Here is a 115,343-nt window from a genome sequence, read left to right on the forward strand (position 1 = left end):
TCTTAGTCAGGTACCGTCATTTTCTTCCCTGCTGATAGAGCTTTACATACCGAAATACTTCTTCACTCACGCGGCGTCGCTGGATCAGGGTTCCCCCCATTGTCCAATATTCCCCACTGCTGCCTCCCGTAGGAGTTTGGGCCGTGTCTCAGTCCCAATGTGGCCGATCACCCTCTCAGGTCGGCTACTGATCGTCGCCTTGGTAGGCCTTTACCCCACCAACTAGCTAATCAGACGCGGGTCCATCTTGCACCACCTCAGTTTTTACCCCTGTACCATGCGGTACTGTGGTCTTATGCGGTATTAGCAGTCGTTTCCAACTGTTGTCCCCCTGTGCAAGGTAGGTTACCCACGCGTTACTCACCCGTCCGCCACTCAGTCTGTCATTCTTCCACCCGAAGGTCTCCAAACAACAGCTTCGTTCGACTTGCATGTGTTAAGCACGCCGCCAGCGTTCATCCTGAGCCAGGATCAAACTCTCATGTTTAAGTTTTGATCTAGGTCACGATTGCACTAGCAATTTGTATCCTATGATTACTGAAGCTTTGTTTTCACAAAGCCAAAGGTTTTATTACATTCTTGAAATTCTTATAAGAAATTTCAGGGTTATGTGTACTGTTTAATCTTTAATTTTCAAGGTTCTAAACGCAGAAAGAGGGATTTGAACCCTCGCAACGCTATTAACGTTCTACTCCCTTTCCAGGGGAGCCCCTTCAGCCACTTGGGTATTTCTGCTGAATGACGAAGTTCGTATCCAATTTTCTACTATCATCATTTTTATATGATGAGCGGAGAGGGTGGGATTCGAACCCACGCGCCCTTGCGGACAAACGGTTTTCAAGACCGCCTCGTTATGACCACTTCGATACCTCTCCGTAACGCTCGTTTATAATACCTAATTTTTACAATAAAGTCAACAGTTTTTTTTATTTTTTTTAAAAAAATTTTAAAATCGCTAAAAACTCGCCAAAACATCAAGTTTTTAGCGATTCAATCTATTGTAAAAACTCTTCTGCAATGCCGATATCTTCTGGTGTCGTCACCTTAATATTTTGATACATCCCCATCGTAAGCTTTGCTCTTTTTCCCAGTATCTTTTCCAACACCATGGCATCATCTGTAATGCCATCCAATTTTTTTTCCAACACACATTGATCATAGGCCCTCTTACAATCCGCATAAAAAAATGTCTGTGGTGTCTGTATACTCCAAAGCTTCCTTCGATCTGGTGTCTGTGCACCAAATCCATCCTCATCGGCGAAACGAATGGTATCCTTTACAGGCACTGCAAGTACACTCGCTCCATACTTTATCGTATCCTCAATACCTCTTTGAATATGTAAGTCATCAACCATAGGTCTTGCCCCATCATGAATCGATACAATATCGCACCGAGCCTCTTCTAAAGCCTTTAATCCCTCATATACAGAAAAATATCGCTCACTTCCCCCAGCAACAATATACTTTACTTTTTTTATTCCATGTTCTTTCAGAAGCTGAGCACAATACTCCTCATCTCCTCCAGTGACAACCAGTGCAACTACATCCACCTTACTTTTTTCAAATGCAAGAAGAGAATGAATTAGCAGTGGCTTTTTTGCCACTTCCAGATATTGCTTTGGAATCTCCATTCCCATTCGGCTTCCACGACCTGCTGCAAGTACCACTGCACCAATTTTCATTACTCCTTTGCCCTCCCAAGTAATAAACTCGGAACTGCGTTTAAATCCAGTCCCGCCCTTTTTCCCTGTAAATATTCATAATATCCCGCACTGGCAATCATTGCCGCATTATCTGTACAATAAATTCTTGGTGGATAATACAGCAAAAGTTCATTTTCCTTACAAGCTGTCTCCATTTTTTCTCTCAAACAAGAATTTGCGGCCACTCCTCCAGCAATGGCAACTTTATGAAAACCAAATTCCTTTGCTGCATCCACTGTGTGCTCCACCAAAACATCCACTATGGCCTTTTGAAATGAGGCCACAAGATCAGCAACACAAATCTCTTCCCCCATCATTTTTGCGTGATTTTGATAGTTCAATACTGCCGACTTCACGCCCGAAAAACTAAAATCATACTTTGCTCCAGTAACTTTGGCCTTTGGAAAAGAAATGGCCTTTGGATTTCCCTCCTTTGCCTTTTGATCAATTTTGGGTCCTCCTGGATAACCAAGCCCCACACTCCTTGCCACCTTATCAAACGCTTCTCCTGCGGCATCATCTCTTGTTCTTCCAATAATTTCAAAGTCACCATAATCTCGCACTATGGCAAGATTGGTATGTCCTCCCGAAACAATCAAACAGACAAAGGGTGGTTCTAAATCTGCATGAGAGATAAAATTTGCACTCACATGTCCCTCAATGTGATGTACAGCAACCAATGGCTTTTTTGCTGCATAGGCTATCGCCTTCGCCTGTGCTACTCCAACAAGAAGTGCACCGACAAGCCCCGGACCATAGGTCACAGCAATCACATCAATTTCTTCCAAAGTTTTTCCTGCATCAACAAGTGCCTGCTCAATCACAGGATTGATATTTTCAATATGCTTTCTCGAGGCAATTTCTGGAACAACCCCGCCATACAAGGTATGAAGATCAATCTGTGAGGATATCACATTCGAGAGAACCTCTCGACCATTTTTTACCACTGCTGCTGCCGTCTCATCACATGAACTTTCTATTCCCAGGACATAGATATCATTCTTCTTCATCAAATCTCAACTCCTTTGTCCACCCATCTCTTGCTGCCTTGGTATTTTCAAATATTTTTTTCACCTGATCCATGTACTCTTCTGGGTGGTTGAGCGATGGACTATAATGGGTTAACCACATTTCCTTTGGATTGGCTTTTTTCGCTAACTGTGCTGCCTCATACATGGTCATATGCTTATTTTCTCTCGCCTTTTCTTCTTTTCCTTCCTCACCATACATCCCCTCACAAATAAATAAATCTGCATCCTTTGCATATTCTGCAATCACTGGCACTGGTCGGCTGTCTGTACAATAACTTACTTTTAATCCCCTGCGTTCTGCTCCCATAACCATATCAGGTGTATAGATAGTTTCACCATCACATATAGTTTCGCCTTTTTGCAATTTATTCCAAAACTTGAGTGGAATATTTAATTCTTTTGCCCTTTGGGCATTAAACTTTCCCTTTCTAGGAATAGTGATGGAATATCCATAGCAGAGCACATTGTGGTTGACACGGTAAGCCTCAATTTGATAAGGACCGATCTGCATTTTTTCCTCATTTTCCTTAAATTCATAAAACTCCAACTCAAAGGGTAGTTCTGGTGCAATCGTTCGGAGTGCTCCGACCACTCGCTCAAGTCCCTTTGGTCCAATTAACTTTACAGGTTCTACTCTCTCCGCATTGCCAAGTGTCAACAATAGCCCCGGCAATCCACTAATATGGTCGGCATGATAGTGGGTAAAACAAATGACATCGATGGGTTTGGGACTCCATCCCTTTTCCTTCATCGCAATCTGCGTTCCCTCCCCACAGTCAATTAACAAATTGCTGCCATCGCATCGACACATCAGCGATGTCAGCCATCGGTAGGGCAGGGGCATCATCCCTCCTGTTCCCAACAAACAAATATCTAACATTTTTCTTCCTCTTTTTTCATTAAAATTGCATCCTCTACTGGATTTATGTAATATTCTTTGCGCCTTCCAATCTCAACAAATCCATACTTTTGATATAGAGCGATAGCTGGTTCATTGGAGACTCTAACCTCTAAAAACTGTTTTACAATATTTTTCTGCCTACATACCTCTTGCATCACTTCCATCAATTGCCACGCACAATGCATCTTCCTTTTTTCTGGCACCACAGCAATGCGAAATACTTCTGCTTCATCTTGTACTATCCGAAAATCAATATATCCAACGATGCTCTCTTTTTCTCTATACACATAGACTTCATCATAGACACCTTCAAGAGCCGAAGTGATCATCTTTTTTGTCCAAGCATCTTTAAAGCAAAGATTCTCTACTGCTTGAATTGCCAAAACATCTCCCATTTCTGCCTTTGTAATCACAGCTTTTTCATTGCCTCTTCTCTCTCTCTTTCTGCTTGACTCTTCCTCAAATAGTTTGGGGCAAAATCGCTTGCAGAAACCATCTTATTTTCTCTGGCATAACAAAGCCCAAGGCTAGCCACTGATGCAGCTCTTTGCCGATTTTGATGTGCCATAGCAAATGTATAGGGAATTGTGATTTCATTTTCAATCATTTTTTGATATACAGGAACGCCATCACCCAAAAAAATAACTCGTTCTCCCCTTGCATTTAATTCTAAAATCAATTCGTGCATATCCACAGCTCTCTGTGCACAAATCACTTTCAAATCTCTATCGCAGTAATAAAGCCCATTATAAACTTGATTTCTTCTTGCATCCATAATCGGACAAATGAGGGCATCACTGCCACAGAGATTGTAGGCCGTTGCATCCAATGTTGGCACATGAATCAATGGCTTTTGAAGAGCAAATCCCAACCCCTTGGCTGTCGCCGCACCTATGCGAAGCCCCGTAAATGACCCCGGACCACCAGAAACCGCAATGGCATCAATCTCTTGCAATTCCATCCCAAGCATACGCATCACCTCATCGAGCATGGGCAATAGTGTCTGCGAATGAGTCTTCTTAAAGTTTACGGTGTACTCCGCAAGCATATTTTCATCTTCAACAATGGCAATCGATGCTACTAAAGAAGAACTCTCAATTCCTAATATCTTCATTATTCCATCCCCTTACAACAATCTTTCGATAGTCAAATCCTTTTTCTGGATCCTTAATAATCTCCACATAAATGGCATTATCTGGTATCAATTCCACAATCAAATTTGACCACTCCACAAGAGATACCCCCGAACCAAAAAAATAATCTTCATATCCGATCTCATCCATCTCATCAATATCCGAAATCCGATAGACATCAAAGTGATACAACGGCATTTTGCCCTCCTCATAGATTTGCACAATCGTAAAGGTTGGACTGGTAATAGGCTCTGTAATCCCCAGTCCCAGGGCAAAGCCCTTGGCAAATACCGTTTTTCCCACACCAAGGTCACCATCTAAACAGACAATACTTCCTGCCTCCAGCTTTTCTGCCATCTTTTTTGCAAAATCCATGGTCTCTTCCTGTGAATATGTCTCTATCTCCATTAAAAATTCCTCACTCTTGTATTTGCTCGAATTATTGTCAAAAGCTTCTCCCTGTCTTTTTGCCAATAGCGTTTGGGAACCAAATAAGCTCTCACATGATCAAAATAAATAATCAGCAGGTCTCTCTTTATCATGCTCTTATAGACATTATCCCAAGTATAATGGATCTCTTGGTCGCCCTGCCTAGCATCAATCCCCTCATTTGAAAATTCAAGATGCATTCCCTGTTCAATGGCCTCTGACCTCGCCTGACTTGCAGCCTTTAGGTAGAGTATTGCTGGCTGAATCACTGAAAAGAGTAATCCTAACAACAATAAAATTGCCCTGTGATTGACCGCCAACATATTCCATCGAAAAATTAAATATCCCAGAGAAACGACCGTAATCAATACATTAAAAACTCCTTGAAAACCACGCGATGCATGATAGAGAGAAAACCTCCAAATATCTTTGGTGCTCAATCGCATATCAATGACCACTTTTTCTTCCATAATTTTCCTCCACTGCGAAACCAAAGGAGAGGAAAGTGGCCTCCCACCTTCCTCTCTCAAAGTATTCCCATCTTTTCTCATTACAATATTGCACGAATAAATTTGATGGTCTCTGGAATTTTCTCCACAATCTGCTTAAAGTCATCTTCCTTCATTGTGCCTGTCAGAATAGCAAATTCGTCTTCTCCCTCAAGTTGCAATACTTTTACCTCACCAAAAGCTTTTTTGCACTTTTCAATCAAAGCTGTATCATTGCCACTAAAACGAACAAAATACTGATGTGTGGACTCCTTGATGTCCTCAACCTTTGCCTTTTCACTGCCCCAACCCATTGGCACATTTTTATTCTTATGTCTTGCACTTGCAATAATATCAGCCACAACTGCACTTGCTGTTGGAAGTTTTCCTGCTCCACTTCCATAGAGCATACTCTTGCCGAGCATATTTCCCTCAATCATAATTCCATTGTACACACCTCGAACCATATAGAGCAAGTGACGGTCAGTAATCATCATTGGGCAGACATACGCATAGAGTCGACTTTTTTCTACCTTCATACTACCAAATAATTTCAATGAACCATGAAATAATTTCGCATAGGCAAAATCAATTTTCTCAATTTTGCTGATTCCCTCTGTGTAGATTTCTTCAAAATCCACTTCCTTGCCTGTGGCCAAAGAAGCCAAAATCGCAATCTTTCTGCAGGCATCAAATCCCTCTACATCTGCCTCAGGATTTCTCTCGGCATAACCTAGCTTTTGTGCCTGTGTAAGTGCCTGCTCAAATGTCTCGCCATCTTCATCCATCTTAGTCAAAATATAGTTGGTGGTTCCATTTAAGATACCTGTAATCTCTCGAATTTTTTCACCTGCATAGGCCTTAGTTAATGTGCGGATAACAGGAATTCCACCACCTACACTTGCCTCAAACATAAAGTTTACATTATTCTCCTTGGCCACTTGAATCAACTCTGTACCACGAGCTGCCACCAATGCCTTGTTCGAGGTTACCGCATGTTTTCCAGACTTTAATACTGCCTTGACAAATTCATAGGCTGGGCTCACTCCACCCATCGTCTCAACAACGATATCAATTTCTTTATCGTTTAAAATTTCATTGAAATCGTGGACAATTAAATTCTCTACTTCCTGACCTTTAAAATCCTTCAAATCAAGAATTTTCTTTACACGAATATCATCCCAAATCTCAGCTTTAATTGCCTCATTATTATGTTTAATAACTTCATAAACACCTGAACCAATGGTACCAAATCCCATTATTGCAACATTAATCATTTTTCCTACTCCCTAGCTAATATTTTTACATCGCAGATACCTTCTCTGTTTTCAATATCATCCACCATTTTGGATAGATTTCCCGTATCTTGTAATATTTCTACGGACAAAGATATACTTGCTACGCCATTGACCGGAATGGACTGATGGATGGTCAGAATATTGGCATGATAAATTGCCACAATATGCAATAAATCCGACAATAACCCAGGTTCATCCATAATCTGCATAGCCAGTGTAATCGTTCTTCCCTTGGCATTATCATTAAATGGAAAAATATCATCTTTATATTTATAAAACGAACTTCTACTGATATTAGTTCGATCAGCAGCTTCTTTGACCGATATGGACTTGTCCGAATTCAATAGACGCTTTGCTTCTACGACTCGAAGAAGCACATCTGGAATTGCCTTTTCCTTTACCACATAGTATTTACATTCCTTCTCCAAGTGTTCGCCCTCCGGAAACAATTGTTTTTTACTAAACGAGTCTACCACGAAGAGTAAAAAAAATCAAGGCAAGCACAATAATTTATTGCACCTGCCCATACTCTTATTCTATATCTCCCATATCCTGCTGTGAACCATCTGGTCTTCCCAGACTATCCCAAGTTAAATAGGCAATAATAAATTTATCAATATCTCCGTCTAGCACGGCCTGTGCGTTGCCACTCTCGCATCCTGTTCGATGATCTTTGACCATGGTATAGGGCTGCAAAATATAGGAACGAATTTGGCTTCCCCATGCAACATCCTTGACATCTCCTCGAATATCCGACAGCTTATCCACATGGGCTTGCTGTTTGAGCATAAAAAGTTTTGCCTTTAGCATCTGCATTGCCACATCTTTATTTTGGAATTGACTTCTCTGGGACTGACATTGCACAACTACTCCTGTAGGAATATGAGTGATGCGAACTGCAGAAGAAGTCTTGTTAATATGCTGTCCACCTGCACCAGATGAGCGATAGGTATCAACACGCAAATCATCAGGATTAATTTCTACCTCTAGATCTTCGTCCATCTCTGGCATAATATCACAGGAAACAAAAGATGTTTGACGCTTTCCCGCCGTATTAAATGGGGAAATACGTACCAAGCGATGAACCCCATGTTCACTGCGAAGATATCCGTAGGCATTTTCGCCCTCCACTTTCATTGTAATGGACTTAATGCCCGCCTCATCACCATCGAGATAATCAAGCACTTCCAGAGAATATCCCTTATTCTGTGCCCACCTTGTATACATTCGATAGAGCATCTCGCACCAGTCACAGGACTCTGTTCCTCCTGCACCTGCACCAAGCTTTAAAATGGCATTATTTCGGTCATATGGACCACTCAATAGAGTTTGTACCTTCATTTGCTCCACACCATCGACAAATTCATTGAGCATCTGCTCAATCTCTGGAATTAAACTCTCATCATTTTCCTCATATCCCATCTCAATCAGTGTTCCAATGTCCTCATACTCACTCTCTAAATGTCGATACGCTTCCACTGTATCTTTCAATGCCTTTGCTTCTTTGACAAGTTTTGTGGATTGTTCTGGATTATCCCAAAAATCTGGCTCTTCCATCGCTCGATCCAACTCCACAATTCTTCTTTCCTTACTATCTAAGTCAAAGTGAATCCCTCACTTCCAACAATGTACTTTCATAGGAAGACAGTTTATATTTAAACTGGTCTAACTCAACCACATCATCACCTTCTTTCTAAGTTGTAAATAGGGGACCGCAGATGCAGCCCCCAAAATGCACAAACTATCCTTCCATTCTTCCATGGCATTGCTTATACTTCTTTCCACTTCCACAAGGACAAGGATCATTTGGATAGATCTTTTGTTCTTCATTTCTCTTTGGCTCTCTTGCCAAAGAGTCGTCCTTATTTGTTCCTGTCACCTTGACCACTGGTTCTCTCTCCACTGGCTGCTCTATGCGGACATGATACATAATGCGGACAGTATCCTCTGTAATGCCTGTAATCATCTCGTCAAACATATCATATGCACTCATCTTGTACTCAACAAGAGGATCTCTTTGACCATAGGCCTGGAGACCAATACCTTGACGCAACTGTTCCATATCGTCGATGTGATTGGTCCAACGATTGTCAATTGCCTTTAATAAAACGACACGCTCAAGCTCACGAATCTTTTCAAGGTCTGGGAATTCTGCCTCCTTGGCCTCATAGAGCTTAATCGCCTCTTCTTTTAACTTTTGCATCAAATCAGCCTTCTTCATTCCCTTCATGTCCTCAGTGTAACGCACTGGCTGAAGTGGAATGATTGGCAACAATAACTCATTAAGCTCTGTGTATGCCCAATCCTTTGCATCCGCGTCCTCGGAAATAGCTATTCCCACTGCATGCTCTACAATATCATTGATCATTCGCATAATGGTATCGCGCATATTATCGCCCTCAAGAACTTTATTTCGCTCCTCGTAGATAACTTCACGCTGCTCATTATTGACCTCATCATACTTTAACAGGTTCTCTCTCATACCATAGTTGTTGCTCTCGATCTTCATCTGTGCCTTTTCAATGGCATTGGAAAGCATTTTATGTTCAATCTGCTCTCCCTCTGGAACACCCATAGATTCAAAGATTTTTATTAATCTTTCTGAACCAAAAAGTCTCATCAAATCATCTTCTAGTGAGATATAAAATCTTGACTCACCAGGATCTCCCTGACGACCTGCACGACCACGCAACTGATTGTCAATACGCCTTGACTCATGTCTTTCTGTACCAATAATTTTCAGACCGCCAAGAGCCTTTGCCCCTTCACCAAGCTTAATATCGGTACCACGACCTGCCATATTGGTGGCAATCGTCACTGCACCAACAACACCTGCATCGGCAACAATCTCCGCCTCTCGCTCATGGAACTTTGCATTCAACACGGTATGCTTAATTCCCTCTTTCTTTAACATCTTCGAAAGCAACTCTGAAGTTTCGATCGTAATGGTACCAACAAGCACTGGCTGACCTTTTGCGTGGGTCTTGACAATGTCCTGAACAACCGCATTGAACTTTTCTTTCTTGCTCTTATATACAGCATCATCATAGTCAATTCTTTGCACTGGTCGGTTTGTTGGAATAGCCACTGCATCCATGCCATAGGTATTTCTAAACTCCTTTTCCTCCGTGAGTGCTGTACCTGTCATACCTGACTTCTTCTTATAGCGATTGAAGAAGTTCTGGAAGGTAATGGTAGCCAAAGTCTTTGATTCCCTCTGCACATTGACATGCTCCTTCGCCTCAATTGCCTGATGAAGCCCATCGGAATACCGTCTTCCCTGCATAATACGACCTGTAAACTCGTCGACAATTAAAACTTCACCGTCCTTGACAACATAATCCTTATCTCTATGCATCAAGCTGTGTGCACGAAGAGCAAGAATAATATTGTGCTGAATTTCCAAGTTATCCGCATCGGCAAGATTTTCAATATTAAAGAATTTTTCTACTTTTTTAATACCATCCAGTGTCAAGTTGACTACCTTGTCCTTTTCATTGACAACATAATCTCCCGTCTCCTCGATGTCCTCGCCCATAATGGCATTCATCTTTGTAAACTCTCCACTAGCTTCACCTCTTTCGAGCTGACGAGCTAAAATATCACATGCCTCGTAGAGCTTGGTTGATTTCGAAGACTGTCCCGAAATAATCAATGGTGTTCTTGCCTCATCAATTAATACAGAATCGACCTCATCAATAATCGCATAGTCCAAATCTCTCAATACCTGTTGTTCCTTATAAAGAGCCATATTATCACGCAAATAATCAAATCCCAACTCATTATTTGTCACATAGGTAATATCGCAATTATATGCTGCTTTTCTTTGTTCACTGGTCATATCATTGAGTACAACACCGACAGTCAGTCCGAGATATCGATGAATGTCGCCCATCCATTCCGCATCACGCTTAGCCAAATAGTCATTGACAGTAACAATATGTACGCCTTTACCTGCAAGTGCATTTAAGTATGCTGGACAAGTTGATACCAAAGTCTTACCTTCACCAGTTCGCATCTCTGCGATTCTTCCCTGGTGTAAAACAATACCACCAATCAACTGTACTGGATAATGCTCCATTCCTACAGAGCGCTTTGCAGCCTCTCGAACTGTGGCAAATGCCTCTGGCAAAATATCATCTAAGGTCTCACCATTTGCTAAACGCTCCTTTAACTTTGGTGTCTGTGCCTTCAATTCTTCATCACTAAGTGCCGCCATCTGTGGCTGCATGGCAATGATCTTATCTACAATTGGTCTAATCTTCTTCAGCTCATGATCGCTGTGCGTTCCAAATATTTTTTCAATCAGGTTCATTCCACTATCTCCTGTAATTATTTCCCTTTATTTTTTGATCAAAGGTGATACGCATTATATCACACTCTACACTAACTTAATTATTCTATCACTTGCAACCCCTAACTTCAATGTAATTCTTATTTTTTTTAGATTTGAACAAATTGTCTTTTTCTGTATATACTTATAAAGTTCTATTTTTCAGCATTTTTAATATTTATTGTATCAACAATTTAAATTTTATTATTGAATTTATCATCTCTTTGTGCTATACTTTAACTAATCTAAACGAGAAGGAGTTGATCATTATGCGTTATACCATTACTGGAAGAAATATTGAGGTTACACAAGGTTTAAAGGATGCCGTTGAAGAAAAGCTTGCTAAGTTAGATCGCTATTTTGCAGATGACACTTTGGCAAAGGTTTCCCTCAGTGTACAAAGAGCTGACCAAAAGATTGAGATCACCATCCCAACAAAATTGGGACTCATTCGTGCTGAAGAGACAACTACCGATATGTATTCCAGCATTGACCTTGCAATCGACTTAATTGAAAAGCAGATTAAAAAGTATAAAAGTAAATTGATTGACAAAAAGCAATCTGCACAGAGCTTTTCACAGGCCTTCTTCTCTGAGACATCTGACGATGTACTCGATGATGATGCACTAAAGATTGTCAAAGTCAAGAAATTTGCAATAAAGCCTATGGACCCTGAAGAAGCCGTTTTACAGATGGAAATGCTCGGTCACGCCTTCTTCGTTTTCCTAAATTCCGAAACCGAGAATGTAAATGTAGTTTACAAGAGAAAGAACGGAACCTATGGAATTATTGAACCTGAGTCATAGTATCATAATAAATACATCCTCAAAAGGGGGCTGCAGTAAGCTGCAGTCCCCCTTTTGGTATTCATTACATTTTTGATTACACTTCAAAAATCAAGTCGCCATAACTTGGCATTGGCCATAGATCTTTATCTACAATCATCTCCAAGCGATCAACAGGAGTTCTCAACTCCTCCATAGCCACAGTGACAACCTCATAGCAATATCTTGCTCGTCTTTCCCCATCCTTAATGGTTCCCTCTTCATCTGTCACTTCAATCAATCTTTCAAGTGCTGCCTTTGCTTGTACAAGTAAGGCAGAGCATTCAATCAACAATCCCTTTTGCACCTGAATATTAGCTTCTGGACAGGCCATTCTAATCTTTCCAATGGAGTCAGCCAGTCTTGTATTATAGCGAATGACTGCTGGCAAAATTGATTTACTTGCCACATCAATCATTGTTCTTGCTTCAATGTTAATGGTCTTTGCATAGGCTTCATACTCAATCTCAGCACGAGATTCAAGTTCTGCCTTTGTGTACACACCAAAAGCTTCAAAAAGCTTTACAGACTTTTCTGTAGTGAGCGCTGGAATGGCATCCACCATACACTTAATATTCGGAAGTCCTCGCCTCTTGGCCTCTTCCACCCAAGCATCGGAATAGCCATTGCCATTAAAGATAATGCGACGGTGCTCTGCCAACATCTTCTTGATCATGTCGTGAACTGCCATCTCAAAATCTTCGGCCTTTTCGAGCTCATCCGCCACTTCCTTGAAACTCTCAGCCACAATGGTATTGAGTACAACATTTGGGGAAGAGATAGAATCTGAAGATCCAACCATTCGAAATTCAAACTTATTATTGGTAAATGCAAATGGTGAAGTTCTATTTCGATCAGTTGCATCCTTTTCAAAATCTGGCAATGTCGCCACGCCTGTCTTTAACATACCACCTCTTATGGAATGTGTTGCCTCACCTGTCGAACAAAGCTGATCAATCACATCTTCCAACTGCTCTCCAAGGAATACAGAAATAATTGCTGGTGGTGCCTCATTTGCCCCCAATCTGTGATCATTTCCTGGCACAGATGCCGATTGGCGAAGTAAATCGGCATGGCGATCTACGGCCTGTAAGATACAAGCAAGCACCAATAAAAATTGTACATTTTCATGTGGCGTGTCACCAGGATTTAATAAATTGATACCATCATTGGTTGTCAACGACCAATTGTCATGCTTTCCTGAACCATTGACACCTGCAAATGGTTTCTCATGCAATAGGCAGGTCAAGCCATGGTGACCAGCAATTTTTTTCATCGTCTCCATCGTAATTTGGTTGTGGTCTGTTGCAATATTGGCCTGCTCATAGACTGGAGCAAGCTCATGCTGTGCAGGTGCAACCTCATTGTGCTGAGTTTTTGCTGGCACACCCAATTTCCACAACTCATGGTTGATGTCATTCATATAGGCTGCAATGCGCTCTCGAATCGCACCAAAATAATGATCCTCTAATTCTTGCCCTTTTGGTGGCATCGCTCCAAATAATGTCCTTCCGGTATAGATCAAGTCCTTTCTTTGTAAATACTTTTGTTTGTCCACAATAAAGTACTCTTGTTCCGCACCAATGGATGGTGTCACACGCTTTGATGTTGTATTTCCAAAGAGTCGAAGAATTCGAAGTGATTGTGTGTTAATTGCTTCCATAGAGCGAAGAAGAGGAGTTTTTTTGTCTAAGGCCTCTCCCTTGTAGGAACAAAATGCAGTAGGAATATATAAGGTCACACCAAGAGCATCTTCCCTAATAAATGCAGGAGAAGTGCAATCCCAAGCTGTATATCCCCTCGCCTCAAATGTTGCGCGAAGCCCACCTGATGGAAAACTAGAAGCATCTGGCTCTCCCTTGGTCAGCTCTTTTCCCGAAAACTCCATAATCACCTTGCCATTCTTTGGTGCTGAAATAAAGGAATCATGCTTTTCTGCAGTCACGCCAGTCAGTGGTTGAAACCAATGTGTATAATGCGTTGCTCCTCTAGAAAGTGCCCACTCCTTCATTCCATGTGCAACAACCTCGGCCACACTTGGATCAAGCTCTGTACCTTCTTCAATTGTTACTCTCAATTTCTTATAAATATTTTTTGGCAAGTATTTTGCCATCACTGCGTCGTTAAATACATTGCAACCAAAAAATTCAGATACGCTCTGGATTTCTTCCATTTTTCCACCTCATTATCACCTTTATTATAAAGGCGTCCTCCCAAAAGGAGAACGCCCATCTTGTTACTCTTTTTTGTTCTTAGGCCTTATTTGCTGAACCAAAGAGCTCAATCTTCTCACGGACTGTCTCCATAATTGCGTCAGCACCTGGCTTTAAGAGCTTTCTAGGATCAAATCCCTTGCCCTCAAGATCCTTGCCAGCCTCGATGTACTCACGAGTTGCCTTGGCAAATGAAATCTGGCACTCGGTATTTACATTGATCTTTGCCACACCAAGAGTGATGGCCTTCTTAATCATATCTGCTGGAATACCTGTACCACCATGTAAAACAAGTGGCATCTTTCCAGTCTTTGCCTGAATCTTATCCAATGCTTCGAAGTTTAATCCCTTCCAGTTTGCAGGATATACTCCGTGGATATTTCCAATACCTGCTGCAAGGAAGTCAATACCCAAATCTGCAATTCTCTTGCACTCTTCTGGATCAGCTACCTCACCCATTCCGATAACGCCATCTTCTTCTCCACCGATGGATCCAACCTCAGCCTCGATAGATAAGCCAGCCTTATGAGCTGCTGCTACAAGCTCTGTCGTCTTTGTAACATTCTCGTCGATAGCAAAGTGTGAACCATCAAACATAATGGATGAAAAGCCAGCTTCAATGCACTTTAAGCAACCATCATATGTACCATGATCAAGATGAAGGGCTACTGGCACAGTAATCTTCATCTCCTCCATCATTGCCTTTACCATAGCAGCAACGGTCTTAAATCCTGTCATATACTTACCTGCACCCTCAGAAACACCAAGGATAACTGGTGACTGCATCTCCTGTGCTACAGTAAGAATTGACTTTGTCCACTCAAGATTGTTGATGTTGAACTGTCCAACTGCATAATGTCCTTCTTTTGCCTTATTCAGCATTTCTGTTGCTGATACTAACATAATAAGTCCTCCTTCATTTTGTGAATTTTAAAACCATTGTTATTGTACTACATTTTTAAAATATCTGCCACAGTATTTTCCATTTGATCGACATCACATTCAAGATTGTGGCGAACTGGAGCAGTCTTAATGTCCTCCACTGCTGCTGGAATTGCTACTCTACTGAGCTTTTGAAGCTCATCAACCACAGCCCACTCATCCATATTTTCGTCAATGTTTTCAATCGCACTGACCACACTTCGAGAAAACTTATATGGGCTTGCTGTTGAAGCAATAACAGTCTTTGTTTTGTCCCTAGTCTCTTTCCTATAATTTTCATAGACAGCAGAAGCCACTCCTGTATGCGTGTCAATCACATATCCTGTATCTTCATAGAGCTTCTTAATCTGAGCTGCATTGGTCTTTTCATCTGCATATCCACTGATAAAATCGGCCATAAATGCACGCATCTGTGAAGTTATCGTATACTCTCCCTTAGTTGCAAGATCTTGCATCATCTGCCTATTTACATCAGCATCTGCACCACAACTTAAGTAAATCAATCTCTCTAAATTGCTAGAGATCAAAATATCCATAGATGGGGAAGAAGTTAAAATAAAATCTCTCTTCTTGTCATAGGTGCCTGTGGTAAAGAAATCAAACAACACCTTGTTATCATTGGACGCACAAATGAGTTTATTGACTGGAAGTCCCATTCTCTTTCCAATATATGCTGCCAAAATATTTCCAAAGTTTCCTGTTGGTACACAAATATTGATCTTCTCGCCAAACAAAATCTCACCATTCTCTACTAACTTTGCATAGGCATAAACATAGTAGACAATCTGTGGAACCAGTCGACCAATATTGATGGAATTTGCACTTGAAAGCTGTATGCCATGATGAGCCAGTTTCTCTCCAAATGCACGGTCTCCAAAAATCTTTTTCACACCTGTCTGTGCATCATCAAAATTTCCATGAATGGCAACAACAGCTGTATTGTCTCCACGCTGAGTCACCATCTGCAATTTTTGTACCTTGCTCACGCCACCTTTTGGATAAAAGACAATAATTCCTGTCCCCTCAACATCAGCAAATCCTGCCATTGCCGCCTTACCTGTATCTCCACTGGTCGCTGTCAAAATCACGATCTTATTCTCCACACCATTTTTCTTTGCTGCAGTTGTCAAAAGATGTGGCAAAATCGAAAGAGCCATATCTTTAAAGGCAATCGTATTTCCATGGAATAGCTCTAGATAATATGCCCCATCGGCCTTCGTCAATGGTGCAATTTCCTTTGTATCAAACTTTTCATCATAAGCTTTTTGAATACAGGACTTTAATTCTTCCTCTGTGTAGTCAGTCAAAAATAATTTCATCACTTCATAGGCTGTCTCTTGATAGCTCTTTCCGACCAAGGTATATAAATCAAAATCAAAAGTAGGAATTTCCTCTGGCATAAACAAACCACCATCATCGGCTAATCCCTTTAAAATTGCCTGTGATGCAGTGAGGTTTTTTTCTCCTCCCCTTGTACTGCTATACATTATATTCTTCATCTTTCTTCTCCTGTATTAAAATTTTCTGCCCGTTCCACTATATCTTCCACCACCTGAACTTCTATGTGTCGTCGTTCGGCCACTGCTACTACCTGAACTACTACTTCTACTTCTTGGTGAATAGTGGCGACTCACTCTCGTATCAATGAGGCGAGGTGGTTGATTGAGAAACGAAAATCCTGCACCTGCTGCATAAGTCAACGCCTGTTGCTTTGATTTTTGTGCCTGTGCCACCATTGAATACCCCTTTTTTACTTTCCTTCGATAAAAGAATGCTGGAAATAAAGCTACCACAAGCGATATTAGCCCCTCTTGTTTGGTCAAAATACCACTTTCTAAGAAAGAATCTCCAAAAACAAAATATTGCTTTTTCACTGTTCCTTGACTGTAGTAATAGGATACATCGGCAATTGCAGATTGGGCACACCTTGCATATTGCTGTGCTTTTACATCACTGTACGCATTGTCAACAATTTTCTTTTGGCGTTCATCCGAAAAATACCGCATGGCGTCACCTTTAGTATAAAAGTATATCTCTCGATTGTCCATATCTATAAGAAATAATACTCCTGATTTTTTATCTCCCTTGCCTATTTTTTTCGTTGTATAAAAGTAGTCGGCATACCTTTGGGCACTTTTTCCCTGTGCATTATTTGTCGTCACTACGGCAACATCAAATCCCGTCTGTAGAATCACCTTTTGGATTTCCTCTCCAATATCAGCTTCTTGGGCAGCACTAAATAAATCTGCATCGTCATAGACGCCCATATTTACTGCATCATCCGCATAGACAGGGAGCAAAAACCTAAAAAAGACAGCCATCAAAAAGATAACTATAGAGCAAATCAGCTTCCTTTTTTCTTTCATCTTTTCACCTCCCTAGAGCAGAAAATAAAATATCAAACAAAAAATTGCAAAAACCAAAACACCTGTCATTATGGTAGTGAACCACAATTTTTTCTGATCAATGGGCAAATCTCCAATCACTCGACCATTCTGACCATTAATAGAAAAATAATAAATTTTATTCTTGTTCCTGTCATTGTAGGTGATGGTCCAAACAGGAAGTAGGGCATATTTCCATTCCTCTTGATTGATGCGAATATCCTTTTGATTGTAATCTATTCTACTATACTGGGCATAATTTCCATCAATTTTTCTCCTAGCATAGTTTTGTACTTCCTGATACACTGCATCCTGTAAGTTTTCTCGCTCCATATCCTTTTTCTCTGCAAAAAAGCCTGATAGATAGCTACTTGCAAAAGGCTCTTTCTTTGAAAAATCAAAGGGTTGTACTCCCTCCACCAAAATTTTATTTGTCTTTGACAGTGCAATCTTTGATAGATTTTCTATACTCATATCTCCTGAATCTGTAATTTGATAGAGTCGCTCGGTGACCTCTTGATAATCTCCACTTCTTCTTGTCGTTCTCTTTGTTCCGACGGCATCAATATCAGCATGAACTGTAGCATTGTAGAGAAGAAATGGAAAATACACTCCTGTCATCTTTTCAATCTGATCTTTTGAGTAAAAACTTCTCGGCACAAATCGCTTTTTCTTAATCCAATTTGAAAAAATATCCTGTGCCTTTTTTCTGCTGATCTGAAAGGGCAAAACATAGTCAGGGGCAAATCTTCCCTCCACTCTGTCCCTCATAATCACCGGGGCCTGACAATAGTAGCAAAAAGAAGCCACTGTATTTTCATCCGTCACAATTTCTGCGCCACAATTGGGACAATAGTAATCCCTAGCTATGGTTGATGAAAAAGTCTCTTGATGAACTTCTTGTTGATTTCCCAATCGCCTCATCAATTCTTCTTGAGTAAAATTGGAATCGCAATAAATACAATGATACCCCTGCAAATCAGGATCAAAAGAGAGTTCTCCCCCACAATTTGGACATTTATATGCTATGGTTGACATCTTTGACCTCCCCTATGACCTTGGTGCTCCACACTCCGAACAAAACTTTCCTGTATTTTGTGCTCCACACTTTGGACAAATCCAGCCCGTGCTCACGGGTGCCTTTGCCCCACATTCCGAACAAAACTTTCCTGTATTTTGTGTTCCACACTCTGGACAATACCAAGTTCCCTCTGGCTTTTTTCCCTGTTGAGCCTGCTGGGCCTGTATCTGCTGGAGATTATTTTGGGCATCCTGATTGGTATACATCGCCGCACCATTCATTACAGTAAACATTCCACTAAGTCCTGTCATTGCTCCAGCCGAATTATTTGCTGCTGCCTTAAAGGCATCGGCCACACTCTTTTGACGATACCCCTCTCTGATATTTGCATCCTTTAATGCGGCACCTTCATTTCTTGTCTGAATGAATGCCTTTGTCGCCTCATCATAGCCCATTCCCTCGATGCCAACTTTGACAATCTCAATGCCACACCTTTGCTTCCAACTTTCATCCAATGCCTCCTGCATATACTTACTTAACACATTGGCCTTGCTTTGCAAAAATCGAATATCTTCGCCATCAGCAGCATATTGATTGATGGCTGCACCAAAACATTGCATAAATTCACTAATAAATTGCTCCCTCATATCCTGAAAAGTAAATCGATGAACATTTTTAGGCACCACATTGGCAAAAAAGAGAATTGGATCTGTGATGCGCACAGAAAATCTTCCTCTTGCTGTAATGCTTAAGTCAGCATCATAAAAACGATCATAATATTGCACTGGCTGTGGAGTTCCAAAGGGAATTCCCATAATTTCTTGTAAATTAATAAAATAAGCAAATTGTCCACCTTTTAGGCTACTTATTCCACCATAGCGAAATCGATCCGCAATCTCTTCCAATGTCTTTGATAGACGATCTCCTGACAAATCTCCCGAAAAGAAAGATGGTGCCGAGGACTTATCGACTGTATAACTGCCTGGTTCACAGCAAAAATCTAGAATCTTTCCATTTTCACAAAAAAGCATGGCCTGATTAACTCCCACACGAATTAAAGATCCCTGTGTAATCACTCCTGGTGTTGCCTTCTTGTTTTGTCCTCCCTTGACATTTTCTCCTACAACAAAGAGAGTCTGACCGTCCATATCCCTTGCCTCAATAATCTCTAAATAGGCATCATTTAATGTTGATGTCACAGCGCCCACGGCCGCTCTAATCAATCCCATATCCAATCCTCACTTTCTTTTTGCCTATCATTATACCATCAATTTGTCATTTTAGACACTTTATAGACCGACATAAATATTAAAAATGACGAAAGAAGAAGTTGCACACCACAACCAATAAAAAACCAAATACCAGAATAAAGTGTGGGGGCTGCAAGATTTCCTGTGATCGTATTAACAAGCATATAAAATGTGGTCATAGGATTAAAAAGAGAAATTAAAAAAAATTTATAATTATAATATCCTAATAAAAAATCTCCCCCAAAAATAATGACAACACTCAAGTAAGATGCCAATATCGAAATCACCGCTCGAAAACAGGACGAAAAGAAGATGCCCATACTGCCCACCAAAAATGTAGTGCAAAAATAGCACAAAAATAGCATCCCTATACTTCCAAAACGCATCCCCCCATAGATAAAGACTAAAAACATCATTGGCAATGACGAAGCAATCATCAATCCCATTAAAGATACTACACTCGCTAATTTTCCTACCACAATATCCCTTACGCTCATCATCGAAATCAATATAAAATCAAGTGTCTTTTTTTCTCTCTCCCCACTAATACTCACTGCCACCATCGCTGGCAAAATCAGCATTAAAATTCCAAATTCAATATAGCAAAGATAGCGAAATAAAATCAAAAAACTAATGTATCGGATTTGTCCATTTTCGCGGATATAGACTTGGTCAACGGTCATATACAGTAGGGCAAAAACAGCCAAGATACTATTAAACACAGTCAAATACAGTGTTAATTTTGCCCTCCTTGCAACCACGGCCATTTCCTTTTTATATATTGGATTCATAATCATTGCTGAGCACCACCCTTCCCTTTTTGTGATCCGTCATTTGCATAAAAAAGGTTTCCAATGTCCCTGGTTCACGGACAAAACTCGTCACTGGCACTTCAAAAGCAATCAATTTTTGTAATAATTCTGCAGCATTAATTTTATCTCCGTCAAACTGCACTTCAAATTTATGCCCATCCTGTGTGACAGCTGTCACATGGGGATCTTCTTTAAAAATGGCCATTGCCGTGCTCATAGCATCCAAAATCTCAATACAGATGGGATTTGATTGCTCAACACGGTGCAAAATATCTGAAATTGTTCCACTGGCAACCATCCTTCCACTCTCCATAATTCCAATGTCCGTACAAATCTCGGACAACTCGGTAAGAATATGAGAGCTAATCAATATGGTCTTCCCCTCCTCGCCAAGCTCTCTGACCAATTCCTTAAATTCGTATCTTGTTCTTGGATCTAATCCACTGGCAGGCTCATCCATAAGAACAAATTTTGGATCATGAATCAATGCCCTTGCAAAGCTAAGCCTCTGTTGCATTCCTCTAGAGAGTGTGTCAACCATCACATCGGCCTTTTTTTCTAGCCCCACTCGCTCTAACAATTCCATATTTCTCCTTCGCATCATTAGCCCATCCATATGAAAGGCTTCTGCAAAAAAGACCATATATTCCCACACCGTCAAATCTTCATAAAATCCAAAATAGTCAGGAACATAGCCAAACTTTCTATACACCGAGCGATCCCTCTTTTTTACCAATTCCCCATCAATAAAAATCTCCCCGCTGTCCTTTTCAAGTAAGCCCATAATAATCCGAATCAATGTTGTCTTTCCAGCACCATTTGGGCCGACAATGCCATAGAGTGCTCCAGGATTTACATTGAAGTTCAATCCACTAATTGCTTCAAAACTTCCATAGCTTTTATATAAATTTTGAATTTTTAACATCAATCCTTTCCTCCCACAATGGAAATCATTGGGAGAATAATGTTCTCCTTTTCTTCTCCTGTGCCAACATAGCGAATGCGAATGCGATTGCCCTCAAGAAGATAATTTTCAAGTTCATCCCTTGTATAGTCAATCTTATTTAAATCAATTGGGACAAATTCTCTGGTCTTATAGTTATAAAAATCCATCTCTCCCTGAAACCATTTCTTTTGTGGAAAAGCAGAATTTTTTCCATAAAACTCCTTTGACATCGGCTCAATGAGCAATTCCGAAATGTCCATATCATTGCCAAGCAAATATTCAAGCACAAGGGGTTCTGTAAGTGTCGCTGTATTGGTTCTTGCATCATAGGAGCCACTGATAACTTTTGCACTGGTCATCAATGCCGAGCGATATTCCTTGCTCTGCGTATCATCCTCATGAGTAACGGAAATGGAGGAGGACAACAAACTAATTCCCGAATGGTCGTAGTGATCATTGACTAATATCGCATTCTCTAAAGGTTCCTGTGAAAATGCAAGTACTCTGGCATCTGCACTATATCCTGACATATAATTTTCCATATAAAACTTTAATAAATTTCTTCTCGAAAAAGTAAGCATATATTGTTGGTTTTCAATCTCTGCACTGCTGTACTGATCCATTCCTGTAAGCCTTGTTGCTGTCGCATAGTTCTCATCAATAGGAATGGTGTATAAATCTAGACCATCTAACTTCTTTGTCTCTCCCGCCTCAAAATCTCCTAAAATCGCAACTTTTCCATAGAAAATCAGCACTCCATTGGTCACTTTATAGGGATAATGATTGGTAATTTCCCCACTCACTTGATTTTTAAAGAGATTGACCTCTCCAAATAAACCGATGCCCGCTTGATTTTCCATACTCTTTTCTAATCGAAAAAGACTGGGCTGAAATGAGCCAATATAATTCATCTCTACATTCTTCGTATCTGCTGAATTTGAAAACTTAATACTGCTGTGCATAAAATCATTGTTCACATTTTTTTCTTGAGAAATCGGATAGATATCATAATCTCGGTCAAAAGAAACCTTATAGCGCTCATTATATGGATTTCTCAAATTTAAAAATATCCTCTGCGAAATACTATCTTGCGTCGTATCTAAAATTGTAGCATAACTATAAAATACATTTTCTAATCTTGTTGGCACACCCAAGATAAAAACTAAAATTGCAAACAGTACAGAAACGCCCACAACACTGATGCGATAGTAGCACATCCATCCACCCTGTCGAAACACAAAATACAAGACCGGACCAATCACCACAATATAGCCAAATAAGACCAACAAAAATAATGGAATGGAAGGCAAAATACTGACATTTCCATTGTTAATCATATTCTGGACCTCAGTGGCATTTTCTGCATTTGAGCCATACAATCCATTGGCAATTCCTTCGATTCTTGTCTTCCCCATAATCATAAGTAGCAATTGATTGGCAAAAAAGCGATTCTGATTCGCAAAGTTTTGTGCATCGACAAAGTCATAGGCACTGACAGCAATGACACCTTTTTCCTTATTGACCGTGGCAAGCAATGGAAAATTGGCATCCGAAACTAAAATATTTCCACCATGTAATTGCACAGCCACGCTACTCATCTCCACAGGATCTCTCTTTTGCCTATCCTCACTCTCCTCCATTCCTGTATCAAGATGAATCTTTCTCACCTTTGGTTCTTCAAACATTTCATCGAGCAATTCTGGTGCAAAACGCCCAAGCGTATCATTAGCCCTTGCCCCTGTTCCAAGGATCATCACCCCTCCAGCTTTGACCCAATTCATCAAGGCTATGGACTGCTCTGTTCCTAAATCTCTTATGCGATAATTGCTAATAATAATGACATCCAATTGATCTAAACCCTTGGCATTGATGGGAAAGCTATCTTTTTCAAGTTGAACTGTCCTTGTAGTCAAAATTCCATAATCAATCGTGGCGTGATTAAAGTAGCTGAGCTTTTCTGGTGTATCACTCAAAATACCAATGTTCAAGCGATTATTCTTTTCTCCCTGCCCAAGTTCAATATCCTTTCTAGCCAACTCTTTTTTGTCATCTGCAATGACACACACCTCAATGTTCTTTGTCTTATATCCCAGTGGAATCGTATCCTCCCTTGAGATTTGATCCTGTGCCTTTAAATCTATACTGTGCTCATACCGATAGATAATGCCATCGTCTTCTTGTACAATAAACTGCACTTTAGCGGAGATATCTTGCGGCTTCTTTGAATGAATCGTTGTATATACGGGAAGATAGCGCCCAAGTTTTGCAGTATCATCATATCCATAGTGAACATCAATCGTCACATCTTCATCCGCCCAGGTCACAAGGCAGCCAAAGAGCACAAATAAAATCGTCAATAGAGCAATTCTTTTTTTATGCATTTTGAAAATTTTCCTTTGTTATATCAAAATCAATTTGTAGTTTTACAATAAATGCCGTGCCATGCATATCACTGCGCACGCTAATTTCTCCACCATGCATTTGCACAATATTTTGTGCAATGGCCAGTCCAAGCCCTGTTCCCCCTGTATTTGTCGAATGAGATTGCTCCACGCGATAAAACTTATCAAATATCAGTGGAAGTTCATCTGCAGGAATTACCTTTCCATAATTAATCACTTGAACGATGACATAATCTCCATCTACATCAATGCGCACATCAATCCGCTTTCCATCCGCACCGTACTTAATTGCATTGTTGATTAAATTGTCAAATAGTCTTGCCAGAAGATTGGAGTCTGCCACAATCACCTGAGCATCCACACTACTCTTTAGAGAAAATGCCAATCCCTTTTCCATAAAATTAGGATAAAATTCATCCATGAGTTGAGCAAGCAATTTTACAATATCCATCTTCCCCACATTCATTGCCATTTTTCCGTAGTTGAGCTTTGTAAAACCAAAGAGATCCTCAATTAGCTGTTGCAGTCGCCTCGCCTTTTGATAGACGATTTGAAGATAATTTTGTCTCATCTGTGCTGGCAAGTTCTCCGAGCGATTCAATAATTCAAGATAACCAATAATTGAAGTCAATGGTGTTCTCAAATCATGAGCCACATTTGTAATCAACTCATTCTTTGTCTTTTCTGCATACCTTTCTTTCTCCATCAACGCATTGATTTCATCCACCATTGTGTTAATCTTTTCCGCCATCGCCGAGAACTCGTCATCCCCAACAATTTCTAACTTCGTCTGTAAATCTCCTGTAGAAATTCTTGTAATGGCTGACGAAATATGATCAATGTAGGTGAGCTCTCTCTTGGTCAACCAAAAAAACAGAGCACTAAACAGACCAATGCCCAAAAATACAAAAAGCAGAACCACAATCGTTTCTGTATAGACAAAGCCCAAAGCTTTACTATTTGGTGAAAGTGTTTCTGCATAAAATTTTGTAATGGCTGTCACATTATTGACCAAGAAAAACTCCACCAAACAGGTAATCACAAGGCTATATAAAACATTGATCAACACCTTTGTTTGAAATTTGTTTTCTCCACTATTTTTCAATTTTGTAACCTACTCCCCATACTGTTGTAATAATTTTTTCCTGTCTCTCATCTTCCTTCATCTTTCCACGAAGTCGACGAATGTGAACCATAACGGTGTTGTTCGCTTCATAGACCTTCTCATTCCACACCTTTTCAAAGATTTCATCTGTCGAAAATACTTTTCCTGCATTGCTGGCCAGCAAATATAAAATATCAAACTCAATTGGGGTGAGCTTAATATTCTCCCCATACACAACAACTTTATGATTGTCCTTATTGATGCTCAATCCCTTAATGTTAATCTCATTGGGTGCACTGTCGGTAATCATACTGTTGGGATTAAACTGCGTATAGCGACGAAGTTGTGATTTTACCCTCGCTGTCAATTCCAGTGGATTAAATGGTTTGGTCACATAGTCATCCGCCCCATTTCCTAGTCCAAAAATTTTATCCAAATCGGTGCTCTTTGCACTGAGCATAATAATTGGAATATTTTTTGTCTCGCGAATCTTTTTGCACATATCAAGTCCATTCATTCCTGGCATCATAATGTCAAGAAGTGCAAGATGAATATCCTCATGTTCCAAAATATCCAATCCGTCCTCGGCATTATTTGCCTTAAACACTCGATATCCATCGCTGACCATATAAATTTCTACAAGGTCAGCAATTTCCTTTTCATCATCAACAACCAAAATATTAATCTGTCCCATATAGACCTCCAAACTTAAACTTTAAATCGATAACCCACACCCCAAATCGTCTCAATATACTGTGGTTTTGCCGTATTGATTTCAATTTTTTCTCTGATCTTTTTGATATGAACTGTCACTGTAGCAATGTCGCCAATCGACTCCATATCCCAAATTTCCCGAAAGAGATCTTCTTTAGAGAATACTCGATTGGGATGTTTTGCCAAAAATACCAATAGGTCAAATTCCTTGGCAGTAAAATTTTTCTCCTTGCCATTGACCCAAACGGACCTTGCTGTGATATCAATTTTAATTCCACGAATTTCAATCACCTCATTTGGCACCGTAGCTGTTCCAAGAAGTCGCTCATATCTTGCCATATGTGCCTTGACTCTAGCCACCAATTCGCTCGGCGAAAATGGCTTTGTGATGTAGTCATCTGCTCCAAGACCAAGTCCTCGAATTTTATCTATATCTTCCTTTTTTGCACTCACCAAAATAATCGGAGTGTTTTTTTCTTTTCGAACCTGCTTACAAATCTCAAATCCATCTTTTCCAGGGAGCATAACATCAAGAATAATTAAATTGTAATCTCTGTGCAGTGCTGCCTTTAGCCCTGCATCTCCATCATTTTCAATATCGACCTCAAAACCTGAAAGTTCCAAATAATCTTTTTCTAGGTCAGCAATACTTTCTTCATCTTCTACAATTAATAACCTACTCATTTCCCTCCAGATCCTTTCTCAATATCATAATCAGTATGGTTCCCTCTCCCTCTGTGCTCATCGCCCAAATTTTTCCGCCATGATCTTCAATAATTTTTTTCACTATCGACAGGCCAATTCCACTACCTCCTTTGGAAGAATTTCTTGACAAATCCGTTCGATAAAATCGGTCAAAGATAAAGGGAAGATCCTTCTTTGCGATTCCTATTCCATTATCCTCAATCTCCAAGCGAATAAAATCTCCTTCATCCAACAGACGAATGTCCACACGCCCATCCTTCTTCCCCAAATACTTCACACTGTTGCTAATAATATTGTTGATCACTCGCTTTAATTGTTCAACATCAGCAATAACCAGCGTAGAAGGGGAAACATTGTTGACAAAAGAAAAAGAGATATTTCTTGACTCTAGATCTAATCCTACTTCCTCAGCACAATCTGTAAAAAAATCCACAATGTGAATTCTCGAAAAATGATAGGGCACTTTGTTTGTATCAATCTTTGAATAAAATGTCAACTCATCAATCAAGCGATCCATATCATTAGCCTTATTATAAATCGTCTTAATATACTTGTCTAATCTTTCTGGAGAAGAAGCCACACCATCCATAATTCCCTCGACATAGCCTTTGATGGCTGTAATCGGAGTCTTTAAATCGTGGGAGATATTGCTAATTAATTCCTTTGCATCTCGGTCAGCCTGCATCTTCTCCTCTTGATTTTCCTTGAGGCGAATACGCATTTCCTCAAAGTCCAAAAATAACTCCCCAATCTCATCTTCTGCTTCGGCTTCCAAAGAAAAATCAAGGTCTCCCTCTTTGATTTTTCTTGTTGCCTCCCTCAATTTTTCTAATGGAATAATAATCGAAGTCAGCACCCAAAAGAGCATAAAAAATGCAATGCAGGCAAGAGCAGCAAGGGCGGTCATTAAGACCTCCTTTGCCTGCGTCCTTCCTGCAAGATACATTTCTATCCCAAAGCTCAACAGGGGCACAAGTACAATTGCAATAAATCCCCAAAATAACCTTGTCTTTAATTTCATTGTATTACAAGTACTTCTTGAGTACCTCTACCTTATCTGTCTGCTCCCATGGAAGATTTAAATCATCTCTTCCAAAATGTCCATAAGCTGCGGTTTGTTTGTAAATTGGTCTTCTCAAATCGAGCATCTTAATAATTCCTGTTGGACGAAGATCGAAGTTTTCACGTACAATTTCAACCAATTTCTCATCACTCAACTTCCCTGTACCATTGGTATTAATGGAGATGGAAGTTGGATGTGCCACACCAATTGCATAGGAAAGCTGAATCTCACACTGATCAGCAAGTCCTGCTGCCACAATATTCTTTGCAACATATCTTGCTGCATAGGCAGCAGAGCGATCCACCTTCGTGCAATCCTTTCCAGAGAAAGCACCACCACCATGACGAGCATATCCGCCATAGGTATCCACAATGATCTTTCTTCCTGTCAAGCCAGAATCTCCATGTGGTCCACCAATCACAAATCTTCCCGTTGGATTGATAAAGAACTTTGTATTCTCATCCACCATTTCTTTTGGTAAAACCTCATCAAAGACATATTTCTTAATGTCCTTGTGAATTTGCTCCTGTGTCACTGTCTCTTCATGTTGAGTGGACAAAACAACCGCATCTAGACGCACTGGTTTTCCGTTCTCATCGTACTCCACTGTAACCTGTGTCTTTCCATCTGGACGAAGATAAGGCAGTGTCTTATCCTTTCTCACCTGTGTAAGTCGACGAGCCAACTTGTGTGCAAGTGCAATGGGATAAGGCATAAGCTCAGGTGTTTCATTTGTCGCATAACCAAACATTAAGCCCTGATCTCCAGCCCCATTGTCCAGATCACTTTCCTCTAATTGATCTCGATTTTCCAACGCCTTGTCTACGCCCATTGCAATATCTGATGACTGCTCATCAATGACAACCATAACTCCACAGGTATCGCAGTCAAATCCATATTTTGCACGGTCATAGCCGATTTCTCTGACTGTTTCGCGAACAATCTTTTGAATATCAATATAGGCATTGGTTGTGATCTCTCCCATAACGACAACCAACCCTGTTGTCGTTGCTGTCTCACAGGCCACTCTACTCATCGGATCTTTTTCTAATAGTGCATCCAAAATCGCATCTGATATCTGATCACACATTTTATCTGGATGTCCTTCAGTTACTGATTCAGATGTAAATAATCTTCTTTCCTTCATTTCATTCCTCCAATATTTACTATATCAAATGCAAAAGAGCCCGCTAAGCGGACTCAATATAAACAATGAATCCCACTTATTGTTCGATAACTCGCTCAGGTTGGCACCTTCCACTACATGGGGTTGCCGTGACTTCATAGATCCTTTGTATCTCCATCACTCTGAATAAGGGGTTAACGCTATGCAATTGACCTTTTCTAGAATAACGCAAGTCATTCATTCTGTCAAGATATGACTTAACTAACTCTCATTGTAAACTTGCGTGCTTCCCTCTCATCTTCAACAAGAGAAATCTCTGCACCAAGTTGTCTCAACTTCTCTTCAAAGTGCTCATAGCCTCTTTGAATATACTTAATTTCATTGACTGTTGTAAAGCCCTCTGCGGCAAGTCCTGCAAGTACAAGGGCTGCACCTGCTCGAAGATCTGGTGCATTGACATTGGCTCCTGTAAAGCCCGATACCCCCGTCACAACGGCCACATTCCCTTCCACTTTGATATTCGCTCCCATCCTAGCCAATTCATCACAATAGCGGAAGCGATTCTCAAAAATACTCTCCACAACCATACTTGTTCCTGTTGCCAGTGCAAGTGCTGTTGCCATCTGTGGCTGCATATCCGTCGGAAAGCCTGGATACGGCAAGGTTTTAATATTGGTTGATCTTTGCCTGTCCTTTCCTACTACACGAATGGCATCGTCAAACTCTGTCACCTCACAACCCATTTCAATGAGCTTTGCACTAATGGCTTCCATATGTTTTGGAATCAAATTTCTTACGGTGATGTCTCCTCTGGTAATAGCTGCCGCACACATAAATGTACCCGCTTCAATTTGATCTGGAATAATAGAATACTCTGTACCATGCAATCTTCTCACGCCATTGATGCGAATCACATCGGTTCCTGCACCTTTAATGTCTGCCCCCATACTATTTAGGAAATTGGCAACATCTACAATATGCGGTTCTTTTGCTGCATTTTCTAAAATCGTTCTGCCCTCAGCAAGAGCCGCCGTCATCATCACATTAATGGTTGCCCCGACAGAGACTACATCAAAGTAGATATGACTTCCTATCAAAGCCTCCGACTTTGCAACAACCTTCCCTCCTGCAATTTCCACATTGGCATTTAATGCACGAAATCCCTTTAAGTGCTGATCAATCGGTCTGGAACCGATATCACATCCACCTGGCAAAGGCACCTCTGCACTCTTATATTTTCCAAGCAATGCACCAATGAAGTAATAAGATGCCCTAATCTTTCGGATAAACTCATCATCTACGGTAACTTCTCTCAATGTACCTGCATTGATTCTGACACGGTTGCGACTAATCCTTTCCACAACCGCACCAATCTCATCAATCGCTCTCAACATTACATTGATATCCTTGACATCAGGAAGATTATCGATATAGACATCTTCATCTGTCATTACTGCTGCTGCTAAAATTCCCAATGCAGCATTTTTTGCCCCGCTTACGCTAACATCTCCTGCGAGTGGATTTCCACCCTTCATTATATATTGAGCCATCATTCACCTCTAAATTTTCCAAATTTTATATATGCTATCATATTCACAATATTATAACACACAGTTAAGAAAAGGTAAAGAAACACGAAAAGTCATTGTAAGACCTTTCAAACATTTTCTCTGCGTCCCCAATTCCCAATTTCATTGTACTTTGTGATGCAATATCATAGATGGATATATTGGTCTGGTCGTACCCGTAAATAATAATGGCCGCCCCACCATCCGAATAAGTTAGTACAGGAATTCCCTGACTAACAAAATATAGGCTCTCTTTCAATGTAATACCCTGTAAATCTAAAAGCTTTCCCTCTTTTCTTGCTGTCAAAAAGGATTGTGCCATCTCTGCTGGTACCTTTAAATTCCTTGTGTTAGCTGTTCCTGCACGCAAATACACAATCTTTCCTTTCTTTCGAACAGATCCCATGTTGGCATAAGCTCTGTTAATCGCATCAGAGGCTGTATCAAAACTTCCGACCACTCCGCCATGGACAATTGCCACAAATTTTTCATTTTGCTTATCAATGGTTAGATTAATTTTTCCTGATGTATCAAAGCTAACTTTTTCTGGCTTCTCTATCTTATAGTCCTCACTTGGATAGCGATGATCAAACTGCAGACCATAGACGGTTCCCCTATCATCACTATAGGCCACCACCTTGGTATTTTTTTGAGCCTCCAACTGTACTGTGCTGACAATGGTGTCTTCGCCAACTTTTTCAAAGGTATTTTCCCCCGTCTGATTGAGCAAATCCACATGAATTCGTCCCTCATTTGTTCGAATTCCGGTCAAATACTGTCCCTGTCGCTCATAGTGCTTTTGCACACTGAGATCATCATCTACAATATTAATCGCAAAACATGGAACTTCCTTTTGCATTCCATTGACATTCCAAGACATCGAATCCTTAGAAATACCAACAATCAAATCAAGGTCAATAAAACCTTCTGGTCGGATATTTTGATCACCTTCTGCTCGAACTTCCTTTTTATCTCCCGTGTCAAGATTCATAAAGTGAATGATTTTCTCTCCATCTTCTCGATTTCCTTCCTGCCAAGCCAAACGCTTTCCAAGCGGGCTCACACAATAGGAATAGTCAACAAGTCCTGAGGCCACCAGTGTATAATCATTGCTGTTGATGTCAATGCCATAAACTGCATCTGCAATCTGCACATAGAACATCTTGTTTTCTCCAAGATAAGAAAGCTTTTGCATTCCTTCCTTAATTTCCTCATAACTTAAATTCACAGGAATAAAGCTGTGTTCATTGACACTATTGTCCTGTGCCCGATATTGATTGAGTGAAATGCCAAGTGCCCCTTCATGTCCACCTCGATTCATATATCCATAAACTACAAATTCTACATTGCCATCATTGTCACAACTTAAAATTTTAATGGCATGTTTGTCGTAATTGTCCTGCAGACTATAGTCATCCTCTCCTCGGAAAGAATAAATTTTTTTAATCACCTTGTTCTTTCCATCGACGACAAAGAGATCCCGATCGGCCACAAATGCCGTAGTATTTCCATCCGCTGAGGCAAGCACAGCCGTCTTTTCTGGCATTGTAATTCCAACATTGACACGAGTACTATTGATATCGGATTGCACTCCCTTAATGACCTGTGTCATCTGTCGATTATAATCCATCATATAGAGTCGCTGAGTTCCCTTTTTTATAGTAAAATTTTCCTTAATCTCATAGAGCTCGTTATTTCCATCCCCAAGCTCTCTCTTTACCATTCGGCGAAGTTCAACCTCTCCCATATCTCCTGTAAAGTTTAATAGGCGAACATCCTCATCTCCCACTGGCTCAAGTGCCATCTTATGGTATGCCAAGGACTCATAATCGGCCTTTAAATTGATTTCCCCGAGCCTAGAATGGTCTGCTGCCTGATCAGTTTCCAAATACTTTGAATTGTCTCTTGCTTGATCGGAATTCAAATTCTTTGACGAAAAATCATCAGCCAAGGCAATCATTTCTCCTGCCATGCTCTGATCTCCAAAAGCAATTCTTGTATAATAATGAGCTTCTTTTCCTGAAGCAAAAGTCAACTTAACATTCAAGCGATACTCATTGCCCTTGGTAATCAAATTAGAAATCGGAATGACCATATCGACTTCTTTGTCCTTTGAAGTAAAATCTGTAATTTCATTATTTTCAATTAAATCTTCAAGGCTTGCACTGCGAACTTCATAGCTGATGGCCTTGACTACTTCACTTCCCCCTTTCACAATCAGCTCCAATTGTCTTTCATCAGAAAGAAGAGTCAAACTATCAAAAAATGCATTGATACCCACCTGTGATGTGTATGGATACATCACATTCATCTCTCTACCTGCTGTCTGTGCCCACACAAGTGGAAATGTTGCTTCTTCTATTCCTGTGTAGACGGTATCATTTGTCTTTGTCTTTCTCATTTCTAGTCCCATATACACCGCAACAGCTGCGACAAAGACCACAAATAATAACAATAATCGTCTCTTTATGGATTTCATTCTTTTCCCCGCAATTTCAAAAAGTCTGGCAGTTGCCTGCCAGACTCTATCATAATCAAATCTATAAAAAAAGTAAATCCTTTAATTTGCTCGCCATTACATATTTTTAAAGGCATGAAGAATGGATGAAAAAATTTCCGAAAATACACCGATAATCCTCTTTAATGGACTCTCATTTTCCTTTGCATCCTCTAGGGCCTTTTGTTGTGCCTTCTCCTCCTCATCATTGACCTTAATCTCCTCGGTTCTCAAAATCACCTGCACACTATTTGGCTCAGCATTTTCTGAAGAAGTAAAAGAAACCTTCCTTGCCTCTGGATCTATCTTTAAGACATTGTTATCATTTTCAAATTCAGCTACCTTCTTGTCCCACAGAGCCTTCAGTGCATCATTGGCTGATTTTAATTGATCGACTGCTGTCATGCTATTGAGGGCATGGTCAATCAAATCTGTTCCCGCCTTGAGGGATGCCTTTGTTCCATCATTGAGGTCTCCCCTTGTATTTTGAAACAAGCTTTCAATCGTTGTCAATGTGTCCCTTGCACTATCTAAGTTAACACTTACACTGCCAAGAAGATAATTTGTGCTATCAATGCCTGATTTTGCACTTTCTTTATAGGAACTCATTGTGTCCGATAATCTAGTGGCACTTTCAATCAATGGATTGATCTTTCCCGAAGCTTGTGAAAGCCCTTGCAGCAATGTCTGACTTTGATCTTGTAAATCATTGACTGTGCCAAGACCATCATGAATGTTTTTTAGTGCATCCTGCGTTGGATGAGAAAGTAAACTCTCCAAGCTAGAAATGGTATCTTCTGTACTTGATAAAAAATCGTCCATCGCTTCTTGTGTATCCTGTGCCTTCTTTGCTGCGGTTTTTAGCTCGCTGTAATATCTTTCTAGTCGAGCATCAGCTTCTGAAGTGTCAACAAGCTGTGCATGAGAAAGTGCCTCATGTAAACCTTCTACTCTATCCTTTAGATTTCCTCTAAAGGCATTGGAGGCGGTTGCTGGAATAACTCTCCTTTTTGCCTCCTTCCTAAATCCATATAAATCATCCTGTGTATCCCCCAGATGAGAAGACAAATCATCAAGTGCTGATTGCAAATCTTTTGTATTGCTCTGTCCATTTTTTAGCACATCTTCTGTCTTTTTTAGACTTTCTTTTAAAGCCATCAAATCATGATTTACTTCGTCTATCTCTGGCTCTACATTTTTTGCCTGTGTCGAAATATCTCTAAAATCTAGATCAAAATCATCAAGTGCTGATTTTGCTGTATTTAAATGTGGCACAAGTTCCACGGTCGCATTGGCCAAACGATTTAAATTTTGAACATCTGTGTCAACATTGCCATCGAGGCGATCCCCATAACTATGCACCTTTTCTCTTGCCTGATCTAAGACCTTTATAGCCTGTGTCGCCTCATTGAGACTTGGTCTTACGCCCGCAATTGCTTCAAGTGCTGCATTGGTACCATCATAGAGCTTATGAACAGAATCCTTAACATCATCCTTGGTCTGAGCCAAATCCTTGATCTTATCTAGCCCATCCATGGTCGCTGGAGCCATCGCAAAGACAATGCCTGCATCGAGAGAAAAATGATCTGACCCTATGCGAATGACAAAGTCCTTTTCCTCGCCCGGAAGTGCAGCAAACATCACGGCCTCGGTTCCGCCAAGAGACTGAATCTGTGCCCCTGGTGCCTCAACACTTAAATTCTTTGTCATATCAATGGTTGTTGCTACTGTAAGGAGCATATTATTCTTCAAATAATCCGCAGTATCCTGCACTGGAGTAATATGAATATCAATTTCTACCATTCCCGATGCCCCCGCAAGGTTTTCTGCCTGTGCAGGAACGCCATTTAACTTGTAACTGATATCCACAGTCCATGGAAGCTTTTCCTCCAAAGACTTTGGTGTCACTTGATAATAAAATCTTCCTTTTCCATCTAACCCATCAAAGGTCACACCTGTTGTGCTGATCTGTGGTGCAATATCCGAAGTCATATTCTTTACTTCGCTATAATCTCCATAGTCACTAATTTGTGTCTGTCCATTGAGACTAACTCCCTTGACAATATTCATACTTTTCATTGTCCCATAATAGTCTAAATTTCCATATAAAGCCTCATCTGTCACTACCTCTGGTGCTGCTGCACTTACACTAAAGATAGACGAAGCTGTCATCACGGCTGCCATTGCCAATGCCGTATTTCTCTTCCAATTTCTCATCTTTTCACCCTCTCTGAGACTATTTTTCTAAACATGTTGATTTTTTAACTGGTATGTATTATACTAATCAACGAAAACTGATGCAATACTCAATTAATGACTACTAGTATGATAATAAACATCATTGCATCGATTGGAGGAAATATGAGAACAAAAGTTGATCGACGTGTAAGAAAGACACGCAAACAGTTGCGCACCTGTCTCGCAACTCTATTGATGAAAAAAAAGATCCAGGATATCACCGTGACAGAGCTCACAGATTTAGCTGATTTAAATCGAGGCACTTTCTATCTCCACTACAAAGATGTCTATGATTTGCTAGAAAGCCTAGAGGAGCAAATGTTTATTCAATTTAATACTATTTTAGACGAATATCTAACTCCTTCAAGTCTTCCCGATACTGTTCTCTTTGAAAAGATCTTTGCTTTTATTGAGGAAAATCAGGATCTATCTCGCATTTTGCTCGGACCAAATGGAGACATCAATTACCTCAATCGCATCAAGCAGACATTGCGCCAGCGCCTGTTGCCACCTGAAGATATTCAAAGTCAAAGTTCAATCAATTACGATGCCCTATTTGCCTATTCCATTTCCGGCTTTCTTGGTCTACTTGACTATTGGTTTGACACAGGTATGAAAGCGACCATCCCTGAAATGGCTCATTTAGCCAATCAATTAATTTCAACTGGAACCAGAGGTACTCTCAATAAGTAATTGCCTCTGTCTATTCCAGACAACATGGACAAAACGACGATAGGTCGCACTAATCGGAAGCTCAATTCCTCCGCTTAGGACGACCTTCTCGTGCTCTATTGACTGAATATACCAAATATTAACAACAAAAGACTTGTGAATCACCAAAAAATCTTCTGGTGGAAGTTGCCTATAAATAGCGGAGAGTTTTGCATAACACACAATCTCTCCGTTTTTTGCGTGGTAAATGACTTTTCGTCGATCACTATGAATGTAAATGAGTTGCGAAGCCAGTAACCAGCGTATTCGTCGATTTTGTCTTAATTTTAGAATTTTATCTTGAACTACATTGATTCGTAAAGATTGAATAAAAGAAAACCGGATTTGCTCCGCATCACAGGGCCATTGAATATAACCCACAGGCAAAAGCTTTGCCACATCAATAGAAATTTTTCGATCCTTGGTAAAAACAATCACTTTAGGGCAAAGCCCCTCTCCTTGACCTATGCACTTTTGTATTGGGCCAAGACCTAGCCCACTGGTGGTATCCACAAAAATCATCTGATAATCAAACGCCTCTTCATCTAAATGAGAAACTTGAATTTCAATATCCACTCGCATACCAATTTCACTCATTACTTGCTCTACCAATTGATAAATCTTTGCATCGCTTGTATAGACAGCCATTTTATACATTATGCTTCCTCCTCTGCTTCACTATAACTTCACTCAAATACTATATTAAAGCAACTTCCCTGCTTTGTATCAATTCTACAAAAATTTATTGTTTAATTTACAATAAATTTTTGTTTGCTATGTTTATTTTCACTCTATATGGTAAATTGTTATTCTATAGCAAATATGATATAATAAGTAATATAAGAAATATATAAGAAACATCTATAATGAGAAGAAAGGGGGCGTCACTAATTTATGACCAATGACATAAAAGCGATTCCTGAGCGCTTGCGTGCCTACCGTGAATCGAGAAATCTTACCCAAAAAGAACTCGCCAAGATGCTCAACACGACACAGCAGGCCTACTCTCGCTACGAAACTGGCGAAGGTATTCCTGGCTTTGATATCATTATTTCTCTCGCTGATTTTTATGGCGTCAGCCTAGAGGCATTCTCAAGCAACCATACCCATCGAGAAAAAAATGTAGATTCTGCAATCGTTCAACAAATTGTAGAACAAATTGAGCATCTGGACGACACTGAGCTAAAGTTTATCAACTACACACTCAACTTTATGCAACTTCAGAAGAAAAAATTTCTTACACAAAAACTATAGTAACCTGCGCAAGGCCTCTTGATATTTTTTTCTCCTCTGATAATCCCTCTTTTCTGGGTGAGCTAGGCGTTCAATTTGAATATTGTGATTCAAATCAGCAATCTTAATTCGGCGAGCAAGTGGATGGGCTTTTACTCTTTCGATATAAGAAAAGTATTCTTCTCCTTTTCTTTTCGTCAGCACAACGACAGCCTCTAAAACTTGCTCGCCAAATTCCTTTTTAATGCACTCGGGCGATAAATCTGTATCTTCCAATGTGTCATGCAAAAGAGCAATAATTTTTTCCTTTGGTGTTTCAAAGAGCGAGGCAACATATTCTGGATGTCCAATATAGTCTTTTCCCGCCTTATCTAATTGTCCTTCATGTGCTTTTTTTGCCATTTCATGTGCCAGTTTTACTTTACTTTCATCGAGCTCCATCATTCTTTTTCCTCGTATTATATAGTAGTAGTTTTTAGAGACCCTCTCCAAGGTCTTTATAACTATTAAGTCATAGTCTTTTCTTTACCTCTTCCGTAGGTTCGACTATGATATATAAGATACTGTGGATTGGTTATTTACTCCTACCACTTGATGGTTTTAGAAAGGCCCCAACCACAGTCTCTTTGCTCATTTGTTAATCAGTTAGATACCGCATGACGGTTTATTTAGAACGAGGCTACAATCGCAAGGAGTCCCTGTGGTTCTAAAACAGTATCAAATACATTTTAAAGGAGATTATTATGATTTATGTAGGAATTGATGTCGCTAAGGATAAGCATGATTGCTTTATCACAAACTCTAATGGAGAAGTATTATTTAAAGCTTTTACCATTTCTAACAGTCAAGATGGTTTCAATGACCTTTACCAAAGAATAGAATCTGTTATGGAAGATATAACAAAAGTAAAAGTAGGACTGGAAGCTACCGGACACTATAATTACAATCTTTTAGGTTATCTCATTGATAAAGGTCTGACCACCTATGTCATCAATCCGTTACATACAAATCTGTACAGAAAAAGTCTAAGCCTTAGACTCACGAAAACGGATAAAGTAGATGCCCGCACGATTGCTTACATGCTCATGTCTGATGTGAACTTGAAGTCCTACTCAGATACATCTTACCACAACGAAGAATTAAAGTCATTAACTCGTTATCGTTTTGATAAGGTAAAAGAACGTGCCAAACTAAAAACTTCCGTTTCAAGACTGGTCTGTATCTTATTTCCTGAATTAGAAAAACTTGTACCAACACTTCATATGACATCCATTTATGCATTGCTTTCTGAATTTCCCGGGGCTAAATATGTAGCTGGTGCACATCTTACCAGACTTACAAATCTTCTTTCAGATGCATCTAAAGGTCGATATGGTAAAGATACCGCCATAACTTTCAGGGAAGCTGCAAGGGCTTCTATCGGCTCAAATATGCCAGCCAAATCTCTTGAACTAAAACACACCATCAAGTTGATACTGGAACTTGCTTCTGAGATTGATGAAATCGAAAATGAAATCAAAATTATCATGGATGAAATTAATTCTCCAATTCTCAGTATTCCAGGTATCAACTATCGTATGGGCGCTATGATCATTGCCGAGATTGGCGACTTCAGTCGGTTTGATTCTCCTGATAAAATCTTGGCTTATTCCGGATTTTCACCATCAACATATCAATCAGGGCAGCTTGACTCAGCATACTCCCACATGGAAAAACGAGGTTCCAAATACTTACGATATGCTCTGTACAATGCTGCCAAGTATGTTTGCCACTGGGATTCGACATTTGCCAGGTACCTTACCAAGAAACGAGCTGAAGGCAAGCATTATAATGTTGCAATATCTCATGCCGTCAAAAAACTGGTTCGAGTTATTTATCATCTTGTAAAATCGAATCAGCAATACATTAAAGTAGCTTAATTAACTCTAATTCAATACTCCTTTTTCATGCACCTATCATGATGCTCTTTTTGTCATGCAGTTTTCAAAGTGCAAGGAGCTCTAACTGTATTCCGAATATATCTAAAATACATTTCTGTACTTTATTTAAAAAATATCATTTTAGGGCTTGACTTTTAATAGTTAGTCTTTCTATAAATGCCTTTCCCGTTTCAAAAATTCGATCGATCTGATCATAGTGATAGACATTGTTGGAGAGTCGATCTTTTGGTTCAACTTCCGTTGTATTAATTTCTCTAACCATAGCTTCTAACTCCTCGACCTCCTCCAGTCCATCATCCATAATCACAATCACTTCATGTATACTCGAAGGCAAGATATAAAAATCTCCCTCCAGTAGTTGAGCAATTCTCTCAAGTATACCTGGATAAAATAGGGCAACTGCCCCATACATCTCTCTATTTACTCCAACAACATACATCAATTTTTCACTGTCATCAATATCTAGTCCAAGCACATCATAGATGCTCCTTATCTGTGCGGGTGCATTTTTTTGTGCATATCGCATTGCATCCTGATGGATTTGTTCTTCACTTACACCATATTGATTGAGCATCTCTTTGGTCAAAAACATCGTATAATTGACATCATCAACCTCCTCGAGGCGAAAGCAATAGACCATAGAAAGATCCTCAATTTCTCTGTGCACAATATCATCGAGTACCTCTTGATTTTCCCTTGTTGGCACAAGTCGAACCAATAATTTTTTCTTCATCTTTTGATAATCCCCAAAACGAACCTTGCCGATATACTTTTGGTTATGAAGTCCCTCTTTCACCCTACTGATTCCATCATCTAACACCTCTTGATAATTTTTTTGACCTTGATAGTCTAAAAAGAGCGGAAAAACATCGATGGAAATCCCAATCACACCATGTTCTTGACGAACAGTTATTCCATGATAAGACGAAAGTTGCAACTTTCGAATGTGATTTTCTTCAACGACCATCCTGCCAAATTCTTTTTCCAACTCTCTTTGTAAATCCCTGACAAATTGCTTTAGAAATTCTGTGAAATTCATAAGAAACCTCCTGACTTGTATAGAAAATAGATAAACTAGAAATGTACTTTTATTATATAATTTCTATACTATTTGTCAAGCGATTGCCCTACCAAAAAAAGAGATGCAGAAAATTTCTACATCTCTTGGAAATTATTTACAAATTAATCTGTCAATTCTTTCTCATGATCCATGACAAACTTAGCACCTACACACGCACCACAGTCACAATATTGACCACCTGCTGACTTGACTTCCTTTGCATGCTCTGCCATAGCAGCAGCCTGCTTCTCACCAAACATCTTCTTTCCTGTATCAGACACAAAAAGATCATAAACCTGATCAATCGTACAGATATCTGCTTTTGCCTCTGCAAGCAGTGCCACGGCCTTTTCCCCTTGCTCTTGTGTTCCAACAGCCTCTAACCATTCCTTTCCAGCTGTCTTTAATTCAGCACAACAACTTGGTGCCTGTACCATTTCCTTGACTGCATCGACCATCTTTTGACTCATCACACTTCCTCCTCATCTATTCATTCTATCCCTAAGTATACGCTCTATTCATCTCCCTGTCCAGCTAACATCTGCGACAATACATTTCCAGAATAGTCATAAATCATTGCATAATTTCCATGTCGCACAATGTAGTAATTCTTTGCTGTCAGCAACAAAGAATCTTTCTCTTTTTGAACATTACTTAATGTACCCAGTGCTTTGCCATCTGCATCAAATACGGTGTATAATCCATCAATGCCAACAACATTTGTTCCATCTAACTCGCTAATATCTCCAAATTCCTCAGAAGCTAAGTTGTCACAATATTTTCCCTTGGCAAAAACCTTGCCATCTTTAAAGGCATAAGCCTTTGGATTATCACCATTTTCTGTCTCTAATTGCATTGTGTAGACGGCATTGCCAAGATCAGAAAGGATAATACTCTTTCCATCGATATCAATTCCTGTCAGATCTAGATTGGCACTAGTATTGTCGCCAACATTGAGCACAGCAAGAACACTGTCCTTCTTTTTCCACACCAAACCATCGCCATCAGGAAGTTGATCAAAATCGCTTGATTTCCAAGGTGTTTGATTTCCCTCTGCATCAAAGCAATGTAAAGCTCCTTCCTTGTCTCTGCCAAGAATATAATGTTTTTCCCCTTTTTCAAATTCATTACTTGGAAGATGATCATCGACAAGACCAAGAATTTTTTTCTGTCCTACATGATAGATAATCTTCTTATCATCATTTCCAATCACCACGGTATCTGTGCCTGGATTCCATTCCTTAATCATAATATCCCCAGCATGGAGATCAAGTCCATATTCTTTTGCCATTTGTATCATCTGATCGTCAAATGACTTTGAATCTATAAGAACTTCTCCATCTTTATCAAAGAGAATGGCTCTGACTAAGTCATTTTTGTCATCCACAAAATCTGTCAAAAATCCATTCATCTTTTCACCATATCCAAAGATATCCCATTTTGCATGTCCATATTGGGTCAAGTCAATGGTCTTTTTTAACTTTCCACTTACATCATAAATTTCATATCCAACTAAATCCTCACCTTTTGCTTTGGAAAATACAAAATTGTCCTTGACCAGTTTTCCATTTTCCATTCCCTTTAAAAAATGCTCCTCACTCGCCTCAACAACCCATTTTTGTTCCTTTATGTCATAAATACCTGTATTTTCTCCTGTTGACTTTCTCAATGCAATGAGCCCTTCACTTGGCATATAGATTGGATTTGTTAATTCGAGGTCGGAAAGTACTTTTTCTTGCTGAAATTGCTCATTAAGCAGTACAATTCCTGAATGATCACCATAGGTTGAACCTGGCAGAGCAAGCAATGTGTGGTCTGGAAAATATTTTCCCGACACCGTATCATTTTTTTCTTCCAGGCCAATCTTTTTTAAATCTTCACTGGAAATCTTGACATCACTCTTTTCATTGGCGACATAGCCAAGTTCATTGACTAAAGCCTGCCCATTCATCGAGAGTACCCACTGATAAATCTGATAAGCTGGAGAATCCTTCGGTTCATCCGCACGAATGGCAATGTAAAATGGGTTAGTATAAGGATAGTCTCCACTTCGAATGGTATCCGAATTTGGCTCGACACCATTGACTTGCAAAAATTGAAGTCCGTCGCCCTTTTTCATATTTCTCGCATAATAATATACGGAATATCCCATTGCATCGGCACTGTTGTCATAGGCCGCCACCTTCTCGATCAATTCTCCCATTTCTGATGCCACCCATTCACTTGGTGGTCGTGTCATTTCGACATCCTTCATCACAAATTTTTCCATCAAATTCTGACTTCCCGAATTTTTTGGTCGTTGAAATGCCTTGATCACATGGTCCTCTCCGCCTAACTCCTTCCAATTTTTGATTTTTCCAGAGTAAATATCCTGCAATTGCTGCTCAGTGACATTTTTTACCTTATTTCTTTGACTGTTTAAAAAGACAAGGGCATCTTTTCCCACCGGGGCAATTAAAATCGGACTGACTTCATAATCCCTCTCCCTATTATTTGTATAGGTTTGGTTTTTTCCACTCTGATTGACCGCCTCAATTGTCTTCATCAAGTCACTTGGGGGAGCATAAGAAATAATTAAGTCTGTCGACTTATCCATTAAATTAAAATAGGATTCTGTCGTCTTATTGTGCACAATATTTCTCGCTGCATCCTCAGGACTACTTCCTGTTGTCAATTCATAGATCGCCTGAGCTAGTGGCAGTGTGGCTGTCGACCCATCTACTTTTGGATAATTCTTTGCTTCGATATGGGGATACTCAAATTTTTTTGCTTCTACTTCCTGTTTTGAAGTTTCCTGTGCCTGTGTACTCGCTGTTGTATTCTTTTGGTCTGTCTTTTTTTGACACGCACTCAAGCTCAATGCTGTGAGCATGACACCCAAAGCCACATATCCTTTTCTCATGATTTTCTCCTTCCTTTTCAAATATTTTTCTATTATTCTACAATAGCAGGTGTCCAGTAAGACTGATTATAGGTGTCTGTAAAGCGATAAGCTAATTTTGCCTTTCCCTTTCCAATATCTACATTGCTGATTGTTAGTGCCTCCATACCACCTTCTGGCACCTTCATCTGTTCACCAAGCTTATAGCTATCCTTGTATTCCCCACCATAGCTATAGTAATCACACACAAAATCAATGGTATCACCTACATTGAGTGATGTCATACTTTTTGGCACAGTCTCTGTCTCTCCATTGATATAGTCAGTCATTGCACCGACAACATGACCTTTTGGATGATCTTGGTCAAACACCAACAATAAATTTGCTCTCTGTCCATTGAGAAGTACAGGAACACGCCCCATAATAGTATACCTTTCTCCCTCTTCTACTGTCGACAAATAGTAGTAGGCCACAGGCTGTCGATTAATGGCAATCCAACTCCTTGTATTATCTGCAAGAAGTGCACCCTGAGCGTCGAAGTCAAAGACATTGTCCAGTCCCATATCAATAAATCCACTGCCATCGTCATAGAACATATTGAGAACTAGATCATGCACCTGAGCCCACTGCTCGTTGCTCAAGCTCATTTTCTTTCGTCCATCTTCTCCATCACTCCACACAAGCTTTGAGGCATCAAAGTGATTTCTCTGCAAATAATCCGCCAAGTCTTTATTAGAAAGAGCACTGTCGGATAAAAATTCTTTATTCGTTTTATCTCCTCCAAGATAAGCATTGAGTAATTGGGAAATGACTTCCATTCCCATATCCCCCTGCGTCGAACTGGTTGTGCTTCCATTTCCTGCCAATTGACCGATGGTTTCTAAAAGAGATGGCAAAGGTGAGGACGATGGACTAGATTGAAAAACATTTTGCCCACTAGCTTCAACACTAGCAAATTCCTTAATTGCTTTGGTGTAATTGGCATCCATTCCAATGGCCTTATAGGTGCTCGTCACCCTATCCACATATCCCGTCCTCTGATAAGGAAAGAAAATAGACACCCCATAGGCATTGGTCATATTGCTCGAAGTCCGATTGTACTTGACTGCACTCTGCAAAGATTGAGCTAACGCTTCACCTTCCTTTCCACCTAAATTTAATGCCAAATGTGCTAAATCCACTTGATCAATCTTTGAATTTGGTGAAAATTCTCTCGATTGATTGCGTGCATCAGAGACCAGTTTGTAATTTTGGTTTGAAATATTCTTGCTAATTTCCTGTGAAAATGCACCAAGTTGACTTGGCACAGTCTGACTAAATTCTGCAAGATCAATGACAGAAAGTGTGGTCTTTTGACCTGGACATTGTCTTGCACACACATCAACAAAATCATCGACAATTTTTTTCCCAATTTCAATGGTTGGCATCGAAGTGTTTTTTCCAAGTTCGCTCAGCCAATTTGTGTAGTACCAGCCAACACCAGGTTCGGTCTCTTCCGATGCAATTAAGTAATCGGCATAGGGATTCAACATCAATGCATTTTCTGCTGTTGCCATCAAGCAGGCATCAAAACCAATAAAATCAAAGCTTGTCTTTGCATTTTCAAGAGCCGTGTGAATACCTGCCAATGTCATCGATCCACTCTTTTTATGTATCTCGTCATATCCATATCCACTAATGGACCCACCGCCGTGGTCCCACAAAATTAAGTCATTTCGATTGGCTGGAAAATTCTTTTTGCAATATTGAATAAACTCTGTCAATGTCTTTGGATCTGTCATTGCTGCATTTCCTGCATTATCCACAAGTTTTTTCATCTGACCATTTACAATTTGATAGATCTGATTGCGGTCACTGGCCACAATCGTATTCTTCCACTTTGTTGCTCCTCCTGTGTAAACAATGACATTGACATTATTTCCATAACTTGCTGTAGACATCTCCTGTAAATCTGATGTCGCCATTCCCCCTCTTGACTCTAGGTCTGTACCACACATATAGACCATAATTGTCACGATGTCGTTGGCATTTCCTAAAAGTTTTGTTCTCTTTTCTCTCGCATTCTTTGCCACTGTCGTATCTAATTTTGGTGTCGCTGCCTCTGGCTTAACCCAACCTGTAGAATAACTTCCACCATCAAAAAGAGAGTTCCAATTTCCTCCATGCCCACTTCCCTGACTAGAATTGTGCTGAGAACTGGAATTATGCTGAGTTGTACTCTGTGCCGTGCCACCATTTTGTATCACACCCTGCAATAAAGTATTCAATATTCCCGATTGCTTTCCACCAAATAGCAAAAGAATCAAAAGGGCAATAATGGAAATGGGACCTTTTCCTCCACCCATTCCCCTCCTTGGTCCACCGCTTCCACCACTTGGACTTCCTTGACTACCCACTGGTCCTGTGCCAAGTCCATCGCCTCTGCGAAAGATTCCCTTTCCCTCACCATCTATGTTGCGATCTCTTCCTCTTGGTCTATTCTCCATTATTTCACTCCTCTCCCTAATTTAGACAAATAAAGCCAAAAATGGCCATCGCACTTTCGACTTAAAATTCGTAAGCACGATAGCCATCTCTATCTAACCGTCAGTCGATTATAACTGAGGACCTGCTGCAACCAATGCCTTGCCGGCCTCGTTGCTCTCATATTTTACAAAGTTCTTCTGAAATCTTGCTGCGAGATCCTTTGCTTTGTCCTCCCACTCCTTGACATCTGCATAGGTATCACGAGGATCTAAGATCTTAGGATCAACACCTGTCAACTGTGTTGGCACTTCAAAGTTAAAGTATGGAATCTTCTTTGTTGGTGCCGTATTTACCTCACCACTCAGGATAGCATCAATAATACCACGAGTATCCTTGATGGAGATTCTCTTTCCTGAGCCATTCCAACCTGTATTGACAAGATAAGCCTTAGCACCACTCTTTTTCATCTTCTTTACAAGCTCCTCAGCATACTTTGTTGGATGTAACTCCAAGAAAGCCTGTCCAAAGCAAGCAGAGAATGTTGGTGTTGGCTCTGTAATTCCTCTCTCTGTACCCGCAAGTTTTGCTGTAAATCCAGATAAGAAATAATACTGTGTCTGCTCAGGTGTCAAAATCGAAACTGGTGGCAATACACCAAAAGCATCTGCTGATAAGAAAATTACATCCTCAGCATCTGGGGCAGCAGAAACTGGACGAACAATATTCTTAATATGCTCAATTGGGTAAGAAACTCTTGTATTTTCTGTCACGCTCTTATCTGCAAAATTAAGCTTGCCGTCTTCACTCAAAGTAACATTTTCCAAAAGGGCATTGCGTCGAATGGCATTGTAAATATCTGGCTCTGACTCCTTATCAAGATTGATAACTTTTGCATAGCATCCACCTTCAAAGTTAAAAATACCATTGTCATCCCAGCCATGCTCATCATCACCAATCAAAAGACGCTTAGGATCGGTTGAAAGTGTAGTCTTACCTGTTCCAGAAAGTCCAAAGAAAATGGCAGTATTCTTTCCTTCCATATTTGTGTTTGCAGAACAGTGCATAGAAGCAATTCCCTGCAATGGAAGATAGTAGTTCATCATAGAGAACATACCCTTCTTCATCTCACCACCGTACCAAGTGTTGACAATTACCTGCTCACGGCTTGTGATGTTGAACATAACTGCAGTCTCTGAATGTAAGCCAAGCTCTGCATAATTTGTCACCTTAGCCTTTGATGCATTATACACAACAAAGTCAGGCTCAAAGTTCTCAAGTTCCTCCTTTGTTGGATTGACAAACATATTTGTTACAAAATGTGCCTGCCATGCCACTTCTACAATAAAGCGAACAGCCATGCGCTTATGTCCAGCTGCACCGCAGAATGCATCTACAACATAGAGCTTCTTGTTAGAAAGTTCCTTCTTTGCAATATCCTTTACTGCTGCCCAAGCCTCCTGTGATGCTGGGTGATTATCATTTGGATATTCCTCACTTGTCCACCAAACAGTGTCCTTTGAATTCTCATCCATAACAATAAACTTATCTTTTGGTGAACGACCAGTGTAAATTCCTGTCATGACATCCACTGCACCAAGCTCGCTGACTCTACCCTTTTCAAATCCCTCTAACTCTGCCTTTGTTTCCTCGTCAAATAGCTGATCATATGATGGATTATAAACAATCTCTGTTGTTCCTGTGATACCATACTTTGTTAAATCAATATTTGCCATTTTTGTAATCCCTCCCTATCAATATGCGAATATCTGCAATATTCTCTGTCTTATTATAGCTCTTTATCTTCCTTTTGTCATCTAAAAACCGAATTATATCGTGTTTACTCTGAAAAATTCATATACTTTAGTGAACTACCCATCACCTAAAGGTAATGGGCTTCTAAGAGCCTAACAGCTCTATTTAAGAAGTTTGATATTTAAGTTTCCACCTAAATAATTAGGCAATCCTTATTCTTATCGGCGTGTCCACTTCGCCTCTACTGTATAGGATATTCATATCCACAACACTACTTTTACGCATGATATTTAATGCTCCGTTAACATCTGCATTGATTGTTTTACCACTTGCCGTTTTGTATAGACCACGATGTAATCTTCTGCCACTAAACGGATACTCTTTTGGATTATCGGCATTGTAAACAGGGAGATCGTCTCTATCCCAAAAAGATGATTTCGATGTATAGGATTCTTCCTGTTTTACAAAAACAATGTCATTTAGTTTGCAAAGATATTCCAATTTGTTACGCAACTGTCCATAAGGGATATTTACAAAATTTTGATTGTTTTGCTTTCCAATATGACTATTAAGTTGAAAAGTCTCATTGTAACCAACAACAAGCGTACCTATATTATTGATGATACAATAATCTATCACCCTACGAGCAGTTTTATTCATATAGTCGTTCACCTTATTGTTGCGATTACGAGTAACTGCTTTTTGTCTATTTGTAGACTTTCTACCAAAATGCTGTTTATCTTTTATCGATTGCAAACGGGCGTTTTCTTTATTGAACCACTGATTGATCGATTTCAGTCTTTTCCCGTCAATAATGAACGATTGACCACTATTTGATACAGCTGTTATGAGATTGTTGATACCTAGGTCAAGTGCAAGTGCGTTGTTCGTGTTTAGATTTCTTTGAATACATTCAGCTTCATATATATACTGGATTTCAAAGAACCTTGCATTCGCTTTAGGTATAATGCGTATCTCTTTTATCGTCTTATCAAGAAGTATGGGTGGTATCGTAATTTCAACAGACTTATGCGTTTTCTTAAAACTATTGGAAAACGGAAGTATCAGCTGATTACCCTTAAGTCTTACAAAACCAATGATCAGTGTTGTGTATCCATCTTTTGGAAGATAATGTGGCAGTTTACAATCCGTAAAAGCATATTTTCCCTGCTTGACAAGTTTAAGCAGACCAAAAAATGACTGAAACGAGCCATCAACCTCTTTCAGTATCTGCTGTGCCATATTGGAATTTAATGCCTTATAATTAGGACTATTCTTTAAAAGAGTGTAATTCTTCTCATATTTGAGAAATTCACCTTCTGTAAAATAATGCTGACGCACATTATAGATTGCCTCATTAGCAAGATTCTTAGCCGTATGACAAAGTTCCCTGATTGTGATGTAATCTTCCTTGGACAGATGTTTCACTTGTTGTTTTACAGTAAGATACATACGATTTTCTCCTTTCATAGACTCGGAAATAGGATTTCCTATATATGTATTATAGCATATATTTTAAATGATAGTATTTAAGTAAAATATATATGTTGTAAACCTAACGCCATTCATCCCACGATCTAAAGACCATGGGTTTTCTGGCTGTTATATTATAAAATTTTCTCCTATATCAATTTCATCCATAAGGAATATATTTTTCCATTAATTTTCCACTTCTTAATCTAAACATAAGGTAACACCAATGTTTTCTTAATCTAACACAGTTATGATAAAGAAAACGGAGGTATAGATATGAACAAAAATGCAATTGAAATTCAGAACTTACAAAAATCCTATCATGGAACAACAGTAGTAGATATTCAGAAGTTGACCATTCGCCAAGGTGAAATCTATGGCTTTTTAGGTCCAAATGGTGCAGGAAAGTCAACGACAATGAAGATGATTCTTTCCCTTATCCATCCCGATGCAGGAAATATTCGCATCTTTGGAAGAGAAATTACAAATTCCAATGCACAATATCTCAGCCAAATTGGATCAATGATTGAGGAACCATCCTACTATCCAAATTTAACCGGTTATGAAAATCTCTCAGTATTTCAAAAAATGCTTCAATTTCCCAAGGAAAATATCAAAGAGATACTTCACCTTGTAGGACTCGACGAGGAAAAAAATAGAAATAAATGTGTTGGTGCCTATTCCCTTGGAATGAAGCAAAGACTTGCTCTTGCCTTTGCTCTTGTCAAAAGACCTAGACTTTTACTTTTAGATGAACCAACTAATGGACTTGATCCTGCAGGTATCCATGAAATTCGAGAACTCATTGTTCGCCTCACAAAGGATTCGGGACTTACGGTGCTTATTTCCAGCCATATTCTCCCAGAAATCGAGCATATTGCTGACCGTGTCGGTATTATTCACCATGGAAAATTGCTGTTTGAAGGAAGAATAGATGAAATTCAATCAAAGGCCAACATTGTTCTCCAAGGAGATTTTTCAAAACTTCAACCTGTGGAAAATGAACTAAAAAAGATTGTCCAAGAGCAGGATACACACCACCTCACTCTTCCCGACTTGCCAGACCAAAAAATTGCCGACATTATCTTTTTACTTTCTAAGGCAAAAATTCCAATTTATCGTGTCGTTCGCAATCAAGAAAGCTTAGAAAATATTTTTTTGCATCTAACACAACAATAGGAACAAGGAGAAAATTATGTCAATTTTTCACTCTCTACACATCGAAATACTAAAATCCAAACGGACAAAATCATTTTTTATTGTCTTTTTCTTGATGATCATTGCCACTGTATGGAACCTTGCCTGTACTGTATCAGAAATCAGCAAGCATTCTGAGCTATGGATTCCTGGAAGTCTATTCAACAACCAAACAGTGGATGTATTGCTTTTGCCAATGGCCATCAGTGTCTTTGTGTCTAAACTTTGGGATATTGAACGCAGTGGCTCTACTTTTAAGCTGCTGCGCTCCAATGGTCAATCTCTCTCTTCTATTATTTTTGCAAAAATGGAGCTTGGCATCGGATTTTTATCCCTGCTCAGCCTCTTTGAAAATCTGATTATTTTAGTATTTGGTTATTTTAATCATATTTCTATTTCGACATTTGCATTTTTTATTGCCGTGATTGGAAAAATATTCAACATTGTTCTGCTCTTTATGATTTATCAAAGTATTGCTGTGCTTTTCAATAGCCGAGGAGTTTTACTTACTTTGGGAATTATTGGTGGATTTATTGGTATCTCTTTGAGTGCAAAAAGTTCCATGATCTTTAGTTTTCTCATCCCTTGGATTGGTGCTGCTGCACTCTCTCCCTATAAGTTCTCACTTCTCTCGTCTGAAACCAATAATATTTCTTACACCTATATTGCAGATGACCTCATCTTAATGAAGCTATCGCTCTATTTTGTATATATTATTCTTATGTTGCTTATTTCAAGAAGAATTTTTAAAAGAAAGGATGGTGAACAACCATGTCTCTAAACTATTTTATTGCAGAATGGAAAAAGGCAAAAAAAGCAGAAATTCTATTTAGCGGAGTCTGTCTACTATTTTTTGCCTCACTATTTGGTTTATTCACTTATTTTGCCAATCGCCAAGTTCTAATTGATGGACAACAAGCACAAGTACTCTGGGGACAACTTGTCTTTTTTTACAGCTTGCTATTTTTTCCTCCCATGGTCGCTATTATTGTTTCACTTATTTTTATGCCAGAATTTGAACGAAAAACTTTGGAAATGCTATTGGCAAACAATATCTCCAGATCAAAACTTCTACTTGGCAAAATTGCTATGGCCACATTTTTTGTTTGCTTGTTCCAATTTTTTATTCTTCTCATTTACATTGTAGCTGCAAAAATTTCTTCACTAGATAGTCAACTTTTGCTCTCTTTGCACATCAAATGGACGCTCTTTTCTATTGTTGGTGCACTTCCTGTGATTTCACTTCAGTGCTACTTTTGTATTCGCACAAAAAACTTTAGTAAGTGTGTGGCCACCTCTATTTTAGGTGCATTTGGAACAATGATTCTTCTATTTGTCAATGAAGATTTCCTTGTCATCTATCCCTACGCTCAACCATCCCTCGCTCTTCGCGCAAGAGCACTTGTTGACTACTCTTCCTTACAGTGGGGTATTCTGTTGATCATCTGCATTGTAGAGAGTGGACTATTTTTTATTCTTAGCCTGCGACAACTAAAATAATAGACAAAATAAAGGAGCTATAGCCGACAAAATATGTCCTCTATAGCTCCACCTATTCTAATTATTGAAATACTGATCTACACCATTGACAATTCCCTGTGCAAGTTCATCCTTATTCTCAATCAATTTCTTGGCATCCCCTACATTGTCCGCAAATCCAACCTCAACTAGAGTTGTCGGAATAGATGAATACCCAAAGATACGAAGTCTTGCCGAATTTGCACCAATATTAGGAATTCCTACACTTGATGAAATACTGCTACCCATAATCTCTGCCAATCGCTTAGATGCCGGCTGTGTCTGTGTCAATCCCAATGTTTTTGTATAACCACTCAATGTCGCCCCTGACATATAGTCATAATCACCTGGGTAAAAGCTGACTGTGCCACTAACTTTTCCCGATGCACTAGAATTGCTGTGCAAAGAAATCATAATGTCCGATGTCTCACTGGCAATAGCACCTCTGGTACCATTGGAAAGATTTTGATTTTCCTCAATTCTTCCCATTACCACACGATATCCCTTGGCCACTAACTTGTCTTTTGCCTTCACTGCAAGGCGGACAGTAAATTGTGGCTCAGTCTCTGAATGAGAATAAGCATCGGGCGTATCTCTTGATTGCACACCAATTCCAAATCCCTTACTGCCCACACTGGTTGTCTTCATTCCTGCAAGCACCTGTGCATCACTCATTGGATAGCTCTTTTCTGATTTCACAGTTTCAATTGCTGAATTTCCAAGTCCATGTCCTGCATCCAAAAAGACGGTATGCCCATTAAAATTCTTTGGCTCAAAGACATAGGCCTTGTACTCTGGTGCATTGCCTGCGGCATCCTTCCAAAGATATGGTCTATATTTTGAGTTCTGACTCAATGTATACTCATGCATTGACACCGCATCACTTGTATTATTGGTGTTCGTGCTATTATTTGTATTATTTGCCCCATTGGACTTTCCAAGATTTGCTCCTGGGCCACTCACCCCTGGACCTACTGCTCCGCTTGCACTGGCACCTGCCTTTTGCTGTAAATTAACGCCAGGTCCTCCCTTTGCATTGGACGAAATTACTGTTGCATTTGCCACACTTGTCATAGACAAGGCCATCAATAAACTTGCTGCTACGGCACTCACTCTCTTTGTTTTGTTCACGAATATCTCCTTTCTCAAATCACCTATGTGACAAAGAAATTATAGCACAAAACAAAGAAAAAACTTCTTACAACTCTCTAACAACTATGCTACTTTTATTCTACCTTTGCATAGATGTCATCATATAACTTCTTGCGTAAATTCTTAATATAATCCATTGCATTATCAACGGCCACATTTTCCTCCACGCTCTTATCTCTAGTCACTACCTCAATCACTCCGTCCTTTAGTCCTCTTGGGCTGACAATCACACGAATTGGTGCCGCAAGTAAATCTGCATCAGAGAACATTGAACCTGGACGAACATCACGGTCATCATAGAGTACTTCCACACCCTCTTTTTGTAACTGATGATAAAGTTTATCTGCCTCTTCCTTTGTCTGCTCATCATCCACACGCAAACAGCAAACTTCAACCTCCCAAGGTGCCACGGTAATTGGCCAAATTGGACCAAATTCATCATGTCTTGCCTCACAAATTGATGCAGCCAATCGACCAACACCGATGCCATAGCAACCCATAATTGGATACTGTTGCTCGCCATTCTCATCCAAATATTGCATATTCATCGATACGGTGTACTTATCCCCAAGCTGGAAGATGTTGCCGACTTCAATACCTCTTTTAATAATAATGCTCTTCTTGCCACAGCAAGGACAGATACTACCTTCCTTTACCTTCGCAATGTCGACAAATTCAACATCTCCAAGGTCTCTTGCAATATTGAAGTTTCTATAATGAAATCCTTCCTTATTCGCACCACAGACAAAGCCATCAATTCCCTTTAGAGAGAGATCGATGTAGACTGTCACATCACTTGAAATTCCCTTAGGTCCAATATATCCTGCAACAAGTGGTGCGTCCTCTGTAATCTCTGCTGGACGAATTTCTGTGCCAAGTAAATTGGTAAGCTTTGTCTCATTGACCTCGTAATCTCCACGGACAAAGGCAACCACATAAGAATCATCATCAGCTCTTTGGTAAACCACAGCCTTACAAGAATTCTCAATACTGCTCGTTAAAAATTGATTGACAGCCTCAATGGTCTTACAATCTGGCGTTTCAATAAGCTCTAACTCCTTTATTTCATTCTTGCTTACATTTTCTACCTTGTTTTCTGCCGCCTCCATATTGGCACGGTATCCGCACTCTGGACAAATAACAATGGAATCTTCTCCAGCATCAGCAAGAAGCATATACTCATGAGATAAGCTTCCACCCATCATTCCAGAATCAGAAGCTACGGTCACAACCTCTGGCACACCGGCCTTTTGGAAGATGCGAGTATAAGCCTTGAAAAAGTCATCATAGGTCTTTTCCAAATCCTTTTGATTTGTATGGAAGGAATAGGCATCACTCATGGTAAATTCGCGCACACGAATCATTCCCGCCCTAGGTCTTGCCTCATCTCGAAACTTTCTCTGCATCTGGTGTACAGTAAAAGGATATCTCGTATAGGACTGTCCATACTCACGCACAAGCTGTACTGCCGCCTCCTCATGAGTCATACCAAGTACAAGCTTTGCCTTGTTGCGATCTTGTATGCGCAATAGCTCATTGCCCACGCTCTCATATCTACCTGACTCCTCCCACAAATCTGCTGGAAGAACAAATGGAAAGAGAACTTCCTGTGAGCCAATCGAATCCAACTCACTATTGATAATTCTTTCAATTTTTTTTGTAATTCTTCTCATTGTTGGAAGTTCAGAATAAATACCACTACCCACATACTTAATATAGCCTCCACGCACCATCAATGCATGGCTTTCTACCACACAATCTGCTGGTCTTTCCTTAAATCGCAATCCCACTAAATTTGATACTTTCATTTTAACCTCTCCTTTTGTCTTAAATATAAAAAGCCCTAAGCAATATATCTCTACATTGCTTAGGGCGAATTATCCATCCGTGTTACCACCTAAATTCAGGCACTGCCTGCACTCATCGAAAGCTCTACATCTGTATTTACTCTCTGTCTCTGATAACGGTGACCTCCGTCAGGACTTTCGCAAGTGCGAACCCTCTCGCCTCACATTCATCCTGCTGCTCCCAGACCGGTTTCTGTAAATCTTTCTCAAGGTCTCTCAGCCATGAACCTCTCTCTGTGGATGCCAACTTACATACTCTTCTGTTCTTTGCATTTATCAGTAAGATATCACAAGCAAGAAATCTTGTCAACTGTAAGTTCGATATTTTTTTGACTTTATAAAACTTTTAGAAAGTAAACTTATCCTCAAAATAAGCTTTTAATTCTGAAATTGAAATTCTTACTTGTTCCATAGTGTCACGGTCACGAACGGTAACTGCATGATCTGTCTCCGAATCAAAATCATAGGTAATGCAAAATGGTGTTCCAATTTCATCCTGACGGCGATATCTCTTTCCAATATTTCCTCGATCATCAAATTCACAGTTGTAATACTTTGACAACTGTGCATAAACTTTTTCTGCACCCTCATTTAACTTCTTTGAAAGTGGCAAAATTCCAATCTTTACTGGAGCAATCGCTGGGTGGAAATGAAGTACCGTTCTGACATCTCCGCCCTCTAAAGTCTCCTCGTCATATGCTGCACACAAAAAGGCCAAGGTCACACGATCTGCACCAAGGGATGGCTCAATGACATATGGAATGTATCGCTCGTTGGTCTCATCGTCAAAATAAGTGAGATCTTGACCTGAAACCTCTTGATGTCTTCCAAGATCATAATCTGTTCGATCGGCAATTCCCCAGAGTTCACCCCAACCAAATGGGAATTTAAACTCGATATCCGTTGTCGCCTTACTGTAAAAGCTAAGCTCCTCCTTGTCATGATCACGAAGGCGAATCGTATTTTCCTTAATGCCCAGTGTCTCTAACCAATTCTTGCACTTACTTCTCCAGTATTCAAACCATTCAAGATCTGTGTCTGGCTTACAGAAGAATTCAAGCTCCATCTGCTCAAACTCTCTCGTTCTAAAAGTAAAGTTACCTGGTGTAATCTCATTTCTAAATGATTTACCAATCTGACCAATACCAAACGGGATTTTCTTTCTTGATGTTCTCTGTACATTTTTAAAGTTGACAAAGATACCCTGTGCAGTCTCTGGACGAAGATAGACAATGTTCTTTGCATCCTCTGTGACCCCTTGGAAGGTCTTAAACATCAAGTTAAACTCTCGAATATCTGTCCAGCTGTGTTTTCCACAAGATGGGCAGGAAATTTCCTTCTCCTCGATATACTTTTTCATTTCTTCTTTTGACCAAGCATCGACACTGCCTTCGAGTTCAATATCATTGGCTGCCATATATTCTTCAATCACCTTATCGGCACGAAATCTTTCATGACATTCCTTACAATCCATCAAAGGATCGGAAAAGCTTCCAAGATGGCCAGAAGCCACCCAAGTTTGTGGATTCATTAAGATGGCACAGTCCACACCTACATTATATGGGGATTCCTGAATAAATTTCTGCCACCAAGCTCTCTTTACATTGTTCTTTAACTCGACACCCAGATTTCCATAGTCCCAAGTGTTGGCAAGACCGCCATAAATTTCTGAACCTGGATAGACAAATCCCCTTGATTTTGCCAATGCAATAATTTTTTCCATTGTATATTCCATTACACCATTCTCCCTTACTTATTATTCACTACAATGTAGCTCATCTCGCCTTCGGTCACAACCTCTTTTTCCTCGTGATTCAATTGCTTTCCATCACTAGCCGCAGCCAAAATACTTCCCTGTGTGGTCACATCCGCTATTCCCTTGATCGCCACAACATTTGCTGATGAATTGATTTGACTAGTATCAATTCCGTCAAGCTGTCCTTGAGACTTGGCCTCTTCCAAGCTCATCACCTGTATGCTCTCTACCTTTACTGTATTGTCCTGACTAAATTTTGCAAAATCCAAAAATGTATTGGCATCTGTGTAGCTAAAGATCACTGAGGCATTGCCATCTTTGACCTGTGCACTGACTACCTTTACATTATTGGTATTTTTTTCTGTATTATATCTTTCTACTTCATGCTCTGCAAACTTCTTTAATCCTTCGCTCGTATACTTTCCATCTTCAACGGGCTCTACAATTGCACTCTCAATACTCTTGTCATTTTTAACATAAATTCCACTTCTCTGTGGCACATAACTTGACTTTCCTCCAGTCGTGCAAGCTGAAAGTGCCATTGCCACCAAAAGAACTACACCCCAATTTCTTTTCTTCATTGTCCTATCTCTCACTATTTTTTCTACTGCCTAACTTCTATAGTATACAGTGCACATCGCCTAAATTCAAGGACGAATGCCTCGAAGAATCTCAAGAGAATTCATTTTTCGATCAATAAAACGATGCATAGATTGATCCACCGCCCCAGCTAGTTCTTCAAAAACCTCTGATTTTAGTGTAAAGCGGTACAATTTTTCAATTGGTGTTGTCAAAATAAAATTCCATGCATAGCGACAAGCATCACTTACATTTCCCACTGGCTTTGGATCATATTCCCCATGAATGGCCATAATGCGAAGTTCAAAGACTCTGCGAACCAACTCCTTAGGGATGGCTGGCTTTGTCAATGCAACCAAGGCAACATATAAAAGTTTATCCATTTCTGGATCAATCAGTGCCTCTCTTGCGTAGTAATTGGCCAACTCAAAAAAATACATCCCATAGCAAGTATTTTCAATGTCTGTGACAATCTCCTCAAAATAATTCAAGATTTGGGCATTTTTTAGTGTATAGCTATCTCTTCCCTGATACAATTCAAAATGTCCATAACAAAATTGACGAATCCCCAAAAAGCGATTATTTTGCCGTCTAGCTCCACGGACAAATGCACCAATTTTTCCATTTTCTCTTGTCAAAATGGTGATGCGCCGATCATAATCTTTGACAGGTATGTTTTGAATGATCATCCCCGTCACTTCAACAATATCTTGCATTAGATATCCTTTGGATTATATCCGAAATTTTTCATCTGAATGTCTGAGTCTCTCCACTCCTTGCGAACTTTCACCCAGAGCTTTAAATTGACCTGTCCTTCCATCATATCTTCAATGTCTTTTCTTGCTGCAGTGCCAATGCGTTTTAACATCGCACCGCCTTTTCCAATGACAATGCCTTTGTGTGAGTCTCTCTCACAAACGATGGTTGCCTCAATATCCGTGAGGCCTCCCTTTCTCGTGCTCATCTTGTCAATCTCGACTGCAATGCCATGAGGAATCTCATCTTTGAGCAGGCGAAGGGCCTTCTCTCGAATCAACTCTGCTGCAATTTGTCGCATTGGCTGATCTGTCACTGTATCCTCATCATAGTAGAGTGGACCTTCTGGAAGATATTGATAGAGGACTTTGAGTAATTCACCCGTATTTACCCCCTTTAGAGCGGACACAGGGACAATCTCTGTAAAGTCTCTTAACTTAGAAAACTTTTCCATAATCAAGAGCACTTCGTCTTGATTTTTAAGGGCATCCATCTTATTAATAGCCAAAATGACAGGCTTTTTTATTTCAGATAGCACCTCCAAGATATGCTGTTCCCCAGCACCAATATAATCCGATGCTTCCACAAGCCACAAAATAACATCGACATCCTTTAGCGTGCGCTCAGCCACATTGACCATATATTCACCAAGTTTATTTTTTGCCTTGTGAATTCCTGGTGTATCGAGGAAAATAATCTGCCCTCGCTCATCAGTATAGACAGTTTGAATCTTATTTCTCGTTGTCTGTGGCTTATTTGATGTGATGGCAATTTTTTGACCAATGATGTGGTTCATCAAGGTTGACTTCCCCACATTTGGTCGACCAATGAGTGCCACAAATCCTGATTTTGTCATGTATTCCCCCTAATCGTTAAACAGTGCCTCTACTTCTGTAAAAGCCTCCTTATTCGCCAAAATTAATCCCGCATTGCCCACAGCAGTCTTTGCCCCATCAGATAAAACTGCCTCTAAAAGTGGAGCCAGTGTACGGATATCTTCCACCTTACAATTTAAAATTTCATTTCTTTCTCTTTGCAAGTCTTCATCACTAACCCCTGTGTAATATGCCGACAGTGCTAAAAGCCCTGCACTCAATGGTGTCAATGGCGTATCCAATTCACTAATCGCACCGATTACTGCCTTTGTCATTTCTCTCTCATTCGCCGTATAATTTTTTACATAATCAACAATACCATCATAGACCGCATCCGTCTCCATTAGTTTTGGATCACGATAAGATGTAAAACCTGCATTTCCTGTTCTTCCAAACACGGCCATACAACCATAAGCACCGCCCTGCACACGAATATGATTCCACAAATAGTCATAGCTAAGAAGTACCTTTAAAATCTTTAATACACCTGTGTACTGAAATCCATGATTTTTAAAATTACCATATCTAGCTACATAATTGACCATTGATGCACTGGTAAAGGCTTCTCTCTTGATTGAAGGAACAAATACAAAGCCTTCGCTGCGTTTCGCTGTCGTTTCTAAGGCATCGACAAATAGATTGACATTTTCTTCAACTTTTTGATAGCCCTCTCCATCACAAATCACATCTAAAAGTAAGTTGTCACGAGTAAAGAGACGCTCTGTCAGACTCACCAATACTTTGACAAGTTGGTCTGCCTTCTCATCAAAGTTTGCTGTCAAATCTTCAAGGAAACGATAGTAAGTAATTCCCCTCGTCGCATCAGCAAAGTAACTGTCCTTTGAAATATCTGCTCCCGCCCTCGTCAATGCAGTAATATGACCAGCAGAAAGTAATCTTGACTTTGTCCTTGCCTTTACTTCCAATGCAATGTCCTTTAGGCGCTTTTTATCTCCTAATTTTGAATGCAATGCAATTTCCTTGGCCATTGAAAATGCCCAACCAATCTTGTCATAGAGCACTTTGACATTGATGCCAAAGGTATATTTTGCCCTCTTTACATCCTCCATGATCGGATAGCTGTCCACATTAAATCCAAGACCACCACTATTGAGATTAATATTTGTTGAAAGGTTAGCATAGCTATATTCCTTAGTATCAATATATCCAAGAACTTCCTTTAAAAATCCAAGATACGGCAGTTCCTCCTTTTCCACAAAGTCTGCACCAAAGACCATACGAATATAGGCAATGCCCGTGGTAAAGATATCGCTGTGAATTGCCGAAATCTCTCCCATTTTCTTTTTCTCCCAGATCAGCTTTTCTGCTTCCCTTCCAATCTCCTCTCTTCGTAACATTGGAATTTTTTCCATATCTTCTTTGCTCGATGGCTCCGCCTGATAGATCTTTAATTCCTTTGTCTCTCGAACAATCCTTTCAATTTCCTCTTTTGAAAGACCAGCCTTTATGGCCGCCAATTTATCTGCAAGTTTCTTTTCATTTTGTGCATCGAGATTTTTTACTGGATGAAGGATAATCACTGCCTCATATGGATTCTCAAGCAGTAAATCCTTGATTAACTTCTCAAAATAATCAGTGTCCACTTCTTTTTTCAACTGGTCAAAAATTTCCTGAAAACGCAAGTGCATACATGGATCTGCATCATAGAGCCAGCTATTAAATGTCTCCAGCCCATACAAAAGTCCCTTTGGATAGGAACCAAAATCAGCCTCTCTTGCCTTAAATTCTGCCATATTAATGGCCGCCCTTAAGACCTCCTTGTCAAGACCCTCGCCTGCAAGCTTTCTCAAGGCATCCTTGACAATATACAAAAACTCATCCTTCTCTTCTTCCCTCGCATTTTTGGCAATCACAGAAAAATAAGGTTCCTTAATTCCATATTCATATCCACCCAAAATATCTTCACCAATCCCTGCCTCAATCAAAGCTTCTCGAAGTGGTGCCCCAGGCATATCTAAAAGCACATAGGAAAGAGTCTGCATTGCAACCATTTTTACTGGATCAAGCTCCCCACCCACCACGGTGTGCACAGAAAGATAAGTTGACTTTTGCTCATTTTCTGCCTCAGAAATTGGATAGTCAAAGTGAACTTCCCTTGGACTTGTCCAAGGCTTTGGTGTAGGAACAGCAGAATCAATAAAAAGATAGTCAAATTCTGATAAATATTCCCGATCTAACCACTCCAATTTTTCTGCCATATCCATATCCCCATAAAAGTAGATAAAAGAATTCGATGGATGATAATATCTTCGATGAAAATCTAAGTAATCCTCATAGGTCAAGTCAGGAATACACTCGGGATCTCCTCCTGATTCCTCTCCATAAGTATGCCCCTCAAATAGAGTTTTTGAAACCGATCTTTCTAAAATTCCATCTGCTGAGGAATATACTCCTTTCATTTCATTGTACACCACACCATTATAAATTAAATCAGATTCTGGACTTTCCATCTCAAAGTGCCAGCCCTCTTGGCGAAAAATCTTTTCTTCTCTGTAGATATTTGGATGAAATACAGCATCCAAATATACATCACACAAATTTTGAAAATCTTTGTCATTACAACTGGCCACTGGATAGAGTGTCTTATCTGGATAGGTCATTGCATTGAGAAATGTATTTAATGATCCCTTTACCAGTTCTACAAATGGATCTTTACTCGGAAATTTCTTTGACCCACAGAGCACAGTGTGCTCCACAATATGAGCCACGCCTGTAGAATCTGTCGGTGGTGTTCGAAAACCAATGGTAAAAACCTTATTTTTATCATCTGCAAGAATCAAAAGAATTCTCGCCTTCGTCTTTTTATGTTCCATAATGACGGCTGTCGTGGAGAGCTCCTCAATCTTGCTCTGCTCGATGAAGTGATACGCCTCTAATTGTTTTAATTTTTCTATCTGTCTTTGCATTACATATACCCCATAAATTTATCTTTTAATATTGCTAAAGTCTCTCTCATTGCAAAGTGCAAGTACAGCCAAACATCGCATTTAGCACTAATGCCATAAAACTCCCTGTATTCTGCCTTTCTTGCAAGTCCCATTGCTCGAAACAGATGGAAATCACTAGTCAAAATTCCAATACGCTTTGGCTTTTCCTCAGCAACTAACACAGGTCCTACATTATCTCCCAAGTTTCCATTCATTGTTCCCAAGTTATCTTGAATATTTTTCTCAATCAATGCCTTGCTATACCAAATATTTTGATGTGTATTTCTCGATTGTAATTCCACCAAGAGGCGATCCTTTCGCACTCCCTCTTCGATTAAATATTCTGCCATTCCCTCAGCTTCCGTGCAAGGCTCATCTTCTCCTCGTCCTCCAGAAAGTACAAAATAGGTATCTTGATTGTCCCTTGCATAATCAACAACCATATCCAATCTCTCTCTCAATGCCTTTGATGGAGTCCCATTTTCTTTGATTCTTCCGCCCAGAACAATAACATAATCCAGTCCCGGTTCAACTTTTTTGCTCGCCTCTACAACAACCAAAAATTGAATGACCAAAATGACGATTGCCCATACAATCAAAATTACTGATGTTGTCACTTGAAAACGCAATGCCCATCTTGTGGGATGTTGCTGTGCATAGCGCAATCCAAATCCAGTCAAAGCAAAAAAGACAGCGGCAAGAAACCATAAATAGTCCTGCGACACACCAATCCCCGTATATATGCACAAAAATATAAAATATACAAAACTGATTGCCGACACTATCCAAGATCCAATGACCACTGTCTATCCTCCACTATTTGCTCTTTACTCGAATCAAATCGCCTGCTTGTGCGAATTGACCACCAATATCTACTCGCAATTTTTGCTGTGGATGCGGTGCACTCTCCTGTGCATTGCCCTCCATATCAAAAATTCCCTTTACTGTAATCAATTGATTGTCACCATTTTTTTTCATCACTTCGATGACATCACCCACACTAAATTTATTCTTTTGCTCTATGTATATTTCGCCCTGGTCATCCACCTTTTCAATCGTTCCCAGATAAATATAGTTTTTTACATAGGTATTGTTGTCATAAATTTGTGCATCCTGATCTGGCTTTCCAAAGAAAAACCCCGTTGTAAATTCTCGATAGGTACATTTTCCTATTTCTTCCTTATACCACTCCAAATTTTCCTGATATTTCTTTGGGCTCTCCAAATAGTCATCGATTGCCTTTCGGTAAGTTCTAGCTACTGTTGCTACATAGAGAGCTGTCTTCATTCTTCCCTCAATCTTAAAGCTGTCAATTCCTGCATCAATTAACTCCGGGATATGTTCAATCATACACAAATCTTTTGAATTAAAGATATAGGTTCCTCTCTCATCTTCATAGACTGGCATATACTCACCAGGTCTAGTCTCTTCCACCAAAGAGTACTTCCAGCGACAAGGATGAGTGCAAGCCCCTCGGTTGGCATCTCTGCCTGTAAAATAATTGCTGAGCAAACAGCGCCCTGAATAGGACATACACATTGCTCCATGGACAAAGGTTTCAATCTCCATCTTTTCAGGAATATTCTTTCGAATATTCTTAATTTCCTCTAATGAAAGTTCCCTCGCTGTCACACAGCGCACGGCTCCCTGTGCCCACCAAAAATTATATGTCGCATAATTGGTGTTATTGGCCTGTGTGCTCACATGTAAATCAACACCTGGAAGCTCCTCTTTGGCAATCATAAACATTCCAGGGTCAGAAATAATCACTGCATCTGGGGCAATCTCTTTTAGCTCTCTAAAGTATTCCCTTGCCCCATCCAAGTCATCATTATGTGCAAGAATATTTGCCGTAATATAGACTTTTTTTCCTCTTTCATGGGCATAGGCTATACCTTCCTTCATATCTTCCTTTGAAAAATTCTTTGCCTTTGCACGAAGCCCAAAAGCTTCACCGCCAATATAGACCGCATCTGCACCATAGTCTATCGCTGTCTTTAATACATCCAAGCTACCTGCCGGAATCAATAATTCTAATTCTCTCATCTCATCTCCAAACTTCATCGTGCCATACACTGAGCGAAACACCGTCACCCACTTCTAAAATACTTGTTGTCCAATGCTCATCATGCGTCAGTGCATATAAATAATCTCGCATTCTTGTGTGAATACTTCTCGGTCGCCTACTAATGCCAAATCTTGACTCTGCTACTGTCCCATCCTGCAACACATTGTCAGAAAATAAAATTCCACCATCCGACAATAACAGGCGAATCATTGGCAACCAAATAAAATATTGTGCCTTCGCTGCATCCATAAAAATGAAATCATACTTTTCTTTCTTATTTACCAAATCTGCCAAAACTTCTGCGGCATCACCAGTTAAGAAATGAATTTGTTTTTCTTTCCCTGCTGCCAAAAAGTTAGATTTTGCGATAGGAATGCGCTTTTCATATTTCTCAATCGTTGTAATTTGTGCCTTGCAAGATTCTGCCATCACAATGGCAGAATAGCCAACCGCTGTCCCTACTTCCAAAATCGTTTTCGGCCTTTTCATTGTAAGCACAGTCTTTAAAAAACTCTCTGTATCTCGTCGAATAATGGGCACTTCATCTTCTAGAGCTCTTTCTCGGATAGTCTCACAAATATCTGAATTGTAACGAACTAGGCTCTCTAAGTACTCTCTCACTCTGCTTTGACTCATGGCTACTTATTTCCTTTTTGGAGAATGTCTAAAATTTCTCTTGATGTCTGTGATGTATTTAACTCATACTTCCCAGGCTTGATGCTCACCTTAAAAAATTTCGCCTGCATAACAAAGCTCACTCTATCTCGAATTAATCCCTGTGACTTTAATTGCCCTGCCACCTCTTGAACACTTGCCTCATCTGGAATCTGCACTTCAATGTTCTGTCCTGGCTTGTCTTCCACTGCTGGAGTGTAGAACAAATTGTGACCAAAACTATAAGCCCAAGTTACACAGCGCAGCATAATCAAAGCCAACACAACATAGACAACTGCCCTTGTCGAAATACCAAAAATTGTTCCTGTCAATTTGACTTCTTTTCTATCACCTTTTGCCATCGTTCACCTCTACACTACACTTCCATAATAATTGGCAAAATGACAGGATTTCTCTTCATTCGCTTCCACAAAAAATCACTGAGTGCATCTCGAATGACATTCTTCATCTTTGACCAATCCATCTGTCTTGCATCCAAGCAATCATCCACTGCTGATCGAACCACCTCTGTGGCCTCTTCAATCAGTTGCTCAGACTCTCTCACATAGACAAATCCTCTTGTTACAATATCTGGACCAGAAAGTAGGCGATTGCTTCCTCTTTCCAGTGACAGTGCAATGATAATAATTCCATTTTGTGCCAAATTCTGTCGATCTCGCAAGACAATATTTCCCACATCACCGACACCAAGGCCATCGACATAAATGCCACCCGCATCCACATGTCCACTGACCTTAAATACTTGATCAGATACCTCCAGTACATCTCCTGATGAGACAATCGCAACATTTTCTTTTGGGATTCCCATACTCTCTGCAATGGATTTATTTGCCATTCGATGTCGATACTCACCATGAATTGGCATAGCATACTTTGGCTTTAAGAGAGAATACATCAACTTAATTTCCTCTTGGCAGGCATGCCCAGAAACATGAGTATCCTGTAAAATGACCTCTGCTCCCTTCATTGCCAATTCATTGACTACTTTAGCCACCGCCTTTTCATTTCCTGGAATTGGAGTTGAGCTCATAATGACAACATCATCGGGCATAATGCTCACCTTTCGGTGAACAGACGATGCCATTCTCGATAAGGCCGCCATACTCTCACCCTGACTTCCTGTGGTAATCAAAACAGTCTTTTCTGGTGGATAATCCTTTAGTCGATCAATGTCAATCAATGTTCCCTCTGGAATCTTGATATAGCCAAGTTCATCAGCTGCCCCAATAATGGTCACCATACTTCTTCCCTCGACCACTACTTTTCTGCCATATTTATATGCTGTGTTAATAATCTGCTGTACTCGATCGACATTGGATGCAAAAGTGGCAACGAGGATTCGGTTATTTTTGTGTTCTGAAAAAATCATGTCAAATGTCTTGCCAACCGTTCTTTCTGACATTGTAAATCCAGCCTTCATTGCATTGGTAGACTCACACATCATCATCAAGCAACCTTCCTTGCCAATCTCAGCCATGCGCTGTAAATCTGCTGGCTCGCCAAACACTGGCGTGTAATCTATCTTAAAATCACCTGTGTGGAAGATTGTTCCTGCAGGTGTAAAAATTGCAAGTGCCGATGCATCTGCAATCGAGTGATTTGTCTTAATAAATTCCACCTTAAAATCACCGAGAGAAACCGTTTGACCATGCTTTACGACATGGAGCTTGCTGGTCTTGTCGATGCCATGTTCCTTTAATTTCTTTTCGATCAAAGCCAATGTCAATCTCGTACCATATACTGGGACATTTAACTTTTTCAAAATATAGGGAATAGCACCAATATGATCCTCATGTCCATGAGTGATGACAAAACCCTTAACCTTTGAAAAGTTATTGACCAAATAGGAAACATCAGGAATAACCAGGTCAATCCCCAGCATATCCTCATCTGGAAAGGCCAGTCCACAATCGACTACAATAATGCTCTCCCCATACTCAAATGCCGTAATATTCATACCGATTTGTTCAAGTCCCCCAAGTGGAATGACCTTTACTGTCTTTTTATTATTTCCCTTCTTTCTCGGCGTTCTCACTTTTTCCTTGATAACTTCTACTACCGCTTTTCCCTCTTCAACTTGAGCTTTTGCCTGCCTTGGTCTTCTTGTCTTTGGCTTTGCTATGCCCTCTTGATCCTTCGTGGCTCTTATTGCTGGTTTTACCACCTTTTCTCCTGGGGCTTTCTTTTGATAGGTCCTTTTTACTACCTTTTTTCCTGTCTTTTCTACACTCTGTTCTGTAATACTTTGGCTCTTTTCCTTGAGCTTTTGTATTGCCTTGAGCGGATTCATCTCCGAACTACTCAATATCATTCCTCCTTAAAATGTTAATTCTGTATTCGTATCGTCAATCAATTCTGAAAATATTTGAAACATATTTTCTAATTCAGCATCATCCTCAACAAATGTATACACGGCTTCTTGGTCTGATTGACTTGAACCATCCTTTAAGACATAGCATTCCCCATCTTCTTCTTCTGATGCATCAGTCACCAACAAATAATTGACTCCCGCAAACTTTGTTTCCTCCAAGACATAGAGTGCAATCTCCTCCCCCTCCTCATCCTGTACATAAATAATGTTCTCTTCCATTCCTTCCTCCATCATATCTATTTATCATAGGTAATTTTCCATATATTCTTTCAAGATCAATGATGCTGCCACCTGATCGATATATTTTTTTCTATCCTCTTTTTTCACTCCACTATCTGCCAGAATCTGATCGGCCTCCACGGTAGTCAGTCGTTCATCCTGCCATACAATCTCTAGGCCTGTGCGTCTTTCTAACATCGCCTTAAAAATTTCACATTGCTCGACACGCTCTCCTGCTGTATCATCCATATTGAGTGGTCGACCAAGCACTATTCGTTCAATATGATACTCCTGAATGAGAGCCTCCAACCTTGCACAAGTCTTTCTCAATTTGTTTTCTTCTTTTCTTACAATTGTTTCCACTGGCTGTGCGGTCATTCCCAATACATCACTAATTGCAACACCCACGGTCTTTGAACCATAATCCAGTCCCATAATTCTCATTTATTCCCTCACTCGATCTTTTATTGCAAACAACAATAAGACCAGTTGGGCCAGTGCCCAACTGATCCAATGTAGCGAAGACTGTACTATTTTGTCAACTTGTTATCAATATACACGCTCAACAGCTCCTCCAAGATTTCATCACGCTCAACCTTCATAATTAAGCTTCTTGCACTGTTAAAACTTGTAATATAGGTTGGATCTCCAGACATCACATAGCCCACGATCTGATTGATTGGATTATATCCCTTCTCCATCATCGCATCATATACAAGCTTTAATACCTCACTAACCTCTGGTTTATTCTCCTGTACAGCTTCAAAAAATTGTGTACTACTATGATCACTCATCTCTTCACGCCCTTTCTTTTTCACTATTTTAAACGAATTATCGCCATTGTGCAATAGCGTTTTTTTCTATCAACATCACTTCAGAAGTTAAAAAGGAAGAAATTTTTCCACATACTAAGCTGTTTTTTGTTAAATTCTCTCCTTTCACCGCAACTTTAAGATATTCCTTGGTATGACCAATCATATACTTTTTTCCCTCAATTTCCACTTCTTCCTCTAAAAGTACCCATTCTTCTCGTCCAAGATGAGCTTGACGAAACTGTTTTGACATCTCCTCATTGAGCTTAGCTAACTTCAATGCCCTCTCCGATTTTTCCTTTTGTGTCAATTGATTTTTCATCTGTGCTGCCTTTGTACCCTCTCGCACAGAGTAGGGAAAGATATGCATCTCAAAAAATCCTATTTCCTTTACAAAATCATAACTTTCTTGAAAGGTCTTTTCTGTCTCCCCTGGAAATCCGACAATAATGTCCGTTGTGATGGCCGCAAGTGGATAGAATTTTCGAATAATCTCCACTCCAGCTCGAAATTCCTCAGCAGAATACTTTCGGTTCATTCTCTGCAAGGTGTCATCACTTCCACTTTGCAAACTGAGATGAAAATGTGGACAAAATTGTTCAACCTCTTTTAAGCCACAAATAAACTCTTCCGTAATAATCCTTGGTTCAAGCGAACCAATGCGAATCCTTTCCACACCTTTCACTCTTCCAATCGCCTGAATGAGAGATAATAAATCCCCTATCGGCTCTCCTTGTGGAAAGTCAAAGCCATAGGAAGTCAAATGGATCCCTGTGAGCACCATCTCTTTGTAACCTTTTTTACTCAACTGCTCCACTTCCCTCAGGATGTCTTCACTCTTTCTACTGCGCACTCTTCCTCTAGTAAATGGAATAATGCAATAACTACAAAATTGATTACAACCATCTTGAATTTTAATAAACGCCCTTGTGTGATCACTAATTTCACTGACAAATAAATTTTCAAACTCATTCGTTGCATTGATATCAATTAAATATTCTGGGTTTTTTTCACTCAGGTACTCATCAATAATTTGTACAATATCTTTCTTCACATTATTTCCAATAATGATATCTACCTTTTCATCCTTCTTTACCTTTTCGGCATCGGCCTGAACATAGCAACCTGCTGCAACAACAATGGCATCTGGATTTATTTTTTTTGCTCGGTGCAACATCTGTCTTGATTTTTTATCTGCAACATTGGTGACCGAACAAGTATTAATCACATAGACATCTGCACAATCTTCAAAATCTACAATCGTATATCCCGCTGCCTTCATCATTTCTTGCATTGCCTCTGTCTCATAGGTATTGACCTTGCATCCTAGAGTGTGAAATGCTACTCTTCTCATAAAAACTCCTTCATTTTCTATTGACTTTGTGCCCTTTTCTTTGTACGATAGAGATGAATTTAATATTAGCCACAAGGAGGCATTTAAAATGAAAACTATTCGTATTTCACTTAATTCAATCGATAAGGTAAAGTCTTTTGTAAATACTCTTTCTAAGTTCGATACTGACTTCGATCTTGTATCTGGAAGATATGTTATCGACGCAAAGTCCATCATGGGTATTTTCAGCCTTGACTTATCAAAGCCAATCGACCTCAACATTCATGCTGAGAATGACGCCGAGGAAATTTTACAGGCACTTAGCCCATACATCGTACAGTAAGTGTTTTACTGTCAGGAACCTCTTGGAGGTTCCTTTTTTATTTTATCGATTGATCTTACAAAGCACACGCTCTTTTGTAGCAATGGCTTCTTCTACAAGGGCATCAATCTTTTCGCTCAGTTTTTCTTCTGATTGATGAATGTGATCTAGGTCTGGCTTTGTCACAGGATGCTTAGCTACAAAAATTGTACAGCAATCTTCATATGGCTGAATGGAAGTTTCATAGCTACCAATTTTTTCTGCAATTTCTACAATCTCTTGTTTGTCAAAACCAATGAGTGGTCGAAATACTGGCATTGTGCAGACTTCATTGGTCGTCACTAGAGATTGCACGGTTTGGCTGGCCACCTGCCCAATGCTCTCGCCTGTAATCAATGCCATGTCTTGATTGCTTCTGCCAATTCTCTCTGCAATTTTCATCATATATCTTCTCATAATGATGGTCAACTCCTCGTGCGGGCAATTCTCATAGATGTAGAGCTGAATATCAGTAAAGTTGACAATGTGCAAATTAATGGGACCTGCATATTGCGAAACAATCTGTGCCAAATCGATTACCTTTTGCTTTGCCCTCTCCGAAGTATATGGCGGTGCATGAAAATATACGGCCTCCACCGTCACTCCTCTTTTTGCAATCATATATCCAGCTACTGGGGAGTCGATTCCACCAGAAAGTAAGAGCATTGCTCGTCCATTTGTTCCAATGGGCATACCACCAGGTCCAGGAATGGAAAGTGAATAGATATTAATATAGCGGCGAATTTCCACCTTCAACAACACATCTGGTTTTCTCACATCAACTCTAATCTCTGGAAAAGCATTCAAAATAGCCTCCCCAAGATCTGCATTGATTGTCTCTGATGTGCCAGGGTAATTTTTATCCGCACGGCAAGTATCTACCTTAAATGTGATTTTTTTATTTTCATAGACCTTATCCATATATTCGACAACGGCCTTCTTTAAATTTTCAAAATCTTTGTCCTCAATGCGAACCATTGGACAAACCGCCACAATACCAAATACTTTTGTGAGAGCAGAAATCACCTCGTCCTCATCATAATCTTTGTCGGCATCGACATAGATTCGACCAAGTTCTTTAGAAACAACAAATTCCCCCTCCACTGCTGTGAGTGCAATGCGAATCTGCTTCATCAAAGCATCCTCAAATAAATAGCGATTCTTTCCTTTGACACCAATCTCTCCATACTTTACCAAAAACGACTTATATCTCATAAACTTCCCCTACTCTTATTTTCTTGTAAATCTTCTCAACATTGGCAATAATTCCTTCAATGTCTCTAAAAAGTAATCCGCCTCTTCCAATGTATTTTCACTGCACAAAGAAATGCGCACTGTGGAATCAAGAAACTCATCTTCTAATCCAATTCCCTTTAATGTGCCAGAAATTCCTGGATGATTTGATGAACACGCCGACCCACTGGATACGTAAATTTCTCTGTCTTCTAGTGCGTGCAATAAAACTTCTGCACGTACCCCCTGCACAGATACACTAAGAATATGTGGTGCACTCTGTGTGCCACGAAAAGAATTGAGGTGAATTCCTTCCATTTTCTCTAATTGATCCATTAAGTAATCTTTGATTGCGATCATCTTTTCTATCTTCTCATCAAAATGTTCATAGGCCAACCTTGCGGCCTCTCCCATCCCTGCAATCCCAGGAACATTGATCGTTCCACTTCGCATTCCTCTTTGCTGTCCACCACCAAATAAAATGGGATTTACTTTTGCATCCTTTTGAATGTATAAAAATCCCACTCCCTTTGGTCCATGCAACTTATGTCCACTCACACTCATCAAATCAATGCCTTGTTTTTTCGGTTGAATTTTATATTTTCCATAGCCTTGAATAGCATCAACATGATAGAGACAATCTGGATTTTTTTCATGTACAATTTTTGCAATCTCCTCCACTGGTTCAACTGCACCAACTTCATTGTTGACATACATCGTCGATACAATAATTGTATCCTCTCGAATTGCATTTTTTAATTCCTCAAGGCAAATATGCCCTGCTCTGTCGACAGGAAGAATGGTCACCTCAAATCCAAGCTCTACTAGTTTTCCTAGAGGCTCATACACCGCAGGATGCTCAATGGCTGTACTAATAATATGCTTTCCCCTTCTTTGATTGGCCAATGCTCCTCCAATCAATGCAATATTATTGGACTCGGTTCCTCCCGAAGTAAATAGAATTTCCTTTTCCTCCACTTTCAAGGTCTTTGCAATCATCCTTGTCGCTTCTTTTACATATTTTTCTGCAGCTACCCCCATCATATGTTTTGCTGATGGATTGCCATAGTCCTCTCGCATTGTCTTGATCATTACTTCTATTACACTATCTGCTACCTTTGTGGATGCAGAATTATCAAAATATACTCTCATCATCATCCTCTTATTTATTTGTGATAGGGCTCGTGATTTCGAATTCGATAACTGCGATAAATTTGCTCACTCAAAATCACTCTCATCAGTTGGTGCGGAAATGTCATCAGTGAAAAACTCAATTTTTCATCTGCCCGTGAAAGAACTTTGCTAGAAAGTCCTAAGGAACCTCCGATAACAAAATATAGGTTTCCTCTACTCCTTGTCTCAAGTTCAGACATTTTCTTTGCCAAATCTTCAGAAGAAATTTGTCCTCCCTCAATAGCTAAGGCAATCACATAGGCTTTCTCCTTTATCTTTCCCAGAATGCGCTCTCCCTCAATTTCTTTAATCTTTTCTTCTTCTAGCTCAGAGGCATTTTGTGGCGTCTTCTCGTCCTTGACTTCTATAATTTCATATTTGCAATACCTAGATAGACGCTTTTTGTACTCTCCTATCGCATCCACAAAAAATTTTTCCTTTATACTGCCCACAGCCACTACATAAATATTCATTCTTCCTCACAATTTGAAAAAGGCTATGCCCAGAGCTTCACTGAGCGATAGCCTAATTTTTATGCTTTAAAATAATATCCGACGCCCCATTTAGTATGCACATACTTTGGATCACTTGGTGATGGCTCCACTTTCTCTCGCAATCTTCTCACATGAACATCTACGGTTCTGACATCTCCTGCCTCACTAACTTTTCCTCCCCACACAAGATTTAGTAGCTTTTCTCTACTAAATACCTTATTGGGATTGGTCGCAAGTAATTCTAAGATATCAAATTCCTTTGCTGTCAAGTTAATCTCCTTCTCACCAACAAAGACTCTTCGGCTGTCCACATCAAGCTTTAAATCTCCCGCTGTGACCACCTTGACCTCTTCCTTGACCTTCTTCCCGCTCTTATTTCTTCGAAAGATGGCCTTCATCCTCGCCTTGACTTCTAGAATATTAAATGGTTTTGTGATATAGTCGTCTGCACCATACTCCAAACCTAAAATTTTGTCCATGTCCTCGCCCTTGGCTGTGAGCATAATGATTGGTACCTCTGAAAATTCTCGAATGGTTTGGCAAACTTGAAATCCATCCATCTTTGGAAGCATCACATCTAAGAGTATAATATCATACTCCGATTGCTTCGCCAACTCCACCGCCTCCTCTCCATCATAGGCCGTATCCACTTGCATACCATCTTGTTCCAATGCAAAGCGAATCCCTTTTACAATCAATTTTTCATCATCAACAACCAATACTCTGGTCATGGTCTCTACCCCTTATCTACTTCTTATTTTTACGATACCGTAATTTGATCTTTTATCTTTTCAAAAGCTCCCTTCTTTAATCCAGGTACCTTTTGAATATCCTCAATCTTTTGAAATTCTCCGTTCGCACCCCTATAGTTTAAAATATCCTCGGCCTTTTTTTGACCTATCCCCTTTAATTGCATAAGCTCTTCTTTTGTTGCTGTATTAATATTTACCTTGCCACCATCTGATGCCTCAACTTTTTGTGCCGTTGTCTGTTCTGGGGACTGCTCATTTTCTCCAACTTTTGGAATATAGATCTGTTGCCCATCCTCCAAAAGCTTAGCCAAGTTGACCTTTTCTTTGGCTGCTTCTGGCGAAAATCCTCCCGCACTCTCCACCGCATCTTTAATTCTAGCTCCCGGCTCAAGTGCATAGACATCACTTTTTTGCACAGCTCCACAAATATAGACATAAATCAATTCTTTTGTTGTCTCCACAGGGCTCGTCGGTTGAGAACTTTCCACCTGAACCTCTTGTTGCACACCTGTCGTACTCTCATACTCAATCTTTTCGCCATCAAAATGATGACAGCCTACAAACAAAAGAGCCAAACAAACGATCCCTACTATCCTTTTTTTCATATCGGTCTCCTTAATTATAAAGAAACCAATCCAGTCTCAATTCTTTATTATACAGAATTTAACAAACTAAATCAATAGATTTATCATACCCAAAACAAGCCCAATCACTGCACCTAAATTTACAATGACATCCAATTCCTTCTTCATCACAGTGAGAACCAAGCTTTCAAGTTCATTCACATCCATCGCATTGATTTTTTCTTCAATAATTGACCTTAAATCAAATTTACTGCCAAATTTTTCCATGGCTGCCTTTACAGCCTTCTCATAAGTCGCTCTCAACACCTCTTCTAATTTTTCTTTTCCAATTCCTGCACTTTCTAATGCCTCAAGAATGCTAATATTTTCCCATTCCACTATCTTTTTTTCGACCTGAGGATAAATATAAGCTGCTCCCTTTTCCATTACAATATTTTGTGCCTTTTGTGCAATGGGTTCTGTAATGGAATCAATAAGGCTGTCTGAAATAAACATTGCGAACATCTTTCCCCTTGCCTTTTCCTTAATAGCCTCTTTGGCCTCCTTGGCAATTACCTCTCCAATCTCTAGTTGATCAATGGCTCCCATCATTTCTTTTGTGATATATTGTGTCAGTTGTTCTCGCAACTGATCGATCTGGTCTTCACTTTTTGTCATTGCATAAAGATCTGTATGAATATTCTTTGCAAGCCATAGATTTAACTGATGAATAATTTGGTCTTCCAGCTCTTCTCCAAGCAATATCTCCAAAATATCTGCCTTTGTCACCAATTTTGTTGCCACAACATTTCCAATAGCTCCTGCCAGTCTTTCCTTTCCCTTAGGAATAGCTCCTGGAGTAAATGGCAATCTCTTGCCAAATAGGCGAATCTCTTTCTTTGGAAAAAACAGCATTTTTACTGCAATATAATTTGTAAAATAGCCAATTACTGCACCAACAATTGGCCCTGCAAGCATTTGCAATGTCATCATCTCACCTCTTTTCTCATATGACTAGATATTTTAACACATTTTTTGTCTTTTTTCATCTTTCATTTTTGACTTGATTTATATTCTTTATTGTTGTATATTTATAAGTATTAAATTTTATATTTTCATTTAAAGGAGAAATCTTATGGCAAACGAAAAAGTTGTTTTGGCTTATTCTGGCGGTCTGGATACGACAGCGATTATCCCTTGGTTGAAGGAGCACTTTAACTACGATGTCATCTGTTGCTGTATCAATTGCGGACAAAACGAGGAACTTGATGGACTTGAGGAACGCGCAAAGCTCTCTGGTGCAAGCAAATTATACATTGTCGATATGGTCGATGAATTCAGTGAAGAATATATTATGCCTTGTGTTCAGGCAGGAGCTGTATATGAGAACAAATATCTCCTTGGAACTTCCATGGCTCGTCCAGGTATTGCCAAACACTTAGTAGAAATCGCCCGCAAGGAAGGTGCAACAGCTGTTTGCCACGGTGCGACAGGAAAGGGCAATGACCAAATCCGTTTTGAGCTTGGCATTAAGGCTCTTGCTCCTGATTTAAAAATTATTGCTCCATGGCGTATGACAGATATCTGGACGATGCAATCTCGCCAAGATGAGATTGATTACTGTAAGGCTCACGGCATTCATCTTCCATTCTCTGCAGATTCTAGCTACAGCCGTGACAGAAATTTATGGCATATCAGCCACGAAGGTCTAGAACTTGAGGATCCAGAAAATGCACCAAATTATGACCACCTCTTGGTGCTTGGTGTAACTCCACAAAAGGCACCGGATAAGGAGACTCTTGTCACGATGACATTTGAAAAAGGAGTTCCAACCTCAATCAATGGAGAAAAGATGAAGGTTTCTGATATTATTCAGACTCTCAATGAACTTGGTGGAAAAAATGGCATCGGCATTGTCGACATCGTAGAAAACCGTGTCGTTGGTATGAAGTCCCGTGGAGTATACGAGACACCAGGTGGAACCATCCTGATGGAGGCTCATGCTCAGCTTGAGGAACTTGTTCTTGACCGAGCAACAATGGAAATGAAAAAAGATATCGGCAATAAGTTTGCACAGGTGGTCTATGAGGGCAAGTGGTTTACACCTCTTCGCGAGGCATTGCAGGCCTTTATCACCTCTACTCAAGAATATGTCACTGGTGAGGTTAAATTTAAGCTCTATAAAGGAAATATTATTAAAGCAGGCACAACTTCACCATACTCACTCTATTCTGAGTCTCTTGCCTCCTTCACAACCGGAGATCTCTATGATCATCACGATGCTGAAGGCTTTATCACTTTATTTGGTCTTCCACTTAAGGTACGTGCAATGAAGATGGCCGAGGCAAAAAAAAATAAATAATCATCCGATACAAAAAAGGAGAGCTTCCATTCACTTGGAAGCTCTCTCTTTTCTTTATTTTCCTGTCGCTGCCTTAAACTCTGTCCAATTCTTATTGTAGGCGGCATCTGCATCTGCACTGACATTTTGGATAATCTCACCCTTTTTCACGCTGTCTGGAACAACGAGATTTGGATTTTTTTGACTAACCAAGCTGTCTGCTGCCTTGTTGGTTGAATAGTAACCAATATACTCTGTACACTTTGCTGCATTTTCTGGCTGCAAAATATAATTTAAAAATTGATTTGCAGCATCCTTATTTGGTGCTTGACTTGGAATAAATCCAGCAATAATTCCAAATCCAAGTCCTTCCTTTGGATAAACTACCTTTAGGTCTGGATTTGAAGCTAGCGCCTGTGTCACCTGAGAAGTATACAAAAATCCAACACTTGCCTCGCCATTGAGCAGGGCATTCTGTGTATTGTCATCTTGAATCATTCGCACATTTGGAGCGAGAGTCAACAACTTCTTTCCAGCTTCTGCAATGACTGCAGGATCCTTTTCATTCATTGATTTTCCCATGGTAAGTAAGGTAATTCCATTAATTACTCTGTAGTTGGCCACCAGTGCTACGCTATCTTTAAATTCTGGATCCCATAAGTCTGCATAGCCTGTGATCTCTTTGCTCACTGCCGTTGGATCATAGACAATCAAAGGAATTCCCGCACCATAGGGAATGGTATACTTATTTTCTGGATCATAGAACTGACTTTGATAGAGCGGATTGACATTGCCCAAATTGGTCAGGATATTTTTATCCAATTCCTGAGTCAATCCTGCCTTTACGGCCTGCTCAATAATATAGTCATCCGCAAAGACAAGGTCATAGGTTCCGCCCTTTGCCTGAGAAAGTTTTTCTAACATCGTTTCATCAGAATCAAAATTAGAATACACAACTTTAATTCCCGTTTCCTTCGTAAATCCATCTAAAACTTCCTGTGGGAACATATTCTCCCAAGTATAGATCACTAAATCCTTTCCTGTGCTCTTACTTGCTGTATCCGTTGCTGCCGCAGTGCTTTCACCACTTGATGCCTTTGTATTATCTGTAACTTTGTGTGTGCATCCCATCAAAGACACTGCCGCAGTAATGGCAGCAACAGCTTTCCATAATATTTTCTTTTTCATTTTTATTCTCCTCCTTCTTTTTTGCTACTCAGCCACTGACTAAACAATAATACGATCGTGACAATGGCAAGAATAATCGTGCAAAGAGCATTAATCTTTGGCGTCACTCCCGTCTTTAATTGAGTATAAATTTTAATAGGCAATGTATTGGTTCTTGGACTGTTGACAAAAATGCTAATGACCACATCATCAAAAGACATCGCAAAGGACAATACACAACCTGACACCACTGCAGGCATAATCAATGGCAGGGTGATATCAAAAAAGATTCTCGCTGGTGAAGCCCCTAGATCCAGTGCTGCCTCCTCCAATGATTTATCCATTCCCACTAATCTTGCCTTTACTGTCATAAAAATATAGGGAATACAAAAACTTGTGTGGGCAATGATTAAGGTCAACATACCAAAAGGCAGATGCAATAGAGAAAAGAAGACCATAAAGACCATTCCAAGAATAATCTCCGGCACCATAATGGGCACGGTGGTGAGATATTCAAGCATTCCCTTCGTTTTAAATTCTGCCCTTGCCATCCCAATGGCCCCGAGTGTTCCAATCACCGCCGACACTGCCACACTGATGACACCAAGAACTAAAGAATTGGTCAATGCCTTTACTAACTCACGATCTCTTAACAATTCCCGATACCACTTAAGCGAAAATCCATCAAAGCGAACATTGAGTTTTGAACTATTAAAGGAAAATAGCACCACCAAAACGAGTGGCAAATAGGTGACAAACAAAACGATCAGCAAATACAAATTCGACCATTTCCACTTCTTCACTAGATCACCCCTTCCAAATCCTTAATATGCGTAATCCTCCGGTAGAGATAAATCATCAAACTTGTCAATATCATCAAAATTACCGAAAGTGCTGCAGCAAATGGCCAATTTCCCCCTCGTCCAAGTTGGTCTTGAATTAAACTTCCCACCAAAACAATTTTATTTCCGCCCAAAATGTCTGCAATAAAGAAAAGTCCCATCGAAGGAATAAAGGTCAAAATCACCCCCGACAAAAGTCCTGGCAAAGTAAGCTTTAGAGTCACTGTAGAAAAGGCCTTCCAATTGGAAGCCCCCAAGTCCTTGGCTGCTTCTACAAAGGTCCAATCCATCTTTTCCACACTTGAATAGACCGATAAAATCATAAATGGCAAGAGAGCATAGACCATACCAATCAGTACTGCTGGATAGGAATAAAGAATCTTTATTGGCACTCGAATTAAGCCAAATCGAATCAATACCGTGTTGACAATTCCCTTGGCCTGAAGGACAATAATCCATCCATACATTCGCAAAAGTGAACTTGTCCAAAAGGGCACCATAATCAAAAACATCAATAATCGTTTTCCTCGCTTTGACTGCTTCGCCATAAAGTAGCCAAAGGGATAGCCAATGACCACAACTAGAATGGTTGTCATAATGGCTACCTGAAAAGATTGCACAAATGTCCCCACATACACAGGGTCGGCCATCTTCCTAAAATTTTCTAATGTAAAGCGAAAGGTGACACCAAGCCCCTCATGATTTGTGGCAAAGCTAAGAGCAATCATATAAAGGAGTGGACCCAAGACAAAGAGAATGCTAAAGATATACATCGGCAAAACGAGGCAAAACCACCTTTTTTGTCTCACGCTCTCACCTCCACATCTACAGCAATTGCCAGCTCTTCCTGCCAATATAGATGCACCTTCTCCCCAATTTTATAGCCAATATCAATACCTTGGCGAGAAATGACCACCTGACTCCCATCTCTTAATTTAACTTCAATGCGAAGCATCCCCCCAGCAAAACTTTTTTCAACTACCTCGCCCTCCAGAGAATTTGGCTGATTTTCTGAAGAAATTTTGATATTTTCACCTCGAATGGCGACCGTGATTTCCTCCCCAACCGTCCACTTTTTTTGTGCATCAAGTAAAACAAATTCTCCACTTTCATGTGCAATAGTCAGTTTTTCTTTGTCCACAGCCTTTACCTTGCCATGCAAAATATTTGCATTTCCAACAAAATCAGCCACAAACGAGGTTCTTGGTCGATTGTAAATTTCATCAGGTCTACCGATTTGCTCAAACTCACCATCTCGCATAACGACAATGCGATCAGACATATTGATGGCTTCTTCCTGGTCGTGAGTAATGTAAATAAAGGTAATTCCTAGCCTCTTTTGCAATCTCTTCAACTCAAGTTGCATCTGTCGACGCAATTGAAGATCAAGTGCTCCCAATGGCTCATCTAAAAGCAAGACCTTTGGGCGGTTAATTAGTGCTCTGGCAATCGCTACCCTTTGCCTTTGCCCTCCACTCATTTCTGCTGGCATTCTTAGCTCAAATCCCTCAAGCTGGACCAGTCTTAGCATCTCCTGCACTCGCTCTTTGATCTCTTTTTTGTCCACCTTCTTGATACGCAAACCATATCCAATGTTATCAAAAACATTCATATGTGGAAAGAGTGCATAACTTTGAAACACCGTATTGACATTTCGATGATTGGCCTCGACTGCAGTCACATCCTCACCTTCTAAAAATACTCTTCCACTGTCAGCATTTTCTAAACCTGCTATAATACGCAAAGTTGTTGTTTTTCCACAACCAGAAGAACCCAATAAGGTAACAAACTCCCCAGCAGCCACGGTCAAATTAATGCCCTTGAGTACCTCAACATCATCAAAATACTTTGTTATATTCTGTAATTCTAAAACTGGATTTTCCATTTTCTCCCCCTTCCACAATTTCAAAAAGCTCCCTAGACCAAGGGTATCTAGGGAGTAAAAAATACTCTTTGAATGCTGTCATAGTGAAGAAAAATCCCTTCCTGACCGAGCTTTTCAATTTCTTGTGCCGTGGCCAGGCGGTAGCCATCGGTTTCCTCCTTTTGAAGCTTAAGATCCTCTTCTGCAAAGTCCATCTCAAAGCGATAGACATCGACAAAATAATTATCTCCCTTCCCAGGATTTTCTCTGCGATATGTAAATACATATCCACCCTTTGCGTTTGTCACATCAAGTCCTGTCTCTTCAAATACCTCTCTTTTGACTGCGGTCAACGAGTCCTCTCCAGCCATGGCTGCTCCACCAGAAACTTCCCACCAACCTGCTGCCCACGCCTTGCTCATCACCCTCTTTGTGATCAGATATTTTCCATCCGGTCTGCAAACAACACCAAGGACGGTGAGGTGATACTCATCGTCCTTCAATGTCCATACATTCCGTTCCATCGTTCTGCCTGTGCGATTTTTATCCTTGTCATAGATATCCCATCGCTCTTTTTTGTCTGCCAATTTAACCATTCCTATTTTCCTCTTCAATATGTTCAAGTACCTTATACAACAGCTTATACATCACAGCCATTTCTTCTTGAGACACATCCAGACAAGCCCTCATTTTATTTGGAATCTCGACAGCCTTTTCTTTTAAATTCTCACCTTCTTTTGTGATCTTTACAATCAAAGTTCTCTCGTCTTCCTTTGATCTTTCTCTGGTAATATACCCTTTGACCTCTAACTTCTTTAAAACAGGGGTCAAGGTTCCAGAATCAAGATAGAGCTTTTTTCCCAGCTCCTTTACATTGACAGACTTATTAAACCACAAGACCATCATTGTAATATATTGTGTATAGGTTAAATCAACTTCATCCAAAAATGGCTTATATCTTCTTACAATTTCCTTTGAGCAGGCATAGAGAGGGAAGCAAAGCTGACTTTCCAATCTCAATTTATCGTAATTCTTCTCTTCCATCATCTATCCCCCAAACAAATTTAAAATCAAATTATAAAATAGCCTCAATTTGCTTTTCTACATCAGCCATATCATGTGTTGGCTCAAAGCGAGCAACCACATCACCACTCTTATTTACTAAAAACTTTGTGAAGTTCCACTTGATATCCGACTTTTTTGCATAATCTGGGTCAGCCTCAGAGAGCATCTTCTCCAAGATCTCAGTGAGCTGATGATTCTTGTCAAATCCTCCAAATCCCTTCGCAGCCTTTAATGTCTTAAAGAGCTCTGTCTCATTCTCTCCATTGACATCAATTTTAGCAAATTGTGGGAAGGTAACACCAAATCTTGAACTACAAAACTTTGCAATCTCCTCATTGGTTCCTGGTGCCTGATGACCAAATTGGTCACATGGGAAATCTAAAATCTCTAATCCCTTGTCCTTTAATTTCTCGTACATCTCCTGCAAAAGTGCATACTGTGGTGTAAATCCACATTCTGTTGCTGTATTTACAATTAAGAGTGTCTTTCCCTTATATTGATTTAATGACACATCATTTCCCTTTGCGTCCTTTACTGTAATATCAAAAATATTCATCTTACTTTCTCCTCTTTCTTTCTAGCCAATATACTCACAAGCTGCAAGAGCTGCAATTGCTCCATCGGATGCTGCTGTCGCAAGCTGTCTTACTTTCTTTGTTCTACAGTCTCCAGCAGTAAAAATTCCTTTTGTCTTTGTCTTACAATCTTCCTTGGCTTCAATGTATCCGCCCTTGTCTAAATCCACAACATTAATAAACTCACTATTTTCTGGCATCTGTCCAATGGCAACAAACAAGCCCATCACATCAAGAACTCGCTTTTCGTGGGTATTTTTGTCCTCCACTTCCACGCCATCGACACCATCCTCGCCAATTAATCTTGTAATATTAGCATTCAACACAAACTCAACATTTGGCTTTTCCTTTAATGTCTGTAGAAGCTTTTCCTCACCCCTAAAGGCATCTCTTCTGTGAATGAGATAGACTTTTCTACAATAATTTGTCAAAAAGATAGCATCTTCCAATGCTGTATTTCCGCCACCGGCAACAGCAACATCTTTTCCCCTGTAAAACATTCCATCACAGGTTGCACAATAGGAAATACCAGCACCAATCCACTCCTTCTCATGCTCCAGCCCAAGTGGTCGATTCTTTGCTCCTGTAGCTAAAATAACTGCTTTTGCCTGATAATCTTCCTTTGCAGTATGAACGATTTTTTCCTCTCCATTCACTTCAATGCTATTAACTTTTTCGTATACAACCTCTGCTCCAAGGCTCTTGGCCTGTTCATAGAGATTATTTGCAAATTCAAATCCAGATATCTTCTTAATTCCTGGATAATTTTCAACCTCTGGTGTATTGACAATCTGTCCACCATGTGTGGTTGCCTCCAAAACAATGACACTTTTTCCTGCTCTCACTGCGTAGATTGCTGCGGAAAGCCCTGCTGTTCCAGCACCTACAATGACAATATCATACTTTTTTGCCATCTACTCTCCTAACCCTGAACCAACTTTAAAATCTCATCCTTTGGAATCACACCAATGGACTTATTCACTACTTCACCATTTTTAAATACCATCAGTGTAGGAATGGTTCTCACCTTGAATTGACTAGCTAACTCTGGTTGTTCATCCACATTGATTTTTCCAACCTTAAATCCCTCTGCCTCAGTCGCAATCTCATCAATCACTGGTAAAAGCATTTGACAAGGACCACACCATGACGCCCAAAAATCAACCAATACAGGAACCTCTGACTTTACAACTTCCTGCTCAAAATTTTCTAATGTAATTGTTAATTCTGCCATATCTATTCTCCTTCTCCCTATTAACGGGTACGCATTTATATCACCCACTTTTAGATTTTACACAATTTAATTTTATTTGTCAATACTCTAAAAATAAAAAATGTACTTAAATTTTTTCAAGAAAAACTTCAATGGTTCCCCCGCAGACCATTCCCTCTTCTTCAGCATCTTCACCCGTCATATCCACAAAAAATCTGCAAGGTGCCATATCCACCTGCAACATTCTTTGTGCCTTTCGAATAATTTCAGACTCTGCACAACCACCACCAATAGTTCCAACACATTTTCCATCGCTAGCAATCAACATCTTTGTTCCGATTGCCCTTGGTGCAGAACCCTTTCTTGAGATAATGGTGGCCATCACCATCTTTTCTCTCTGCCCATCCAATGTTTTCTGGATTTCTCTTGTATATCCACTCTGTGGCATTTGGCTCTTTACCTGAATAATCTGTGCAAGAATAGAAATGGCAATCTCCGCGGGAGTCTCACCGCCAATGTCAAGTCCAATTGGCGTATACATTTTTTCAATCACCTCTTTGGGTGCTCCATTTTCTATCGCAATCTGCTTGACTAATTTCCCCCTTCTCTTGCTACCAATCATTCCAATATAGGCATGGGGCTTTTTGGCAATCGCCTCCAAACATTCTAGGTCATAGCGATGTCCTCTTGTGACAATGACAAAAAAGGTAGCATCATCCCCAGAAATTCTTTCCAGCGCGGTCAAAAAGTCCTCACAATAGACCTCATCTGCCCCCCTCTCTCTTGCATTTTGTGCAAAGAAAGGGCGATCATCTATGGCCGTAACCTCAAAGCCAATTTCCTTGGCCATGGAAATCACAGGCATCGAAACATGACCACAGCCACAGACAACCATTTTCTTATCTTTTTCCACTCGCTCACAAAAGACATCCTGTTCTCCGATTTTCATCAGCCCTGTCTTTGTAATTTCCTTAATTTTATCTATGTTTTCAACAAGCAACTGGCTTTTTGGACTTTGATAGAGAATTTTTTCCTGTCCATAAAAAACTTTCTCTCCCCTATTTTCTCCTGATATCACCGTAGCTACCACTTTCAATTGATCAAACATTCATTTCCTCCATACTTTTGTCCAACTGGTGAAAAAATCTCAAGACAAAAGGAATTGAACCTATGCAAGAGAGTACATCTGCAATTGGCTGTGCAATTTGCACACCTACAAAGCCAAGAAACCTTGGCAAAATGACAATGAGTGGAAGAAACATAATTCCACTTCGAAAAAGCGACATCATTGCTGCTATAAATCGCTTTCCACAGCTTTGGAAGAGCATACTCGCATTTAACACAAAGGATTGTGTCAACAAAGAAATACATTGTACACGCATGGCCAAAAATCCAAATTCAACCACTTCTTGATCGTCTCGAAACAGGCGGATCAATGGTCTTGTAAATGCAAAAGTCACTGCTGAGAATATTCCAATTAAAATTGTTCCCAACCAGAAAGTAAAGATCATTCCCTGCTTGACTCGATCATAGCGTCTTGCCCCAAAATTATAGGCCGCAACAGGCTGATATCCCTGACCAAGTCCAAGTCCCACGGAAAAAATAAACATACTCATTCGACCAACAATACTCATCGCTGCAATGGCTGCATCACCATAAGGCGCAGCCATTTGGTTTAATACCATTGTTGAAATGCTTGATAGTCCCTGACGAATCAGACTTGGAAATCCGATGGTAGAAATATCTACCATCATCCCAATGGACAATTTCACAAATCGAAGGCAGACCTTGGAAACTGTCTTTTTTGTTTTTACCATATAGAGCAAAATTCCAAAGCTAATGATTTGCGAAACAGCTGTCGATATTCCCGCTCCCAATGTGCCCAAATGAAAATCAAACATAAAAATCGGATCCCCAATCATGTTTAAAATTCCACCCACTGTCAAACCGACCATAGCATAGATGGCCTTTCCCTCATAGCGCAAGATATTGTTGAGTACACAGCTCCCTGTCATAAATGGTGCTGCAATTAAGATACACATTCCATATTGCCTTGCATAGGGCAATATGGTGTCTGTACTTCCCAACAATCTCATAAATGGATTAAGAAAAAGAAGTCCAAATCCACCAATGAGCAGCCCCATAATGAGGGCCATCGCCAACCCTGTAGAAGCATAGTAACTGGCACTTTCGATATCTTTTTCGCCAAGTTTTCTTGACATACTGCTGCCAGCTCCCTGACCACACATAAAACCAAAAGCTTGTAAGACAGCCATAACCCCAAAAACAATGCCAACAGCTCCACTCGCACTCGTATTCAATCTTCCTACAAAGTAGGTGTCAGCCATATTATAGATATTGGTAATCAACATACTCACAATCGTCGGAATGCCCAGCGAAATAATTAATTTTTCTATGGGTGTCTTGGTCATTTTGTCATATTGACTTGAAACTGTCCTATCCATCACGATCCCTTCGCTTTCTACCAATGTTAAGTTCTAGGAAAGATAACTCTTAATAAATGCAATAAATGCATCCATCTCTTTATCTGTTCCAATAGAAATACGCAAATACTCACTGAGCCTTTCTTTATTAAAGTAGCGAACAAAGATTCCTGCTTCCTTTAATTTCTCAAATAAATCCTTCGCATTTGTTCCCTCTCTTTTTGCAAAGATAAAGTTGGTCTTTGAATCTGCAAATTCAAAACCTAATTCCTTCAACGCCTGCTTGGTTCTCTCCCTTGTCGCAATGACCTTATTTACTGTTTCTTCAAAATACTTTCTATCCTCAATCGCTGCTTTTCCAAGCACAATCGCTGGTAAATTCATCGTATAGGAATTGTAGGAATATTTGACATCTTGCATGGCCTGAATCAATCTTGCCTCTCCAATTGCAAATCCCACACGCATTCCCGCCAGAGATCTTGACTTTGAAAGTGTCTGCACAACCAATAGATTTTCATATTTCTTTGTCAGTGCAATCGCTGATTCACCCCCAAAGTCCACATAAGCTTCATCGACAATCACCACCGACTCTTGATTTTTCTTTACAATCTCCTCCACTTCAGAAAGTGGCATCAATACTCCTGTCGGTGCATTGGGATTGGCAATGACAATTCCCCCATTTTTTTCAAAATAATCTTCCTTGACTAAACAAAAGTTTTCATCCAATGGCTTTGTCTGATAAGAAATATCAAATAAATCTGCCCATACATCATAAAACGAATAGGTGATATCAGGGAAAAAAATAGGTAACTCGCTATGAAAGAAGGTCAAAAAGGCCATTCCCAAGACATCATCACTTCCCACGCCAACAAAGACATTTTCGCTTTTCACGCCATAGTTGTGGGCAATCGCCTCAACAAGTGCAGATATGGTTGGATCAGGATACTTTCTCAATGCATCGATATCCAGGTTTTTCAATGCACTCACTACCCCCGGTGCTGGGGGATAGGGATTTTCATTTGTATTTAATTTAATCACATCTTTTCTCTTTGGCTGTTCTCCAGGGGTATACGGTGTCACCCTCTTTATATATTTTTCCCAAGCTCTTTCCACTATAGTCCACACTCCTTTGCTACTTTTTTAAATGCCTCCATTGAACGCTCAATCATTTGCTGCGACACACAGTAGGCAATGCGCACAAATCCCGGACAAGCAAAAGATGTTCCAGGTACAACTAAAATATGATGCCTTTTGCATACCTCGCAAAATAACTTGTCGTCTCCTTGTGGCACACGCACAAACATATAAAATGCTCCCTCTGGCTTTACACAAAAAAATCCAAGTGCACTCAAACCATCGTACAATAATTTGCGATTTCGATCATAAAAATCGACATCCACCTTGGCATCTAAACATCTTCCAATCACTCTCTGCATCAATGACGGTGCATTGACACTGCCCATACACCGATTGGCAATGGTTGCCGCATTGACAAATTCATCAAAATCAGGAATACGATCAGGAATAAGCAACCAACCAATGCGCTCTCCAGGAAGCGAGAGGGATTTTGAATAGGAATAGACCACCACTGCATGAGGAATGATCTCTGGAACCCAAGGCACTACCGCCCCGTCATAGGCTAATTCTCGGTATGGCTCATCGGAAATTGTCACAATGGTAATGCCCAATTCCTTTTCCTTTTTTTCAATCACACGCTTAAGCCTTTGTAAAGTTTCTTCCGAGTAAATCACACCACTTGGATTATTTGGCGTATTGATGATAATGGCCTTGGTCCTCTCATTGATTTTTTCTTCAAGCACAGCAAGATCGGGCATAAATGTCTCTACATCTGGTGGAATAACCACTAATTTTCCATCGTAATTTCTCACATAATTTCCATACTCCACAAAATATGGGGCAAAGGCAATGACTTCATCTTCTGGATTGAGGATTGTCTTTAACACAATATTCAATGCTGTTGCTGCACCAACTGTCATAATAAAATTTTTTGCCCCATAGCTTGTGCCAAATCTTTTGTTGATGGAATCTGCCAAAGCCTTTCTGACATCCTCATAACCTGCATTGCTCATATACCCATGAACAAATACAGAATCTTCTTCATTTAAAATATCAAAAATTGCCTTTTTCACCTGTGCAGGTGCAGGAAGATTGGGATTACCAAGGCTAAAATCATATACCTTCTCCTTGCCATATAATTTTTCTAATCGCTTTCCTTCCTCAAACATTGCACGAATGGCCGAATTGTTATTGACTAACGGTTTCATCTTTTCGGATATCATTGCTTTCACCTCTTTTTTTCACTTTCATAAATTGATATAAAATTGCAGTCACAATAAAATAAAACCAAGTAGCAGGATTGGAAAACCAAGTAGTAAAAAAAGAAAGTCCCATATAGAGCATCAATTGCACATAGAATAGAATGCTAATGGGATTTTGATTGTCTCTCACCCGCCCCTCAATAAAACTGGTAAAACATCCCAGCACTGCTCCAAAGAGCATGACACCCAAAAGTCCAAAATCATAGTAAGCATCATAAATGATGGTGAGTGTTGTCAACTCTGGTTTATTGACATAGAGTGGAAAATGGACAAGCCAAGGACATAAAAACTTTAGTCCTGTCAAGCCCCATACTGGAAAAAGCATTCGAATTCCATAGCTATGGGCTGGCAAACTCTTGACCAACACATCAAAATTGTCATAGTTATTTGCAATATAAATATAGGGTTGGCTGATAAAAATTGGCCATGACCGTTTCATCTCAAATATGCTATTGAGATAGGCCACATTGTGGCTTCTGGCAATGGTCAAAATAATATAAATTGGCAGAAGAATCAAAAATCCAACCAACATGACCCTCGAATGACCACTCTTCTTTTTAATCACCACAACAAAAATGGCAGCCATAATCGCAAAGATAAATTGTGACCTTGACACACAAAGAATGGGAATGCATAGGGCAATACCCATACAAAGGACAACGCTTAGCTGATATTTCTTTGGATAATCAAAAAAATATAACATCCCCATTGCAGGAACTAACACACAGCTCACTGTAAAATAATGTACTCCTGAAATATGAAATATAGAATAGGCATGAGGCACACCCACAAGAAAAAAAGGAATAAATCCAAGTACTACAGCCTCAACAATGAATCCCAAAAGTGAAAATGCGGTTACCAAAATAATGCCGATTACCCATTTCTTTTCTCTATCTTCCACTAAAACCAATTTCTCTTTTTTTCTCTTTTTTCTATGTCCATTTTCCCAATAAAAAGCATACCAAAAACAGACAAAAACCAAAAAGAAAGCAAGCCAAGTCTTTATTGACCAATCGACTTGAAGTTTTGACAGCTTGAGTGCGGACAATCCCTCTCCTCCCACAAAACTTAAAGCAAAGAGCCCTCGCAGGTTGAGCATCCTTCCCACTCTCGTCCACTCCTTACAAAATAAAAATATTGCTGTAATAATGAGAAGAAACCCGGATAGCTCATATAGTGCCATCCGGGAGCAAATCAAACTTACAGCATAGGCAAGTACATAAATTAGCATACTTTCTCCATATACTCTCTAACTTCTTTCTCTGTTGTAAATTTCATTACTTCTTTTTCAATCTTCTCAAGATCTGCAATACTAGAATTTGTCACAAGCTTTCTACTCTTTAAGATAGAAGATGCACTCATCGAAAATTCATCTAAGCCCCAAACAAGAAGAAGTGGAATGAGCAGTGGATCTGCCGCAGCCTCACCACACATACCAACCATAATTCCTGCCTCCTTAGCACTTGTAATAACCCTCTTTAAGCTGCGCAAAACTGCTGGGTTGAGTGGGGAGTAGAGATACGAAACCTTGGCATTTCCACGATCTACGCACATGGTATACTGCGTCAGATCATTGGTTCCAATACTAAAGAAATCCACTTCTTTAGCAAATACATCGGCCATAATAGAAGAAGCCGCCGTCTCTATCATAATACCTACTTGAATGTCTTTGTTGTAAGCAATATTTTCTCTGTCTAAATCTTCCATAATTTCTCTGATCAATGCCTTCGCCTCTCGAATTTCATCGACGCAAGTAATGAGCGGAATCATAATGCGAATATCTCCAAACGCTGATGCACGAAGAAGTGCACGAAGCTGTGGTCTGTAGAGGTCTTCTTTTCTGTCAAGGCAAAGACGAATGGCTCTGTAGCCCAAGAATGGATTTTCATCTTGTTCAATGCCAAGATATGGAATTTCCTTGTCGCCACCAATGTCCAATGTTCGAATAATAACTGGCTTGTCCTTCATTAAGGTTGCCACCTTCTTATAGGCCTCAAATTGCTCCTCTTCTGTTGGGGCATTATCTCTATCCATAAATAAAAACTCTGTTCTAAACAGTCCCACACCCTCAGCATCATACTCAAGTGCACGCTGTGCATCCTCTGGCTTTCCAATATTGGCAACAATCTCTACTTTTCTGCCATCCTTTGTCACTGAAGGCTTGCCCTTATAATTTTCAAGTTCCTTCTTTTCTAAAAGATAGGCTTCCTTCTTCTTCTCATATTCTGCAAGTGTGTCGGCATCAGGACGAATCACCACTTCTCCCTTGTCACCATCAAAGCAAACAGTATCACCATCATGAATATTCTCTAAAAGCCCACTAATGGCAACAACGGCAGGAATTTCCAATGCTCTTGACAAAATTGCACTGTGAGAAGTTCTTCCACCCAACTCAGTTACAATACCATAAACTGTCTGTGGATTTAATCCCGCAGTCATCGAAGGAGTCAGATCCTCTGCAACTAAAATGCTTCCCTCTGGCAGTCTTGCCACATCGACATCAGCCATTCCAAGCAATCCCTTCAAAATGCGCACCTTTAAGTCCTTCATATCGGTTGCACGCTGCTGCATCAATTCGTCATCCATTGACGCAAACATTCCTGCATACATATCATATACACTGTCAACAGCAAACTCTGCATTTACCAATTCATTTTGAATTTTTTGCTTAATCTCTTCAGAAAGCATTGGATCTGAAAGCAAAAGTACATGGCCATTTAAAATCTCTGCTTCCTTTCCTCCAACCTTATTTGCAAGTGACTCGGCCATCTCCATCGTTGCCTCTGTTATTTTTGCAAGGACATCTTCAAATCTCTTGACTTCCTTATCCTTGTCTGAAATACTTACCTGCACAACTTCTGGCTTTTCGTCTCTTACAACTACCGCCTTTCCAATACCAATTCCCGATGATGCTCCTGTTCCTCTCATAATCTACTCCCTTTCTCCGAAGCCGCTTTCGATGAGGCGGACAATCCCATTCATTGCCTCCACCTCATCACTGCCGTTGCATTCTATTTCTATCTCATCGCCTTCTTTTACACAGGCGCCAAGAACACTCAAAACACTCTTTGCATTGGCTCTGGTATCACCAATACTAAAGTGTATCTTTGCGGTATATCGCAATGCTTCCTTACACAAATCCCCAGCTGGTCTCAAATGCAAACCACTTGGATTAGTCACTTTCACTTTCTGTCTTATCATCTATCTTCCTCCTACTCTTGCCCTGTGTCTCTGCAGACGACTCCTCTAAAGATTCTTCTCTTGTTGTAGCCTTGGCTGTTGTAGTCTTGGCTGTTGTGACTTCTGTTGACTTTTCACTTGTCTGAGTCTCACTTGTCTGCGTCACACTTGGCGTCTGTGTGTGCACCTCTGTGCTCGTCGCTCTTTCTCTCACTGTCGATTCGCTCTCACTTCTCTCACTCGTTCGTACTTCACTAGATGAAGTTTGATTGGTGCTCACTTCAATTGTAAATGGTGTATAACTTTCTACACGATAGCCTGATGGCAGTGAAAATTGAAGCTTTCCTGCATTGCTACCCACTTCCATTCCTGACAAATCTATACTTGCATGCAAATTTTCTGGTGTAATCTCCTCGCCACCACTGACGAAGACTTGAATTTTCTCTGGAGACATTTGATAGTGATATCCCCTTATCGCTCCATTTTGTGCAATATTTTCTAATGCCAAAGTCAATGTCTTTTTTTGTACTGGCTCAACACGAAGTGTCACATTGACCAAATCACTGCCCTTGAGTTGAAGCCCTACAGGAATATACTCGCTAAGTCGAAGTGTCACCGTTTTCGACTGTGTCAACCCCGAAATATTGAGTGCTGATGCAGGAATATCAATACTCTTTATCCCCTGTGCATTATTTCCTGACAATGTCACAGAACGAATGGCACTTTCTGCACCAACAAACTTATAACCAGCAGCTACATTTCCTTCAACATTAAAGTGTAAGGGCACTTCATTGACTGACAATACCTGTGCCTGATAAGAAACCTTATTAAAATCAAGTGTCATATTGGTTGTATCAACACTGACCTTATTTCCATTGGCATCATAAAATACTGGAGTGGCACTTCCCTCAATATCTTGATTCACTCCCTCTGTGTTAATCTCAATACCCACAGAACTAATTTTTCCAATTTCTGATACTGGACCACTCACATAGATGTGATCAGGCTTGATGGTGATATCCCCGATGGTGTAATTTTCTTGAGGATCTCCTACCGTCTTGACTTGCAAATCAAATTTCTTCTTTTGCTTGTCCTCAACCTTTACTCGAACTGTGCCAGGTTTCGTCTCCGATATTCCCAAAATCCAAGGATTTTTTGTCGTGTTCTCCACCTGTACCTTGACTGATCCTGTCACATCATAGAGTTTTGATAAGTCAACCACTGCTTTAAAATCATTGGCACTGACCATTCGCTCGCTCTTTAAGGCAACTTCATAGTACACTTGCACATTCTTATTGCCATCAATCTCATAAATTTTATCTGCATCGGAGATAAGTTCCTCATTGATGACTTCCAATGGGACAGAAACACTTCGAACCACCGTTGGATTTGAAATATTGACAATGGCCAGCCAAATAATAAAGGCCAAAAGCAGAGAAATTAGCTTTAATGTCCAATTAGTGGTCAGACTTTTGATTAGACGTTTTTTCATCCTTTGTCCTTCCCTTCCACAATCCAAACTTGTGTGTCTCCTCCTGTGTTGTTCGAAGCTCACCTAAAATCTTACGCAAAATATCTGGATCATCTACTCTTGTCAACTTTCCTCCCTGTGCAACACTCACACGCCCAGTCTCCTCAGAGACAACTAGGGTGAGTGAATCAGTTACTTCACTCACTCCAATGGCTGCTCGATGCCTTGTTCCTAAATCCTTACTGATGGTCATATTCTCAGATAGTGGAAGATAGCAAGTTGCTGCAGTAATAATATTTCCTCGAATGACAATGGCTCCATCATGTAATGGCGTATTGTGTTCAAAAATATTAATAAGCAATTGACTGGTTACCTTTGCCCCAATTTCAATTCCTGTTCGTTCAATATTTTCGAGAGAATTATGTCTTTCAATAACCATCAAAGCTCCTGTCTTTGCTTTTCCAAGTAAATAGCAAGCTTTAACTAGTTCTTCCACTGTCTTCTCACTAAAGCCCTGTTCATTTGAGCCACTGTTTGGCAAAAAGTTAAAAATCAAATTTTTGCTGCCCAATTGTTCCAAAGCCCTTCGAAGCTCTGGATGAAAGATAATGATAAGTGCAGTTACCGCAATACCAGCAAACTCCTTAATAATCCAGAGGATGACACTAAAATGCAATATTGCTGCTACTGCTGTAAACACCAAAATAATAATCAATCCACGCAACAGCAACCATGCCTTTGTATCTTTAATCCACACCAAAATCTCATACACAATGACGGCAATGATGAGCATTTCAATGCCATTAAATATGGTAATCCTAGGCAGGAGTCCTATCCACGAATTTAATAAATGCAATATCCTTCCCATTGATATACTCCAAAATTATTCTTCATCTTTTTTCTCATTTTCCTGATCTGTCTTAATTGTATTGATCTTTTGAATCTTTACATCTGGTGCAGATAAGCTCACCTTTGGCACGGCCTTTACATAGTAATAGTAATCATCATCTTCAAATTGGGTATACTCTGTCCGAGTATAATCTACAGAGAAGACAAAGAATTGATAAACTACTGCCACAATGGCAGAAACGATCATCCCCACGACCAACTCAACAATAGGAATACTCTCATCAAATGTAAATTGCCCTATCAAGAGGGTAACCAAAAGGGTAATCACTCCCGCACCAATAGCAATCAACCATGCATAATTGATAGAAAGGTTGTGAATGAAATAGACCACCAATATGGTAATCGTCAACACCAAAATCATCATCAATATTCTTTGATTGCTAAAGACACCATTGATAATCTGCTGATATTTCTGTGCAATATCACTTCCATTATCATTATTTAGTGCAGCTGAATTGATTTTGACATAAGAAATTAAATAATAAATCAACACTCCACAGCTCACAGGAATAATGGTCACTAAACTGGCCCCAAGCCCTACAAGCAACGCAATCACATAGGGTATCTTAAAGAAAAAAAGCAAGGGCACAATAATTAAGATATAACTATCTCCCGGTTGAAATCCATAATAGAGCACACCAATGACAAGGATAATTAACGCCATAACAACTACCATCTCCATCGATGTGTTTCCCACATGAAGGAGCATATATCCTGCTAAAATTAAGCTACTTGCCCCATAGGGCAACATACAGCAAACTAATCCCACAATGACAGGAATAAACGGATTATTGAGTACATCCATATAGCCCAATTGAATATTGAGCTCTAGAGCAGCCAAAAACACCAATATAAATTTAATCAATGGCACAATCACGCCATCGTGCTTCCCATAAAACGCCTTTAACTTTTCCTTATATATCAAAAGGCTAGTCATTCTCCAATTCCTCCTTGGATAATTCTTTTGTCTTTGTCTGGAATTCGTATCTCTTTTGTAGGCGCCTTAACTTCGATACATACACATTTTGACTCTGCTTTGCCCGCTCGTGGCGCTTATTACAAACATACCAAGTAATCACTTCGTAAATAATCAATCCCACAGCATAAAACAAAATATATCCCTTAAATAGCCCCAATACATCCAATGCCTGTACATGTTCTACAATGGTTTTCATCGAATATAATATCTCTAAAACCATCAATAAAATGTATCCTAAGGTATAACGAAAAAAACTGACAATCATATTTCGAGAGACATAATCTTTTTTGAAATATTTATCTGCTGGAAATACGGATTTTCTCACTTTTTTTTCATAAAATGAGATATCTGTCATCAACTTAATCTTGTCTTCATTTAGCATATTTTTCCGCCTTACTCTCTATATTGCCAAAATGTCAATGCTATTGCAACATTTTATAGGAATTATACCACAAGTAAAGGCAGTATGCAAATTGCACACTGCCTCAGTTTTATGATTTTTTTCTTACAAAACTTTACTTAAAAAAGTCTGTAATCTTTCATTCTTCGGATGAGTAAAGAACTCCTCCGGCGTATTCTCCTCAACAAAATCTCCATTGTCCAAAAACATCACTCTCGTCGATACTTCTCGAGCAAATCCCATCTCATGTGTCACCACAACCATGGTCATCTTTTGGGACGCAAGATCCTTCATTACATTTAAGACCTCACCGACCATTTCTGGATCAAGTGCTGATGTCGGCTCATCAAAGAGCATCACATCTGGCTTCATACACAGTGCACGCACAATGGCAATTCTTTGCTGTTGTCCACCAGAAAGTGCGCTCGGATAGGCATTGGCTCTGTCCTTAAGCCCCACCTTCTCAAGCATCTCCAAGGCATATTCTTCCGCCTCTTTCTTACTCTTTCCCTGCAAGCGCATAGGAGCAATTGTCAAATTTTGTAAAATGGTCATATGTGGAAAGAGATTAAATTGCTGAAATACCATTCCCATCTTCTGTCTGTGCTTATCAATATTTGTACTTTTATCACAAATATCCACACCTTCAAAGAAAATATGCCCATCCGTTGGCTCTTCCAAGCGATTTAGGCAGCGCAGAAAAGTACTTTTTCCTGAACCCGATGGACCAATGACGCAGACGACATCGCCCTCCCGAATATCCACAGAAATATTCTTTAATATCTTCTTCTCTCCAAAAGATTTGGAAAGATCTTTCACTTCAATCAGTGCCTTCACCTATCGCTCACCTCTTTTCAATCTTCTCTCCAATGCCTTAGCTGCCGTAGAAAGCAACAATACCAAAATCAAGTAAATCAAAGCTACACCAATCAATGGCATAAACGCAGAAAAAGTTCTACTTCGAATGATATCTCCTGCCTTTGTCAAGTCCTCCAGAGCAATATATCCTGCAATGGATGTCTCCTTCAACAAGCTGATAAACTCGTTGGCCAGCGTAGGCAAAATATTTTTTATTGCCTGTGGCATAATAATGGTTGTCATTGTCTGACGATAACTAAATCCCAAACTTCTACCCGCCTCAAATTGACCACGCGGAATGGACTGTATTCCTGCCCTAAAAATCTCTGCCTGATAAGCACCGGAATTAATGCCAAAGGTCAACACCGCTGCCACAACTTTGTCTACACGAATCGTAGAGAAAACAACAAAATAAACAATCAACAATTGTACAACTACTGGTGTTCCACGGATAATTGTCAAATAGACATTCGTAATCGCATTGGCAATTTTTAACTTTCCTGTGTTTTCATAGGTTGTCTTTACTAAGGCCACCAAAAGTCCAATGACAATACCAATAATCAGTGCAAAAATGGTGATCTCTATTGTTACACCAAGACCTCTTAGAATAAATTTCCATCGATCTTCTTTAATAAAATTCAAAGTAAACTTACTTACAAAATCCTGCCACATCTTTTTTCCTTCCCAAAACTACTGTGCAGTATACTTTGCAATAATCTGATCAATTGTTCCATCGGCCTTCATCTGATCAAGTGCCTTATTTACATTATTGAGCAATGCTGTATTTCCCTTCTTTACAGCTGCTGCATACTCTTCGGTATCCTGCTTTGCCACTGCATCCAGTACCTTTGTTCCCTGAACTTCCTTGACATAAACCTTAGCTGGCTGCTCATCAATAACAACGGCATCGACCTTGCCCTGAACAAGTGCCTGTACTGCCTCCATTCCCTTATTGTAGCGCTCTATGGTCGCTCCCTCAATAGTGGAACTAAGGAGATCTCCGGTTGTTCCCTGCTGAACTCCAATGCGTTTATTCTTTAAGTCATCTGGTCCTGCAATGCTAGAATCATTCTTGACAATAATCATCTGAGATGCCTTTGCATAGGTCTGTGTAAAATCAACACTTTGCTTTCTGTCCTCTGTGACCGTCATTCCCGCAAAACTAATATCTGCCTTGCCAGAAACAAGTTCAGGAATAATAGAATCAAAGGCAATGTCATCGACCTTTAATTCCAGTCCCATCTTCTTTGCCACTTCTTTTGCAATATCGACATCAATACCTGTTGGCTGGTCATTTTCTCTGTACTCAAATGGTGGAAATTCCAAATTTGTCACCATGACAAGCTGTCCCTTTGTTGCCACTCCATCTCCTGTGATTTCACTTGAATTTGCAGCATTTGCTGCTGTTGTCTCTGTTTTTGTCTCCGTTGTTGCCTTTGTTCCACAAGCTGTCAAAGCTGCAACCATTGCCATGGCCATCACACCCATAATTACTTTTGATTTTCTCATTTTTTTCTCTCCTCTACAGTATTAATTCAAAGCCTTGATGGCTTCTTGTAATTGATTATCGACTTTTGTCTTTGTTTCCTTATTCAATTCCACAACGACATCAGGTTCAATCCCCTTTTTATGAAGATCAAATCCGGATGGTGTATAATAGTGCTGTGTTGTAATCTTTACTGCACTGCCATCCTGAAGACTGAGAAGTGTTTGAACAATTCCTTTTCCAAAAGTCTTCGTTCCCACAATCTTTGCCCTGCCTCTATCCTTCATTGCCCCTGCAAATACCTCCGAGGCCGATGCTGAATTTCCATTGACAAGAATGGCAATTGGAATATCCAATTGGTGGGCATCATCTGAATAAAATTTATCCCCCTTGCCATCTTTGTCAGCGGTATAGACTAAAAGTCCTTTTGGCAAAAGATAATTTAACATATCCACACAGGAACTTAATACGCCTCCTGGATTGTCACGCAAATCAATTACAAGCTTTTGCATGCCTTGACTATTTAAATCATCAATGGCCGCCTTAAATTGATCACTAGTCACCTCATCAAATTGTGCCACTGAAAGATAACCCACATGTTGATCTAACATCTTATGTGCCACTGTCGGCACCTCAATACTTCTTCTTGTAACCTCTGCTTCAATTTCTTTTTTGTCTTCGCCACGAAGTACCGTCACCTTTAACTTTGAGCCCTCTTCGCCACGAACCTGCGTGCTGACAAGGACATCCAAATCTTCACTGGTCACATCGACATCATTGACCTTATACAGGATGTCCCCGTCCTCTAATCCTGCCTCCTTGGCTGGACTATGATCAAATACGCGCATCAAGGTCACAATCCCTGTGGAAGGATCCTTTGTGACCACCGCACCAATTCCTGAATACTTGCCACTAGTACTTTCTGTCAACGCCTTAAAATCTTTTTTATTGTAGTAGACAGTATAGGGATCTCCAAGTCCAGCCATCATCCCTGAATAAATCCCATCTTCCACCTTCTCCATATCTTCCTGAAATAGGAAATTATTTGACACTACATTTTGCAATGTAGCTAATTTTTGATTGATTTTTTCAAAATCCAATTTCCCATCATTATTTACATTGTCCGACTTTCCCGTCGTCTCCTTTTGAGAAATTCTGACAGGAATCATACGAATCCCAAAAACTACAGGTGAGATATAAAAGAAAAATGCAATCAATACTAGCAGCCCCGTCCCAAGCCCCAGCATCAGTCCTCTAAAAAAACTTCTTTTTTCCATGACTTAAAATTCCTGTTTTTTCTTATGATTCATGTACTTGACGACCATCAATGCAATTTTAAATGTAATGGCATCCTCAAATACACGAAGGTCTAAACCTGTTGTCTTTTGTAACTTATCTAAGCGATACACTAAAGTGTTCCTGTGAATATAGAGCTGTCTTGATGTCTCCGACACATTGAGACTGTTTTCAAAAAATTTATTGATCGTCGTCAATGTCTCCTCATCAAATTCATTTGGATTCTTTTCCTCAAATATTTCTCCAATAAACATCTTGCAAAGAGAAAGTGGCAACTGATAGATTAATCTTCCAATGCCAAGTTTTGCATAGGCCATAATACTCTGCTGGCTATAAAAAATCTGTCCAACTTCAAGTGCCATCTTTGCCTCATTGTACGCCTTGCAGACATCATTGATTTCATTCATGACTGTTCCATAGGCAACTTTTGCCCCTTCAATGCCATTGTTTTCTAGCTCCTCAAGCACAAGTTTTGCTGTCTTGTCAAGTTCTTCTAATGCAACATTTCCCTCTTTGGTATCCTTAATCTCCTTGACAATAATCACCTCATGTTCATCCACAGCTGTAACAAAATCTTCCGCTCTGCTTGCAAACAATGCACGAATAATCTCCAATGCATTGTTGTCTCTCTCGGTATCTGTCACCACAATCAACACTGCACGCCGTGCATTGGCATCAATGTGTAGCTTTTTTGCTCGATTGTAGACATCCACCTTGAGAAAATTGTCAAGAATAAGATTTTTGATAAAATTATCCTTATCAAATCTCTCCTTGTATGCGACTAATAAACTTTCAATCTGATAGGCCACCATCTTTCCTATCATATATACATCGTCATTGCCATTATTTCCCTGTGCGAGCAATACATACTCTAGTTGGTTCTCATCAAAAATTTTAAAATATTGAAAACCGTTCACAACTTGGGAATCTGCTGGCGAGCTCACAAATGTAATGATTGAACTCTCATACTGGTCCGCCTCAGAAAAAGTGGTCGCAAGCAACTTTCCCTCTGTATCACAAACACACAAATCTGTGCGAGTGATATTCTTCAGACCATCAATAGTACTTTGTAAAATTTGATTTGAAATCATACCGCTGTCTCCTTTGTGAAAAGTAACGATTATTATCTTTATAATATAGCATTTTCACTAAAAGTGCAATATACTCCATCAACTTTACCAAAAAAAATCTTTTTTTCTTTTTGATGCTGTTAATTTTTTTGTTTTTCTAAAAATCCCTCTCCCAAAACCTCTCGCACATCCGACACGGTAACAAATGCATTTTCATCAATGCTATGAACGATCGTCTTTAATTCTACAATTTCCTTCTTTGCAACTACACAAATCAAAACCAACTTTTCTTCTTTCGAATACATTCCTCTAGCATAAAATCCCGTCACACCTCGATCCATTTTTGTCAAAATTTCCTTGGCAATGTCTTGGGCATATTCGGAGATAATCATCGCCTGCTTTGAAAACTTCATACCCTCGAGCAGTCCATCTGACACTTGCATACTGATATACACAGCCAAAAGGGCATAGAGAGATTGTCGTATGCCAAAGACAGCAATACCCAAAACAACAATGATAGCATCCACAGCCTGTAAAATTTCTACTAAACTAAATCTTGGCAATTTCTTGTGAATCAATGCGGACAATAAATCTGTTCCACCACTGGTTGCTCGCTGCAATAAAATTAAACCAACGCCAATTCCTGAGAGTACTCCACCGAAAAGCGATGACAACATAATATCATCCCCAACTATGTCAATTTTTGGCAAAATAGCAAGTCCAATGGTCAACATTGCGGTGGCATATAATGTCCTTTGTACGAACTTCCAGCCCTGCATTGGAATGGCCAACAAGAACAATGGAACATTGATCACCACATTGGTGATCCAAAGTGGCACATGCCAAAGTTCTTTTAATATAATGGCAAGACCAGAAATTCCGCCAGTCACAAGCCCCATTGGATCAAATAGATTTTTTACTGCAAATGCTAAAATCCATGTTCCACAGCCCATGATGGCATAGTCCCAGAATACCCTTGTCATTTTCTTCATTTCTTTAAAACAATATCCTCCTCTAATAGTACAATTTTTCCCTCTTTCAAGAGATGCCCAATGGCACGCTTAAATGCATTTTTACTTAAACCAAACTTCTTTTTAATAAATTCTGGCGAAGAATGATCCGTTGCTCCAAGGTTTCCTCCATTTTTTTGCATTCTTTCATAGAGAACTTCTGCATCTTGATTTAATTGCAAATACGCTTTCTTTCTTGGGCTCAAGTCAAGCTTTCCATCTTCTCTCACCCGAAGTATTCTTGCATGAACGCTCTCCCCAACATGATATTGTTCAAAGCTCTCATTCTTTGGAATCAATCCAAAGTAAGTATCGTCTACTGCAACAAATACCCCCATATTTTGAATCTCATATACAGTTCCTCTTACCTCCTCATCTTTTTTATATTGAGTATTTGCTTTCAAATACGGATACACACGCATTGTTGCTGCCAGCCTCTGTGTCCGATCAACGTAGAGTGCACACAGCACCTCGTCCCCCTTGGCCACCTGACCTTCCATTTGCTTAAATGGCAAGAGCACATCCTTTTCGAGTCCAATATCAACAAATGCCCCCATTTTTGCCACATCATTTACCTTTAATTTTTTTACTTGTCCCACTTCCAACAGTGGCTCCTTTGTTGTCGCAATCAAGCGATCTGCACTGTCCTTGTACAAAAACACTTCCATCTTCATTCCCACACTCACATCTTCTGGCAATTGCTTTTTGGGAAGCAGCACGCTCTCCGTCTTTTCGCCTTCTCCAACTTCCGTCAAATATGCACCAAAGTCCTTGATCCTCGCCACCTCTAAAATTTGTTTCTTTCCTAAATCCATATTTTTTCCTTTCTTACACGTAGCAAAAGAGCTGTTACTTTACTGTAACAGCTCTTTTCATCATACAAAATATTATTTAAAAATACAAGTAAATTAACCAAGGAATAACTTTAAATCATCCTCAACGGTTCCAATGCCAGCAATTCCAAAATTCTCCACCAATACCTTAGCTACATTTGGTGAAAGGAAGGCAGGAAGTGTTGGTCCAAGGTGAATATTCTTTACACCTAAGTATAGAAGTGCCAACAACACAATTACGGCCTTTTGCTCATACCAAGCAATATTATAGCTGATTGGAAGATCATTGATACTCTCCACACCAAAGACTTCCTTTAACTTCAATGCGATCACAGCAAGTGAATAGGAGTCATTGCACTGTCCTGCATCAAGTACTCTTGGAATGCCACCGATATCTCCAAGATCCAACTTATTATACTTATACTTTGCACATCCAGCAGTGAGAATCACCGTGTCCTTTGGAAGTGCAGCAGCAAAATCAGTGTAATAATTTCTTGCCTTTTGACGACCATCGCAACCAGCCATAACAAAGAATCTCTTAATTGCACCCGATTTTACTGCATCCACAACCTTGTCTGCAAGTGCAAATACCTGTGCATGAGCAAATCCACCGACAATCTTACCTGTCTCAATCTCTGTTGGTGCTGGGCACTTCTTTGCAAGCTCAATAATTTCTGAGAAATCCTTTGTCTGTCCATAAGCCCCATCGATATGCTTGCAACCTGGGAAACCTGCTGCTCCTGTTGTGAAAAGTCGATCCTTATAGCTGTCCTTTGGTGGAACAATACAGTTGGTTGTCATTAAAATTGGACCATTGAAACTCTCAAACTCCTCTTTTTGCTTCCACCAAGCATTGCCATAGTTGCCTACAAAGTGCTTATACTTCTTAAACTTTGGATAGTAATGTGCAGGAAGCATCTCTGAATGTGTATACACATCAACACCTGTGCCCTCTGTCTGTTCAAGAAGCATCTCAATATCACGAAGATCATGACCAGAAACCAAAATACCTGGATTTTTTCCAACACCAATATTGACTTCTGTGATTTCTGGATTTCCATAGGCTGAAGTATTTGCCTCATCAAGTAGAGCCATTCCATCCACACCATACTTACCTGTCTCCAAAGTCAAGGCCACAAGGTCATCTGCACTCAAGGAATCATCCAATGTTGCTGCTAAAGCTCTCTGTAAGAAGGCATCTACCTCCTCATTGTCCTTTAAAAGGGCATTAGCATGCTTTGAGTAAGCAGAAAGTCCCTTTAATCCGTAAACAATTAATTCTCTGAGGCTTCGAACATCCTCATTTTCTGTGGCCAACACACCGACAGTCTTTGCCTTTTGCTCAAAGTCAGCTCTTGTTCCTGTCCACTTTGCTGCATCAAAAAGTGCACTCTGATCGGATACCTGAGCGAGCAACTCATTCTTTACAGCTAAAGTTTCCTCAACTCTGGCTGCAATGGCTTCCTCATCAAAGTTTGCATTGGTAATAGTAATAAATAAATTCAATGTCGCAAGATGATTTACCTCGGCTGAAACTGGCTTTCCCTCCTTGCGAAGTTGTGTTGTGACATTAGAAAGACCCTTGGTCACATATACTAAAAGATCCTGCATTGCTGCCACTTCTGGTTTCTTACCGCACACACCAACCTGTGTGCAACCCTTGCAGCCAGCTGTCTCTTGACATTGGTAACAAAACATTTTATTCTCCATCAAAATTTCCTCCTCACGATTGATGAAGATATCGTACCAAATCATTTTTCTTTTTTCTGTAACAATTGTTACATCAATTCAGCTAATGCCTCCATATCTAAAATTTTAATTTCTTGTCTATCTATGGCAATCAATCCCTCATCCTGCATTTTCATCAATTCTCTGGACAGGGAAGGTCTTGCTGCATTCAAAAAATCAGCCAACTCCTCCCGATTCATATTTAGTTGTACTTTCTCCTTTTTGTGAGCGTTTTTTAAAATGATTCTGGCCAACTTTTGACGCAAACTTCCACAAGATAAAATATTGAGTCTCTGATTTAAATAATAGGTCTTCTGTGCAAAAATTTGCAACATATTGGCAATGATTTTTCCCTGATAACTCGATGTTTGATCACCCATTTGAAAAAAATAATTTTTTGGAATTTGCAAAACTGTGGTATCACTCATCGCCTGAGCATAGTGTTCATATTCTCTATGATTTAAAAACAAAAAAACCTCGCCAAATAATTCTCCTGGATTTTCAATCAATGCAATAATACTTCTCTTTCCTGCACTAGAATCACTACAAACGGCTACTTTCCCACTCATTAAAATCATCATATAATTTGGAACATCGTCCTGCAAAAAAATCATTTCGTCCTTCTTGTAATGAGTAACTCTGGATCGACTATCCTGAACATAATGCTCAATTTCTTCCCTGTTCATTCCCACAAATAGAGGACAATCTAAAAGTTCAGAAAACATATAACCTCCTGTACTATATAAGTGAACTACCCATCACCTAAAGGTAATGGGCTTCTAAGAGCCTAACAGCTCTATTTAAGAAGTTTGATATTTAAGTTTCCACCTAAGTAATTAGGCAATCCTTATTCTTATCGGCGTGTCCACTTCGCCTCTACTGTATAGAATATTCATATCCACAACACTACTTTTACGCATGATATTTAATGCTCCGTTAACATCTGCATTGATTGTTTTACCACTTGCCGTTTTGTATAGACCACGATGTAATCTTCTGCCACTAAACGGATACTCTTTTGGATTATCGGCATTGTAAACAGGGAGATCGTCTCTATCCCAAAAAGATGATTTCGATGTATAGGATTCTTCCTGTTTTACAAAAACAATGTCATTTCGTTTGCAAAGATATTCCAATTTGTTACGCAACTGTCCATAAGGGATATTTACAAAATTTTGATTGTTTTGCTTTCCAATATGACTGTTATGTTGAAAAGTCTCATTGTAACCAACAACAAGCGTACCTATATTATTGATGATACAATAATCTATCACCCTACGAACAGTTTTATTCATATAGTCGTTCACCTTATTGTTGCGATTACGAGCAACTGCTTTTTGTCTATTTGTAGGCTTTCTACTAAAATGCTGTTTATCTTTTATCGATTGCAAACGGGCGTTTTCTTTATTGAACCACTGATTGATCGATTTCAGTCTTTTCCCGTCAATAATGAACGATTGACCACTATTTGATACGGCTGTTACGAGATTGTTGATACCTAGGTCAAGTGCAAGTGCGTTGTTTGTGTTTAGATTTCTTTGAATACATTCAGCTTCATATATATACTGGATTTCAAAGAACCTTGCATTCGCTTTCGGTATAATGCGTATCTCTTTTATCGTCTTATCAAGAAGTATGGGTGGTATCGTAATTTCAACAGACTTATGCGTTTTCTTAAAACTATTGGAAAACGGAAGTATCAGCTGATTACCCTTAAGTCTTACAAAACCAATGATCAGTGTTGTGTATCCATCTTTTGGAAGATAATGTGGCAGTTTACAATCCATAAAAGCATATTTTCCCTGCTTGACAAGTTTAAGCAGACCAAAAAATGACTGAAACGAGCCATCAACCTCTTTCAGTATCTGCTGTGCCATATTGGAATTTAAGGCCTTATAATTAGGACTATTCTTTAAAAGAGTGTAATTCTTCTCATACTTGAGAAATTCACCTTCTGTAAAATAATGCTGACGCACATTATAGATTGCCTCATTAGCAAGATTCTTAGCCGTATGACAAAGTTCCCTGATTGTGATGTAATCTTCCTTGGACAGATGTTTCACTTGTTGTTTTACAGTAAGATACATACGATTTTCTCCTTTCATAGACTCGGAAATAGGATTTCCTATATATGTATTATAGCATATATTTTAAATGATAGTATTTAAGTAAAATATATATGTTGTAAACCTAACGCCATTCATCCCACGGTCTAAAGACCATGGGTTTTCTGGCTGTTATATTATAAAAAATTTTATATATGCAAAAAAGAGCACGATTCCTCGCACTCTTATAACTAGCTGGGCTACAAGGATTCGAACCTTGAAAATGACGGAGTCAGAGTCCGTTGCCTTACCATTTGGCGATAGCCCAATGTCCTTTCGACTTGTATATGATACCCTAATTTTTTTTATTCGTCAAGTGTTTTTTGTTTTTTTCTTTTTAATCATTTTATCTTGACAATCATTTGTTTTTGCTCTATGCTACTACGCATAGCAAGGGTGCTTGAACGAAGGTTCAGGCACCCCTTTTTATTTTTAGGAGGTAATTGAATGAACACTGGCGACATTGCATTTGTACTGATTTGCTCGGCACTCGTATTGTTGATGACTCCCGCCCTGGCCTTTTTTTATGGTGGATTGGGGCGAAGAAAAAATGTCCTCAACACAATGATGATGACCATCTTTGTCATGGGCGTCTCTTCTGTTCTATGGATTATCTGCGGATATTCCCTTTCTTTTAGTGGCAATCACTTCGGAATAATCGGAGACTTTCGCTCTATTTTTTTAATGGGACTAGAAGGAAAACCAAGCGAGTATGCTCCCAATATCCCATCCTATTTATTCGCAAGCTTTCAAATGATGTTTGCAATTATCACTCCTGCCCTTTTAACAGGTGCAGTTGCAGGTAGAATGAACTTCAAGGCTATTTTTCTCTTTGTTATTCTCTGGTCCTTCGTCGTCTACTATCCACTTGCTCATATGATCTGGGGAGAGCATGGTCTGCTCGATGAGCTAGGCTCTCTTGACTTTGCTGGCGGAAATGTCATTCACATCAGTTCTGGTGTCAGTGGTTTGACTCTCTCCCTTCTCATTGGAAAGCGTCGTGGCTACAGTCATGTCAACTACCGAACTCACAATATTCCCTTTGTCCTTCTTGGTGCAGGATTACTTTGGTTTGGCTGGTTTGGCTTCAACGCAGGCAGTGCACTAGCCGCAGACAATGTTGCTGTTCATGCCTTTCTTACTACCAATACAACAGCAGCTGTGGCCATGGTTTCTTGGATGCTCGTCGATGTCCTAATTGCCAAAAAACCAACGGTCGTTGGTGCAGCTACCGGTGGTATTTTAGGCCTTGTGGCCATTACCCCTGCCGCAGGCTATGTTCCTCTTTGGAGCTGTTTTATTATCGGAGCTGTTGTCAGTCCACTGGCCTTTTTTATGACTTCATTTGTAAAACATAAAATCGGCTACGACGATGCCCTTGATGCCTTTGGCTGTCACGGGGCTGGTGGTATCTGGGGTGCCATCGCCACTGGACTTTTTGCCCAGAAATCAATTAGTCCAAAAGTGGCCCACAGTGGTCTCGTTTTTGGAGATATGCACCTATTTATTGCCCAGCTAATTTCTATTGGAATTACCATAGCCATCGCTGTAGTTGGAACCATTGTCTGTGCAAAGATTGTCTCCCTATTTGCTCCACTTCGTGTATCCAAAGAAGATGAAAAACAAGGTCTTGATATCACTCAGCACGGCGAACATGCTTACCCAGCTTTTAACGGTCTTGATTAAGGAGGAAATATGACAAAAATTGATGCCATTGTACGAGAAGATGTATACGAAGAAATTAAAGAAGCCCTCGATGGACTCGGTGTCCATGGAATGACCATTTCTCAAGTTATGGGCTGCGGAATTCAAGGCGGATACACAAGTATTGTCAGAGGTTCCCGTGTCGATATTCAAATGTTACCTAAGATTAAATTTGAGATTGTCGTTTCTTCCCAAAAATGGGTCGACAAAGTGGTCGAAACCATTTGCTCTATTTCTAGAACTGGAAAACCAGGTGATGGAAAAATCTTTATCTACGACCTAAAGGATACAGTGCGCATTCGCACTGGCGAGCGAGGAAATGAGGCCATCTACTAAACCAAAAAAGGGAGCATATCGCTCAGTGCGACAGCTCCCCTTTTTTCTATTTCTCTGAAAAGATTTGAATCGTTCGATCCAACATTCCATTCATCTTGGCAATCGCCATTCCATAATTGACCACAGGTAGATTCACCTTTCCTGCTGCCATTAATCGGCTTTTTATCTGTGCCTCATTGAGCATACACCCACCACAATGAACCACCAGTCGATATTGAGAAAGTTCCTCTTCATCAGGAAATGTTCCCCCTGAGGTGAAATGAAAATCAGGTTTACTCTTTGAGTATTTTTGAATCCAATCTGGCATCTTTACAGTTCCAATATCCTCACATTGACGGTGATGTGTACATCCCTCACTGATTAATACTTTGTCTCCATCTTGAAGCTCTGACAAGATACTCGCTCCTTCGAGCATCTTTGACAAATTCCCCTTGTAGCGTGCAAACAAAATAGAAAAGGAAGTCAATGGCACATGATCAGGTAAGATTTGATTGACCTGACCAAAGACCTTAGAATCTGTAATCACTAATTTAGGATCCTCTCTCAGCATCAAAAGCGTGTGCTCTAAATCCTCATCTTGACAGCTAATCACTGTGCAATGTAGATCGAGCAATTCTCTCAAAACCTGTTGCTGTGGCAAAATCAATCTTTTGCTTGGTGCCGATCCATCCTGTGGCATTACAAGGACAATGCTATCTCCCGCTTTTACCAAATCTGCCAAAATCTTTTTTTCCTCCAATTGACTGAGTTTTTTCTTTGCGTATTTGGCAATCAATTCCTTGCATTCAAAAATATTTTCCCCTGTCCTTGCACTGACTGCAATTTCATTTTCAGCCTCAGTGACCAAATGTACAATATCTATTTTATTCCAAACAACAATATAGGGAATCTTTCGCTCCTCTAGGGCCAAAAACAAAGTGTGATACTCTCTCTCCTCCCTTGAAGAAGAAAAACTACAAGCATCTTTTACCACCACGGCAATATCTGTCTGATGAAGAACCTCCATTGTTTTTTTCATTCTCAATTTTCCAAGTTCTCCCACATCATCAAGCCCTGCGGTATCAATAATCACCACTGGTCCTATGGGCAAAAGCTCCATTGACTTTTTTACAGGATCTGTCGTCGTCCCTTTCACCTCAGAGACAACACTGAGATTTTGTGATGTAATGGCATTGACTAAGCTACTTTTTCCTACATTGCGAAGTCCAAAAAATGCTATATGCACTCGCTCCATGTCCTTCCCCCACCTTAAAAACGAAAATCTCTATGATTTGATTCCTTGATCTCTTTGACATGACTAGTTGCAATTTCTTTTGTTCTCTCATTTGGAATTTTTTCAAGTTCTTGATCAATCATTGTAAATCCTGTCTGCTTTGTCTTTTCTGCACCATAGTCTTCCAGATACTCTGTCAATGTCATCAATGCATTGGGATGACAACAATTGAGAATCTGTCCGCTCTTACACAGTGACATAAAGCGATCTCCCGTCCTTCCCTCTCGGTAACAAGCAGTACAAAATGATGGAACATGACCATTCTCCATCAACCATTCGACGACTTCATCCAGTGTTCTCTGGTCAGAGACATCAAATTGCTCGGTGTCATGTGGACGCTCTTCTTTCTCATATCCACCGACAGAGGTCCTCGATCCCCCACTAATTTGGGAAATTCCAAGATTCAATAATCGCTTTCTCACACTCTCTGATTCTCTCGTAGAAATAATCATTCCTGTATAAGGAACAGCTAGACGAATGCAAGCCGTAATCTTTGCAAAAATGTCATCCGAGATGGAATTGTCAAATGCATTGGGATCAATATCATCTGCTTTTTTAATTCTTGGAACACTGATTGTATGCGGTCCCACACCATGTACAGCCTCCAAATGCTCTGCATGCATCAATAGACCTGCAAATTCATATTGATATCCCTCAAGGCCAAAAAGAACGCCCAAACCAACATCATCAATTCCACCTTCCATCGCCCTGTCCATTGCCTCTGTGTGATAGGCATAGTCATGTTTTGGACCTGTCGGATGAAGCTGTTCATAGCTCTGTTTATTGTAGGTTTCCTGAAAAAGAATATAGGTTCCAATGCCTGCATCTTTTAATTTTTTGTAATTTTCTACCGTTGTTGCCGCAATATTGACATTGACACGGCGAATGGCTCCATTTTTATGCTTAATGCTATAAATTGTTTTAATGCAATCTAGAATATATTCAATTGGATTATTTACAGGATCTTCTCCAGCCTCAAGAGCAAGTCTCTTATGTCCCATATCCTGAAGTGCAATGACTTGTTCCCGCACTTCCTCCTGTGTCAATTTCTTTCTCGCAATACTCTTGTTCTTTGCGTGATATGGACAATACACACAACCATTGACACAATAATTAGATAAATACAGGGGAGCAAACATAACAATGCGATTTCCGTAGTACGCCTCCTTAATTTCTCCTGCAATCTTTTCGATTTCTCTCACAACTTCTGGAATTTCACATGCCAGTAAGACAGAGGCCTCTCTGTGACTTAACCCCTGACAGACATAACCTTTTTCCTTTTTGACTGGTCTAGCCTTCTCTAAAATTTGAGCAATCATTTCCCTATTCTCTTTATTTTTCTGTGCAAATGCAATGGTCTCTCGAATTTCTTGATCGCTAATAAATTCTTCGGCCTTTCGTGATTTGATGTTATACATATCTTTTCCTCTTTTATTCTTCCTCTTTTACTGAGCTCATATCCCCTCGATCTTCTACAATCTCATATCCAATTCGGCACATGCGCTCCTTCAATTTTGCTAATTCCTGTGCAGATTCACTGCCCGAAAATACCTTTTTGTCATAGAGTGTATACTTACTTCGCACTGCAAATGGCGACAAATTGGGCATAACCACATTGGCTCCTGCCAGTATTCCCTTTTCTCTTCCAAAATCATCAATGGTACTCAGTGCCGTCGTCGAAGGCAATAGATTTTTTGGACAAATTAGTCGAATTAACGACAATAAATAACAAGTAAAGTCTGCACTTCCTGCTTTTTCATTTCGAAATGGTGTGTCTTTTTGTGGGATAAATGGTCCAATGCCACACATCTGTGGTTGCAAATTTTCTATGAGCTTTAAATCCATTGCAAGACTCTCCACCGTTTGTCCAGGTGAACCAACCATAAATCCACATCCCACATAAAATCCAATTTCTTTTAACTCTCTAAGACATTCCAATCTTCTCTCAAAACTCATTTGCTCAGGGTGCAAATGTTGATAATGTTCCTTTTTTGCCGTCTCATGTCGAAGCAAAAATCGATCTGCCCCTGCATCAAATAACCTCTGATAGCTTTCTTTACTTCTTTCTCCAATCGACAAGGTAATGGCAACCTTCGGATATTCTCTCTTTATTCCTCTCAATAAATCAGTCATCACTACATCCGTAAAATATCCATCTTCTCCCCCTTGAAGTACAAATGTTCTAAAGCCAAGGGCATATCCCTCCCTACAACTTTCCATCACTTCTTCCTTCGTCAGGCGATATCTCGATACATTTTTATTGCTATGCCTTATTCCACAGTAGTAGCAATCATTCTTGCAAATATTGGTTAGCTCAATCAGCCCTCGAATAAAAATTTTATTCCCATACCATCTTTTTCTCACCTTTACTGCTTTTTTTCTGGCATACGCTGCATTCTCCTGTGTATAACCTTCAACGAGTCCTTTATACTCTTTGATCTCCAACTGATCGCCACGATATAGACGATCAATCAAATTTTTGACCCTATCTTCCATTGTCTCCTCGGCAAATGAGAGAGTCTCCAAGTCAAACTTGAAAACTCTCCCCTCATTTTTTGCTATATTCCTATGGTCACCTGAATACCCAACTGGCCATATTGCCATAGCACATCCATTACGCTATTGGCCACAGCCACACATCCATGCGTTGTTCCTGTTGGAGAATATCCTCCGTGGATCATAATCTCTCCACCCAAAGCGGTATTCCAAGGCGGACATTGACGATTGGCAATGGCATTTTTAATGGCATCTCTTTGCCCAGCTGTAATAATTCCCTGACTAAATCCACGATCGGCATCACTAGCTGTCGGATAGGACAATCCCAGAGATTTGTACGCAATGCTGTGTGAATTTCTTGTGCAGACATAAAAACTTCCCATTGGTGTAATGGCATCACCTTCCACACTCTTTGTCTGTGCAGAAACATTCTTTCCAATATTGCAATCCCAATGATTAACTTCCTGTCCATCCTTATATAAGGTCAACTTTCTCTGTAACTTACTGACATAAATGCTTACACCCGACTGTGCAATCGCACTGGCTGGTGTCATCGATGGTGTTCCAATTGTAGAATTGTTCGCCGTATTATTCGAATCATTCGCAACCGGTTTACTATTCCCTGAATCTTTCTTTACTCCCGGTCCGATCTGTTGTCTTTGTACTCTTGGTCCTACTCCAGGTCCTGATTGTGATGCTGATGTGTAACCAGCAGCCTGTGCAGCCGTTGACACGCCCAGCGTCATACATGCAGCAAGCAATAAAGTTTTTGTTACATTTTTCATCCTATAAAACTGTCCTCCTACTTCCATTTTTAACTTCTTTCCTACTATACCACAAGCAACCATCAAATAAAAGTAAAAGGTTTTTACAGTATCTTTTCAACAAACTTAATATTAATGTAATACTCTCTTTCCAAGTTTTATTGGTTTCTTTGGAAGAGAAAAGCTCTTTATCTTTTTCTCTTTTGGCTTATCTGACTTTACCACAAAGCGATCCATCAATTTTAACAAACCTGGCAAAAGTGTGGTGACAAATACCATTGAGCAAATGGCCCCTCTTCCAATCAAATGTCCCATTTCTGCAATTGCTGGCACAGAAGAAATAAAGTATACCGCATATCCACAGACCAACAAAATCGATCCCGAAGTCACAATGGAAGGAAGAGAATGTTCAATTGTTGCGATTGCCGCCTCATTCTTTCCCATTTCCTTTCGAAAGCCAAGATAATTATCAATGGTCAAAATCGCATAATCTACGGTGGCTCCCTGTTGAATACAGCTGACAATCAAATATCCCATAAAGAGTAGACTGTCCCCCGCAATATATGGAAATGCCATATTGACAAATACGGCAATCTCAATCGGAATGAGTGCTACAATCGCAAGAATCGGTGTTTTAAATGAAAACGCAACAACCAAGAAAATACCCACCATTGCCAGATTATTGACTAAGGCATAGTCCTTAGTCAGCATATCCCTCATGTCCATCGTACTCGGCGTATTTCCTGTGACATAGGAGTCCTCTGGATAATACTTTTTAATTATCTCTGTAACTGCATTTGTAGACTGAAATGCTGCCTCACTTTCACTATTGGTTCTTGTATAAATCAAAAACCTCGTATAACCATTTTTGTGAAATAACTCTGTGGTTGACTTTGGCAAGATACTCTCTGGCACACCGTCAGGCAAATAGGCTGCAATCGATTGAACTTTTTTAATATCCTCTCTTGCCTTCAATTCATCAGAAAGTTTCTTTTCCTTGACATCATCCGTGTGGGGAAAAATGGCAACCAATAGATTCGATTTTCCAAATGTCTGATCAATCTCTTGTTGTTGGTCGTAAATCTTTGTTCCCTTTCCCGCACCAACAGCATCATTTCCAAACAGAAATGTATTCTTATTCTGAGCCACATAGGCAGGAAGAGCAATAATTAGCGAAAGAATAATCATCACTGGACTAATCTTTACAAATACTCTGGCTGTTCGCTTAAAACTTGGCAAAAATGAACGGTGATGAAACTTTTCTACCTGTGGAGACCAGTTTAAAATCAGCGATGGCATCAAAAAAATAACTGTAAATAAGCTACATAAAATACCCTTGGAAAGAACAAGTCCCATATCCTCTCCAATTTTAAACTTCATCAACACCAATACAATAAATCCCACAAATGTGGTCAAAGAACTAGCTAAAATGGTCTTGATCGATAGATCCAATGCCTTAGTCAAGGCTTCCTCTCGATTCGATGTCGTCTTTTGTTCTCTCATAAATGCATGAAGCATAAAAATAGCATAGTCCATGGAAACAGCCAATTGTAACACCGTCATCACATTATTTGACAAAAAGGAAATCTTGCCAAGTAAAATATTGCTTCCTCCATTTAAAAAAATAGCACTTCCAATAGCCGTTAAAAATAGCACTGGCTCAAACCAAGAAGAAGTTGTCAACAACAAAATCAAAAAAATAAAGATAAAGGCAATCACCAAAATCATATTCATCTGTGTGTTGACACTTTCTTCCGTTGCCAAGCTCTGTGGTGCAAGGCCTACAAAATATCCCTTGTCCCCTGTAATTTTTTGTAACTCCCGAATCGCCTTTTGTGTTGTCTTGCTGGTGTCTCCTTGCTTAAAAGTGATGTCCATAATGGCCTTATTGTCCTTATAATAGTCATCTAACTTTGAGAAATCAATAAAATCTGATCCCTCATAGACATCGGTGGTCGTATCACACCACAAAACCATATCCACACCATCAACCTTTTCCATCCTATTCTTTAATGCCTTGGCCTCATATAATGTGACATCATTGAGCATCACTCGGCCAGTACCTGGATATCCAAAACTCTCTTCCATCTTGTTAATCGCAGCCTTCGATGGAGCAGAATTTGGCAAATACTTCGTCAAGTCATAGTTAATTCCAACAAATGGAAATAACAATAAATTGACGAACACAATCAGAATAAATAATTTCTGTACTCCCTTATTGTGCCTTACAATAAATCCTGAAAGTTTCATTCTTTCTTCTCCTCTTCTCTATCTCCATTTTCTAGCTAAGTATAGTATAAAGGACAGTTGTTGTAAATATCAACACATAGCAAATAACGAACGATTATAATACAATCGTTCGTTATTTGCTATTTTTCCTGTTATTGATTTTTAATTTTCTCTGCAAGTTCCTCCAAATACGCCCATCTATCCATTTTTTCTAGGAGCTTGGTCTCTACTTCCTCCTTTTTCTTTGTCACTGTGGCTAGTTTTACATAGTCCGATGCCACTGCAATTTCCTCTTTTTCTAAATCTGCAAGTTTTTCTTCTAAGGCAGCAATCTCTTCTTCAATCACCTCAAAGTCCTTTTGTTCCTGATAAGTAAACTTTAACTTTTTTTCTCTCTGCTTCCAAGTGACCTTAGAATTTCCAGATGCCTCCCCTTCCTTCTTTGATGGAGTGGCAACATTTACTGCCGATTGCTTTTTCCCGACCTTATTCCAGTAATCTGTATAACCACCCTCATATTGCGAAATCTGTCCATTCCCCTCAAATGCAAAAATTCGTCGAACTGTTCGATCGAGGAAATAGCGATCATGAGAAACAATGATAACCACTCCCTGAAAATGATCCAAAAAGTCCTCCAAAATGGTCAGTGTTGCAATGTCTAAATCATTGGTTGGCTCATCAAGAATCAAAACATTGGGAGCTTCCATCAACACCCTCAGTAAATTAAGTCTCCTCTTTTCTCCTCCAGAAAGTTTTTCAATGAATGTGTATTGCATCTGTGGAGTAAATAAAAATCGCTCAAGCATTTGGGAAGCAGAAATCAATCCATCTTCTGTGCGAACATACTCTGCTGTCTCCTTAATATAATCAATAACTCGCATTTTCGGATCCATATAAGCAATGCCCGCATTGGAATCCCTCTCCATCTCTTGACTATAATAACCAATCTTTACTGTCTGACCAATCAAAATTTCTCCTGCATCAGGTTGAACCTGACCAATAATCATCTTCATCAAGGTAGTCTTTCCACTGCCATTGCTTCCAACAAATCCAATGCGATCATTCTTTAAAAAGATATAGTTAAAATCTTTAATCAATGTCCTTCCATCATAGCTTTTATTGATATGTTGAAGTTCAATAATACTTCTACCTAAACGAGAAGAAATAGAGCCCATCTCGACTTTTCCCTGTTCCTTGAAGTCTTGTACATTTTTCATTTCTTCGTAGCGCTCAATTCTTGCCTTTTGCTTTGTTGACCTTGCCCTCGCTCCTCGTCTTATCCACTCCAACTCCGTGCGAAGAATCGATTTTCTCTTTCTCTCAGAGGCCAGAAGCATCTCTTCCCTCTGTGTCTTTAGCTCCAAAAATCCTGTATAATTGGTATGATAGGAATATAATTTTCCTTGATCTAACTCAACAATCGAATTTGTCACTGCATCAAGAAAATAGCGGTCATGAGTAACCATCACCAGTGCAGCCTTTAATTTTTTTAACTTTTCTTCCAAAAACTCATTCATTTCCAAATCTAAATGATTTGTCGGTTCATCAAGCACAATGACATCCGCCGGTACACTCAACACTCGCACGAGAGCTACTTTCTTTCTTTGCCCACCACTGAGTAATAAGGTCTTTTTGTCAAACTCATGAATGCCAAGCTCAAGCAACATCGCCTTCGCATCAGCACGAATGGCCTCAATATTATCTGCATTTTCTGTTCCCTTGACGGCCGAGGCAAGCACGGTTTCTTCTGAGTCAAATTCTGGATTTTGAGGCAAGTAGCTAATCACAATGTGATTTGCCTTTACATAGGTTCCCGCATCTAGCTCCTCACATCCTGCAATAATACGAAGTAATGTGCTCTTTCCTGAACCATTGACACCAATAATTCCAACTTTCTCCCCCTCGTGAAGATAAAAATCAGTCTGATCTAAGAGCTGTCGCCCAATAAAATTTTTCTCTGCCTTCTCGATATTAATGAGATTCATCTCTGCCTGTCTCCCCCGCTTTTAATTCCTCTGTTTCTTCTATTTTTTGCCTTGTCC

General features: G+C 39.8%; 106 protein-coding genes, 3 tRNA genes, 1 rRNA gene, 1 riboswitch and 1 other annotated feature (2 of these 112 only partly in view). Of the genes, 11 read left to right on the top strand and 99 right to left on the bottom strand.

The annotated features are described in order from the left end of the window. The 14 genes from J5A74_00790 to secA form a co-directional block, all read right to left on the bottom strand. Window positions 1-487 (bottom strand): 16S ribosomal RNA (locus tag J5A74_00790) (it extends 1,043 nt beyond the left edge of the window). A 159-nt stretch (window positions 488-646) separates the two neighbouring features. Continuing rightward, a tRNA-Ser gene (locus J5A74_00795) sits at window positions 647-735 on the bottom strand. Between the two features lie 54 nt (window positions 736-789). Then, window positions 790-875: transfer RNA gene (locus J5A74_00800), tRNA-Ser, on the bottom strand. A gap of 120 nt (window positions 876-995) precedes the next feature. Next, window positions 996-1,682, bottom strand: coding sequence for a 2-C-methyl-D-erythritol 4-phosphate cytidylyltransferase (gene ispD, locus J5A74_00805; GenBank protein QUI95935.1), 687 nt, complete (start codon window positions 1,680-1,682; stop codon window positions 996-998). After that, window positions 1,682-2,713, bottom strand: a complete 1,032-nt coding sequence (gene tsaD, locus J5A74_00810; GenBank protein ID QUI95936.1) for a tRNA (adenosine(37)-N6)-threonylcarbamoyltransferase complex transferase subunit TsaD — start codon at window positions 2,711-2,713, stop codon at window positions 1,682-1,684. The genes ispD and tsaD overlap by 1 nt, the downstream gene beginning before the upstream one ends. Beyond that, window positions 2,700-3,614 (bottom strand): ribonuclease Z, encoded by a 915-nt coding sequence (locus tag J5A74_00815; protein ID QUI95937.1) that lies wholly within the window; start codon window positions 3,612-3,614, stop codon window positions 2,700-2,702. Before J5A74_00815 ends, tsaD begins: the two co-directional genes overlap by 14 nt. Beyond that, window positions 3,608-4,048, bottom strand: a complete 441-nt coding sequence (gene rimI, locus J5A74_00820; protein ID QUI95938.1) for a ribosomal protein S18-alanine N-acetyltransferase — start codon at window positions 4,046-4,048, stop codon at window positions 3,608-3,610. The genes J5A74_00815 and rimI overlap by 7 nt, the downstream gene beginning before the upstream one ends. Then, entirely contained in the window at window positions 4,045-4,749 is a 705-nt protein-coding gene (tsaB, locus tag J5A74_00825) for a tRNA (adenosine(37)-N6)-threonylcarbamoyltransferase complex dimerization subunit type 1 TsaB (GenBank protein QUI95939.1), read from the bottom strand. The genes rimI and tsaB overlap by 4 nt, the downstream gene beginning before the upstream one ends. Next, on the bottom strand, window positions 4,730-5,176 hold the full coding sequence (tsaE, locus tag J5A74_00830; protein ID QUI95940.1) for a tRNA (adenosine(37)-N6)-threonylcarbamoyltransferase complex ATPase subunit type 1 TsaE: 447 nt from the start codon (window positions 5,174-5,176) through the stop codon (window positions 4,730-4,732). The genes tsaB and tsaE overlap by 20 nt, the downstream gene beginning before the upstream one ends. Continuing rightward, a complete protein-coding gene (locus J5A74_00835; GenBank protein QUI95941.1) occupies window positions 5,176-5,667 on the bottom strand; it encodes a YcxB family protein in 492 nt (163 codons plus the stop codon). The genes tsaE and J5A74_00835 overlap by 1 nt, the downstream gene beginning before the upstream one ends. Window positions 5,668-5,747: 80 nt before the next feature. Continuing rightward, window positions 5,748-6,962, bottom strand: a complete 1,215-nt coding sequence (locus tag J5A74_00840; protein ID QUI95942.1) for a homoserine dehydrogenase — start codon at window positions 6,960-6,962, stop codon at window positions 5,748-5,750. A 5-nt stretch (window positions 6,963-6,967) separates the two neighbouring features. Then, window positions 6,968-7,411: an ACT domain-containing protein gene (locus tag J5A74_00845; GenBank protein ID QUI95943.1), complete on the bottom strand. Its 444-nt coding sequence runs from the start codon at window positions 7,409-7,411 to the stop codon at window positions 6,968-6,970. A 103-nt stretch (window positions 7,412-7,514) separates the two neighbouring features. Then, a protein-coding gene (gene prfB, locus J5A74_00850) for a peptide chain release factor 2 (protein ID QUI95944.1) occupies window positions 7,515-8,661 on the bottom strand; the annotation gives its coding sequence in 2 pieces (ribosomal slippage) (window positions 7,515-8,585 and window positions 8,587-8,661; 1,146 coding nt in all). 63 nt (window positions 8,662-8,724) lie between these two features. Further along, complete coding sequence (secA, locus tag J5A74_00855) at window positions 8,725-11,298, bottom strand: preprotein translocase subunit SecA (GenBank protein ID QUI95945.1); 2,574 nt, start codon at window positions 11,296-11,298, stop codon at window positions 8,725-8,727. Window positions 11,299-11,585: 287 nt separating this feature from the next. Here secA and raiA point away from each other — a divergent pair, with 287 nt between their 5' ends. Then, a complete protein-coding gene (raiA, locus tag J5A74_00860; GenBank protein ID QUI95946.1) occupies window positions 11,586-12,122 on the top strand; it encodes a ribosome-associated translation inhibitor RaiA in 537 nt (178 codons plus the stop codon). A gap of 76 nt (window positions 12,123-12,198) precedes the next feature. On the opposite strand, the gene J5A74_00865 is transcribed toward raiA, so the two are convergent. The 17 genes from J5A74_00865 to J5A74_00945 form a co-directional block, all read right to left on the bottom strand. Next, on the bottom strand, window positions 12,199-14,313 hold the full coding sequence (locus tag J5A74_00865) for a glutamine synthetase III (protein ID QUI95947.1): 2,115 nt from the start codon (window positions 14,311-14,313) through the stop codon (window positions 12,199-12,201). A 79-nt stretch (window positions 14,314-14,392) separates the two neighbouring features. Further along, a complete protein-coding gene (gene fba / locus J5A74_00870; GenBank protein QUI95948.1) occupies window positions 14,393-15,256 on the bottom strand; it encodes a class II fructose-1,6-bisphosphate aldolase in 864 nt (287 codons plus the stop codon). Between the two features lie 47 nt (window positions 15,257-15,303). Then, complete coding sequence (locus J5A74_00875; protein ID QUI95949.1) at window positions 15,304-16,794, bottom strand: threonine synthase; 1,491 nt, start codon at window positions 16,792-16,794, stop codon at window positions 15,304-15,306. Window positions 16,795-16,809: 15 nt separating this feature from the next. Next, complete coding sequence (locus J5A74_00880; protein ID QUI95950.1) at window positions 16,810-17,661, bottom strand: TPM domain-containing protein; 852 nt, start codon at window positions 17,659-17,661, stop codon at window positions 16,810-16,812. A 12-nt stretch (window positions 17,662-17,673) separates the two neighbouring features. Further along, window positions 17,674-18,717 carry a TFIIB-type zinc ribbon-containing protein gene (locus J5A74_00885; protein QUI95951.1) on the bottom strand — a complete coding sequence of 348 codons (1,044 nt, stop codon included), beginning with the start codon at window positions 18,715-18,717 and terminating at the stop codon, window positions 17,674-17,676. Between the two features lie 12 nt (window positions 18,718-18,729). Continuing rightward, window positions 18,730-19,929 (bottom strand): SPFH domain-containing protein, encoded by a 1,200-nt coding sequence (locus J5A74_00890; GenBank protein QUI95952.1) that lies wholly within the window; start codon window positions 19,927-19,929, stop codon window positions 18,730-18,732. A 38-nt stretch (window positions 19,930-19,967) separates the two neighbouring features. Beyond that, complete coding sequence (locus J5A74_00895; GenBank protein QUI95953.1) at window positions 19,968-20,747, bottom strand: hypothetical protein; 780 nt, start codon at window positions 20,745-20,747, stop codon at window positions 19,968-19,970. Next, window positions 20,725-21,687 (bottom strand): ABC transporter ATP-binding protein, encoded by a 963-nt coding sequence (locus J5A74_00900; protein QUI95954.1) that lies wholly within the window; start codon window positions 21,685-21,687, stop codon window positions 20,725-20,727. Before J5A74_00900 ends, J5A74_00895 begins: the two co-directional genes overlap by 23 nt. Next, window positions 21,687-24,089, bottom strand: coding sequence for a hypothetical protein (locus J5A74_00905; GenBank protein ID QUI95955.1), 2,403 nt, complete (start codon window positions 24,087-24,089; stop codon window positions 21,687-21,689). Before J5A74_00905 ends, J5A74_00900 begins: the two co-directional genes overlap by 1 nt. Next, window positions 24,082-25,215 (bottom strand): HAMP domain-containing histidine kinase, encoded by a 1,134-nt coding sequence (locus J5A74_00910; protein QUI95956.1) that lies wholly within the window; start codon window positions 25,213-25,215, stop codon window positions 24,082-24,084. Before J5A74_00910 ends, J5A74_00905 begins: the two co-directional genes overlap by 8 nt. After that, window positions 25,205-25,909, bottom strand: a complete 705-nt coding sequence (locus J5A74_00915; GenBank protein QUI95957.1) for a response regulator transcription factor — start codon at window positions 25,907-25,909, stop codon at window positions 25,205-25,207. Before J5A74_00915 ends, J5A74_00910 begins: the two co-directional genes overlap by 11 nt. A gap of 14 nt (window positions 25,910-25,923) precedes the next feature. Further along, window positions 25,924-26,613 (bottom strand): response regulator transcription factor, encoded by a 690-nt coding sequence (locus J5A74_00920; protein ID QUI95958.1) that lies wholly within the window; start codon window positions 26,611-26,613, stop codon window positions 25,924-25,926. Next, window positions 26,606-27,655 (bottom strand): HAMP domain-containing histidine kinase, encoded by a 1,050-nt coding sequence (locus J5A74_00925; GenBank protein QUI95959.1) that lies wholly within the window; start codon window positions 27,653-27,655, stop codon window positions 26,606-26,608. The genes J5A74_00920 and J5A74_00925 overlap by 8 nt, the downstream gene beginning before the upstream one ends. A 4-nt stretch (window positions 27,656-27,659) precedes the next feature. Next, the gene (gene metK, locus J5A74_00930) at window positions 27,660-28,844 is read right to left on the bottom strand and encodes a methionine adenosyltransferase (GenBank protein QUI95960.1); all 1,185 of its coding nucleotides are present in this window, start codon (window positions 28,842-28,844) and stop codon (window positions 27,660-27,662) included. 73 nt (window positions 28,845-28,917) lie between these two features. Next, window positions 28,918-29,016, bottom strand: a riboswitch (SAM riboswitch). Window positions 29,017-29,080: 64 nt separating this feature from the next. Further along, on the bottom strand, window positions 29,081-30,373 hold the full coding sequence (locus J5A74_00935; protein ID QUI95961.1) for a UDP-N-acetylglucosamine 1-carboxyvinyltransferase: 1,293 nt from the start codon (window positions 30,371-30,373) through the stop codon (window positions 29,081-29,083). A gap of 64 nt (window positions 30,374-30,437) precedes the next feature. Then, complete coding sequence (locus J5A74_00940) at window positions 30,438-32,870, bottom strand: hypothetical protein (protein ID QUI95962.1); 2,433 nt, start codon at window positions 32,868-32,870, stop codon at window positions 30,438-30,440. Between the two features lie 96 nt (window positions 32,871-32,966). Further along, on the bottom strand, window positions 32,967-35,105 hold the full coding sequence (locus J5A74_00945) for a hypothetical protein (protein ID QUI95963.1): 2,139 nt from the start codon (window positions 35,103-35,105) through the stop codon (window positions 32,967-32,969). Between the two features lie 144 nt (window positions 35,106-35,249). Here J5A74_00945 and J5A74_00950 point away from each other — a divergent pair, with 144 nt between their 5' ends. Then, the gene (locus J5A74_00950) at window positions 35,250-35,819 is read left to right on the top strand and encodes a TetR/AcrR family transcriptional regulator (GenBank protein QUI95964.1); all 570 of its coding nucleotides are present in this window, start codon (window positions 35,250-35,252) and stop codon (window positions 35,817-35,819) included. On the opposite strand, the gene J5A74_00955 is transcribed toward J5A74_00950, so the two are convergent. Further along, entirely contained in the window at window positions 35,787-36,494 is a 708-nt protein-coding gene (locus tag J5A74_00955; GenBank protein ID QUI95965.1) for a LytTR family transcriptional regulator, read from the bottom strand. The two genes, J5A74_00950 and J5A74_00955, sit on opposite strands and share 33 nt — an antisense overlap. A 258-nt stretch (window positions 36,495-36,752) precedes the next feature. On the opposite strand from J5A74_00955, the gene J5A74_00960 reads away from it, so the two are divergent. Next, a complete protein-coding gene (locus J5A74_00960) occupies window positions 36,753-37,091 on the top strand; it encodes a helix-turn-helix transcriptional regulator (GenBank protein QUI96770.1) in 339 nt (112 codons plus the stop codon). On the opposite strand, the gene J5A74_00965 is transcribed toward J5A74_00960, so the two are convergent. Beyond that, the gene (locus J5A74_00965; GenBank protein QUI95966.1) at window positions 37,086-37,514 is read right to left on the bottom strand and encodes an HD domain-containing protein; all 429 of its coding nucleotides are present in this window, start codon (window positions 37,512-37,514) and stop codon (window positions 37,086-37,088) included. The genes J5A74_00960 and J5A74_00965 overlap by 6 nt on opposite strands. Window positions 37,515-37,813: 299 nt before the next feature. Between J5A74_00965 and J5A74_00970 the strand changes: the two genes are divergently transcribed. Further along, on the top strand, window positions 37,814-38,989 hold the full coding sequence (locus tag J5A74_00970; protein QUI95967.1) for an IS110 family transposase: 1,176 nt from the start codon (window positions 37,814-37,816) through the stop codon (window positions 38,987-38,989). A gap of 136 nt (window positions 38,990-39,125) precedes the next feature. Here J5A74_00970 and J5A74_00975 read toward each other — a convergent pair whose 3' ends face one another. The 6 genes from J5A74_00975 to J5A74_01000 form a co-directional block, all read right to left on the bottom strand. Continuing rightward, window positions 39,126-40,049 (bottom strand): hypothetical protein, encoded by a 924-nt coding sequence (locus J5A74_00975; protein ID QUI95968.1) that lies wholly within the window; start codon window positions 40,047-40,049, stop codon window positions 39,126-39,128. 143 nt (window positions 40,050-40,192) lie between these two features. After that, window positions 40,193-40,540 (bottom strand): hypothetical protein, encoded by a 348-nt coding sequence (locus J5A74_00980; GenBank protein QUI95969.1) that lies wholly within the window; start codon window positions 40,538-40,540, stop codon window positions 40,193-40,195. Between the two features lie 44 nt (window positions 40,541-40,584). Next, complete coding sequence (locus tag J5A74_00985) at window positions 40,585-42,972, bottom strand: substrate-binding domain-containing protein (protein QUI95970.1); 2,388 nt, start codon at window positions 42,970-42,972, stop codon at window positions 40,585-40,587. A gap of 32 nt (window positions 42,973-43,004) precedes the next feature. Then, the gene (locus J5A74_00990) at window positions 43,005-45,437 is read right to left on the bottom strand and encodes a peptidase C11 (protein ID QUI95971.1); all 2,433 of its coding nucleotides are present in this window, start codon (window positions 45,435-45,437) and stop codon (window positions 43,005-43,007) included. 108 nt (window positions 45,438-45,545) lie between these two features. After that, window positions 45,546-47,150 (bottom strand): phosphoenolpyruvate carboxykinase (ATP), encoded by a 1,605-nt coding sequence (gene pckA, locus J5A74_00995; GenBank protein ID QUI95972.1) that lies wholly within the window; start codon window positions 47,148-47,150, stop codon window positions 45,546-45,548. A 220-nt stretch (window positions 47,151-47,370) separates the two neighbouring features. After that, complete coding sequence (locus tag J5A74_01000; protein ID QUI96771.1) at window positions 47,371-48,621, bottom strand: transposase; 1,251 nt, start codon at window positions 48,619-48,621, stop codon at window positions 47,371-47,373. A 297-nt stretch (window positions 48,622-48,918) separates the two neighbouring features. On the opposite strand from J5A74_01000, the gene J5A74_01005 reads away from it, so the two are divergent. The 3 genes from J5A74_01005 to J5A74_01015 are packed head-to-tail and all read left to right on the top strand — an operon-like array spanning window position 48,919 to window position 51,339. Continuing rightward, the gene (locus J5A74_01005; GenBank protein ID QUI95973.1) at window positions 48,919-49,821 is read left to right on the top strand and encodes an ABC transporter ATP-binding protein; all 903 of its coding nucleotides are present in this window, start codon (window positions 48,919-48,921) and stop codon (window positions 49,819-49,821) included. A gap of 16 nt (window positions 49,822-49,837) precedes the next feature. Next, window positions 49,838-50,620 carry an ABC transporter permease gene (locus tag J5A74_01010; protein ID QUI95974.1) on the top strand — a complete coding sequence of 261 codons (783 nt, stop codon included), beginning with the start codon at window positions 49,838-49,840 and terminating at the stop codon, window positions 50,618-50,620. Beyond that, entirely contained in the window at window positions 50,611-51,339 is a 729-nt protein-coding gene (locus tag J5A74_01015) for an ABC transporter permease (GenBank protein ID QUI95975.1), read from the top strand. Before J5A74_01010 ends, J5A74_01015 begins: the two co-directional genes overlap by 10 nt. Before the next feature lie 57 nt (window positions 51,340-51,396). Here the strand turns inward: J5A74_01015 and J5A74_01020 are convergent, their stop codons facing one another. The 16 genes from J5A74_01020 to mtaB form a co-directional block, all read right to left on the bottom strand. After that, complete coding sequence (locus tag J5A74_01020) at window positions 51,397-52,488, bottom strand: N-acetylmuramoyl-L-alanine amidase (protein ID QUI95976.1); 1,092 nt, start codon at window positions 52,486-52,488, stop codon at window positions 51,397-51,399. A 95-nt stretch (window positions 52,489-52,583) separates the two neighbouring features. Further along, a complete protein-coding gene (locus J5A74_01025) occupies window positions 52,584-54,317 on the bottom strand; it encodes a proline--tRNA ligase (GenBank protein QUI95977.1) in 1,734 nt (577 codons plus the stop codon). A gap of 57 nt (window positions 54,318-54,374) precedes the next feature. Then, window positions 54,375-54,633 (bottom strand) — a binding site (T-box leader). Window positions 54,634-54,702: 69 nt separating this feature from the next. After that, on the bottom strand, window positions 54,703-56,091 hold the full coding sequence (locus J5A74_01030) for a glycine--tRNA ligase (protein ID QUI95978.1): 1,389 nt from the start codon (window positions 56,089-56,091) through the stop codon (window positions 54,703-54,705). 14 nt (window positions 56,092-56,105) lie between these two features. Continuing rightward, window positions 56,106-56,693, bottom strand: a complete 588-nt coding sequence (locus tag J5A74_01035) for a hypothetical protein (protein QUI95979.1) — start codon at window positions 56,691-56,693, stop codon at window positions 56,106-56,108. Between the two features lie 66 nt (window positions 56,694-56,759). After that, on the bottom strand, window positions 56,760-57,407 hold the full coding sequence (gene recO / locus J5A74_01040; protein ID QUI95980.1) for a DNA repair protein RecO: 648 nt from the start codon (window positions 57,405-57,407) through the stop codon (window positions 56,760-56,762). After that, window positions 57,407-58,303: a GTPase Era gene (era, locus tag J5A74_01045; protein ID QUI95981.1), complete on the bottom strand. Its 897-nt coding sequence runs from the start codon at window positions 58,301-58,303 to the stop codon at window positions 57,407-57,409. The genes recO and era overlap by 1 nt, the downstream gene beginning before the upstream one ends. A gap of 9 nt (window positions 58,304-58,312) precedes the next feature. Further along, window positions 58,313-61,249 carry an insulinase family protein gene (locus tag J5A74_01050; protein ID QUI95982.1) on the bottom strand — a complete coding sequence of 979 codons (2,937 nt, stop codon included), beginning with the start codon at window positions 61,247-61,249 and terminating at the stop codon, window positions 58,313-58,315. Next, complete coding sequence (locus J5A74_01055) at window positions 61,249-62,073, bottom strand: YdcF family protein (protein ID QUI95983.1); 825 nt, start codon at window positions 62,071-62,073, stop codon at window positions 61,249-61,251. Before J5A74_01055 ends, J5A74_01050 begins: the two co-directional genes overlap by 1 nt. 13 nt (window positions 62,074-62,086) lie before the next feature. Beyond that, complete coding sequence (locus J5A74_01060) at window positions 62,087-63,316, bottom strand: U32 family peptidase (protein ID QUI95984.1); 1,230 nt, start codon at window positions 63,314-63,316, stop codon at window positions 62,087-62,089. Window position 63,317: 1 nt separating this feature from the next. Continuing rightward, window positions 63,318-63,974, bottom strand: a complete 657-nt coding sequence (locus J5A74_01065) for an O-methyltransferase (GenBank protein QUI95985.1) — start codon at window positions 63,972-63,974, stop codon at window positions 63,318-63,320. A 2-nt stretch (window positions 63,975-63,976) separates the two neighbouring features. Beyond that, complete coding sequence (locus tag J5A74_01070; protein QUI95986.1) at window positions 63,977-64,354, bottom strand: endolytic transglycosylase MltG; 378 nt, start codon at window positions 64,352-64,354, stop codon at window positions 63,977-63,979. A gap of 14 nt (window positions 64,355-64,368) precedes the next feature. Further along, entirely contained in the window at window positions 64,369-66,324 is a 1,956-nt protein-coding gene (locus J5A74_01075; GenBank protein ID QUI95987.1) for a ribonuclease J, read from the bottom strand. 6 nt (window positions 66,325-66,330) lie between these two features. Then, entirely contained in the window at window positions 66,331-66,615 is a 285-nt protein-coding gene (locus tag J5A74_01080; GenBank protein ID QUI96772.1) for a DUF1292 domain-containing protein, read from the bottom strand. A gap of 12 nt (window positions 66,616-66,627) precedes the next feature. Next, on the bottom strand, window positions 66,628-67,047 hold the full coding sequence (gene ruvX, locus J5A74_01085; GenBank protein QUI95988.1) for a Holliday junction resolvase RuvX: 420 nt from the start codon (window positions 67,045-67,047) through the stop codon (window positions 66,628-66,630). 86 nt (window positions 67,048-67,133) lie between these two features. Next, entirely contained in the window at window positions 67,134-67,397 is a 264-nt protein-coding gene (locus tag J5A74_01090; GenBank protein QUI95989.1) for an IreB family regulatory phosphoprotein, read from the bottom strand. 37 nt (window positions 67,398-67,434) lie between these two features. Then, entirely contained in the window at window positions 67,435-68,769 is a 1,335-nt protein-coding gene (mtaB, locus tag J5A74_01095) for a tRNA (N(6)-L-threonylcarbamoyladenosine(37)-C(2))-methylthiotransferase MtaB (GenBank protein QUI95990.1), read from the bottom strand. Window positions 68,770-68,857: 88 nt separating this feature from the next. Here mtaB and J5A74_01100 point away from each other — a divergent pair, with 88 nt between their 5' ends. After that, window positions 68,858-69,091 (top strand): HPr family phosphocarrier protein, encoded by a 234-nt coding sequence (locus J5A74_01100; GenBank protein QUI95991.1) that lies wholly within the window; start codon window positions 68,858-68,860, stop codon window positions 69,089-69,091. A 42-nt stretch (window positions 69,092-69,133) separates the two neighbouring features. Here the strand turns inward: J5A74_01100 and thiI are convergent, their stop codons facing one another. The 6 genes from thiI to J5A74_01130 form a co-directional block, all read right to left on the bottom strand. Then, entirely contained in the window at window positions 69,134-70,324 is a 1,191-nt protein-coding gene (thiI, locus tag J5A74_01105; GenBank protein ID QUI95992.1) for a tRNA 4-thiouridine(8) synthase ThiI, read from the bottom strand. A 15-nt stretch (window positions 70,325-70,339) separates the two neighbouring features. Continuing rightward, entirely contained in the window at window positions 70,340-71,494 is a 1,155-nt protein-coding gene (locus J5A74_01110; protein QUI95993.1) for a cysteine desulfurase, read from the bottom strand. Between the two features lie 14 nt (window positions 71,495-71,508). After that, window positions 71,509-71,988, bottom strand: coding sequence for a 23S rRNA (pseudouridine(1915)-N(3))-methyltransferase RlmH (gene rlmH / locus J5A74_01115; protein ID QUI95994.1), 480 nt, complete (start codon window positions 71,986-71,988; stop codon window positions 71,509-71,511). Window positions 71,989-72,047: 59 nt separating this feature from the next. Then, window positions 72,048-72,740, bottom strand: a complete 693-nt coding sequence (locus J5A74_01120; protein ID QUI95995.1) for a response regulator transcription factor — start codon at window positions 72,738-72,740, stop codon at window positions 72,048-72,050. 29 nt (window positions 72,741-72,769) lie between these two features. After that, the gene (locus J5A74_01125; GenBank protein ID QUI95996.1) at window positions 72,770-73,366 is read right to left on the bottom strand and encodes a helix-hairpin-helix domain-containing protein; all 597 of its coding nucleotides are present in this window, start codon (window positions 73,364-73,366) and stop codon (window positions 72,770-72,772) included. 66 nt (window positions 73,367-73,432) lie between these two features. Further along, window positions 73,433-74,317 carry a DUF445 family protein gene (locus J5A74_01130; protein QUI95997.1) on the bottom strand — a complete coding sequence of 295 codons (885 nt, stop codon included), beginning with the start codon at window positions 74,315-74,317 and terminating at the stop codon, window positions 73,433-73,435. A 142-nt stretch (window positions 74,318-74,459) separates the two neighbouring features. Here J5A74_01130 and J5A74_01135 point away from each other — a divergent pair, with 142 nt between their 5' ends. Further along, a complete protein-coding gene (locus J5A74_01135; GenBank protein QUI95998.1) occupies window positions 74,460-75,686 on the top strand; it encodes an argininosuccinate synthase in 1,227 nt (408 codons plus the stop codon). Between the two features lie 54 nt (window positions 75,687-75,740). On the opposite strand, the gene J5A74_01140 is transcribed toward J5A74_01135, so the two are convergent. From J5A74_01140 to J5A74_01290, 31 genes are all read right to left on the bottom strand, one after another. After that, window positions 75,741-76,853: a spermidine/putrescine ABC transporter substrate-binding protein gene (locus J5A74_01140; protein ID QUI95999.1), complete on the bottom strand. Its 1,113-nt coding sequence runs from the start codon at window positions 76,851-76,853 to the stop codon at window positions 75,741-75,743. A 2-nt stretch (window positions 76,854-76,855) separates the two neighbouring features. Further along, the gene (locus J5A74_01145) at window positions 76,856-77,635 is read right to left on the bottom strand and encodes an ABC transporter permease (protein ID QUI96000.1); all 780 of its coding nucleotides are present in this window, start codon (window positions 77,633-77,635) and stop codon (window positions 76,856-76,858) included. After that, entirely contained in the window at window positions 77,635-78,402 is a 768-nt protein-coding gene (locus J5A74_01150) for an ABC transporter permease (protein ID QUI96773.1), read from the bottom strand. Before J5A74_01150 ends, J5A74_01145 begins: the two co-directional genes overlap by 1 nt. Before the next feature lie 77 nt (window positions 78,403-78,479). Further along, a complete protein-coding gene (locus J5A74_01155; GenBank protein ID QUI96001.1) occupies window positions 78,480-79,559 on the bottom strand; it encodes an ABC transporter ATP-binding protein in 1,080 nt (359 codons plus the stop codon). A 47-nt stretch (window positions 79,560-79,606) separates the two neighbouring features. Next, window positions 79,607-80,134, bottom strand: a complete 528-nt coding sequence (locus tag J5A74_01160; protein QUI96002.1) for an NUDIX domain-containing protein — start codon at window positions 80,132-80,134, stop codon at window positions 79,607-79,609. Next, window positions 80,127-80,582: a MarR family transcriptional regulator gene (locus J5A74_01165; GenBank protein QUI96774.1), complete on the bottom strand. Its 456-nt coding sequence runs from the start codon at window positions 80,580-80,582 to the stop codon at window positions 80,127-80,129. The genes J5A74_01160 and J5A74_01165 overlap by 8 nt, the downstream gene beginning before the upstream one ends. A gap of 31 nt (window positions 80,583-80,613) precedes the next feature. Continuing rightward, window positions 80,614-81,159, bottom strand: a complete 546-nt coding sequence (locus J5A74_01170) for a glutathione peroxidase (protein ID QUI96003.1) — start codon at window positions 81,157-81,159, stop codon at window positions 80,614-80,616. 21 nt (window positions 81,160-81,180) lie between these two features. Beyond that, entirely contained in the window at window positions 81,181-82,092 is a 912-nt protein-coding gene (trxB, locus tag J5A74_01175) for a thioredoxin-disulfide reductase (GenBank protein QUI96004.1), read from the bottom strand. Between the two features lie 8 nt (window positions 82,093-82,100). Further along, window positions 82,101-82,412 (bottom strand): thioredoxin, encoded by a 312-nt coding sequence (gene trxA / locus J5A74_01180; protein ID QUI96005.1) that lies wholly within the window; start codon window positions 82,410-82,412, stop codon window positions 82,101-82,103. Window positions 82,413-82,518: 106 nt separating this feature from the next. Next, window positions 82,519-83,499 (bottom strand): XdhC family protein, encoded by a 981-nt coding sequence (locus tag J5A74_01185; protein ID QUI96006.1) that lies wholly within the window; start codon window positions 83,497-83,499, stop codon window positions 82,519-82,521. After that, window positions 83,492-84,856: an MATE family efflux transporter gene (locus J5A74_01190; GenBank protein QUI96007.1), complete on the bottom strand. Its 1,365-nt coding sequence runs from the start codon at window positions 84,854-84,856 to the stop codon at window positions 83,492-83,494. The genes J5A74_01185 and J5A74_01190 overlap by 8 nt, the downstream gene beginning before the upstream one ends. Window positions 84,857-84,889: 33 nt before the next feature. Beyond that, window positions 84,890-85,948 (bottom strand): histidinol-phosphate transaminase, encoded by a 1,059-nt coding sequence (locus J5A74_01195; protein QUI96008.1) that lies wholly within the window; start codon window positions 85,946-85,948, stop codon window positions 84,890-84,892. Then, window positions 85,948-87,135 (bottom strand): pyridoxal phosphate-dependent aminotransferase, encoded by a 1,188-nt coding sequence (locus J5A74_01200; GenBank protein ID QUI96009.1) that lies wholly within the window; start codon window positions 87,133-87,135, stop codon window positions 85,948-85,950. The genes J5A74_01195 and J5A74_01200 overlap by 1 nt, the downstream gene beginning before the upstream one ends. Further along, window positions 87,101-88,405, bottom strand: a complete 1,305-nt coding sequence (locus J5A74_01205; GenBank protein ID QUI96010.1) for an oligosaccharide repeat unit polymerase — start codon at window positions 88,403-88,405, stop codon at window positions 87,101-87,103. Before J5A74_01205 ends, J5A74_01200 begins: the two co-directional genes overlap by 35 nt. Beyond that, window positions 88,399-90,105 (bottom strand): phosphoenolpyruvate--protein phosphotransferase, encoded by a 1,707-nt coding sequence (gene ptsP / locus J5A74_01210; GenBank protein QUI96775.1) that lies wholly within the window; start codon window positions 90,103-90,105, stop codon window positions 88,399-88,401. The genes J5A74_01205 and ptsP overlap by 7 nt, the downstream gene beginning before the upstream one ends. Continuing rightward, on the bottom strand, window positions 90,106-90,375 hold the full coding sequence (locus tag J5A74_01215) for an HPr family phosphocarrier protein (protein ID QUI96011.1): 270 nt from the start codon (window positions 90,373-90,375) through the stop codon (window positions 90,106-90,108). Further along, entirely contained in the window at window positions 90,347-91,846 is a 1,500-nt protein-coding gene (locus J5A74_01220) for a hypothetical protein (GenBank protein QUI96012.1), read from the bottom strand. Before J5A74_01220 ends, J5A74_01215 begins: the two co-directional genes overlap by 29 nt. Next, window positions 91,812-92,693: a diadenylate cyclase CdaA gene (gene cdaA, locus J5A74_01225; protein ID QUI96013.1), complete on the bottom strand. Its 882-nt coding sequence runs from the start codon at window positions 92,691-92,693 to the stop codon at window positions 91,812-91,814. The genes J5A74_01220 and cdaA overlap by 35 nt, the downstream gene beginning before the upstream one ends. Window positions 92,694-92,708: 15 nt before the next feature. Further along, entirely contained in the window at window positions 92,709-93,671 is a 963-nt protein-coding gene (locus tag J5A74_01230; protein ID QUI96014.1) for an ABC transporter permease, read from the bottom strand. Further along, entirely contained in the window at window positions 93,664-94,095 is a 432-nt protein-coding gene (locus J5A74_01235; GenBank protein ID QUI96015.1) for a hypothetical protein, read from the bottom strand. Before J5A74_01235 ends, J5A74_01230 begins: the two co-directional genes overlap by 8 nt. Before the next feature lie 123 nt (window positions 94,096-94,218). Continuing rightward, a complete protein-coding gene (locus J5A74_01240; GenBank protein ID QUI96776.1) occupies window positions 94,219-94,941 on the bottom strand; it encodes an amino acid ABC transporter ATP-binding protein in 723 nt (240 codons plus the stop codon). 9 nt (window positions 94,942-94,950) lie between these two features. Further along, window positions 94,951-95,643 carry an amino acid ABC transporter permease gene (locus J5A74_01245; protein QUI96016.1) on the bottom strand — a complete coding sequence of 231 codons (693 nt, stop codon included), beginning with the start codon at window positions 95,641-95,643 and terminating at the stop codon, window positions 94,951-94,953. Between the two features lie 18 nt (window positions 95,644-95,661). Continuing rightward, window positions 95,662-96,480, bottom strand: coding sequence for a basic amino acid ABC transporter substrate-binding protein (locus J5A74_01250; protein ID QUI96017.1), 819 nt, complete (start codon window positions 96,478-96,480; stop codon window positions 95,662-95,664). A 21-nt stretch (window positions 96,481-96,501) separates the two neighbouring features. After that, window positions 96,502-97,734, bottom strand: a complete 1,233-nt coding sequence (locus tag J5A74_01255) for a S41 family peptidase (protein ID QUI96018.1) — start codon at window positions 97,732-97,734, stop codon at window positions 96,502-96,504. 3 nt (window positions 97,735-97,737) lie between these two features. Further along, on the bottom strand, window positions 97,738-98,844 hold the full coding sequence (locus J5A74_01260; protein QUI96019.1) for a helix-turn-helix domain-containing protein: 1,107 nt from the start codon (window positions 98,842-98,844) through the stop codon (window positions 97,738-97,740). 119 nt (window positions 98,845-98,963) lie between these two features. Further along, entirely contained in the window at window positions 98,964-99,806 is an 843-nt protein-coding gene (locus J5A74_01265) for a YitT family protein (GenBank protein ID QUI96777.1), read from the bottom strand. Between the two features lie 5 nt (window positions 99,807-99,811). After that, window positions 99,812-100,648: a S1 RNA-binding domain-containing protein gene (locus tag J5A74_01270; protein ID QUI96020.1), complete on the bottom strand. Its 837-nt coding sequence runs from the start codon at window positions 100,646-100,648 to the stop codon at window positions 99,812-99,814. Window positions 100,649-100,741: 93 nt separating this feature from the next. Beyond that, complete coding sequence (hcp, locus tag J5A74_01275; protein ID QUI96778.1) at window positions 100,742-102,376, bottom strand: hydroxylamine reductase; 1,635 nt, start codon at window positions 102,374-102,376, stop codon at window positions 100,742-100,744. 68 nt (window positions 102,377-102,444) lie between these two features. After that, window positions 102,445-103,119, bottom strand: coding sequence for a Crp/Fnr family transcriptional regulator (locus tag J5A74_01280; GenBank protein QUI96021.1), 675 nt, complete (start codon window positions 103,117-103,119; stop codon window positions 102,445-102,447). Between the two features lie 111 nt (window positions 103,120-103,230). Then, on the bottom strand, window positions 103,231-104,481 hold the full coding sequence (locus J5A74_01285) for a transposase (protein ID QUI96779.1): 1,251 nt from the start codon (window positions 104,479-104,481) through the stop codon (window positions 103,231-103,233). Window positions 104,482-104,694: 213 nt separating this feature from the next. Continuing rightward, window positions 104,695-104,767, bottom strand: a tRNA-Gln gene (locus J5A74_01290). Window positions 104,768-104,946: 179 nt separating this feature from the next. On the opposite strand from J5A74_01290, the gene J5A74_01295 reads away from it, so the two are divergent. Together J5A74_01295 and J5A74_01300 are read left to right on the top strand one after the other, a co-directional pair. Then, window positions 104,947-106,185, top strand: a complete 1,239-nt coding sequence (locus tag J5A74_01295; GenBank protein QUI96022.1) for an ammonium transporter — start codon at window positions 104,947-104,949, stop codon at window positions 106,183-106,185. A 9-nt stretch (window positions 106,186-106,194) separates the two neighbouring features. Beyond that, window positions 106,195-106,539 (top strand): P-II family nitrogen regulator, encoded by a 345-nt coding sequence (locus tag J5A74_01300; protein QUI96023.1) that lies wholly within the window; start codon window positions 106,195-106,197, stop codon window positions 106,537-106,539. Between the two features lie 46 nt (window positions 106,540-106,585). On the opposite strand, the gene hydF is transcribed toward J5A74_01300, so the two are convergent. The 7 genes from hydF to J5A74_01335 form a co-directional block, all read right to left on the bottom strand. Continuing rightward, window positions 106,586-107,773 (bottom strand): [FeFe] hydrogenase H-cluster maturation GTPase HydF, encoded by a 1,188-nt coding sequence (gene hydF, locus J5A74_01305; GenBank protein QUI96024.1) that lies wholly within the window; start codon window positions 107,771-107,773, stop codon window positions 106,586-106,588. 14 nt (window positions 107,774-107,787) lie between these two features. Next, the gene (gene hydG, locus J5A74_01310; GenBank protein ID QUI96025.1) at window positions 107,788-109,230 is read right to left on the bottom strand and encodes a [FeFe] hydrogenase H-cluster radical SAM maturase HydG; all 1,443 of its coding nucleotides are present in this window, start codon (window positions 109,228-109,230) and stop codon (window positions 107,788-107,790) included. 13 nt (window positions 109,231-109,243) lie between these two features. After that, window positions 109,244-110,308, bottom strand: coding sequence for a [FeFe] hydrogenase H-cluster radical SAM maturase HydE (gene hydE, locus J5A74_01315; protein ID QUI96780.1), 1,065 nt, complete (start codon window positions 110,306-110,308; stop codon window positions 109,244-109,246). Between the two features lie 62 nt (window positions 110,309-110,370). Further along, window positions 110,371-111,093, bottom strand: coding sequence for a L,D-transpeptidase (locus tag J5A74_01320; GenBank protein ID QUI96026.1), 723 nt, complete (start codon window positions 111,091-111,093; stop codon window positions 110,371-110,373). 111 nt (window positions 111,094-111,204) lie between these two features. Next, window positions 111,205-113,322: an MMPL family transporter gene (locus J5A74_01325; protein QUI96027.1), complete on the bottom strand. Its 2,118-nt coding sequence runs from the start codon at window positions 113,320-113,322 to the stop codon at window positions 111,205-111,207. A 131-nt stretch (window positions 113,323-113,453) separates the two neighbouring features. Continuing rightward, the gene (locus J5A74_01330; GenBank protein ID QUI96028.1) at window positions 113,454-115,286 is read right to left on the bottom strand and encodes an ABC-F family ATP-binding cassette domain-containing protein; all 1,833 of its coding nucleotides are present in this window, start codon (window positions 115,284-115,286) and stop codon (window positions 113,454-113,456) included. Further along, window positions 115,273-115,343, bottom strand: partial view of an HD domain-containing protein gene (locus tag J5A74_01335; protein ID QUI96029.1) — the final stretch only. 538 nt of this gene lie beyond the right edge of the window; only the last 71 of its 609 coding nucleotides appear in the window; its start codon lies beyond the right edge, outside the window; its stop codon occupies window positions 115,273-115,275. Before J5A74_01335 ends, J5A74_01330 begins: the two co-directional genes overlap by 14 nt.

This window comes from Lachnospiraceae bacterium oral taxon 096, from assembly GCA_018141845.1.
Lineage (GTDB): Bacteria > Bacillota > Clostridia > Lachnospirales > Lachnospiraceae > F0428.

What these genes read in the sequence shown, in the direction of transcription:
- ispD (QUI95935.1), bottom strand. Translation starts at nt 1,682, where the DNA reads ATGAAAATTGGTGCAGTGGTACTTGCAGCAGGTCGTGGAAGCCGAATG.
- tsaD (QUI95936.1), bottom strand. Translation starts at nt 2,713, where the DNA reads ATGAAGAAGAATGATATCTATGTCCTGGGAATAGAAAGTTCATGTGAT.
- J5A74_00815 (QUI95937.1), bottom strand. Translation starts at nt 3,614, where the DNA reads ATGTTAGATATTTGTTTGTTGGGAACAGGAGGGATGATGCCCCTGCCC.
- tsaB (QUI95939.1), bottom strand. Translation starts at nt 4,749, where the DNA reads ATGAAGATATTAGGAATTGAGAGTTCTTCTTTAGTAGCATCGATTGCC.
- tsaE (QUI95940.1), bottom strand. Translation starts at nt 5,176, where the DNA reads ATGGAGATAGAGACATATTCACAGGAAGAGACCATGGATTTTGCAAAA.
- J5A74_00835 (QUI95941.1), bottom strand. Translation starts at nt 5,667, where the DNA reads ATGGAAGAAAAAGTGGTCATTGATATGCGATTGAGCACCAAAGATATT.
- J5A74_00840 (QUI95942.1), bottom strand. Translation starts at nt 6,962, where the DNA reads ATGATTAATGTTGCAATAATGGGATTTGGTACCATTGGTTCAGGTGTT.
- secA (QUI95945.1), bottom strand. Translation starts at nt 11,298, where the DNA reads ATGAACCTGATTGAAAAAATATTTGGAACGCACAGCGATCATGAGCTG.
- raiA (QUI95946.1), top strand. Translation starts at nt 11,586, where the DNA reads ATGCGTTATACCATTACTGGAAGAAATATTGAGGTTACACAAGGTTTA.
- J5A74_00865 (QUI95947.1), bottom strand. Translation starts at nt 14,313, where the DNA reads ATGGAAGAAATCCAGAGCGTATCTGAATTTTTTGGTTGCAATGTATTT.
- fba (QUI95948.1), bottom strand. Translation starts at nt 15,256, where the DNA reads ATGTTAGTATCAGCAACAGAAATGCTGAATAAGGCAAAAGAAGGACAT.
- J5A74_00875 (QUI95949.1), bottom strand. Translation starts at nt 16,794, where the DNA reads ATGAAGAATATAATGTATAGCAGTACAAGGGGAGGAGAAAAAAACCTC.
- J5A74_00880 (QUI95950.1), bottom strand. Translation starts at nt 17,661, where the DNA reads ATGAAAGAAAAAAGGAAGCTGATTTGCTCTATAGTTATCTTTTTGATG.
- J5A74_00885 (QUI95951.1), bottom strand. Translation starts at nt 18,717, where the DNA reads ATGTCAACCATAGCATATAAATGTCCAAATTGTGGGGGAGAACTCTCT.
- J5A74_00890 (QUI95952.1), bottom strand. Translation starts at nt 19,929, where the DNA reads ATGGGATTGATTAGAGCGGCCGTGGGCGCTGTGACATCAACATTAAAT.
- J5A74_00895 (QUI95953.1), bottom strand. Translation starts at nt 20,747, where the DNA reads ATGATTATGAATCCAATATATAAAAAGGAAATGGCCGTGGTTGCAAGG.
- J5A74_00900 (QUI95954.1), bottom strand. Translation starts at nt 21,687, where the DNA reads ATGTTAAAAATTCAAAATTTATATAAAAGCTATGGAAGTTTTGAAGCA.
- J5A74_00905 (QUI95955.1), bottom strand. Translation starts at nt 24,089, where the DNA reads ATGCATAAAAAAAGAATTGCTCTATTGACGATTTTATTTGTGCTCTTT.
- J5A74_00915 (QUI95957.1), bottom strand. Translation starts at nt 25,909, where the DNA reads ATGGGACAGATTAATATTTTGGTTGTTGATGATGAAAAGGAAATTGCT.
- J5A74_00920 (QUI95958.1), bottom strand. Translation starts at nt 26,613, where the DNA reads ATGAGTAGGTTATTAATTGTAGAAGATGAAGAAAGTATTGCTGACCTA.
- J5A74_00925 (QUI95959.1), bottom strand. Translation starts at nt 27,655, where the DNA reads ATGAAATTAAAGACAAGGTTATTTTGGGGATTTATTGCAATTGTACTT.
- metK (QUI95960.1), bottom strand. Translation starts at nt 28,844, where the DNA reads ATGAAGGAAAGAAGATTATTTACATCTGAATCAGTAACTGAAGGACAT.
- J5A74_00935 (QUI95961.1), bottom strand. Translation starts at nt 30,373, where the DNA reads ATGGCTCAATATATAATGAAGGGTGGAAATCCACTCGCAGGAGATGTT.
- J5A74_00940 (QUI95962.1), bottom strand. Translation starts at nt 32,870, where the DNA reads ATGAAATCCATAAAGAGACGATTATTGTTATTATTTGTGGTCTTTGTC.
- J5A74_00945 (QUI95963.1), bottom strand. Translation starts at nt 35,105, where the DNA reads ATGAGAAATTGGAAGAGAAATACGGCATTGGCAATGGCAGCCGTGATG.
- J5A74_00950 (QUI95964.1), top strand. Translation starts at nt 35,250, where the DNA reads ATGAGAACAAAAGTTGATCGACGTGTAAGAAAGACACGCAAACAGTTG.
- J5A74_00955 (QUI95965.1), bottom strand. Translation starts at nt 36,494, where the DNA reads ATGTATAAAATGGCTGTCTATACAAGCGATGCAAAGATTTATCAATTG.
- J5A74_00965 (QUI95966.1), bottom strand. Translation starts at nt 37,514, where the DNA reads ATGATGGAGCTCGATGAAAGTAAAGTAAAACTGGCACATGAAATGGCA.
- J5A74_00970 (QUI95967.1), top strand. Translation starts at nt 37,814, where the DNA reads ATGATTTATGTAGGAATTGATGTCGCTAAGGATAAGCATGATTGCTTT.
- J5A74_00975 (QUI95968.1), bottom strand. Translation starts at nt 40,049, where the DNA reads ATGAATTTCACAGAATTTCTAAAGCAATTTGTCAGGGATTTACAAAGA.
- J5A74_00980 (QUI95969.1), bottom strand. Translation starts at nt 40,540, where the DNA reads ATGAGTCAAAAGATGGTCGATGCAGTCAAGGAAATGGTACAGGCACCA.
- J5A74_00985 (QUI95970.1), bottom strand. Translation starts at nt 42,972, where the DNA reads ATGAGAAAAGGATATGTGGCTTTGGGTGTCATGCTCACAGCATTGAGC.
- J5A74_00990 (QUI95971.1), bottom strand. Translation starts at nt 45,437, where the DNA reads ATGGAGAATAGACCAAGAGGAAGAGATCGCAACATAGATGGTGAGGGA.
- pckA (QUI95972.1), bottom strand. Translation starts at nt 47,150, where the DNA reads ATGGCAAATATTGATTTAACAAAGTATGGTATCACAGGAACAACAGAG.
- J5A74_01000 (QUI96771.1), bottom strand. Translation starts at nt 48,621, where the DNA reads ATGTATCTTACTGTAAAACAACAAGTGAAACATCTGTCCAAGGAAGAT.
- J5A74_01005 (QUI95973.1), top strand. Translation starts at nt 48,919, where the DNA reads ATGAACAAAAATGCAATTGAAATTCAGAACTTACAAAAATCCTATCAT.
- J5A74_01010 (QUI95974.1), top strand. Translation starts at nt 49,838, where the DNA reads ATGTCAATTTTTCACTCTCTACACATCGAAATACTAAAATCCAAACGG.
- J5A74_01015 (QUI95975.1), top strand. Translation starts at nt 50,611, where the DNA reads ATGTCTCTAAACTATTTTATTGCAGAATGGAAAAAGGCAAAAAAAGCA.
- J5A74_01025 (QUI95977.1), bottom strand. Translation starts at nt 54,317, where the DNA reads ATGAAAGTATCAAATTTAGTGGGATTGCGATTTAAGGAAAGACCAGCA.
- J5A74_01030 (QUI95978.1), bottom strand. Translation starts at nt 56,091, where the DNA reads ATGGAATATACAATGGAAAAAATTATTGCATTGGCAAAATCAAGGGGA.
- J5A74_01035 (QUI95979.1), bottom strand. Translation starts at nt 56,693, where the DNA reads ATGAAGAAAAGAAATTGGGGTGTAGTTCTTTTGGTGGCAATGGCACTT.
- recO (QUI95980.1), bottom strand. Translation starts at nt 57,407, where the DNA reads ATGCAAGATATTGTTGAAGTGACGGGGATGATCATTCAAAACATACCT.
- era (QUI95981.1), bottom strand. Translation starts at nt 58,303, where the DNA reads ATGACAAAATCAGGATTTGTGGCACTCATTGGTCGACCAAATGTGGGG.
- J5A74_01050 (QUI95982.1), bottom strand. Translation starts at nt 61,249, where the DNA reads ATGCAAAGACAGATAGAAAAATTAAAACAATTAGAGGCGTATCACTTC.
- J5A74_01060 (QUI95984.1), bottom strand. Translation starts at nt 63,316, where the DNA reads ATGAGAGAATTAGAATTATTGATTCCGGCAGGTAGCTTGGATGTATTA.
- J5A74_01065 (QUI95985.1), bottom strand. Translation starts at nt 63,974, where the DNA reads ATGAGTCAAAGCAGAGTGAGAGAGTACTTAGAGAGCCTAGTTCGTTAC.
- J5A74_01070 (QUI95986.1), bottom strand. Translation starts at nt 64,354, where the DNA reads ATGGCAAAAGGTGATAGAAAAGAAGTCAAATTGACAGGAACAATTTTT.
- J5A74_01075 (QUI95987.1), bottom strand. Translation starts at nt 66,324, where the DNA reads ATGATATTGAGTAGTTCGGAGATGAATCCGCTCAAGGCAATACAAAAG.
- J5A74_01080 (QUI96772.1), bottom strand. Translation starts at nt 66,615, where the DNA reads ATGGAGGAAGGAATGGAAGAGAACATTATTTATGTACAGGATGAGGAG.
- ruvX (QUI95988.1), bottom strand. Translation starts at nt 67,047, where the DNA reads ATGAGAATTATGGGACTGGATTATGGTTCAAAGACCGTGGGTGTTGCA.
- J5A74_01090 (QUI95989.1), bottom strand. Translation starts at nt 67,397, where the DNA reads ATGAGTGATCATAGTAGTACACAATTTTTTGAAGCTGTACAGGAGAAT.
- mtaB (QUI95990.1), bottom strand. Translation starts at nt 68,769, where the DNA reads ATGAGAAGAGTAGCATTTCACACTCTAGGATGCAAGGTCAATACCTAT.
- J5A74_01100 (QUI95991.1), top strand. Translation starts at nt 68,858, where the DNA reads ATGAAAACTATTCGTATTTCACTTAATTCAATCGATAAGGTAAAGTCT.
- thiI (QUI95992.1), bottom strand. Translation starts at nt 70,324, where the DNA reads ATGAGATATAAGTCGTTTTTGGTAAAGTATGGAGAGATTGGTGTCAAA.
- J5A74_01110 (QUI95993.1), bottom strand. Translation starts at nt 71,494, where the DNA reads ATGAGAGTATATTTTGATAATTCTGCATCCACAAAGGTAGCAGATAGT.
- rlmH (QUI95994.1), bottom strand. Translation starts at nt 71,988, where the DNA reads ATGAATATTTATGTAGTGGCTGTGGGCAGTATAAAGGAAAAATTTTTT.
- J5A74_01120 (QUI95995.1), bottom strand. Translation starts at nt 72,740, where the DNA reads ATGACCAGAGTATTGGTTGTTGATGATGAAAAATTGATTGTAAAAGGG.
- J5A74_01125 (QUI95996.1), bottom strand. Translation starts at nt 73,366, where the DNA reads ATGAAAAAAAGGATAGTAGGGATCGTTTGTTTGGCTCTTTTGTTTGTA.
- J5A74_01130 (QUI95997.1), bottom strand. Translation starts at nt 74,317, where the DNA reads ATGATGACATTGCAAATGCTTGCAGGGCCAATTGTTGGTGCAGTAATT.
- J5A74_01135 (QUI95998.1), top strand. Translation starts at nt 74,460, where the DNA reads ATGGCAAACGAAAAAGTTGTTTTGGCTTATTCTGGCGGTCTGGATACG.
- J5A74_01140 (QUI95999.1), bottom strand. Translation starts at nt 76,853, where the DNA reads ATGAAAAAGAAAATATTATGGAAAGCTGTTGCTGCCATTACTGCGGCA.
- J5A74_01150 (QUI96773.1), bottom strand. Translation starts at nt 78,402, where the DNA reads ATGATTGCTCTTAGCTTTGCCACAAATCATGAGGGGCTTGGTGTCACC.
- J5A74_01155 (QUI96001.1), bottom strand. Translation starts at nt 79,559, where the DNA reads ATGGAAAATCCAGTTTTAGAATTACAGAATATAACAAAGTATTTTGAT.
- J5A74_01160 (QUI96002.1), bottom strand. Translation starts at nt 80,134, where the DNA reads ATGGTTAAATTGGCAGACAAAAAAGAGCGATGGGATATCTATGACAAG.
- J5A74_01165 (QUI96774.1), bottom strand. Translation starts at nt 80,582, where the DNA reads ATGGAAGAGAAGAATTACGATAAATTGAGATTGGAAAGTCAGCTTTGC.
- J5A74_01170 (QUI96003.1), bottom strand. Translation starts at nt 81,159, where the DNA reads ATGAATATTTTTGATATTACAGTAAAGGACGCAAAGGGAAATGATGTG.
- trxB (QUI96004.1), bottom strand. Translation starts at nt 82,092, where the DNA reads ATGGCAAAAAAGTATGATATTGTCATTGTAGGTGCTGGAACAGCAGGG.
- trxA (QUI96005.1), bottom strand. Translation starts at nt 82,412, where the DNA reads ATGGCAGAATTAACAATTACATTAGAAAATTTTGAGCAGGAAGTTGTA.
- J5A74_01185 (QUI96006.1), bottom strand. Translation starts at nt 83,499, where the DNA reads ATGTTTGATCAATTGAAAGTGGTAGCTACGGTGATATCAGGAGAAAAT.
- J5A74_01190 (QUI96007.1), bottom strand. Translation starts at nt 84,856, where the DNA reads ATGGATAGGACAGTTTCAAGTCAATATGACAAAATGACCAAGACACCC.
- J5A74_01200 (QUI96009.1), bottom strand. Translation starts at nt 87,135, where the DNA reads ATGATATCCGAAAAGATGAAACCGTTAGTCAATAACAATTCGGCCATT.
- J5A74_01205 (QUI96010.1), bottom strand. Translation starts at nt 88,405, where the DNA reads ATGCTAATTTATGTACTTGCCTATGCTGTAAGTTTGATTTGCTCCCGG.
- J5A74_01215 (QUI96011.1), bottom strand. Translation starts at nt 90,375, where the DNA reads ATGATAAGACAGAAAGTGAAAGTGACTAATCCAAGTGGTTTGCATTTG.
- J5A74_01220 (QUI96012.1), bottom strand. Translation starts at nt 91,846, where the DNA reads ATGAAAAAACGTCTAATCAAAAGTCTGACCACTAATTGGACATTAAAG.
- cdaA (QUI96013.1), bottom strand. Translation starts at nt 92,693, where the DNA reads ATGGGAAGGATATTGCATTTATTAAATTCGTGGATAGGACTCCTGCCT.
- J5A74_01230 (QUI96014.1), bottom strand. Translation starts at nt 93,671, where the DNA reads ATGACTAGCCTTTTGATATATAAGGAAAAGTTAAAGGCGTTTTATGGG.
- J5A74_01235 (QUI96015.1), bottom strand. Translation starts at nt 94,095, where the DNA reads ATGCTAAATGAAGACAAGATTAAGTTGATGACAGATATCTCATTTTAT.
- J5A74_01245 (QUI96016.1), bottom strand. Translation starts at nt 95,643, where the DNA reads ATGTGGCAGGATTTTGTAAGTAAGTTTACTTTGAATTTTATTAAAGAA.
- J5A74_01250 (QUI96017.1), bottom strand. Translation starts at nt 96,480, where the DNA reads ATGAGAAAATCAAAAGTAATTATGGGTGTGATGGCCATGGCAATGGTT.
- J5A74_01255 (QUI96018.1), bottom strand. Translation starts at nt 97,734, where the DNA reads ATGGAAAAAAGAAGTTTTTTTAGAGGACTGATGCTGGGGCTTGGGACG.
- J5A74_01260 (QUI96019.1), bottom strand. Translation starts at nt 98,844, where the DNA reads ATGATTTCAAATCAAATTTTACAAAGTACTATTGATGGTCTGAAGAAT.
- J5A74_01265 (QUI96777.1), bottom strand. Translation starts at nt 99,806, where the DNA reads ATGACAAGGGTATTCTGGGACTATGCCATCATGGGCTGTGGAACATGG.
- J5A74_01270 (QUI96020.1), bottom strand. Translation starts at nt 100,648, where the DNA reads ATGGATTTAGGAAAGAAACAAATTTTAGAGGTGGCGAGGATCAAGGAC.
- hcp (QUI96778.1), bottom strand. Translation starts at nt 102,376, where the DNA reads ATGGAGAATAAAATGTTTTGTTACCAATGTCAAGAGACAGCTGGCTGC.
- J5A74_01280 (QUI96021.1), bottom strand. Translation starts at nt 103,119, where the DNA reads ATGTTTTCTGAACTTTTAGATTGTCCTCTATTTGTGGGAATGAACAGG.
- J5A74_01285 (QUI96779.1), bottom strand. Translation starts at nt 104,481, where the DNA reads ATGTATCTTACTGTAAAACAACAAGTGAAACATCTGTCCAAGGAAGAT.
- J5A74_01295 (QUI96022.1), top strand. Translation starts at nt 104,947, where the DNA reads ATGAACACTGGCGACATTGCATTTGTACTGATTTGCTCGGCACTCGTA.
- J5A74_01300 (QUI96023.1), top strand. Translation starts at nt 106,195, where the DNA reads ATGACAAAAATTGATGCCATTGTACGAGAAGATGTATACGAAGAAATT.
- hydF (QUI96024.1), bottom strand. Translation starts at nt 107,773, where the DNA reads ATGGAGCGAGTGCATATAGCATTTTTTGGACTTCGCAATGTAGGAAAA.
- hydG (QUI96025.1), bottom strand. Translation starts at nt 109,230, where the DNA reads ATGTATAACATCAAATCACGAAAGGCCGAAGAATTTATTAGCGATCAA.
- hydE (QUI96780.1), bottom strand. Translation starts at nt 110,308, where the DNA reads ATGGAAGATAGGGTCAAAAATTTGATTGATCGTCTATATCGTGGCGAT.
- J5A74_01320 (QUI96026.1), bottom strand. Translation starts at nt 111,093, where the DNA reads ATGAAAAATGTAACAAAAACTTTATTGCTTGCTGCATGTATGACGCTG.
- J5A74_01325 (QUI96027.1), bottom strand. Translation starts at nt 113,322, where the DNA reads ATGAAACTTTCAGGATTTATTGTAAGGCACAATAAGGGAGTACAGAAA.
- J5A74_01330 (QUI96028.1), bottom strand. Translation starts at nt 115,286, where the DNA reads ATGAATCTCATTAATATCGAGAAGGCAGAGAAAAATTTTATTGGGCGA.